Genomic DNA, 115,343 nt, shown 5'->3' with positions numbered 1-115,343 from the left:
GCACATTCCATCCATGTCTCCGCTTTTATTCAATAGACAACTAAAGGAAATCGAATCCTTTCCTTTTCTAAAAACCGAAAAACTAAATGAATCTTTTATCTCTAACTCTTTGGAAAAAATGTTTCAAGATCAAAAAGTCATAGGAACAGGTGCTTTTGAAAATGAAGAGCTTGTTGGCTATCTGTTTGCCCAAATAAAATTTGATGAAACCCGAGGGAAGCATGCATGGGTTCCTTATGAAGGGGTAGCCATTAAACTTGAAGAATCTGGCGAATTGATTCGCTTACTGTATGCAGAGACATCTAAGGAATGGCTAGATTATGGATGTTATGCCCATTATGCTATTGCACCAATGGCTAATTTTACATATGTGGATGCTTTTCAGCGGTTATCCTTTGGCTTTGAACAGGTTCAAGGTGTGCTTGATATTGAAAGTTACCAACCTTTTAATCTTCAAAGTAATATTAAGACCAGAATGGCAAACTTAGAAGATAGAGAAGTAATAGGCAGCATGGCAGACATTATATCCTCCTATCAAAATGAATCTCCTGTTTATGCTGTAGCTTTACCGGAATATATTATGGAAATAAGAGATGGGTATAGACAAATAGTAGATGATGAAGATGCGTTTATAGTTCTAGCAGAACAAAACGGTGAACCTATTGGATTTCAAGCTTATTGGACCATCGATTCCCATTTAGCAGTACCAGAGCACGCCATCGAACTTAGTGTCGCAGGGACATTCCCACATACATCGGGAAAAGGAATCGGAAAAACACTAATGGATGAAGCCATTCGGGTATTAAAGGAAAAGAACATTAAATATATCATGACAGACTGGAGGATGACCAATCTTTCTTCTTCCGTTTTTTGGCCAAAATGTGGCTTCCAGCCGTTTTATCATCGAATGCATAGAATCATAGACCCTCGATTAGGATGGGCCAATTTCAGAAATCCTTTACTAAAAAAGTAGCTTATATTAGGAATACTATTTTATATATTTTCCAAAATAAAAAATAAGCCTTGATTCCTTTTGGAGTTCGAAGGCTTATTTTTTATTTTCTTCCACTGTCTTTTCAATATCTTTCTGTTGCCCATCCAACCATTTTTGAAAAGGATAGATGATAATCGCAACAGCTAACATTAGTCCGCAAATACCAAAATGTTGAACTTTTTTTAGTTTTACAATTCCCCATTTTTCTAAGAAAGGCAGAAATACAAATGAAAAAAAACTGTCCAATAATATATTAGCGAGCATATAAATACGGAAACCAAATCGATAGCTAAGACTGAAAACACCGATCGTCCCTACTAAAAATGGACCATAAATAAAAGAGATATCAATCGACTTCAACCAGGGAATCACTGGCTTTTTAAGCTTCCACCATCCTAAATGGTAAGCTGATACATACACTAATGTTACGAGGAGTGATGCAAAAATAGACACTGGTGTATATCTTCTTACATTTTTTTTACCGATGATAAAGGTCGTAAGCCAAGATACACTAAGCAAAGAATAAAACAATAATTTTGGAGACATTCATTTCACTCCATTAACGTAGTTACTCATTATTTTTCCTAAAGAAAACGAAATTATGCTAGTTAATGGGTGTCTATTTAATTAATTGTTAATCTTCATCCTTTACATCGATATCTTCTGGGATTGGTTCATTTAGAACCTCTTCCACTAAAAATTTGTATTTTTCAAGCTGTTTCAAATGGGTGTTAAATTGTTCTTTATAAACAAGGTACTGCTCACCATCAAAAAGAGCACGAACCTTTTTTTGTTGAATGAGTTTTTCCATTGCTTGTTCGCTCATACTTAAGTACTCTGCAGCCTCTTTTATCGTTAAATACATGCATGTATCCTCCTTATTCCTCACAGTTCATTATAATCGTTGAATAAAAAAAGGAGCAGCGTGATTAGTTGCCCCTTTTGTTCTATTTTAAAATTATACTGTTACTGCCTGTTTTTCAAGCATCGTTCCATTCTTAGCAAAGTTGGAATGCCATGAAAAGGCTTTTTCTAATACATGAGGGGTTTGGCCACCTCTTATAAGTGCTTCCTGATAATATTCACGAAGCTGGTTGCGGTACATGGGGTGAGCACAATTTTCGATAATGCGTTCCACTCGTTCTCTCGGTGCAAGCCCACGTAAATCGACATAGCCTTGTTCAGTTACAATGACATCAACATCGTGCTCGGTATGATCGACGTGGGAGACAAATGGAACGATACTGGAGATATTTCCGCCTTTTGCAATGGACTTGGTTACAAAGATAGCTAATCTCGCGTTTCTTGCAAAATCACCAGAACCGCCTATTCCGTTCATCATTTTTGTTCCGGAAACATGAGTTGAATTAACATTTCCATATATATCAAGCTCGAGCGCCGTATTGATCGAGATTAATCCGAGTCGACGGATGATCTCAGGATGATTGGAAATTTCTTGAGGTCGCATAATTAATCTTTCTCGATACTGTTCAAAATTCGAGAATACCTCATGCATTTTTTGATCAGAAAGAGTAATCGAACAGCATGAAGCAAATGTAACTTTACCAGCATCCATTAAATCGAATACAGCATCTTGTAAAACCTCAGAGTAAACCTCTAAATTTTCAAATTCTGAATTTAACATTCCGTGCAGAACAGCATTAGCAATGGAACCAATTCCAGATTGTAAAGGAGCGAGATTGGTTGAAAGTCTGCCAACTTCGACTTCACGACGAAGGAAGTCTATCAAATGATTAGCCATCATCACCGTTTCTTCGTCAGGAGGAACGATGGTAGATGGAGAATCCAATTGATCGGTAAATACGATTCCTCTTACTTTTTCCACATCAACAGGAATTCCAATCGTTCCAATTCTATCATTTGGTTTAGTAAGCGGAATCGGATCTCTTGATCCTTGTTTTCCTGGTTCATAAAGATCATGTAAGCCTTCAAGCTCTGGTGTTTGCGCTACATTTATTTCTATAATGATGGATTTGGCATTTAACGCAAAGGATAATGAGTTCCCAATAGAAGTTGTCGGAATCACAAGTCCATCCTCTGTAATTGCAACCGCTTCCAAAATAGCGACATCGACACCCATTACATCAGAACGGATTAATTCAGCTGTATGCGACAAATGTTGATCAACAAATAAAAAATCACCTTGATTAATTCCTTTGCGCATGGTTGGATCCGCTTGAAACGGAAGTCTTTTTCCTAAGATACCTGCTTCTGCAAACAATTTATCGACATCTGATCCTAATGATGCCCCCGTATATACATTTACCTTAAATGGTTTTTGCTCTTCTTGAACTCTTTTTACTAAAGCAAATGGAACCGCTTTCACGTCACCCGCACGTGTAAAACCACTTAACCCTAGCGTCATACCATCTTGAATCCAAGATGCTGCTTCCTCTGCTGTCACGATGCGATTTTGTAGACGAGGATCCCTAACACGTTCCATTTTTTTCTCCATAAACCTATCCCTCTCTCATAAATGAATATATAAAATCATTTTACCTATTTACCTATCAAGGTTGAGATTTAAGGATTAGATTAGAGAAAATTCAGATAAAACAGCAATATTCGATTCCCAAGCAGCATTTTTCTAAAAACCAAGCAGCTTTCTGAAATAACTAGAGTATGATTGGCTGACAGGAATTTGATCTCCGTTATTCATGGATAGCAAAAACGTGGAATGGGTATCTGGATAAATCATTTTAATATGATGAACATTGACGATATACGATCGGTGGCACCTAATAAAGTTCTCCTTCGGCAACAAATATTCAAATTCTTGTAGGGAGTTTTTATGAGTTCCCGAATATTCCTTTGTGTTCACAAACGTCTTTTTATCCTTTGCCTCTAAGTAAACCACTTGAGAAAATGGAATGGGAATCCAGCCATCGTTCGTTTTAACTGTTACAACAGATTTCCCTTCTGTTAACGCTGGATAAATGGCTGTTACGCATCCCTCTAGCTTTCCGTCATGCAAAAAAGGGACCGCCATCCCATGATAGGGAACTCCAAAAACATCACGATTGATAAATTCTGAAACTTTTTGTTTCGTCTCTAACGCTTTATAGGCAATTGTCCCTTCCTTAACAGGGTCCCCGGGACTTATTTTTAAATCAATTCGTTTGCTGGGTCGATAATAAATATATTCCTTTGTATTAGATACAGCTATTGAGATTTCATCCGAAAATAACTCTCCAATGACATCTAATAGCGATCTTACTGTTATCTTTTCCATGTCAGCCCCCTTTCCTCGGAAAAATTTTTTCAAAACATCATCATTTTATTCAAATAACTTAACAAATTCCCCATATCCTTCATCTATTAACTTTTCCTTTGGAACAAAACGAAGCGCAGCCGAGTTAATACAGTAGCGGGCACGATCAGGTCCAGGACCATCATCAAAAACGTGGCCAAGGTGCGAATCTGACGTTTTGCCGCGAACTTCTATTCTTCTCATTCCAAGGGAAGTATCAAATCTTTCGTGAATTTCATTACGACGCAAAGGTTTGGTAAAGCTTGGCCAGCCACACCCAGCATCATATTTATCCTTTGAACTGAATAATGGTTCACCTGAAATAATATCAACATAAATTCCTTCCTCTGTATGGTCCCAAAACTCATTTTGAAATGGGGGCTCCGTTGCATTATTTCTTGTTACTTCATATTGAATCGGGGTCAGTTCTTTTCTTAATTGTTCATCACTTTTACGGTTTCTCCAGTTCTCGCGGATAAAACGTGCTCGTCCGGAGCCCTCTTTATAAAGATTATAGTGGAAAGGATTCTTTTTATAGTAACCCTGATGTTTTTCCTCCGCTTTGTAAAATGTGCCTGCTGGAATTATCTCCGTTACAATCGGCTTTTGAAAACGACCACTCGCTGCAAGCTCCGCTTTTGATGCTTCTGCCTGATCCTTTTGTTCTTCACTATGGTAAAAAATAGCCGTTCGGTAGGATAGACCGCGATCATTAAACTGACCGCCTGCATCCGTCGGATCGATTTGTTGCCAAAATAATTGTAGTAATTTTTTATAAGGAAAAATAGTTGGATCGTAAGTTATTTGGACAGCCTCATAGTGTCCCGTCGTTTCAGAGCAAACTTCTTCATAGGTAGGGTTTTCAGTAGATCCACCCGTATATCCTGAAATAACTTTAAGAATCCCTGGCTGCTCATCAAATGGAGATACCATACACCAAAAGCATCCGCCTGCAAAAGTCGCCAACTCCCGTTGTTCCGTCATGATATCCACTCCTTTTTATCATGTTGTTTCCTAGCCATAATGATAGAAAATATTGATAGTAAAGTACAGTAAAATGAAAAACCAGTCATTTTTAGACTGGCTCTTTTACTTTTAATCCATATACATAAGACCATAAAAAAGCCAACTTCCGTGCGGTAAAGTTGGCCTTTTCATTACGATTATTGAGCTGGAATAAGAGGAATAGATGTAACAAGTCGCTCAAATTCGCAATCTCCATCTAGAGAACGAACTCGAATAGTAATTTGGCCAGGAACGACAGGTACGAATAAGACAGCCTGGAATTGGTTATTTGCTACGTTCGCAGTTGTTGAACCAACAACATTTTCATTCACGAGGATCTCAACGGAAACTTGATTTGTTCCTTGTGCATTTCCAAAAAATCTATATTGAGTTGCACCAGGTTGTGATGGTAACTCTAGGCGTGCTATTACTGAGACCTGACAAGTTGGGATGTCTAAAATATCCTCAAGTTTAAACTGTAATAGCATTTCCTTTTTAATCACCGTTTTTAGAGTTTGATTTACAGAGTCGTTTATGGCAATTAAATCAGCAACACTTCCAGCACGAACAGATGATTCTGGTAATGTACCTAGGACAGCCTGAATCTTTTCAGCTTCTGCATTGATAATATGCGCCAACCCTAACTCCTCAAAGGCTATGGAAGCTAATAGAAGGTTAATAACATCCTCCCTATTAATATCAATCGAAGGTGTTACATTCGGTATGTTAGGAAAGCTCAAATTCTTTCACCTCCTCATAGGTCGATTATTCATTTTATGGTAGAAAGTGGAGGTTGAAAGGTATAGAAACCTAATCTAAGTGTGACTTATCAAAATTAATAAAATAACCTAACTTGAAAGTAATAGTTCTATTCCCCTATTAATTGTCTCTACCGTCTTCAATGGGAATTTCATTTAAAAAGTCAGTCGATTTTGGGACATCTCACTTGACAAAATAATAAATTCTATATGATAATTTCTATTGAATTAGAATTATTCTATTTTTAGTAATAGTTCTAAATAAATACATTAACCATTGGAGGAAAATCAATATGTCATTAATCGGCACACAAGTATTACCATTCACTGCACAAGCTTTCCATAACGGAGATTTTATTACGGTAACTGAAGAAAACTTCAAAGGTAAATGGAGTGTAGTTTGCTTCTACCCAGCTGACTTTACTTTCGTATGTCCAACTGAACTTGAAGATCTTCAAAACCAATATGCAACTTTAAAAGGACTTGGAGCAGAAGTATATTCTGTATCAACTGATACACATTTCACACACAAAGCATGGCACGATCACTCAGAAACTATCAACAAAATCGAGTATGTTATGATTGGTGACCCTTCTCAAAAAGTTTCTCGTAACTTCGATGTATTAATTGAAGAAGAAGGTCTTGCTGACCGTGGAACTTTCATCATCGACCCAGACGGTGTTATCCAAACTGTTGAAATTAATGCTGGCGGCATCGGTCGTGATGCAAGTCAAGTGGTTGCGAAGCTTAAAGCAGCTCAATACGTTCGTAACAACCCTGGTGAAGTTTGCCCAGCTAAATGGCAAGAAGGTTCTGCAACACTTAAGCCAAGCCTTGACCTTGTAGGAAAAATTTAAGGAGCCAATTCCATGTTATTAGATGCAGAGATTAAAGCTCAGTTAGCCCAATATCTTCAGCTGATGGAGGGCGATGTTCTACTTAAGGTTAGCGCTGGATCCGATGCTGTTTCACGAGATATGCTGACATTAGTAGACGAACTGGCTACGATGTCATCCAATATTAAGGTTGAGCATGCTCAATTAGAAAGAACTCCAAGCTTCAGTGTCAATCGTATGGGTGAAGATACGGGCGTAACATTTGCTGGTATCCCCCTCGGGCACGAATTTACTTCATTAGTTCTAGCCTTACTGCAGGTAAGTGGAAGAGCCCCGAAGGTTGATCAGAAAGTGATTGATCAAGTTAAAAACATGAAGGGTGAATACCATTTTGTCTCTTATATTAGCTTGAGCTGCCACAACTGTCCTGATGTTGTACAAGCATTGAACTTGATGAGTATTTTGAACCCTGGCATTACCCATACCATGATTGACGGTGCAGCTTTTAAAGACGAAGTTGAAAGTAAACAGATCATGGCAGTACCAACCGTGTTCCTAAATGGCGAATCCTTCGGAAGTGGTCGTATGACCCTTGAAGAAATTCTTGCCAAGATGGGCACAGGTCCTGACGCATCTGAGTTCAGCGATAAGGAGCCTTACGATGTGCTTGTTGTAGGTGGTGGACCTGCTGGTGCAAGTGCAGCAATCTATGCAGCACGTAAAGGAATACGTACAGGCATTGTAGCAGAACGGTTTGGCGGACAAGTTATGGACACTTTGGGCATTGAAAACTTTATTAGCGTAAAGCATACGGAAGGTCCAAAGCTCGTAGCAAGCCTTGAAGAACATGTGAAAGAATATGGCATCGATGTGATGAACCTTCAACGTGCCAAGCGCTTAGAAAAGAACAGTCTGATTGAAATCGAACTTGAGAATGGTGCGGTTTTAAAAAGTAAAACGGTCATCCTTTCAACAGGTGCTCGTTGGCGCAATATTGGTGTGCCTGGTGAAGCAGAGTTCAAGAACAAAGGTGTAGCATACTGCCCTCATTGTGACGGTCCATTATTTATTGGAAAAGACGTTGCCGTTATTGGCGGAGGTAATTCCGGAGTGGAGGCAGCGATTGACCTTGCTGGGATCGTTAAGCATGTAACCGTTCTTGAGTTTAACCCTGAGTTGAAAGCGGATGCTGTACTTCAAGATCGTCTATACAGCCTGTCTAACGTAACGGTTCTAAAGAACGTCCAAACAAAAGAAATTACCGGAACTGACAAAGTGAACGGCATTTCTTACATGGATCGTGAAACAGGAGAAGAGCATCACATTGAATTACAAGGTGTTTTTGTTCAAATCGGCCTTGTACCAAACACGGATTGGTTAGGTGACACAATCGAACGTACACGTTTCGGAGAGATTGTGGTGGACAACCATGGTGCTACAAACATTCCTGGAGTATTTGCTGCAGGAGACTGTACGAATAGCCCTTATAAACAGATTATTATTTCGATGGGATCTGGTGCGACAGCTGCATTAGGTGCATTTGATTATTTAATCCGAAATTAAGCTATTAATATATTGAAAGTCGCTTGACTACCTGGGTAGGCAAGCGACTTTTTTTGTTTATATAATAAAACTTTGTTAAATATTTTTGTTAATTTGGCACAAAAGATTTTTGCAAATTAACCCTAAGCCTCATTAAGCCGATAAACAATAAATTTTATAGGACTCACGTTCCGTTATTTTATAAAATTGATTAGTTTTTTAGGGGTTATCGGACTACCATGGTTCCGTTATTGCACCTAAAGTATGCCTTTTTTCTATGAAATATAGTAAATAACGGATCCAGTGTCCCTATAAACTAGGATATAACCTCTATTTTACGCTAATAACGGATTCTGTGTCCGATAAAATGACAACTAAGAATTATCAACCATTTTATCAGCATGAAAAGAACCTTTAATCAAAGATAGATTAAAGGTTCTTTTCAATTCTTTAATTATGGCTGTTTTCGTATAGATCGAGGTTTTCGTAAAAATCCCAAAAGCCGGATTTTTACAACTTCCCTTAATGAGTGACCAGCTCTTTTCTTGATTTCCTAAAGAATTTTAATAAATTCTTATGTGAAATCATTCTTTATTAGTTTTAAAAACAGCGAAGTTTTAGAAAAGAGCCTTAATTATAGACCAGTTCTTTTTCGCTTTCACTAGGCTTTTTCTCAGTTGACACTGTTTCTTTTCCAATAAGACCGAGCGTTTGCGCAGTTAGAGTATTAACCTCTTGGAAAAACTCTGGGTTCTCTGTCAATGACACGCCATAAGAAGGTATCATTTCTATGATCTTTGATTCCCACTCTTTCATATGTTGTGGGAAGCACTTTTCTAGAACTTCAAGCATTACATGAACTGCTGTAGAAGCACCCGGAGAAGCACCTAGCAATGCAGCTACGGAGCCATCAGAGGCACTAACCACTTCCGTACCAAATTGAAGTGTTCCTTTACCAGCCTCTGTATCTTTGATGACTTGCACACGTTGACCAGCTACAACCATATCCCATTCCTCGCTTTTAGCGTTCGGGACAAACTCACGTAACTCTTCCATTCGTTTTTCTTTTGATAACAGAACTTGTTCAATCAAGTATTTTGTTAACGGAATGTTCTTTGCACCAGCTGCGAGCATAGTGACAACATTGTTTGGCTTGACTGAACCTATCAAATCAAGATTTGAACCCGTTTTCAAAAACTTTGGTGTGAAACCGGCAAATGGGCCAAACAGCAATGCTTTTTTGTTGTCGATAAATCTTGTATCAAGATGCGGTACAGACATTGGAGGAGCTCCAACTTTAGCTTTACCGTATACTTTTGCATGGTGCTGCTCTACCACTTCAGGATTGTTACATACCAAAAATAGCCCGCTTACTGGGAAACCGCCAATATGTTTTGACTCAGGAATACCCGTTTTTTGCAATAACGGCAGACTTCCGCCACCACCGCCAATAAAGACGAATTTGGCTGTATGTCTTTCGATATTACCGGTATCCATATTCCAAATTTTCAATTCCCATAAACCGTCTTCAGTCCGTTTAATATCTTCAACACTATGCTTATAGTTGATTTCAACATTTTGACTCTTTAAATGGTCAAACAACATGCGTGTTAAAGCACCGAAATTGACATCCGTTCCAGAGTCTATTTTGGTTGCCGCTATCGGTTCCTTCGATCTACGCCCTTCCATGATTAAAGGAATCCATTCCATTAGTTTTTCAGGGTCATCGGAAAATTCCATCCCTTGAAACAGAGGATTTTTTGATAGCGCTTCAAAACGATTTTTTAAAAAAGAAACATTTTTGTCTCCCTCCACTAAGCTCATATGAGGAAGTGGCATAATAAACTCTTGCGGATTAGTAATCAGATTACTGTTTACAAGATAGGACCAAAACTGTCTTGAAAGCTGAAACTGTTCATTAATTTTTATCGCTTTACTAATATCTATAGAACCATCAGATTTTTCGGGTGTATAATTAAGCTCGCACAGTGCCGCATGACCTGTACCCGCATTATTCCACTCGTTAGAGCTTTCTTCTCCAGCTTTTTCAAGTTTCTCAAACACTTTAATTTCCCATTCAGGTGCTAACTCTTTTAGTAACGATCCTAGAGTCGCACTCATGACTCCAGCACCAATTAAAATAATGTCTGTTTTTTTCTGTATGTTGCTCATGTTATCCTTCCTTATCCCCTATATTTGCAAAAAGGAGTAGGCACTCCTGCTTAGGTGTTATAAAAGCAAGGGGCACCACCCAGAAACACACCTTTTCTATTTTACTAATCTATTATAAATATTTATGGATTAAAATTTCTACCATTATCTGATAATTATAAACCATATTTTCATATTTAAAAAGTGAGAAGTACTTCCACATGGTCTAGATAAAGGGAAATACTTGGTCATAGATTGGGATTTTACAAGGGATAAGGCTTTGGTTTGTACTATCTCTTCTTTTTGGGAAATTTTATTATTGTCTTTAATTAAAACTTTCAGGGGAGAAGAAATGAAGCAGGAATTTTTTGAAGAGATACCAAGATGTCAGGGAAATTGGTAGAAGACATTATTACTTCTAAAAGTAAAAACTACATAAAGAGGTTAAGTAAAATAATCAGAAAAAAGGTATTATCCAAAATATACTTTTACACGCCCCTCCTTCTGTGCTGTTGCCAAACAGCTTTTTATAAAATCATGTATTTGTTTTTGATCCCAAGAATCAAAATTTGAACCTGAATCGTAAAATTGATTGAAGGCATTCAAAGCCTTTTCCATGTGGGGTATTGAAAAAGTTGCACTATCTCCAGAACCGCTAACTCCAGCATGAAAATGGTCTGCATCAAGTAAACGGTAAAGAATAGCAGCATTATAATTCCCCATGCTAAAACGAGCATAAGCAACTTCTTTCCCTGCGCTATTGTAGCCAAAAATATCGTGACCCATAATAATTCTCCTTTAAATTCAAATTTTTACACAGAAATCGTTTCAATACTGATACAGTGAAACAATTATCATGAATAGTTTATTTGGTTTACCACCCCTTTCAGGCAGAGTTTTATAACACTTTTTTGGAAAATATAGAAATTAGGGAGTAGACATAGTGTAACGCGAGGATTTATTTATAAAGCAGTGCAAAAAAGGGTTTCAATCAGTGGGCAATTTAACTAATTATTAGTCGCATGGGATATTCTTCAGTTAATATCTTTTTTAAGATTTCATATGTGGAGTTCTAAAAAAAAGAGGGAAAGCTAGGGGCAATGAGAAGTTTTCTATATTATAGTTCCATGTTTCGCCTTACCTGTCAACAGTGGATAATTCGACAAAATTCGAGTAAATTGATTAGTGCTCTGCTTTTATTGATATACGAGTTTTTAGAATTGCTATCATGACCATGTTACGCAAAAAAAGCAGTCTCCCAATTTGGAAAACTACCTATTTTACGCTTGATTACACAAAACTCCACATGTTTTGAAACAAGGCTGCTTGGGTTCTTCAGCAGCTGCATGGCAGACAATGGGTATTGTTACTCCAATGATATCTTCACAACATCATCTAAATATTTCTTCGTATTATACCCAAATATTTCAAGTCTTTTTGGAATCATTTCCTCTCCATTGTTACTGTTTAAACTTATCTTTTGAGCTGTAATGAAGTAACGAGGTTCTTCGATTTTTTCATTATTAGTGGCTTTTTTCGTGTTATATTCATTTCCATTTTTATCAGCAAGTACTCCGTCAATATCCATCTCCATTGAACCAGTGCTTCCATTCTCATCGAAAATAGCGAATTGAAGGGATTCATATGCTCGGTTCTTGATTACATGATTGCTTATGACAAGCCTGGTAGGCTGTCCAACTTCAAACTTGTCGATGGAGATGGAACTGCCTGCATATTCAAAGGTTTGAGGATATTGTTGTGAAGCATCGAGGTCGATGGTTTTTCTGTCTGTAACCATTAAAAAGGCAGAGTCCAATTGGATGTTAACTTCCTTTGGTTTTTCTACAAAAAGCGGGTCAAAATTCACCTGATAAGTAGCCCAATCCGTACCACCATGTGTAAAATTACTGCCATACATATCAGCTTTCACTTTCTTATTGTCCACTTCTAGGGTATTAAAATTAAGAACTTCAATACGCTTCTCTGCCTCTGCCATCATGCTATATTGCAGAATTGTCGCTGTCGGAGCAAAAATCAGTTTATCAAATCGAACTGGGATTCCCTCTACTTTTGTTTGTTTATCCAAAGCATATTCGGTAGCGGGGTGTTTTTTTACAGGAATTTCGAAGTTCCACTCCCCTGTATCCAATTGCCTATTTTCGTAAGCCATTTGGACAGAGACATTAGGTTTTAATTTTTGAAGCTTTGTAATTTTAAGTTTGATTGTCCCTTTATCCTCTCTCATTGGCAAAAGACTAACTTTTCCTTGAAACACATTCTTTTTTTCCTTATTTGCATCCGATTCCAGGTCAGGAGGATATTGTCTTGGCAAAGATACATGACTTTTAAATTCTGATTGATTCTCCAAAAATATACCTTCATTAACATCTACTATATATTGATTATCCTCCGCCGTATCTTCTATTTCATAAAAAACAAGTGTCTGAACATCATCAGCAATAACACTCTTGATGGTCATTTTCACACCGTTGTTCTCTGCCTTCAGGTTCAGCACTTCCGCCATGTCCCGTTGCAGAAATTCTCGCAATTGTTGGTCCTCTTCTGTATAGGTATAGTATAGATTGGAAAAAGACTTTGTAAAAACCTCTATACCCATCAATACAACGAAAATACTCGCAAATATAACCCCTATCCTAAAACGTTTTTTGTTTTTCAAACTTCTGTTTTTTTCTCTCTCAACCAGCCTGGTTTTGACGTTCTCTATTAAATCGTATGGCACGTAAAAATCGCCAACACCATCAGCAAGATAAACCATCACTTTCTGGAATTCAGCCAAGTCCACCTGGCAGTTCTGGCAATGATAAAGATGTATCTCGAAATCAACCTTGTCCGATCGGTCCAAAGTTCCTTCCAAATATTCGATGTAATTCTTATGATATTCTTTACAGCCATTAGAGCTGTGCTCATATCCTAGTTCTTTTTTAAGTGACTGGATTCCGATAAATAATTGTTCTCTTATCTTTCCCACAGGAATGCGAAGAAGATATGCCACATCTTCCAAGGGAAGTCCTTTTAAGTACTTAAGGGCTATGGCTTCCTTCTCTTCCTTCTTCAATGGATCAAGCACTTTAAACAAATCTGGGCGTTGTTCACTTTCCACTGAAGCTTGTAAACTACTTTTAATAGAGAGATCTCGGCAGGTTTGTATAAAAATGGATGTAACCCATGTGTCAAACGTTGATTCTCCATTGAATCGAGGGTACTCCTTGTTTACTTTTAATATAGTACGGTAAAAAAGTTCTTCCAATTGCTTTTGGTTTTGAAAATAGGTCAAGCCCAGAATATAGAATGATTGTTTATGCTGACCGAACCAATCAACGATAGATTCCAAGTCTTTTTCTGTTATCGGAGTAATGGATACGGGTTCAATTTTTGCCGGGATCATAAAACGTCCCCCCTTTTTGCGTTTTATTCTAATCATATTAGTATAGGGAATTATTTACAATACCTACCTTTTTAAGGACTTCTAAGCTTTTTTTATAATGCCCAATAAAGCATTATCATTTCAAATCGTCTGATTGATTAGATTAGTAGAGTTAATGGCACCTGCCGTTTGAATCATTGCTATCCTTTGCTTTCACAAAAAATATAGAAGCAGGCTATCCATTTACCGGAGCCTGCTTCCTTTTTTTATGATATGGAAGAAAATAAAATAACTTTCATAACCGCCTTCAATTAGGACACTTCTACTGTCCTTCCATTTCATCAAGATTCTTTGACGCAAAGTTATTAAGCAATTCACGCACTTCATCTGTTGTCTTTGTATTCATCAATTGATTTCTTAATTCACCAGCTCCGCGGAATCCTTTGACATAGATCTTAAAAAAGCGGTGAAGAGCCGTATAGGGCCGCAGCTCTAAATGCGAATATTTTTCATGTAGATCCATATGCAGTCTTAAGAGATCAAGTAATTCCTGACTGCTATGATCTTTCGGCTCCTTTTCAAAAGCAAATGGATTATGGAAAATTCCACGCCCAATCATAACCCCATCAACCCCATATTTTTCAACGAGCTCCAGACCAGTTTGACGGTCCGGAATATCTCCATTAATTGTCAAAAGTGTATTAGGTGCGATCTCGTCACGCAGTTTCTTAATCTCCGGGATCAATTCCCAATGCGCAGGCACCTTGCTCATTTCATTTCTTGTTCGCAGATGGATAGAAAGATTCGCAATGTCCTGTTCTAAAATGTGTTTCAGCCAGGTCTTCCATTCGTCTACATCCGAGAAACCTAGCCTTGTCTTAACACTTACGGGCAACCCGCCTGCTTTTGCGGCTTGTATTAATTCTGCTGCTACTTCAGGACGGCAGATCAGGCCGCTCCCCTTCCCGTTCTGCACCACGTTGGGTACCGGACAGCCCATATTAATATCTAAACCCTTAAAGCCCAGTTCCGCCATACCAATACTCATTTGCCGAAAGTTTTCAGGCTTGTCCCCCCATATATGGGCGACAATTGGCTGTTCATCCTCTGTAAAAGTCAAACGCCCTCGCACACTTTTGATCCCATCTGGGTGACAATAACTCTCACTGTTTGTAAATTCTGTAAAAAACACATCAGGTCTGGCTGCCTCACTCACTACATGACGAAAAACAACATCCGTCACTTCTTCCATTGGTGCTAGTATAAAAAAAGGTCGTGGTAAATCACGCCAAAAATTCTCTTTCATATTAAAATTCAAATCCTCTCATCATGGGATACCAGATCAGGTCAGTCCCAAAATTAAAAAGCAAAATGCCCCTGCTTCTTTTACACTTATACCATGCTTAAGCACCTTTTATCAAACCAAATTGAACTGTTTATTTTCTCCAAATAAAGATTTGTATCGGAAATTTTATATATTGACGATCTAGATTTACATATAAAATAGCCCAGTTTTTGGACTGGGCCATTTTCAGTATAATTAATTTAAAATGTTCGCACTGTTTTACATTCGGATTGATGGTTCATTCTTAGCTTTATTTCCCTATTCCCATTTAAACACAAAACTGGCTAACATAAACCCAACAACTAACCAACATCCTAAAATGAGAGTGTCCGTTCCTAATTGAAGAAAAGGGGTTCCAAGATTCATCGTCTCCCTCAAGGCAGAACTCAAATGGGAAATAGGCAGTATCTTAACAATGGGTTGAATAATATCTGGCATATTACTAATCGGAAAGAACACGCCTCCAAGAAACAGCATGGGAAACGTAACAAATCCTGCGATTGGCCCAGCACTTTCGGGATTTTTCGCGATCCCTGCAATAATAAAACCAAGTGACATAAAGGCAAGGGTGCCAAGGATAATGAAGAAGATTAAAGCAAGCCAAGAGCCTACGACGCTAATACCGAAGACTAAATTAGCAATTAAGACAACCAGTAGTGCTTGAGTTCCATTGAGTAATAAACGCGCTGTTATTTGAGCAGCGATGAAGGTGGATGCTTTGAGTCTCGTTCCTTGCATTCTTCGCAAGATTCCTCTTTCACGCCAAGCAGCAATTTGTCCAGCAACACCGTTCATGTTATTGCTCATAATCATCATAGCAACGATCCCAGGGACAAGGAAGTCGACATAACGTATATTTCGGGCTTCTATGCCAATTTTTTCAACGGTCATTAAAGGCTTGTAGCCGACAAGCGCTTTACTATATTGATCAATGATGCCATTTACAACGGTCAGGCCGAGTTCCGAGGTCGTGAGGTTTTTCTCATTATAATAAACAGGAAGGGAAAAGGGGTGTTCCTCATCCATCACGTTTGCTTCATACCCTTTTGGAATTTCAATAAGAAGCTGGACGTCTCCGTTTTTCACGGCGTCTTTCCCGCTTTTGACTTTTTTATACTTCTTCGTTTCTAATCCCTCATTCTTGTATAACAATTCTTTTAAATCCTTAGAAGCTTCTGTTTGATCAGAGTCGATTACCCCTACGGTTAACGAAAGGTTATTGCCATTTCCGGCAAAGGATCCCAGAGCTAGCATTAAGATAATCGGAAAGAGTAAGGTAAAAAATAGAACTTGTTTATTGCGAGCAAAGATTCTTAATTGTGCAAGCGTTAACTGCCAGTATGCTCTCATGACTCTCTGATACTCCTTCCTGTCATGTGAATGAAAACATCCTCTAATGTCGCTAAACGTGTTTGTAAATCTTCAATTTTAAATGAATGTTCTGTAATGGACTGAATTAAGGATGTTAAAGCTGTTTGTAAATCATCTGTATATAACTGGATAAAGGTATCTTTTATAGACACGTCTTTGACACCATCTAAATTTAAAAGCCATTCTTTTTTCGGTGGATTGCTTAAATGAAACTCTACGGTACTTGTAGATTGAAGTTTTTTTACTAAATTGGCTGGCGTATCAAGCGCAATTAATTCTCCTTGATCCATAATCCCGATGCGATCACAGAGCACATGAGCTTCATCCATATAATGTGTGGAGAGGATGACTGTCTTTCCGCGGTCTTTTAAACGTAGTACAATGTCCCACAAGGTTCTTCTTGCTTGTGGATCAAGTCCAGTAGTTGGTTCATCAAGAAACACAATTTGCGGGTCATGTATAAGAGCTAAGGCAATAGCAAGGCGTTGCTTTTGTCCGCCGGAGAGTCCTTTAATACGGGCATTTTTCTTTTCTGTTAAAAGCATCTCATCAATTAATTCATCGATGTTTACGTGACTCGGATAGAAACTTCCGTACAACTGCAGTATTTCACTTACTTTCAATAATTCAAATAAAGAAGTGGACTGGAGTTGAACTCCAATAACCTCTTTGACTTTGTTCACTTCTTTTTTTACATCAAAGCCTGCGAGTGCAGCGGTGCCTTCATCTGGCTTTCTAAGACCGACTAACATTTCAATGGTGGTTGTTTTTCCAGCACCATTTGGTCCAAGGAGGCCAAAAACCTCTCCTTTTTCCACCTGGAAGGATACCCCGTTAACCGCTGTGTGAGAGCCATATCGTTTTAATAGACCTTTTACGTCTACCATTATGTTTTTATTCATAGCAAGCCTCCTTAGGACATTTATGTAATCCTTATATTGGAAAATAGAGAATTAAAAAAGAAACAGCTATTTTAAAGCTGTTTCCTTATCAATTATACGCGATGATGGTCTGCACGCCAATTCTGAACAGCCTTTTTAATGTCATCTGGAGAAAGGTTCTCTTGGACAGCTCGCTCAACTAAATTTACGAATTCTTCGTCGTCCGTAAATCTAAGTGCAATCACTTGCTTTAATGAAAGCTTTGAGTTTAATAGCTTCCCTGTTAAACGATAATAACGAAAATTTTCCTCCGTACGAATGATTCGGTCCTGAAGCTGAAGAGCATATCCTCTTAGCTTAACTGTCACAAAGAAAAACAACAAGGCAAATCCTAACACAATCACACTTAGCAGCAACTGACTTTTTACATGTTGAAAGAAAAACACAATCGATAAAAGGAGCATAATAATTCCAAGCAAAGCGGTCCCAAAATGGTAAAGCGGATCAACTTTTCTATGATTTTTATAGTTTTGGTTCATGGTAGAGAAAACCTCCTTTTTTATTAGATTACCATCACTCATTCTATTCCTAAAGGATTTTCCTTATGTCTATTATGATTATTTTATCAATAGCAACTAATTATAAATTTTAACATGTAGGGAATCGTAGGCAGGTCCTCCTTTTATTACCTTTAAACAAACAAAAAGGACTCAACCAATTCTTTCATTTTTTCTATATTTATTTCCACATGGGAATAACTCTTATCTTACCACCAGGTTTGGTTGTATAATAGATTCTTACGGCAATTGTTATACGTCCAAGTAAATATCATTCAATAATCTTATTATAAAATTTTTACGAAAACAGCCTTTTATTAAGATGGGGCAGACTTCCATTTTCACAAAAAGTAACTTCAAGATAGAAAAAGCAACTAAATTCTATTAAGATATTCACATATGACATTAGATAAGGGGTTAAAAAAATGAGCGTATTAAACGTACAAAATTTAAGTCACGGTTTCGGTGATCGTGCGATTTTTAATGATGTGTCTTTTCGACTTTTAAAAGGAGAACACGTTGGACTAGTTGGGGCAAATGGTGAAGGTAAGTCGACTTTCATGAATATTGTTACTGGGAAGTTGCAACCCGACGAGGGGAAAGTGGAGTGGTCACGAAAGGTTCGTGTTGGTTATTTAGATCAGCATGCTGTCCTTCAAAAAGGGACTACGATGCGTGAAGCTTTGAGTACTGCATTTCAATATCTATTTGATGCTGAAGCAGAGATCAATGAACTTTATGCAAAAATGGGCGATGAAGGTGCTGATATCGATGCACTGCTTGCTGAAGTGGGAGAGCTACAAGAAACGTTAGATAGCAATGATTTCTATCAAATTAATTCAAAAGTTGAGGAAGTTGCTCGCGGTCTAGGATTAGACGATGTTGGACTCGATCGAGATGTAGATGATCTTAGCGGTGGGCAACGTACAAAAGTTTTACTAGCTAAGCTTTTGCTAGAGAAGCCTGAAATCCTATTACTAGACGAGCCTACGAACTATTTAGATGAACAACATATAGAATGGTTGAAGCGCTATTTACAGGAATATGAGAATGCATTTATCTTGATTTCACATGATATTCCATTCTTGAACAATGTGGTTAACTTGATTTATCACATGGAAAACCAAGAATTGAATCGCTATGTTGGTGACTATGATAACTTCTTAAAAATATATGAAATGAAAAAGCAACAGCTAGAGTCTGCTTACAAGCGTCAACAACAAGAAATTGCTGATTTGAAAGATTTCGTTGCTCGTAACAAGGCAAGTGTTGCGACTCGTAATATGGCGATGTCCCGTCAGAAGAAGCTCGACAAAATGGAAGTTATTGAATTAGGAAAAGAGAAGCCGAAACCAGAGTTTAATTTCAAAGAAGCTCGTTCATCTAGTCGCTGGATTTTCGAAACTGAAGATCTTGTTATTGGTTACAATGAACCACTTTCTCGCCCTCTGAATTTGAAAATGGAACGCGGACAAAAAATTGCATTCGTTGGTGCAAACGGTATCGGTAAGTCTACTCTTTTAAAAAGTATTCTTGGATTGATTAATCCGATTTCGGGTAAAGTGGAACGTGGTGAGTATCAATACATCGGTTACTTCGAGCAGGAAGTGAAACAATCCAACTACAACACTTGTATCGAAGAAATTTGGAGCGAGTTCCCAAGTATGAATCAGGCTGAAGTCCGTGCTGCTCTAGCAAAATGCGGATTAACGACGAAGCATATTGAAAGTAAAATCGAAGTCCTTTCTGGTGGCGAAAAAGCCAAAGTTCGTTTGTGTAAAATTTTAAACACTGAAACAAATTTATTAATTTTAGACGAACCTACCAATCACTTGGATGTGGATGCAAAAGAAGAATTGAAGCGTGCTTTAAAGGCATACCGCGGAAGTATCTTGATGGTATCCCACGAACCTGATTTTTATCGTGAAATTGCGACCGATATTTGGAATTGTGAAGATTGGACTACCAAAGTGTTTTAAATAAAGATTAAGGGGTACCCAAAAAGTAATTTTTACTGGGGTACCCCTTTTATTGTATAGGCCTTATCGAGAGTGTACTTATTTTATTTCTTTGCCCGTTACCACCTCCACCACTTAACGATGCCTCCACTTTTCACCTGTCGTCAGGTTGGTAAGATGATAAATGTGTCTGCTATGCGGCATATACTCGATTTTATATTGATGGCTTGGTTTAAGTCCTCAATGATCCCCTTATAAATGAGGACTTTTCCCGAATCTAAAGTGAATAGGGTACTGCTACCTGGTCCTCTTCCTGTACGCCGAATTACATCTATTTCCCTTGGACTCCCCTTATACACCTCAAAATCCTTATTAATGTAGTGAGGATAATCCATGATTTCTCCTCTTCCAAGGTATAACGTTAAGGAGATGATTCCAATGACAAATAACGTATTAAACATATTTTTAGAAAAGATGAATTCCTTAAATGATCTTACTTTACCTGCATACACAACAAGGTTCAAAATAATGCCAGTAATGAAAGCCAGCAAAAAAAACGGTCCGAAAATATAAGTAGCTAAAATCCCGTTAATCGTCACAGCAATAAAAAACGAAATAATAAATAATACTGCGGCTACTGAAATTTTTATAATATGCTTCTCCAAGTATTGTTCAATTGGGTGTTTTTCCGTTTCTTCTCTTTTTATAGTAGTAGAATCTTCCATATATTCGCCTCTCCTTCCTACCTAGTACGCTAATGGATACTATACGATAAACGATATATAATGGTTTCAATTTATTATAGAGAAGGAGATGAGCAAAATGAAAAGGAAGCAACTATTTGCTTCCCTAAATCAAGTGCATAATTTCTACTTAACACACTTATACAAAGTGGGCAGGTACAAATTATTAACAGCTATTCAATTTCTACAACCCTCGCTACTCCATTTCCGCACTTTTGGCACTTTCCCGTTAAGACAATTCCGGCTGAATGATCCTCAATTGTAAAACTCTCAATTGTTGCGACATTTGCACAATGCGCACAAAAAACATTATTTTTAAGTTTTGTTCTAAATTCCTTTGGAATAGAGAGCCATTTTTTATTTGCATCCATATAATAAACCTCTACATTAGTATTTTAAATAATGATATAGAATTGTGTTAATTAAGTTCAAGCAGCGCAACTGCTTCCACATGGGTTGTGTGCGGAAACATATCAACGGGCTGAACTTCTAACGTTTTATATCCGCCATCTTCTAGAATTCGTAAATCACGTGCTAAAGTTCCTGGGTTACATGAGACGTAAACGACTTTTTTAGGCTTCATCGAGATGATGGTTTGTAGTAACGCTTCATCACAGCCTTTTCTTGGGGGATCTACCACAAGCACATCCGCAGAGATGCCATCTTCGTACCACTTCGGAATCACTACTTCAGCTTGGCCAACCGCAAACTCTACATTTGTTATTTCGTTGAGTTGTGCATTTCTTTGCGCATCCTCGATCGCTTCTGGTACGATTTCGACACCGTATACTTTACGAGCTTTTTGGGCTAAAAATAAGGAAATCGTTCCGATTCCACAATACGCATCTATTACCGTTTCTTCCCCGCTTAAATTGGCATATTCGAGTGCTTTGTCATAAAGTACCTTAGTTTGTTCAGGGTTTACTTGATAAAACGACTGAGAGGATATCGCAAATTTTATATCACCAATAAAATCGTATATGACCTCTTCTCCCCATAACACCTTCGTTTCGTCGCCAAGGATTACATTCGTCTTTTTCGAATTGATATTCTGGATGATGGATTTTACTCCCGGGGTGCGTTCTACTATTTCATCTATGATATTCTGTTTATTTGGCAGTTCTGACGTTCTAGTAACTAGCACAACCATGATCTCACCGGAAACTAAACCATAACGAGCCATGATGTGACGCAATTGGCCTTTATGCTTTTCTTCATCGTAGGCCGGTATACCATGACGTTCACAAATATCTTTTACTACTCGAACCACTTCATCATTTTTTTCTTGTTGAATTAAACAGGCCTCCATATTAATGATTTCATGGCTTCGCTTTTGATAAAATCCTGCTATTAAACCGCCTTCACGCTCTCCAACAGGCACTTGAGCTTTATTGCGATACCGCCATGGCTCACTCATACCGAGAACAGGATGTACCTTCACATTTTCAAGCTTTCCGATACGTGTTAATACCTCACGAACTTGTTTTTCCTTTGCTTTTAATTGCCCCTCATAGCTTAAATGCTGAAGCTGACAACCTCCGCATTCCTTATAAATCGGACAAGGAGCCTTTACACGGTCCGGGCTCTCTTCGTATAGTTCGATCAATCTCCCAAAACCATAGCCCTTGTTTGCCTTTATTACTTTGATTTTCGCTTTTTCTCCCGGAAGTCCATTTGGGACAAATAATGGATATCCATCTACCTTGGCAACCCCTGCCCCTTCATGAGTCAAATCTTCAAAAACAACATCTATATAATCATTCTTCTTTACAGGTAATGTTACGCTCATTTTGTACTTCCTTTACAGGTTTTTTGTTCTTTTCATTATTCAAAGATTCTACCATAACTAAGGACAAAATCGAAATCCCTAGAATTTGAATTTACCGCTTTAAAGCAGTAAAAAGCGCGTTCTTTTGTAGAAGAACGCGCTGACGGTTTTACATAAAGTAGCTAAAGGAAACCTATTGTACGGGACGGTCCTCTGGTCGAATTTGGTCTAATGGTACATATACTTCTAGGTGGCGATAAAGATTTTCAAATTCAGCTGGCAGTAAGCCGCCAAATTCCCCATCTAGATTTAACTGTACTTTTTCATTAGAGGTAACTTTAATACGATTCGCTTGTGTATAAATCACATTTTCATCATGAATATGATCTCCACGAACGGCTAAAGATGCGATACGAATAAAATCAGCAAGGTTGGTCTTTTTCAAAATAAGAAGGGAAAACATCCCATCGTTTATCGATGAATTAGGAGCCAATTTTTCAAAGCCCCCAACCGAATTCGTTAAACCCACTAGAAAAAGCATTGCTTCTCCTTCAAATAGCTTACCATCATACTCGATTGTAAAGTCGGTTGATCGAATCGATGGCAACATTTCCATTCCTTTTAAATAATACGCCAGCTGTCCTAACATCGTTTTCAGTTTACTCGGAACTTCATAAGTAAGCTCCGTTAAACGTCCTCCACCAGCGATATTAATAAAGTAACGATCATTAATCCTGCCTATATCAACTGGAATGGTTTCGCCTTTGACAATAATTTCTGCCGCAGCCTCGATATCTCTTGGTATATGGAGGGCACGTGCAAAGTCATTCGTCGTACCAACAGGAATAATGCCAAGCTTTGGTCGATAATCCTGCTCCGCCAAACCGTTGACTACCTCATTGATTGTCCCATCGCCACCAGCAGCTACAACAAGGTCGTACCTTCGTTCAACAGCAATTCGTGCTGCACTTGTAGCATCCCCTGCTCCAGTAGTCGCATGACAGGACGTTTCATAACCTGCCTTTTCAAGTTTCTGAAGAACATCTGCCAAATGCCGCTTAAAGATCTCTCGGCCGGACGTTGGATTATATATGATTCTCGCTCGTTTCATACTATCAACTTCCTATAATTAAATTAAGTAACACCTTATATTTCCATAATATAATTTACCTTAAAACAAGTTTCTCAACAAATTACATGATCTTTAACTTTAAAACCATAATGAATATTTTGTCCAAAATAATCATATATCCTTTACCTCTAAATAGCAAAATTTAACCAAAAATAAGTTTTAATTTGAAAGGGCTATCCCTCTTTAACGCATTAACGTACCGGGGGTCTGACTCCCGGTACGTTAATGCGTTAAAGTTATTGATTTGTTATTGTTTTGTTAGGATGCAGACGGTGCAGTAGTGTGGGACGCTGTGAATGACTTCTTCTCCGAATTGTTCTTTTAGGGTATCCAGTAATTTAAATTTTGCTATCTCTCTTTCATCTTCCTTTAGTCCTGTCATCCACGAAATGGATTCGATTCTATCGACCCATTCTTCATTTGTAAATGAGACGGTATAATCGAATTTATAAAAATCACGTACATCGAATTTATTTTGACGCCATTCTTCAAACCATTCTACTGGGAATCCATTTATTCTTTGTTTGGATTGTGCCTTGGATCCAGCTGGTTTTATTCCTCCAGTAATAAACTTTTCCATAGCGGAAAACGTTTGCATAACAAGGGTCGATTCGGTTAAAAATCCTGAGTCCATAATTAGCAATGTACCTTTAGGCTTTAATATTCGGTTGATTTCTTCGATGGTCTGTTCTCGATCAAACCAGTGCCAAGCTCGCATAACGGTAACGATGTCAAACGCTGTAGAGTCTAAACCTGTTTGTTCTGCCGTTCCCAAAACATATGGTATGGAAAGAAAATCCTCTTCACTCGAGACATTTGCCTTTTCAAGGAGCTGCGGTGACGGGTCCACTCCAATCACCTGGGCATTTCTAATTTTAATTTTTCTTGTTAATACACCTGTTCCACAACCAATATCAGCAACTTTCTTTCCTGCGAAATAGATATTACGGAGCTGTAGACTCTCAAAAAGTTGGTGGGGAATATCATTTCGGGAACGAGAGTAGCTTTCGGCAACTAAACCAAAATGGGCTCCGTTCATCATGACACCTTCCTTAATTTTTAAAAATTGGGAATTTTCTCTATCATACCATCTTACGATACGAAAGTTCTATTCTAACTTACTATTTTAAAGAAATTTTCGTTCGACATAAAGAATCTATGATGATCATATATTCCAAAATTATTATATTAGAAAAGCTAAATGATATATTAATAAATCTTTTATTTTCAAAAATTTTTATATTGATGAATGATTTATGTAGGTGTTAGAATATTTTATAAGTAGAAAATATTCTAAAAAATATTTTCTATTATGACAAAGGGGGATAATGTATGACAAATGAGACTTATCAAATGATCTCTATTGGCATCTACATCATCGGCATGTTGCTGATCGGTTGGTATGCCTATAGAAAAACAAGCAATCTCTCGGATTACATGCTAGGGGGACGTTCATTAGGCCCAGCCGTTACAGCCTTAAGTGCTGGGGCAGCCGATATGAGTGGATGGTTATTGATGGGATTGCCTGGCGGAATTTATGTAAGCGGTTTAGCAGATGCTTGGATCGCTATCGGGTTAACAATCGGTGCCTACCTAAACTGGAAATTAGTTGCACCACGTCTACGTTCTTATACTCAAGTCGCAAATGACTCCATTACCATTCCTGCTTATTTAGAAAATCGTTTTAAAGACTCTACAAAATTACTTCGTATTGTTTCTGGAATCGTCATTTTAATTTTCTTTACTTTTTATGTTTCTTCTGGAATGGTTGCGGGAGCTGTTTTCTTCGAGAACTCATTTGACTATGACTATCATACAGGCTTACTTCTCGTTTCAGCCGTGGTTGTTGCCTATACTTTATTCGGTGGCTTCTTGGCGGTAAGTTATACCGACTTTATTCAAGGATTAATGATGCTACTAGCATTAATATTTGTGCCTATTATCGCCATCTTTAAAACAGGTGGAATTAGTGAAACTTTTGATACCATTAAAATGGTAGACCCTACCTTACTTGATTTCTTTAAAGGGACTACAGTTGTGGGTATAATCTCAGCAATGGCTTGGGGATTGGGCTATTTTGGTCAGCCTCATATCATCGTTCGTTTTATGGCCATTACGACCATTAAGGAAACAAAAAGTGCACGCCGAATCGGCATGGGCTGGATGATTTTCTCTTTACTTGGAACGATTTTCACTGCACTAGTCGGAATTGCGTTCTTCCAACAACATACTGAATTCACATTAAAAAATCCGGAAGCAATATTTATTGAATTAGGGCAAATTCTGTTCCACCCAATTATTGCAGGCTTCTTACTTGCAGCTGTTCTTGCTGCGATTATGAGCACCATTTCTTCTCAGCTAATCGTTACATCGAGTGCGCTTATTGAAGACTTATATAAAGTATTTGCTAAAAATGCTAGCGATAAAAAACTTGTTTTCCTTGGCCGTATGGCGGTTTTAGCCGTTGCTGTTATTGCAGCCATATTAGCTTGGGAGCAAAATAACACGATCTTAGGCCTTGTTGCTTATGCTTGGGCGGGGTTTGGTGCCGCTTTTGGTCCAACCATCCTTTTAAGCCTCTATTGGAAAAAGATGACCAACTGGGGTGCTATCATCGGGATGGTTGTCGGAGCGGTAACCGTTATCGTTTGGAAGAATGTTGGACTTGGTGACACCCTTTACGAAATCGTACCTGGTTTCGTTTTAAACTTCATTGTAGCTGTTATTGTCAGCATCATTACTTACGAAAAGAACGATGCCATCGAAAAGGAATTTGATGAATCGGTCGAATTATTAAAAAATGAATAGTTTTAAAAAAATGGATGGTGCTTGGCACCATCCATTTCTTTATCTCTTTTCGATTTCTGATTGTAATAGCTGGTTCACCATTTGCGGGTTAGCCTGACCTTTTGTCACTTTCATGATTTGACCTACTAGGAAGCCAACCGCTTTACTTTTTCCAGCTTTAAAATCTTCAATAGACTGTGGATTTCCATCCAATACTTCTGTAATGAATTTTAACAGGGCACCTTCATCTGAAATTTGAACTAGACCCTTCTCCTTTACGATTTGTTCTGCGTCTCCGCCATCTTCCACTAATTCTTTAAAAACAACCTTCGCTATTTTAGAAGAAATCGTTCCGTTTTCAATTAGTTTAATTAGTCCTGCAAGGCTAGAAGGTATTAATGCAATTTGATGAAGTTCCTTTTGTTCAGCGTTCAAATAAGCAGAGAGGTCTCCCATCAGCCAGTTTGAAGCTTGTTTCGGTTCTGCACCTGCAGCAACGGTTGCTTCGAAAAAGTCTGCCATTTCCCTAGTAACTGTTAAGACATTGGCATCATATTCAGGCAGCCCCCATTCCGCTATATAACGAGACTTCCGTTGATCCGGCAGTTCTGGAATTTCCGCTCTCATTCGTGCCTTCCATTCCTCATCAATATAAAGGTCTGTTAAGTCTGGTTCTGGAAAATAACGATAATCCTCCGAACCTTCTTTTACTCGCATTAAAATCGTTGTTCCGGTTGCTTCATCATATCTTCTTGTTTCCTGCTGAATAACTCCACCAGCTAAAACCACTTCACGTTGGCGTTTTTCTTCATGCTCAAGTCCTCTGCGAACAAAGTTAAACGAGTTTAGATTTTTCAGCTCCGTTTTGGTTCCGAATTCTTTTTGACCAACAGGACGAATGGAAATATTGGCATCACAGCGAAGTGAACCTTCTTCCATTTTACAATCAGATACTCCGGTATATTGAATAATCGACTTTAATTTTTCCAAATAAGCGTATGCCTCATTTGGTGTGCGAATATCGGGCTCTGAAACAATTTCAACTAAAGGTGTTCCTTGGCGATTTATATCCACTAACGAGTAGCCTTTTTCGTGGTTAAGCTTTCCTGCATCCTCTTCCATATGAATACGAGTAATGCCAATTTTTTTCTTGTAGCCATCTACCTCGATTTCAATCCAGCCATTTTCCCCAATTGGTTTATCAAATTGAGAGATCTGGTAGGCTTTTGGATTGTCTGGATAAAAATAATTTTTTCGATCAAATTTCGTATGGGTAGCTACTTCGCAATTTAGAGCCATTGCTGCTTTCATCGCATAATCGACTACCTTTTTATTTAAAACAGGTAACACGCCTGGGTATCCAAGGTCTATCACAGTTGTATTCGTATTAGGCTCCGCCCCAAAGTGGTTCGGACTAGCCGAGAAAATTTTCGAATCTGTTTTTAATTCAACATGGACTTCCAATCCAATAATCGTTTCAAAATCCATTCTTCTCACCCCTTACAATGATGGTTTTTGTTTATGATAATCAGTTGATTGTTCAAATACGTGTGCTACTCGGTAGATGGTACTTTCATCAAAATGTTTACCAATTATTTGTAATCCTAATGGCAGACCATTTGAGAAGCCACACGGCACAGAAATAGCTGGTACTCCCGCTAAGTTAACGGGAATGGTTAAAATATCATTCGCGTACATCGTCATTGGATCGCTTGTTTTTTCACCAATTTTAAACGCTGGCGTTGGGGTTGTAGGACCAACAATTACATCATACTTTTCAAAAACGTCTTCAAAATCCTTCTTTATTAAGGTACGTACCTGTTGAGCTTTTTTATAATAGGCATCGTAATAACCTGAGCTAAGAGCGAAGGTACCTAACATGATTCTTCTTTTTACTTCTTCTCCAAAGCCTTCTGAACGCGTCTTTTTATATAAATCAATTAAGTTTTCGGCATTAGGAGTTCTATATCCATAACGAACACCGTCAAAACGAGCTAAGTTAGCTGACGCTTCAGACGATGATAGTAAATAATAAGTAGCGAGAGCATATTTAGAATGAGGTAACGAAACTTCCTCCCATGTCGCTCCCTGGCTTTCAAGAACCTTCAAAGCAGCAAGAACCGACTGCTTAACCTCTTCGTTAACACCTTCACCTAAGTATTCTTTTGGCACGGCAATTTTCAACCCTTTAATATCGCCGGTTAAGGCTTGAACGAAGCTCGGAACAGGTACATTAGCAGATGTAGAATCCATTGAATCCACTCCGGAAATGGCCTCTAAAACATAGGCATTGTCTTCTACTGTTCGAGTAATCGGACCAATTTGATCGAGGGAGGACGCAAAAGCAATTAAACCAAAGCGAGAAATACGTCCGTATGTAGGCTTTAAACCAACCACTCCACAAAAAGAAGCCGGCTGACGAATCGAACCCCCTGTATCTGAGCCTAGCGAAAATAGAACTTCACCGGCCGCTACGGAAGCAGCAGACCCACCTGAAGAACCACCAGGAACGGTTTCTACATTCCAAGGATTTTTTGTTTTTTGGAAGGCTGAGTTTTCAGTGGATGAACCCATTGCGAATTCGTCCATATTCAATTTACCAATTGCAATCGATTCTGCCGCTGCTAACTTGTCCATTACCGTTGCATTGTAAATAGGATCAAAGTTTTCAAGCATTTTACTGCCACTGGTTGTTCGAATACCTTTTGTGACAATATTGTCCTTAATTCCAATAGGCATCCCAAACAGGAGGCCTTTTGCTGCATCTGTCATTAACTTATTATCTAAGCTTTTTGCCTGATTTCTTGCTTCTTCTTCATTTAAAGTTAAGAAAGCCTGGACTTGGTCCTCCACTTCACTAATTTTTTTAAACGATTCTGAAACAAGGTCTGAAACGCTCAGTTCTTTCTTATGTAATAATTGATGAAGCTCTGTCATTTTATGATCAAATAAACTCATGCTATCCCCTCCTTACTCTAAGATGGATGGTACTTTAAATTGACCGTCTTGGTGGTCTGGAGCATTTTTAAGTACCTCTTCACGCGAAAGCCCTTTTGCTGCTTTATCTTCACGTAAAATATTTTTCATATTTAATACATGTGTAGTAGGTTCAATACCTTCTGTATCCAACTCGTTTAATTGTTCTGCAAAGGTAATAATTGAATCTAATTGTTTAGTAAATTTTTCGGTTTCATCTTCTGTGATGGCTAACCTAGCTAAGTGAGCCACGTGTTTTACTTCATCCAAAGAAATCCTTGACATTTTTCTTCACCTCACGAACAAGATAATATTATCGATGATATCAAACTTTTTCTGTTTAAAGCAATGATTCTCCATAGAAATTAATTTATTTGTCCGAAATTTTGAGCATTATCATACTCTTCATAAAAAAGGCTATTCAATTAGTTTCGCACTATATATAATGGGATTAATTTACAAAAGGGGGAGTTATGATGGAATTTTACCGTTTTGATGCGGAAGTACGAAGAGAAATCCAGCAGTTTGGCAGCAAAAATGTAGGGATTACCCCTATCCAAAGGATGGAAGGTCCCTTATCGATTGGATGTATGCACTTTTCTTCTGATAGTGTACTAGGAATCCATCCTGCCACATGTCCGCAATTATTTTTAGTGGTTGACGGAGAAGGCTGGGTTCGAGTAGCAAATGAGGAGAAGATTGCCGTTCAAAAAGGGGTAGCCGTTTATTGGACTCCTGGTGAAGAGCACGAATCTGGTTCTAAAACAGGAATGGTAGCCATGATTGTGGAAGGAGATCACCTTGATCCAGCAAAATATTTAAAAGAATTAGAGAGAGCTCCACTTTAACACATTAACGCACCGGGGGTCAGACCCCGGTGCGTTAATGTGTTAAAGTGACGATACTTCTACTTCTTTGTTCGTTTCTAAGAGTGGTTCGTACATCATGATGGCGTGATTTTCTGCGATATCCTCATCTTCTATTAGATTGCCTTGACGGTTAAATTTTTTACGGGAGATTACATTTTGTCTTATATATCCTCCCCAATAAGCCGGAGCGATTTTATGTTCCTTTTCATAAATTTGATACGTGTGTAATAAAGGCTCTGATGCACGCCATTCCCCTACTAAATGGGTTTCTGTTAAATAAAGATGCAATTGAAAATCAACTTGTGTATCATTTCTTATTTGTAAATCCAAGTAGTTGTAAGCGCAGGTGGCGCCACTTCCAAATGGTTGTGTTCGATTTGAATCTGGAAATACATCATAACTATGTCGGTGTCTTTCCGTCACGGTTAGAGGGGTATGCAGTGTAATCCAATAAATTAAATTCGATAACTGACATAACCCTCCTCCAATTCCCTTATGAAAACTTCCGTAATGCAAAACCATTCCATCGACGTACCCTTTTCTTTTGGTAGGCTGTCCTATTAATCTCCAATAAGAGAAGGTTTCTCCTGGACGGACGACAATTCCATTTAACCTTTCAATCGCCAGTTTTAAGTTCGTCACTTTATTCGTTTGATACCACATATCAACGTTTTTCAGTTTCCTCATTAATATTGTTTGGTGTTTCATCCCTTCATAAGGAAGTAACTTTGTTATATCTCTTTTCGAGGCATACTTTTTTCCATCAGTAAACCATTGTACATATCTTTTCCATCGATAAAATACTTTGCCTAGCGTAATCCGGATTTGCGACCGCTTTTTTGGCCTTAAAAGGACTGGATTCATATGATATGTAGCCTCCTTATCCTAATTTCATTTATTTAAATAACCCATTTCTTGAATAATTTTACAAATTATAACTTTACTTATTATAATACTAGTATTCTATTAAAAGGAGATTCCAATAGATGAATTTACAATTACGTCATGTTACAGAAGATAATTTCTTTGATATCATTAATCTAAAATCAGAACTGAAACAGGAAAAAGAATATAAGCTATTTGAATCGATGGTTGGTTCCAATGCCTTTTTTATTGCCTTTGCATCGGTTAAGGGTTGGATAAATCGCGCTATCTATGATGGAGATACTTTAATAGGATTTGCAACACATGGATTTGATAAAGAACATAACCGTTATGAAATGGTTTCTATGATGCTTGGTCATAAGTTTCAAGGTAAAGGTTATGGAAAACCTGCCCTTAGAGCCATCCTTGACGATATGATCCATGAATATGATTGCAAAGAAATCTATTTAAGCGTAATCCCGGAAAATGAAAGTGCAATAAGAGTGTATACGGCTTTAGGCTTTGAACCCACAGGTGAGATAGTTAAAGCTTTTGTTGATGAACATATCTATTGTTTGAAAGTATCCTAAAACCCTATTCTTAGATTAGTTTATCGCTTTAAAGCACTGGGGGTCTGACCCCCGGTGCTTTAAAGTGTTAAAGGGGTTTTTGTTTTTACGTTTGTTTTGCGATGTTGTATTGGATTTGGAGGAATGGAATTCCGTATATCCACATTTGGTGGTGTGCTTGAAGTGTTCCAATACTAGTTTCTTGTAGGGTAAAGGTTTCTGCGAGTGGTAAACGAATGGTTATGAATCTTGTTCGAAAGTAAATTCCTTCGTCCCCGTTACCATCTTGATAGGAACGACTGGTTAAAATAAGATTAGCCCCGGCATTTAAAGGCTTTAATATACCTGTCATATTGCCCTTAGGCAAGGGAAGAGCAATATTCATGTACGTTTGTCCCTGATGTGAATGTAAGGAATATAAGGCAACAAAGATCGTCTCTCCACTTTCATTTTGACGAACCCACGCTCGTACCTTGTTTCGACCATCCTTTAAGGAATCAATCCCAACAATATCCCCAGACATCCTTTGCCAATCTTTTTGGATCCCTAAATGAACTTGCTGTACATGTCTACTTATAAACTGATAAATATAGGCAAACGGTATAAACCACTTGCTCCAGGTAATTCTTGCTTTTAACTCGTAATCCACTGTTTGTTCGTAAAAATCAATAATGCTTGATGATAATTTATTTACATCAAAATCAGAAGAAGTAAGTTCTGCCATTTTATCAACTAAACCAACGTATTTTTCTTTTCCCGTCAACTCACTCTTTGCTAAAAAATCCCCACCTATTAACCAAGTACCTTTTACTTTGCTCATAGGTTTACCAAAATGATTGCCTCTTAGCTTTGGAGATTCCAAGTGCCATCCTAATAGCCCGATTAAAATAACGGCTACTGCATTGACAGCTCCATGAATCCATATCATCTCATCGATGGACAAGATGACTCTTCCGCGAAAGGTTCCAGTGGCATACAACACCGAGAAGGTTATCGTTATGATTAAAACCGTCCCAGAAAAAACAAGAAGTCGTTTTGCCCATTTTTTTTCAAAACTAGTCGTCCATACTCGGTAACCATAACGTACCAACGCTAAAAAATAGAGGATAACTGCCACTAACTCAAAGGCTGTTGAATATGTAATTCCCACAGCTACCGTTATGGGGGAAAGCATAATAATGATGGTCATAGGCCAATCTATGATCTTTCGATTCAAGAGTCCAGCAAAGATTGGTAAAAAATAAGCAGAATAGTGAAAATGAATGGCCGTTAATAGCACGATAAGTCCGGAAAATCCCATGATGTTCCACTCGGCAATATAAGCAAAAAACCAGAAACCTCCTAAAAATAAATAGAGAAGTCCAAAATCGATAGATGTTTCACCAATTGGCTTCAAGCCTCGCTCCATAAGCCTTCTAAACCCGAGTAAAGCGACTAATCCTGTATAAAGGAACCATATACCTGCAAGCAGCAAAGAATCAAAAAGAAACGCCAGCATCGCACTAATCGCAGCAAATGGATACGCCCATTCCACCCATTTCGCCAACCAAAATTTTTGCCCACTTCTCTGGAACATTCCAATAAATGCAAACGATAACGGAATAAGGAATAAAATAGAAAACAACACGAATGCTTCAACCGGATGAATATGTGGCCATTCACTCACTAGAAAAAATATAAATATGATAAGGCCAATCCAGTTATTTCGCTTCATCATATATCCCTCTCCACTTCCGAAAAGCTACCTTTATAGAAAAAAAGTGAGCCAAACAAGGGATTTTTTACCTCTACCTGAATTCGATATACACCTAAATGGTCATCATAAGACTCTATAATAGTAGCTTCACCATGAAATATACGGGGGAGTGGAAGCTTTTCACCGTTAACGATTAACCATTGCTTCATGGAACGAATTATTAATGATCCGTTTTTTTCGTCAACAGTAAACGATAAGGTGGAACCCAAAATGGATGGTTTGCCAAACAAATCGTTGATCACACTGCCGTCATCATTTAAAAACATGGCCGCATCAAAATAGCGTTCAAACTTTTTAAAGGTGAACGTTCGATTCCATTCCACTATATCTTCCCCACTGGGACCTGAAATCACCTTATTTTCTATTAAAAAAGGAATCTTCCTACCTCTTTCAGGAAAAAAGACTCGGTAAGGGATTCCCAAATGGAACATTTTCCGGAGAAAAAAGTTACCTCCAGAGATTTCATCCATCACCCCTTTACCGATAAATCCTTTTTCCCTAGTCAAGGTATAGCGATACTGGAGCATAGGGTGAAGCTTAGAAAACTGTGAACCCAGGACTTTTTGATAAATGGAGGTCATTTTTTTCACCCCTTCCGTTTTCTTTGACAATGATTTGCACTTGGAAGATGATTGGAGTTTATATAGCCTATAACAGATAAAATTAGAATGGATACATTTAGTGTGATTGGATTAAAGGGATGATAATAACTGGTCATATCTGAGAGGACGGCGGCAACGGTCAGACAAACCATGAGTACGCTCTGAATGAGGAAAAGTTTTCGTTTTAAAAACGGAAGTATCCATAAAACACCAAAAATCATTTCGAGAGCCCCAACTCCTTTCACCACTAAAGGACTGTTTTCAACTCCAAATAAAGCAGACGTCATTTTTACTTCTTGTGGGTGAAGAAATAATAATTTAGGGACAAGTCCTTGATAAATCCATATAAAAGCCAGTGCCCAACAAATGAGCCAATAAGTAGCCGTTTTTATCATCGATTGACGCGGATGGTACCCCTTTTCCAACCAAAGTTTTAATGCATCAAAGCTCCATGCGGTTGCCCACCCTAGCAATGGACGAAAAAGTAAGTGATCAATCCATTCCCCAACCTTTCCAAATCGGGTATCGTAATCATATTGTGTTAGAAAATCAATCGTTTTCCCATTCTGTTTATATTTCCAATAGCCTCTTCCGGTTTGAATGAGTGAAAGAGGATGATCGGTCGAAAATTTCAGGGAAGAAACTCGTTCCCCGTTTTCATCCATCTTCTGTCCACCTGATTCACCCTTTCCAGCTATTTCGATTCCAAATCCAATCTTCGTTTTATATAGGAACTGTTGTGGTTTATTTTCGCATTTTTCCAGATAAGTAATTTCTGTAAAACGAACATCCCATTCAGTATGTATAGCTGGATTTTGAGTATATTCCCAAAGCCTGTCCATTGTTGTCTCTATATCCGTTTTGACAAAAATCGGCTTTTTCTTTGTCTGGACCACTCTAACACCACCTTAAAACAGGAATACTTTATTACTATGACTATATCATAATCCTATTACTAGTGCAGATCGTATCCCTGTTTAAGGTCCTTAGAATAGTTTTTTTAGTTTTGAAAAGATCCCTTTTTCATTACCCTTCTGTAAGCTTACCTTTTTCTTCAGTTCATTTTTCAAAAAAATCTCTTCTTTGTCTATGGCATAATCATACGCGACCACTAATCCAATATCCGTTTCCACCTCTTTATTATTAACCATCGTAAAAGGAAGCCCTATTTTTTTAGCCATTTGTATGAACTTTGAAAGGGAAGTGTACTCTATTTGACCATTTAAAAAGACATGCGCTTTCGGATTTTCCTTCATAATCTTTTCAAGCTGACTGTTTACCTTTCCTTCACGAACCTGCGCAATGGTTAAAGCTACGACAATTCGTTCCCTTAATGTTCCTAAAAAACGTCTTCTCTCTTCTGGTTTAATTTCCTTTGGGCCATACATCCCCTGTTGTAAATACTCATCCACTTTATCTCGTTCCATCATGACCACCTCCAATTTGCCTGATTCATACATATGATGATTGAAGTATTTTCGTGAAAAAAGCATTGGCTTTTCACCAATGCCTCATCTAACTATTATCCCTTTGCCAAGCGGTTCCGGTCTGGTAATGTTGGGGGTTGTTCAAACCATCCTTTGGTAATCAGTAACTCAATGCCATCTTTCGCATAGGCACCAACATCCTTTGTGATTCCCGCATATTTCCCTTGAATATCAGAACGTAAACTTGCAGCTGATGAAATCGAATATAACCCAAGGCCATACGTACTAAGCATATTAATAAAGGCAAGCATCAGTTTATCTGAAAAAGGGGCAACCGTTGATGCTGTAATTTCAGCATCCCATGTTGCTGGTGCTTGTACTTCTGATTCAGTTAATATATTTGAGCATGTACTAAATATGTCTTTCGAAAGTTCTTTTCCACGCAACAAATATTTGATGACATCTGTTTCCTTTGCTACTTGACTAAAAGCTGTGCAAATCATCATACCAATTAGATTCACTTCCATATTCATAAATAGGTGAGAAATTTCAATTGAATTTAGAGGCCGCTTTTCACCAAAAATATGTAACCCACCTAAATAATTATTGCTATTCACAAATTCCACACTATTTGGGGATGGAATATAGGGTGATCTAATATAAAGTCCACGCTCTAATAAAACTTCTTCTACTTTTAAATAAATTTCATACGCATGATCAAGGTGCTTTTTAAATAACGTTTTTAAATCTTTGCGGGTAACTAAAGCAAGAACGGTCACATCTTTACTCATCCCTGCTTTTGACATGGACTGTAAGAAATAAAGAATAAAGCCGTCTGAACATAGTCTAGGGACATTTTCATTCACATCTTCATCCGTAAAGCCTATTGGCAAAGGCAACTTCTCATTTTCAAAAATAGTGGAAAGCGATTGATAAAAACCTTCAATAAAAGCAAGGTCCTTTTTTAAGATGGATATGATTTCAACATCCTCTATTGAATTTATCATGTACTTGTATAAGCAAATAAACATTTTGCTCTCGTAGATGGATATCCATAAGGTTCCGATTTCTGCTGAGGTTAATCTTGTTTCATGGTCCATGATCCTGGGTTCTCCTTTTGCTTTTTTTATAGTATTTATTTTAAAAAGGAAAAACATACTAATATCGAAATTTAAGGACAAAACAAAAAGGTGTAATGCGATTTACATTACACCTTTAATACACGGTTTATAATTTCAAATAATAATCCTGAGAATGATAGGCTTCAAACCCGCAGGATTGGTATAACCTTAAGGCATTGGCATTCTTCGCCTCTACTTCTAGAAAAACAGGGTATCCCTGTTTATGTTCTTTTAATACCACATTAGTAAGAGCTTTTCTGCCGATCCCTTTTCCTTGATGCTCGGGTAATACCGCGAATCCATAAATCCATGCCTCTCCGTTAGTGTGCGAAACACGCATTTTACCAACAGGCTTTCCATCTGCCTCAATCATGAAGTATTCATCTACAAGTTTCATCTGGTTATGGTTATATTCACTCGCATCTGTTTCCTCAAAACCAAAGCAACGGACATCTAATTCAATCTCTAATTCAACATCTTTTGGTGTAGATGGTCTTAAAACAACATCCTCTTGCTTCACTAATTCTTTTTCCTGCCATTTCATTTGGTGCTCAGAAAAAGAATATGTGCAAGGTAACGTTTTTAAAAATCCCTTTGCTGATTCAGAATTGGAAGGAGCATTTAATAAAATACGTTTATAATTCCGTTCTACCATTAATTCTTCAGCCTTTTTATAAAGCTGTGTAAAAATACCTCTTCTTCTGTAATCAGGGTGTACCATTCCGCAAAGCTCTACTTTATTTCCAAATCCATACAAGCCGATAAAACCTACAAGCTTCTCCCCTTCATAATGAAAAAGGTCATGTGTTTCATTCTCAGGACGAGTCTCTAACATATCCCAATTTAGCTTTAATTCGAAGGGCTCTCCTGCCTCACATATTTTTTGCAATTCTTTAATGTCTACAAGTTGTTTACTTCTTAACAAATTTCTTCCTCCCGCGATACAATATCTCTTATTATTTCGTTTCCCTTTTTCACAAATCCTTCTTCATTTTATGAAAAAAAACTGGCCCGTATGCTTGAGCCAGCTTCCGAAACTATTAATGGTTGGTAAATTGAGCTTCTTCTGTGGATCCTTTTAATGCTGTTGTCGAAGAGGTACCACCGGATATCACCATCGAAACTTGGTCAAAGTAGCCCGTACCAACTTCTCTTTGATGTCTAGTGGCTGTGTAGCCATGCTCCTCACTAGCAAATTCGGCTTGCTGTAGCTCAGAGTATGCTGCCATACCGCGTTCTTTATAACCACGTGCTAATTCAAACATACTATGGTTTAAGGCGTGGAATCCAGCAAGTGTAACGAATTGAAACTTGTAGCCCATTTTTCCAAGCTCCTGTTGGAACTTTTCAATCGTTACATCATCGAGTTTCTTCTTCCAGTTAAAGGATGGTGAACAGTTATAGGCTAAAAGTTTATCAGGGAATTTCTCGTGAATGGCTTCTGCAAAACGTCTTGCTTCTTCCAAATCAGGTTCCGAAGTTTCACACCAAACTAAATCAGCATAAGGAGCATATGCAAGACCACGAGCAATCGCTTGGTCCAAGCCAGCTTTTACACGGAAAAATCCTTCTGTCGTACGTTCACCTGTAATAAACGGGGCATCATATGGATCAACATCACTCGTAATTAAATCAGCCGCATTGGCATCTGTACGTGCCACAACCAATGTTGGAACCCCCATTACATCTGCAGCTAAACGGGCCGCAACTAAATTACGGACGGCTGTTTGGGTTGGCAATAACACTTTTCCACCTAAATGGCCGCATTTTTTTTCAGAGGATAGCTGGTCTTCAAAATGAACCGCTGCTGCCCCTGCTTCAATCATCGATTTCATTAGTTCAAAAACATTTAACTGCCCGCCAAAGCCAGCTTCTGCATCTGCGACAATAGGAGCAAACCAATCAATTGAATCATCTCCCTCCGAATGATGGATTTGATCCGCACGCTGCAATGCTTGATTGATCTTTTTTACCACGTTTGGCACACTGTTTGCTGGATACAAGCTTTGGTCAGGATACATTTGACCTGCTAAATTGGCATCAGCAGCCACTTGCCACCCACTCAAATAAATCGCTTTTAAACCAGCCTTTACCTGTTGAACCGCTTGATTACCAGTTAAAGCACCTAATGCATTTACATAGTCTTCTTCATTTACTAGCTTCCATAGTTTTTCAGCCCCGCGGCGTGCAAGTGTATACTCTATATCTACTGATCCTCGCAGTTTAATAACTTCTTCAGCAGTATACGGTCTTGTTACACCTTTCCATCGCTCACTCAATTCCCAGCTTTCTTGCAGTTTTTTCACACGATCCGTCATAGTGAAATCCTCCTTTTAAATTACCAATCTACTTTTTATAAAACTTTCAGTGTATTTTTTTATAAAATTTCATAGCCCAGCAATGTTAAAAATTCAGCGAACTCATCTTCTAAAATCAAGCGATCGAATAAGGCCGCAGCTTCTGGAAAACGCTCCTTTTGGAAGGTTTCTTCGCCCAATTCTTGAGATATTTTTTCAAGTTCTTCTCTTTTCATTTGTTGGTACATTTCAGTTGTCACCTTTCGCCCATCTTCTAAAATCCCCTTCGGATGGCGAATCCACTGCCATAGCTGTGCACGAGAAATCTCTGCCGTAGCAGCATCCTCCATTAAATGATTAATGGGAGCTGCTCCACGCCCACTTAGCCAAGAAGCCACGTATTGGATTCCGACACTTATATTCATTCTCACGCCAGCTTCTGTTATCGTGCCTTCCGGAACCTCTAATAGCTGTGCTTCAGTAACCTGTAAATCTTCTAACTTTTTCGTTTGAATTTGGTTGGAGTCCTTCATTTCACGTTCAAAGACTTCCAATGCGACTGGAACGAGACCAGGGTGAGCTACCCACGTGCCATCATGTCCGTCACGCGCCTCACGCTCTTTATCCGCACGAACCTTTGCAAAGGCTTCCTCGTTAGCTTTTGGGTTATTACGTACGGGTATTTGAGCAGCCATTCCACCAATCGCTGGTGCATTGCGGCGATGGCAGGTTTGAATGGTTAAAAGAGAATAAGATCTCATAAAGGGAACTGTCATCGTTACTTGGGAGCGATCAGGTAAAATCACATCGGATTGTTCACGAAGTTTTTTTATATAGCTAAAAATATAATCCCAACGCCCGCAGTTTAAGCCGGCAGAATGCTCTTTCAACTCGTATAAAATTTCATTCATTTCAAATGCAGCCATAATTGTTTCTAACAACACCGTTGCCTTAATAGTTCCTTTTGTCACCCCTAAAGCATCTTGGGCATAGATAAATACATCGTTCCAGAGTCTTGCTTCTAAATGACTCTCAAGCTTAGGCAAGTAGAAATACGGGCCAGTCTCTTTATCTAGCAAACTTTTTACATTGTGAAAAAAGTACATGCCAAAATCAAAGAAGCTACCTGAAATCGGTCTTCCTTCCAATAGAAGATGTTTTTCTTCTAAATGTAATCCACGAGGTCTTACCATTAAGACCGCAGTTTCTTTTCTCAATTCATATTTTTTTCCATCGGGGTTTTCAAATGAAATCGAACGATTAACCGCATCCCTCAAATTTAATTGACCTTCAACAACATTTTCCCAAGTTGGTGAAGTGGCATCTTCGCAGTCTGCCATAAAAATCTTTGCTCCTGAATTGAGAGCATTTATAATCATTTTTCTTTCAGTTGGCCCTGTAATTTCAACTCGACGATCCAATAAGTCCTTTGGCAGCGGTGCGATCACCCAGTCTGATTTTCGAATCTCCTCGGTTTCAGCCAAAAAATGAGGTAGCATCCCATTGTTGATTTCGGATTGACGCTGTTTTCTGTTCTGTAACAGTTCCCGTCTTCTTTCTCCAAATTTTCTCTCTAACTGTTCAACAAAATGCAGTGATTCTTCTGTGAGAATCTCTGAGTAATGAGGCTTCATTTCACCAATTACTTCAATGCCAGTTGTTCGAGTGGACATTCCATTCGTCACTCCCTTTACATTTCTATGTTATAACACAGATTAAATTACTTGTTTGTATTATATAACAGTAAAACCGAAAAGGATACTCATATATTGTAAATTTTCAAACTTTTCCTTCGACTGAATTCGACACCACTTCACCGCATTAACGCAAAAGGGGTCTGACCCCCAGTGCTTTACAGCACTGAAGGGTCAGACCCCTCATTGTTTATTAGAACAATTCAGATGTTGTTTTGGCTTGCATGTGTTGAATTAGGTAGTCTGGGCCACCTGCTTTTGAGTCTGTTCCAGACATGTTGAATCCACCAAATGGTTGGTATCCAACGATTGCTCCTGTACAGCCACGGTTGAAGTAAAGGTTTCCAACATGGAAATCTTCGCGAGCTTGTTGGATCTTTTCACGATTGCTTGTTATAACCGCACCAGTTAATCCGTACTCTGTGTTGTTAGCAATTTCAATCGCATGATCAAAGTCACGAGCTTTACAAATACCAACAACTGGTCCAAAGATTTCTTCTTGCATAATGCGAGCTTTCGGATCAAGATCAGCAATGACAGTTGGTTGGATGAAGAAACCTTTTGAGCTATCTCCCTCTCCACCAGCTACTAAACGACCTTCCCCTTTACCAATTTCAATGTATTCCATAATCTTATTGAAGGAGCTTTGGTCAATAACTGGACCTGTGAATGTTTCTTGCATTTCAGGGTTACCAACTGTCTTTTCCTTCGTAATTTCAATCACACGGTTTAATACTTGGTCGTAAACATCTTCTACGATTACTGCACGAGAACATGCAGAGCATTTTTGTCCAGAGAAACCAAATGCAGAGGCCACGATGGATTGAGCAGCTAATTCAAGGTCTGCTTCGCTATCCACGACAATCGTGTCTTTCCCACCCATTTCAGCAATAACTCGCTTTAGCCAAATTTGGCCATCGTTTAATTTAGACGCACGTTCGAAAATGCGTAGCCCAACGTCACGAGAACCAGTGAAGCTGATGAAACGAGTATCTTTATGGTCTACTAAGTAGTCCCCAACTTCCGCGCCACTTCCTGGTACGAAATTTAGTACACCTTTCGGAAGACCTGCTTCTTCCATTACCTCTACGAACTTAGCCGCAACGATTGGCGTTGTAGAAGCTGGCTTTAATAATACAGTGTTTCCTGTTACAATAGCCGCTACTGTAGTACCAGCCATGATTGCTAATGGGAAATTCCAAGGAGAGATGATAATCCCTACACCTAATGGAATATAATCATAACGGTTAAATTCATTAGGACGACTTTGTACTGGTACACCGTCTTTAATTCTAAGCATTTGACGAGCATAGAACTCTAAGAAATCGATTGCTTCTGCAGTATCCGCATCTGCTTCATTCCAAGGCTTTCCTGCTTCTTTTGTTAATAGAGCAGAGAATTCGTGCTTACGACGACGAATAATCGCAGCTGCTTTAAATAACACATCAGCACGTGTTTCCGGCTTTACCTTTTTCCATGTTTTAAACGCTTCAACCGCTGCTTGCATCGCTTGTTCAGCTAGCTCGCGATTTGCTTTTGAAACACGTCCAATTAATTCTTCTTTATTACTTGGATTATATGAAGCAATTTTTTCTTCAGTTGTAATATACTCTCCACCGATCACCAATGGATAATCTTGACCTAAATAGCTTTTTACTGTTTCTAAGCCTTTTAAATAATCATTGCGATTTGTTTCGTCCGCAAAGTTAGTAAATGGCTCATGTTTGTAAGGTTGTACCATTCTTTTAACGCCTCCTATGTATAAAACGTTTTCAACCTTTTTCATTTTATCATGATATATGACAGTGCTTCAATGAATTGCAAATCCTTTTGAATTTTCAAAAAACAAAAAGAACCTAACGAATAAACTTCGTCAGGCTCCATCTTATTGTTACCTTACTCATAAATATGAACAAATGGTTCGTCTTGGTCGGCTTTACGGACGATAAGTGCTTCGGCCCCGCTTACGGAGGTTATGTTAACTTCAACTGAAATATAGTTTGGAAAGTGCTCCATCACGAGTCCTGTTACATATTGTGTAAACCCGATGGCTTCTGCTTTTCCATAGAATTGGATTGGAATGTTTATTTTTAAATCTTGCAGTTGGTCACCATTATAAAATGCTTTTCCTATAACCCCTGTAAAATTCGGAAAATATTTTTCCACATCCTGTTTGAAATTTAAGAATGATGTTACATCATCACGATGAGCATCGGTTGCTTCGTTTGACGGGAATAAATAATACTTTTCATTTACCTTTTCCCATTTATTAATATTGGAAGAGCCCTTATCTACAACCGTGTAGGTATAGAAGTTGCCTGGTACAACAGATGACTTACTTTGTTGTTCAAAAAGAGCCACCATAATTGGGACATCCTTTAATCCAGACTTGCTTCGTAATCTTCTTACAACCTCTGCTGCGATTTTCTTACCTTCTTTATCCATAACATCCTTAGCAATCTTCTTTTCATAGGTTGGACCGTATTGTACCGTTTGATAGTAATGAATAGAGTTTAAGGCCAAGCCTATGACGACCCCACCAAGCTGAACGGTATCATTCTCATTTTTAATTAAATAGTTATGCTCCAGGATGTGCGCTAAATATATCGGACTTTTAATATTCTGTTCTTTGAGATCGCCTTTTTCTTCTAAAACTGGATTTAAACCAATGTTCTCCGCCTCTGTTAAATTCTCTTCTTTTAACTGGGCTGGAGTAAACTTTCGGTTTAACCAAAGGCTCACTTCCTTACTATCTAACGCTTGCCCTTCCTGAAATAAGTATTGATCCGGATTAAAGGCTTGCTGAGCTAACCTCATTAAACCCGTTTCAAACTCTGTTATATCATTTCGGGTATTTAAATTATAAACGACCAACCCTCGAGCTTTACTTGGTTCAAAAGGAAGAATCGTCCGATAATACTGATCAGAGATTTTATACTTCGGTATGATCGCTTTCTCTTTTTTTGAGTCATTCTTTTCTTGAACCACTTCCTGTTGCTTATTAAAATTAGGTGCACAACCGCCTAGCAACAGAAAGAGGGACAGTAGAACCATGTAGAAAAGTCTCACAGATTCCCACCTCTTATTTTTCTAATTCTAAGAGCATTTTCTCCTCGCTCCATACTTCTATGCCTAACTCTTGGGCTTTTGTCAGCTTAGAGCCGGCTTCCTCTCCAGCAATAACTAAATCTGTCTTTTTACTTACACTGCCAGCTACCTTTGCTCCTAATGCTTCTAATCGATCTTTTGCTTCATTACGAGATAGCTGCTCTAGCTTGCCCGTTAAAACAACGGTTTTTCCAGCAAAGAAGGAATCCGAATCCGCTACTGACACTGGTTTTGGACCTTTGTATTCCATATTCACTCCGGCTTCCACTAGTTCTTCTAGTAATTCATGAACCTCTTCATTTTCAAAATAGGTAAAGATGGAGTCAGCCATTTTTTCTCCAATTTCGTTAATGGCTGTCAATTCATCCCTAGTTGCTTGAGAAAGACGGTTCATCGTTTCAAATTGTTGAGCCAATGTTTTTGCAGCCTTTGCACCAACATGACGAATCCCTAAGCCAAATAGCAGCTTTTCTAGTGAATTTTGTTTGGAAGCTTCAATGGCAGTTAATAGGTTCGTAACGGACTTTTCACCCATACGCTCTAATCCAAGGAGCTGCTCTTTTGTTAATTTAAATATGTCTGCTACATCTTCTATTAATTTTTCTTGAAAAAGCTGACTAATCACCTTTTCACCTAAACCATCAATGTTCATGGCATCTCGAGAGACAAAATGAATTAAGCCTTCACGAATCTGGGCAGGACATTTAGGATTGATACAGCGTAAGGCAACCTCTTCTTCAAGCCGGACTAGTTCACTTTCACATTCCGGACAGTGCGTCGGCATATGGAAGTCTTTTTCTTCTCCCGTTCTTCGTTCAGGCAGAACATTTACTACTTCCGGGATAATATCCCCTGCTTTTTTAATCACGACATAGTCACCAATTTTGATGTCCTTTTCGCGTATTAAGTCTTCATTATGCAAGGAAGCTCTTTGAACAGTTGTTCCCGCTACCCGAACAGGCTCTAAAATAGCTGTTGGCGTGATTACTCCTGTTCGCCCTACACTTAATTCAATATCCTTAAGGATCGTTACCACTTCTTCTGCAGGGAACTTATACGCTATGGCCCATCTTGGACTTTTGGCTGTAGTCCCAAGTTCTTCCTGTTGGTCAAGGGAATCGACCTTGATCACCATTCCATCGATTTCATAAGGAAGATGTGGTCTTTTTTCCGTCCAGCCTTGTACAAATTCAATGACTTCCTCAATCGTTGTAAATCTGCGGCGTTCTTGGTTCGTTTTAAAACCAAGTTTTTCTAAATAGTCAAGGCCTTGGCTGTGAGAAGTAACTCCAGTTGCTCCTACATCTGCTATCGAATATAAAAATAAGTCCAAATTTCTTGAAGCGGCTATTTTAGGGTCAAGCTGGCGCAAAGAGCCGGCTGCTGCATTTCTTGGGTTAGCAAATGGCTCTTCCCCATTTTCTTCCTTCATGGCGTTTAACGCTTCAAATGATTTTTTCGGCATAAAAGCCTCACCGCGCACCTCTATGGTAACTGCTTCGGATAGCCTTAATGGGATAGATTTGATCGTTTTTAAATTGGCTGTTATATCTTCGCCAATCGTGCCATCTCCACGTGTAGCGCCTTGGATAAATAGACCATTTTCATAGCGAAGGGAAACAGCCAGTCCATCGATTTTCAATTCACAAACGTAAGCAATATCACCACCAACACTTTGACGGACACGACGGTCAAAATCCTTTAAATCTGTTTCATTAAAAGCATTGCCTAAACTCAGCATTGGTGTGCGGTGTTCGACTTTTTTAAAGGCATCTAACACTGCCCCTCCCACCCTTTGGGTAGGAGAATCTGTTGTTTTGAATGCTGGGAATTGTTCCTCTAAAGCGACTAGTTCTTTTAATAACTGATCATATTCCGCATCCGGTACACTTGGCTTGTCTAATACATGGTACTCATAGTTATATTGATTCAACAAATTTTGTAATTCTTTTATACGAGATTCTGCTAGTTTTACATCCATTCAGGCAGTCCCCTTACCAAAGAGATTTTAAGCTTTCTTAATTGGTGCGAATTTCGCTAATAAACGTTTAATCCCAACAGGACTTGGAAAAGCAATATCAAGCTCTTTTCCTTCACCCTCACCTTTTACACTTACAACGGTTCCGATACCCCATTTGCCGTGTTCCGCCTTATCACCAACACGCCAATCAAAGTCTTCTCCACCTGTAGACTGTGCAGCGGGTCTTGTCACAGCAGGCTTTCGCACTCCTGGCATCATAGTTGTCTGACGACTGGCTTGAGCAAACCCACCACTGACACTTCCAATGCTTGCCATTCGGTTTTGCGGTTGGTATGGCTCGATTAAATCCACTGGAATTTCCTTAATGAATCGTGAAGCAGGATTCATGCTTGTTCGTCCAAAAAGGGTACGCATTTGCGCATTTGTTATATATAGGTCATTTTCCGCACGTGTAATGCCAACATAAGCTAAACGGCGTTCTTCTTCCATTTCTGCCTCTTCCATAAGGGAGCGTGAATGAGGGAAGACCCCTTCCTCCAGTCCTATTAAAAACACAACAGGGAACTCAAGTCCTTTGGCAGAATGCAGAGTCATTAAAACAACTGAATCAGCAGGCTGACCTTCTTCATCCAAACGGTCAATATCAGCAACAAGTGCTAAATCCGTTAAAAAGGCAACTAAGCTTTTATCTTCGTTTACTTCTTCAAAGTTCTTGGTAACAGATAATAATTCCTCTAAGTTTTCAAGACGACTTTGTGCTTCAATCGTTTTCTCAGCCTTTAGCATTTCACGATAGCCTGATTTATCCAATACTTCTTCCACAAGCTCTGTAACCGATAAAAACTCTTGTTGCTGAGTATATTGATGTATTAAATTACGAAATTCTCTGCATGCCTTTGTTATTTTAGGGCTAAGACCGATTAATTCAATCGAATCTAATGCTTGGAACATGGAAATATCGTGCATCAAAGCGAAGTTAGCAATTTTATCAACTGAGCTTGAACCAACACCACGTTTTGGAACATTAATGATACGCTGTAAGCTAATATCGTCATCTGGATTCGCTATTAAGCGTAAATAAGCTAAAATATCCTTAATTTCTTTACGGTCATAGAACTTGATCCCTCCGACAATCGAATACTCAATATTCGACTTCAGCAATGATTCTTCCATTACACGGGACTGGGCATTTGTACGATAAAGAATGGCGATTTCAGATGCCTTTCTTTTACCTGAATCGACTAGCTCTTTAATTTTACCAATAACAAACTGCGCTTCCCCTTGCTCACTATCGGCACGGTAATAAGAGATTTTGTTTCCTTCGGGATTTTCGGTCCATAAATTCTTTGCCTTGCGATTTAGATTGTTTTCTATTACTTTATTTGCCGCTAAAAGGATTCTTTTGGTGGAACGGTAGTTTTGCTCGAGGAGAATCACATTGGCATTTGGATAGTCTTTTTCAAAGGATAAGATATTCGCGATGTCAGCACCACGCCAGCGATAGATAGATTGGTCTGAGTCCCCGACAACACATAAATTTTTAAAACGGCTAGCCATCATTTTCACCAGCATATATTGTGCACGGTTGGTATCCTGATACTCATCGACATGAATATACTGAAACTTTCGCTGATAATATTCCAAAACCTCTGGGACTCTATTAAATAGCTGGATCGTCATCATAATAAGATCATCAAAATCTAAGGCTTGATTTTTACGCAGACGTTTTTGATATTCTGTGTAAACATCACTTACAACCTGGTCAAAATAACCGCCGGCCTGTTTGGCATATTCTTCTGTATCCAATAATTCATTTTTTGCACTGCTGATCGAACCGAGCAGGGCTCTTGGATCAAATTTTTTCGGATCGATATTTTTATCTTTTAAAATTCCTTTTATGACGGACTGCTGATCGGTCGTATCTAATATCGTAAAGTTACGATTGAAACCGATTCGATCGATGTCGCGTCGTAAAATTCTTACACACATGGAGTGGAACGTCGAAATCCAAATATCGTCTGCCGCTCCGCCCATCACGTTCTGAATTCTTTCCCTCATTTCACGGGCTGCTTTATTGGTAAACGTAATAGCTAAAATATTGTAAGGATTGACTCCCTTTTCAACCATTAAATAACCAATTCGATGAGTCAACACTCTTGTTTTACCACTACCGGCCCCAGCCATCAGTAATAAGGGACCTTCTGTTGTTTTTACTGCATTTTGTTGCTCCGGGTTTAAACCATTTAATAAACGTTCCGTCAAAAATTGCATTTCTCCATCACCGCCATATACAAACGTATGTTCTTATTTATATTTTACCTATTTCTTACGGGACAATCAAACCATTTCTTTTACGGCTTGTACCGTTTTTAACGCTTCTTCCAAATGATCATAAATCACATTCCCTACTACCACGACATCTGCATGTGCTGACATTTCCTTTGCCTTTTCGGCTGAATCAATGCCTCCACCATAAAAAAGGGTCGTTTTTTCGAGAACATTTTTAACTTGGGATACCAATTCAGGTTTACCATATGAACCGCTATATTCTAAATAAAAGATGGGCAGCTGGAACATTTTTTCTGCCATACGTGCATAAGCAAGCACATCTTCCTCATTGAGTTCTGTATTGGCATCTGTGTATTGAGCAGCTTTGCAATCCGCATTTAAAATACAATAGCCCTCCATCAATGTTTCTTCCCAATCCATTAACTCCCCATATTCCTTTAATGCTTCATGATGAAGCCCCACAATCCATTTTGGATCCCGACTGTTTAAAACAGTGGGAATAAAATAAAGATCAAAACCAGGAGAAATCGTATCGTTCGAAGAAATTTCATACACACAAGGGACGGTATATCTGCGAATTCTAGCCATTAAATCTAATACAGCCTCTAATGTGACACCGTCTGTTCCCCCAACCATAACCGCATCTGTTCCAGATTCACAAATTTTCTCTAGGGTTTCATCTGTTATCTCTTTATTCGGGTCTAGTTTAAATACATGACGCCATTCACGTACATCGTACATACGTTACGCCTCCTATCAAATCCCACTCATCTTTTATAAAAGTAATGGATAGCTACTTTTATCAAAAGCATGGGAAAAACATTTCACATTATTCCATTCAACCATTATAGCATTTGTACAGAGGACAAACAAAAACAAACAGAAGTAAAAATGTACCATTTATTGAAGAATCACTTTCATAAATAGTTTCTATTAATAATGACAAGATTAAAGAAATTCCAATCTCTTGATGGGCAAAACTACATGCCTTCTTCACTCAAAATTGGCCATCATTAATTCGATGATGGACAAAACCATTCGACTTCTTTTTAAAATTGTCCATCATGTACTCGACGATGGACAAAACTACTCGCTTTCTTTTTAAAAATGTCCATCATTAACTCGATGATGGACAAAACCATTCGCTTTCTTTTTAAAAATGTCCATCATTAACTCGATGATGGACAAAACCACTCGCTTTCTTTTTAAAAATGTCCATCATTAATTCGATGATGGACAAAACCATTCGCTTTCTTTTTAAAAATGTCCATCATTAATTCGATGATGGACAAAACCATTCGCTTTCTTTTTAAAAATGTCCATCATTAACTCGATGATGGACAAAACTACTCGACTTCTTCTCAAAAATTGTCCATCATGAGGACAGGTGATATTTAATCGAAACAAATTCAAAAAAAAGCTAGCTACCTCATTAAGTAGCCAGCCTTTATTGACTTATTATTCCTCAGTTGCTGTTGTTTGTTCTTCTTTAATACGGTCTAATGCCATTTCATAGGCATCATTACCATAGTTTAAACAACGCTTTACACGTGAAATCGTTGCTGTACTTGCTCCTGTTTCTGTTTCAATTTTATGATAGGTCTTTCCTTCACGAAGCATACGTGCCACTTCTAAACGCTGTGCTAATGATTGAATTTCATTAATGGTTGCTAAATCATCGAAAAATCGATAGCATTCATCTAGATCTTTAAGCGATAAAATTGCCTTAAATAATTGATCTAGTTCTTTTCCTCTTAATTTATCAATTTGCATATACTTTACCCCTTTAATATGAATTAATTATTTTCGATTGATATTGATTTTTGAAGTCCTTGGTCAGTTGGAATGACATTAATCCATGTCTTTCCAGGTACCATTAATGCTTCTACATCATTTTCAAACGGAACGATTAGCCCGTCCACATTTTTCCATGTAACTTCTTTTAATTTTCCTTTTTGAAGTAGATAGCCTTTTCCACCTGAAGTGAGATTAATTTCCCTACGACCATATGAATCAATAAATTTATGCTGCATTTCTACAATAAAGATATTATCTAAAAGGACCGGATCCTTGCTGTCGAAATCAATAGTTTGTTCACCGTTCGAAAAGCGTTTATATTTTTCTAATGAGTCATCATATTGGTAGATGACATTAAATAAATCACTTGAAAAATAAGACACCATAATCGACTTAGCCTCTTTTCCTTGTAAATTAGCTAAATCTTCTTTTTTGTAAAAATGGTAGGCTGGTGGTTGGCCCTTCATCGAAATGTTATTCTTTTCGGCACCCTTCAAGATATTCTCATAACTGATATAGGAATTATGTGGTGCCTTTCTGTCCTTTGAGCGTTTGAACAGAGTTCCGTCATATTGCATGCCATTTAGGTTATCAATATAACCTGATTGAAGCATTTGTTTGGCTTCAGGGCTGTACCCATGCGCAACATAAAGACCTTTCAAACCCTTTGCAAGCTCGATATAATAATCTCTTGCACTTCTAACAGGACCAATTCTTTCAGGTTTTTCACTTTGAAAAACGGCAAGAAATCTTGTCACATCGCCTTCAGCAAGAAGTTCATAAACCAAATCTGCCTTTTGGATTCCAGATTGCGGCCTTGCTTTTGGATGGTTATTAATCATCACAGCCACAGCTCGGTCATCCACTTCTACATCTGAACCTATTCCAGTCAAAGGATACGTATAAGGATATTCCTTTTCTTGTTCCGGTTCCGTTTGCTTTGGTTCCTCTTGCTTTGGTTGTTCTTTGACTGGCTTTGAAGTTTGTTCCTCTTTTGTACAACCAGCCATAAGCGCAACTAATGCTAGTCCTATTGCTATCCATCTAATATGCTTCAAAAGTAAACTCCCCCTATTTTAACCGGTGTCGGTTTACTCACATGTTGTCTCAGTCTTTGGTTAGTTGATTTAGTTTGGAAAACACTTCCGTTTTTTAATTTACTTTTATATTTTAACGCATTATCGATGGAAAGAGTATCATTTTATTCATGACATCATAGATCCCCTGTTGTGTGATTCGAATATATGGTAAATGCGTTGATGAAAAGAATAATAAGGAATAAATAGGATCACTGAAATGATAGCCTCTCTCTTGTAAATGGACAAGGAGTAGTTTTTCACGTTCAATAATGTCTTCTACCGGTAAGTCGGACATTACGCCTGCAAGTGGTAAAGGTATTTCTGCTAGAATTTCGTTATTTTCAACAAGTACGATTCCGCCACCCATTTCCTTCAATCGCTGAAACGCCTTTATCATATCTTGCTTACTTTTTCCAATTAATATTAAGTCTCCTGTGTTCGAAAAAGAACTTGCTAATCCGGAAACTCGGTTTGCAAAGCCTTTTAACATTGTATTAATTCGCCATTTCCCATGTCGATCCACCAGCATAAAATAACTTTCATCATGTGTATCCGCTAATACATCTGGGGATAAATCAATGTTAATGGAATATGGCTTTGTGATAACGGCATTTTCCATCTGAATTCCAAAAGGCATGGAGAACTGCATATCATCAAGCGTTAAATCCCAATCCAATTGAAGTGGTTTAAACCCATGTTTGTCCCATTGAATAGCATCCATTGGATCCGTAATGGCCATTCCATCCTTCTTCACCCAACGTCCTTTAGCCAGTACTGATTTTGGAGTTGGATTCATCTCATCTTCTAAGAAATTGATATTGGCTACACGTCCAGTTGCAATATTTCCGTGAAGGTATTCGATATTGTAATAGCGGGCAATATTAATGGTTCCCATATTGTAGGCATCAATCAATGGGACTCCTTTTTCAATCGCCATTCGAATCATATGATCAATAACTCCCTGTTCATGGAAAGAGGCAGAAGAACCATCTGTTGTAAAAATCATTTTGTCATAAGCCGTTATGTTCATTCGTTTCATTTCGTCTAATAAAAATGGCAAATCTGGACGAATCGATGAATAACGAAGAGAAACGGTATACCCTTGCATTAATCGATTAAATATATCTTGGCCTGTCATCGATTCATGGTCACAATCAGCACCAAATAACATCATTTTGGCTAATGTTTTTTCTGATGCACCTGGAAAATGACCCTCGATTTGCTTTCTCATCCGCTTCGTTTCTTGTATCCAATGAAGCATCATATCGTCGCCAGCTAATAGCTTCGGCCAGCCTGTGAGTTCTCCCCCTTGTAAAACCGCATCATGCTCTAACCATGATTTCACATTACTATGGGAAAAAAGGCTTTCCTCATCTATGACTTCTGTTTGTCCATCAAAACGGCACCACCAATACATGGTGACGGGATTATTTCGTAATTCACCCAAGAGTGAAAACGCTTCCTTTTTATCTAATTGTAATACCAAAGCCATATTATCATTGATTAAGGTTGTTGTCCCGTACTGTGATGCATATTTGGCAAAGGATTGGGGATTATATAGTTGAAAAGGATGTGCATGGGGTTCAATATATCCCGGAACTAAACATTCATTTGTACAATCTACTACTTCGCAGCCTTGTACATTTTCGGGGAGCTTTTCTCCCACGTACACAATTCGATCATCATAAATCCAAATATTCGCTCGCATCCATTGGCGAAAAACTTGATTTAAGTATTTGGCATTTTTTAATAGCATGGTTGGAGCAAGTGTACCGTCCAGCACAGCAATGTGCTCGCGAATTTGTTTATTTTTCCATCGATACCGCTGCTCTAGCATAACATTCTCTCCTCTCGTTGTAGGATATCTATTTAGTATATGGTCTGTTAAATGTAAGCACTTTCATTCATGTTAATTATCGTAACATATTTTACCGTTTAACGCACTAAAGAGTTGGAATGAAATTGTAAAAAATTTTGAAAGGAGAGTTAAAAATGAATGTTAAACCAAATATCGGTATTATCAACGCTTTAATACGTATTACTTGCGGATTAACCGTTTTGGCTTGGAGTACCTCTAAACTAGTGAAACACCCATGGAGAGATTCTTATTTATTTATGGCCCTTATGGGGGCAATGAAAGTCGGGGAGGGTATTTTACGCTATTGCCCGCTTACCGATGTTTGCGAACGCATGCAAGATAAAAACGACGGTGACGGCAATCAAAATAAAACCAACAACATCCTGCCTTACAACCCAAGCTAATCAAGCTAATATTTATTCACCACCGCTTTAACAATTTAAAGCACCGGGGGTCTGACCCCCAGTGCTTTAAAGGATTAAATTATTTAGGAGTGATGATTTTATGTTCTGGGAGTATATTTCTGATATGTCTTTTGTTCTTATTTCGCTGATTGGCGGTATTGTCGCTATTTCTTATGTGTATATTAGGAAGTCACGGAGACGTGCGCGATAGCTTTTTGGCCAATATCGTTTCTGTAAAATAAGCCATTCCATTCGGTTTGGGCTAAATACTGATAAACGGCTTGCTGGGCCTCAGGCAAAGTGCTTCCTTTTGCTGCAGCCAAAATGACACGGCCTCCATTGATGATCCAGCTGCCCTCTGAAGATTGGTTTGTTCCTGCATGATACATTTGTATATCATTTTCTAAGCTAGGAATAGTAAATGTTTCACCTTTGGAAACTAATTCTCCCGGATAGCCTTTAGCCGCTAACACTACTCCTACCACAGGCGAAGGGTCCCAATCAATAGTCACAGCTTTACCATCCAACACGTGTAAAAGAACCTCTAAAAGATCTGAATTCATTCTTGGCAGGATAACCTGGGTCTCCGGGTCTCCAAAACGAGCATTAAATTCAATGACTTTAGGACCATCCGAAGTTAAAATTAAACCGGCGTAAAGCACTCCGCAAAAACTTCTATCTTCTTGAACTAATGCTGCAGCTGTTGGCTTCAGTATTTTTTCTATGGCCATATTTACTGCTTCACTCGGTATTTGCGGAACAGGTGAATACGCACCCATACCACCCGTATTTGGGCCTAAATCGTTATCAAAGGCACGTTTATGATCCTGAGCAATCTCTAATGGAGTAACTTGATGACCATTCACAAACGCCATCAGAGAAAATTCTTCCCCTTGTAAAAATTCTTCGATGACAACGGAAGCTGAAGAAGACCCAAACTTTTGTTCCATCAACATCTCTCTTAAAGCTTCAAGTGCCTCTTCCTTTGTCATTGCCACTACAACACCCTTACCTGCAGCAAGTCCATCGGCTTTAATGACAATCGGGGCACCCTTTTCTTCCACATATTGAGCAGCTGAAGAATAGTCCGAAAACACCTCATAGCAGGCTGTTGGAATGCTGTATTTTTTCATTAAATCTTTGGCAAATGATTTGCTGCCTTCAATTAATGCTGCTTTTTGAGAAGGGCCAAACACTTTTAGCCCCTCGGCCAAAAATAAGTCTGCCAGGCCAGCAAGCAGCGGCATTTCAGGACCAACAAAGGTTAATCCAATCCCATTTTCTTTAGCAAATTGAACAAGTTCAGCATGATTCGTTTCATCAATACCTACTAGTTCTGCTACATCACTCATGCCTAGATTGCCTGGTGCAACAAATACTTTTTCCACCATGGCACTTTTAGAAAATTTATGACAAATGGCATGCTCACGGCCGCCTCTTCCTATGACTAGAACTTTCAAGCCGAACACCCCACTATTTTAATGTTTGAAATGTCTTACTCCCGTAAACACCATAGCGATGCCATATTCATCTGCTTTTTTAATCGAATCTTCATCACGAATGCTTCCGCCCGGTTGAATGATGGCTGTTACCCCCGCTTTTGCTGCTGCTTCTACAGTATCATCCATTGGGAAGAAGGCATCTGATGCCATAATGGCACCTGTTGCTTTTTCTCCAGCTTGCTCAATCGCAATATTAGCAGCACCGACACGATTCATTTGTCCGGCACCAATTCCAACCGTCATATCTTCATTAGCAAGAACGATGGCATTCGATTTCACATGCTTCACAACCTTCCAACCTAGCTTTAAAGCTTTCCACTCTTCTGCAGTTGGCTCTCTTTTCGTTACCACACGTTGCTCTGCATTTTCTAATGTAAAGTAATCTTCCTCTTGGACGAGTAAGCCACCTTGAACGGAAACAATTTTCTTTTCACGGTTTGCTTCCACGTCAAATGGAATCGTTAATAAACGTAAGTTCTTTTTCGCTTGTAAAATTTCAAGCGCCTCAGTAGAAAAAGAAGGGGCAATAATGATCTCAAGAAAGATTTCATGAAGCTTTGTTGCGGTTTGAGCCTCCACTTCACGATTTAAAGCAATAATTCCTCCAAAAATCGATACTGGATCTGCTTCAAATGCCTTATCAAAAGCGGCTAAAATGGTTTCACCTGTACCGACACCGCAAGGATTCATATGCTTGACCGCAACTGCCGCTGGTTCTTTAAATTCCTTAATAATTTGAAGAGCTGCATCCGTGTCATTAATATTGTTATAAGAAAGCTCTTTCCCATGCAGCTGCTCTGCATAAGCAATGGAAAACTCCTTCCCTAATGGCTTACGGTAAAAGTTAGCCTTTTGATGCGGGTTTTCACCATAACGAAGACTTTGCTTTAATTCATAAGTAACCGTTAATTTTTCTGGAGTTTCCTCTTGTACAAGCTCTGTCATATATTCAGCAATAAGTGCATCATAAGCTGCTGTATGTCTGAATACCTTAGCAGCTAGACGGCGACGTGTTTCTTTCGTTGTAACTCCCGTTTGCTTTAACTCCGCTAGAACGACATCGTAATCTTGAGGATCCACAACAACCGTAACGTATTCATGATTTTTAGCAGAAGCACGAAGCATCGTAGGACCGCCGATATCAATATTTTCAATCGCATCCTCTACCGTTACGTCAGGTTTTGAAATCGTTTCTTTAAATGGATAAAGATTGACACAAACGATATCAATGAGGTCAATCTCATGATCTTGCAATTGCTTTTGGTGACCTTCATCATTACGCTTAGCCAGTAAGCCACCATGAATCGATGGATGCAAAGTTTTAACACGGCCTTCTAAAATCTCAGGAAAATGAGTAACCTCACTAATTCCCATAACAGGCACGCCATTTTCTAGTAATGACTTCTTCGTTCCACCTGTGGAAATGATTTCAAAGCCAAGCTCTACTAAACCTCTAGCAAATTCTACAATTCCAAATTTATCGGATACACTAATAAGTGCTCGCTTTTTGCTCATCCTTTTTTTCCTCCAGTTTGTTAAAAAGATGTTGTAAGACAGTAGGATAAAGTTGATGTTCTACTTCATGAATTTTCTTTTGGAGTGATTCTGTTGTTTCATTTTCTGATAAAAAAACCGTTGCTTGCTCGATGATTGGTCCGGTATCCATTCCGGCATCCACATAGTGAACCGTTACACCACTGATTTTCACGTTTGCAGCGATTGCTTGACCGATGGCATCTTTTCCAGGAAAAGCAGGTAGTAGGGATGGATGGATATTCACGATTTTTCCTTCATATACCTTCAAAAGGGTAGAACCAATTAATCTCATATAGCCGGCAAGAACGATAAATTCTACCTCTTTCTCTTGCAGCTCTTTTAAAATAGACTCTTCATATTCTACCTTACTAGGGTAATTTTTAGGAGCAATCGATAATGCAGGAATACTGTGCTGCTTTGCTCTTTCTGTAACAAACGCACCTGGTCGATCACATACCAATAACGCAACCTCTGCCTCTAAAGAACCAGATTGGATATTGTCAATGATGGCCTGAAAATTACTTCCACTGCCTGAGGCAAAAATAGCTATTTTTATCATACATGAACCTCTTTGGGAGCGACGAATTCTACTCCTGTTTCTTCTGATACTACCCCTATTTCAAATGCTTGTTCACCAAGTTCATGTAAAGCAGTCATGATGGGCTCGGCAAGTTCTGCATCAACTGCAAGCACAAAGCCAATTCCCATATTAAAAATATTGTACATTTCCATACGGTCTAGTTGACCCTTTTCTTGTAGGTATTGGAAAATCGGCAAAATTGGCCAGCTACCTTCCTTCATTTCCACCCCTAAACCTTCAGGAAGCATACGCGGGATATTTTCAATAAATCCTCCGCCAGTAATATGAGCCATACCGTTCATTTTGAATGTTTTTAGTAAATGAAGGATCGATTTTACATAAATTTTTGTCGGTGTTAAAAGTACATCTCCAAGAGGCGCACTTAGTTCTTCTGAAAAATCGGTTAAGGAAAGCTGATTGGTCTCGATTATTTTTCGAACAAGTGAATAACCATTACTATGAACACCGCTTGAAGCTAAGCCAATAAGTACATTTCCTGCCTTAATTTCATTACCGGTAATAAGTTTCGATTTCTCGCAAGCTCCGGTTACATAACCAGCTAAATCATATTCACCATCCTGATACATGCCAGGCATTTCAGCTGTTTCACCGCCAATTAACGAACATCCTGCTTGAACACAGCCTTCCGAAATCCCTTTTACAATGGACTCAATTTTGGCTGGCTCCGCTTTACCACATGCAATATAATCTAAAAAATACAGCGGTTCTGCACCCTGTACGACAATATCATTTACACACATCGCAACCAAATCAATGCCAACCGTATCATGGCGATCCATTTCGAAGGCAAGCTTCAGCTTTGTTCCCACTCCGTCTGTACCAGAAACAAGAACGGGTTCCTTTAAGCCGCATGCTGATAGGTCAAACATGCCTCCAAATCCGCCAAGTCCACCCATTACTTCAGGGCGTACGGTTCTTTTCACATGCTTTTTCATTCGGTTTACCGCTTCATAGCCTGCTTCTATATCAACACCAGCTTGTTTATAGGCATTGGACATCTTTAATGACCTCCTTTTTAGGGGTGAAAGTATGGTTTATCAACCGGCTTTTGTGGTTTATCAACCGATTTTCGGGTTTTATCAACCGCTTTTAAGGATTTATCAACCGAGAATCGAGTTTTATCAACCGGCTAAGAACGTCTGACTCATTTTTTAAAAGAGATATCTGATGCTTTTCATGTTTTATCTGACTAATTTGATGTTTTATCTGACTCTTTTAGCGTTTTATCTGACTAATTTAGCAATATTACTAACTTTGTCACAATTGAGCCCGACGACTTCAATTATTTTTAAAAAAGGGGCTGGCGGTGCCAACCCATTTAGCATTTTTGAAAAGCTTGTAAACTTTCCGGATAAATCTCTGTTGGGTACTTCCCTGTAAAGCAGGCTAGACAGGACCCGCGTGTTTCGCCTTCTTCCTGGCGGCCAATGGCTTCCACCATTCCTTCTACCGATAAAAAGGTAAGGGAATCGGCTTCAATTAATTGGCGAATTTCTTCAACCGAGTGATTCGAGGCAATTAACTCCTCGCGTGTAGAAGTGTCGATTCCATAGAAACAAGGATTTTGAATCGGAGGTGAACTGATGACCACATGAACTTCCGTTGCGCCTGCTTCCTTCAACATCCTCACAATTCTCTTACTCGTTGTACCGCGTACAATCGAATCATCCACCATAATCACTCTTTTACCTTCCACAACTCCGCGAACAGGCGACAGCTTCATTTTGACACCTTGTTCCCGCAATGATTGAGAAGGCTGGATAAAGGTTCTGCCCACATAACGATTTTTGATTAAGCCCATTTCATATGGAATACCTGACGCTTCTGCATAGCCGATCGCTGCGGAGATACTGGAATCGGGCACACCGGTCACCACATCTGCTTCGATTGGCGCTTCCATTGCCAGACGCTTACCTAAATTTTTACGGGCTGTATGAACGTTGACGCCGTGAATATTACTATCTGGTCTTGAAAAATAAACATATTCCATCGTGCACATTGCTTTTGTTGTGTTATAAGAGTACATTTCGGAACGGATCCCTTCATCGTCAATGATGACGAGTTCGCCCGGAAGTACGTCTCGTTCAAATTCCGCTCCGACAATATCAAGAGCACAAGTTTCAGATGCCAACACATAGGCATCTCCTAATCTACCGATCGACAAAGGACGTAATCCATGCGGATCTAAGGCCACCATGAGCTCCGTTTCCGTCATGATTAAAAAAGCATACGCTCCTTTTAACATCGTTAATGCATTTTTGACACGGTCCTTCATTAAAGAAAAGCCGCTGCGCTTAATTAAGTGTGCTAATACTTCGGTGTCAGAGCTCGTTTGAAAAATACTGCCTTGCGTCTCTAGTTGGTGCTTTAAAGCAGTAGCATTGACTAGGTTTCCGTTATGAGCAAGTGCTAAACTTCCGCTTTGGGAGTGAAAAAGAAGAGGCTGAACATTTTCGTAGCCGCCTCCACCAGCCGTGGCATAACGAACATGGCCAATGGCAGCCTTCCCCTTGATATCTTTCATTGCATCGGAAGTAAAAACTTCCGTTACAAGCCCTTCCCCTTTTAGCCCCCTAAGGATCTCACCATCTGTGACAACCATGCCAGCACCTTCTTGACCGCGATGCTGAAGGCTATGCAAACCATAATAGGTGATTTCAGCTGCATTAGGATGACCCCAAATGCCGAAAACGCCACACTCTTCGTTTAATCCTTTTATTTCAGCAAGCATGGGATTGCTCCTCTCCAAGCCTTTTCCAGCTCAGCAACTTGAGACAAAATCAGTGTTTCATTGCCACTAGCAATTTTTAAAAGAGAAGAATCGGTTACTTCACCAATCAGCTTCGCTTCCACGATACTTTCAAACTGTTCTTTGTCTTCTTTTTTAATAGAAAGTAAGAAACGCGATTGAGTTTCACTAAATAATGCAGAAACAAGATTGCCGCTAACTTGAACTTCAGCACCTAGGTCTCCTGTTCCAAATAAGCTTTCAGCTACCGCTACTGCCAAACCACCTTCCGCTAAATCGTGAGCCGATTGAACTAACCCATGGCGAATAGCTTTTAATACCTGTTGACCGCGTGCTTGCTCTAGTTCCACATTCAACTCAGGAGCCTTTCCAAAAATGCGGCCATAGGTAAGCTTCTGCAGCTCACTGCCACCGAATTCATCCTTTGTTTCCCCAACTAAATAAAGAAGGTCACCCGCTTGTTTAAATTTCTGAGTGGTCACATGGTCAAGATCTTCTACTAATCCAACCATTCCAACTACAGGAGTTGGGTAAACCGCTGTACCATTTGTTTCGTTATATAAAGAAACGTTTCCGCCAATTACAGGTGTTTGTAACACTCGGCAAGCCTCACTCATGCCATCAACCGCTTTTTCAAACTGCCAGAAGATTTCCGGTTTTTCCGGATTGCCAAAATTTAAGCAGTCTGTGATGGCTAACGGTTCTGCACCTGAACAAATAATATTTCTTGCTGCTTCAGCGACAGCAATTTTTCCGCCTGTTTCAGGATCTAAATATAGGTAGCGTGAATTACAATCTGTTGTCATCGCCAACGCTTTGCGCGTTCCCCGAATTCTTACTACCGCTGCATCTGAACCAGGAGATACAACTGTATTTGTGCGGACCATATGATCGTATTGTTCGTAAACCCATTCTTTACTTGCAATCGTTGGCTGTTGTAAAAGTGCCAAAAGGGTTTCTTTATAATCATCAATGGATGGAATATCATTCTCCATTGCTTGGAATTCTTCAAAATAAGCTGGTACGGAGGAAGGCTTATGATAAACTGGAGCCTCTTCCGCTAACGCATCCGCCGGAACATTGGCAACGACTTCACCTTTATGAAGCAAACGAAGCATTTTATCGTCCGTTACTTTTCCAACCGCTACCGCTTCTAATCCATACTTTGAAAATAGGTCAACGATTTCTTGTTCACGGCCCTTTTTCACGACGATTAGCATACGCTCTTGTGATTCAGAAAGCATCATTTCATAGGCTGTCATCCCTGTTTCACGTTGAGGTACTAAATCTAGGTTCATTTCGATTCCGGAGCCTGCTTTACTTGCCATTTCTGCGGAAGAACTCGTTAAGCCTGCAGCCCCCATATCTTGAATTCCTACTAAGGCATCTGATTTCACTAACTCTAAACATGCTTCGAGTAAAAGCTTTTCCATAAAAGGATCGCCTACTTGAACCGCTGGACGGTTTTCATCCGAAGCATCGGTTAACTCTTCAGAAGCAAAAGTAGCTCCATGAATACCGTCTCGGCCCGTTTTGGCTCCAACATACATGACGGTATTGCCTACACCGTGTGCTTGACCTTTTTTAATATCTTCATGGTTAATTAAGCCGACACACATGGCATTTACAAGTGGATTTCCTTCATAGGAAGAATCAAATTGAACTTCGCCGCCAACGGTTGGGATTCCGATACAATTTCCGTAGCCTGCGATCCCTGCAACCACTTCTTCAAATAAATACTTCACTCGAGGAGAGGTTAACTCACCGAAACGAAGCGAGTTTAATAGAGCGATCGGTCTTGCTCCCATTGAAAATACATCGCGTATGATTCCACCAACACCTGTTGCTGCCCCTTGGTAAGGCTCAATCGCAGATGGGTGATTATGGCTTTCGATTTTAAAAACAACGGCCTGACCATCACCAATATCCACAATACCAGCACCCTCACCAGGACCTTGTAAAACTCGTTCACCTGATGTAGGGAATCTTCTTAATACCGGTTTTGAATTTTTGTAGCTGCAATGCTCCGACCACATAACCGAGAACAATCCAGTTTCCGTAAAGTTCGGAAGTCTTCCGAGAACCTTTTCAATCATCGCAAATTCTTCATCTGAAATACCCATTTCGCGGTATAGTTTATCGTTTTTAATCTGTTCCACAGTTGGCTCAAGCTTTAACGACATTTGATTCCCTCCAGCTTCTTACGATTGATTGAAAAAGTTTCAGACCGTCTGCGCCGCCTAAAAGAGAATCCACTGCTCTTTCAGGATGTGGCATCATGCCAAGGACATTTCCTTTTTCGTTCGTGATTCCTGCAATATTGGCCATACTTCCGTTCGGATTTTCTCCTTCATAAGTAAAAACAATTTGATGATTATTTTTTAAAGATTGTAGAGTTTGTTCATCACAATAGTAGTTTCCTTCTCCATGAGCGATAGGAACAGTGATCACTTCATCTTGCCCATAATCGCTAGAAAACATCGTTTGGTTGTTTTCTACTTTTAAGCTCACAGGCTTGCAGATGAACTTCAAGCTTTCATTACGTCGCATGGCTCCAGGCAATAATCCAGCCTCTAGTAAAATTTGAAAGCCATTGCACACGCCTAGGATTGGTTTCCCTGCTTCAGCTGCTTTTACGATTTCTTTCATGACATTGCTAAAACGAGCGATGGCTCCACAGCGAAGGTAGTCACCATACGAAAAGCCCCCTGGTAATAGAATCGCATCAAATCCTTCTAAGCTGTCTTGATCATGCCACACATATTCCACTTCTTCTCCAAGCTCATCCTTGATGGCATGAAACATATCGACATCACAGTTGGAGCCAGGAAAAACAATCACCGCGAATTTCACTGTGCAACACACTCCTCGATTTCATATCGGTAATCTTCAATAACCGTGTTGGCCAGTAATTTTTCACAAGCTTCCTTTACAACGACTTCCACTGGTCTATCTGATTTTTCAACTGTAAGCTCCATATACTTCCCGATGCGAACCTCTTCAATTTCAGAGAAATTTAAAGAATGAAGAGAGTTTTTCACTGCTACTCCCTGTGGATCTAGTACACTTTCACGTAAGGTTACATAAACTTTTACTTTATACATGTAAGGCTCCCCCTAATTTGGCTAAGATTTTTTCATAAGCTTCTGTCAATGACCCTAAATTACGTCGAAATACATCTTTATCTAGTTTCTCGTTCGTATTTGCATCCCATAGACGGCAAGTATCTGGGGAAATTTCATCTGCAAGTAATATCTGACCATTCTCATCGATTCCAAACTCTAGCTTAAAATCGACTAAAAGGATGTCTAGTTCTTCGAAAAGTTCCGTTAACACGTTATTTACTAGCAGCGCTTTTTGCTTTAAGGTCTCCAGTTGTTCCTTGGTCGCTAGCTGCAGTTCGAAAATATGATCCTCTGTGAAAAGTGGGTCGCCTAAATCGTCATTTTTGTAATAGAATTCCACTATGGTTTGGCGAAGTTTTTGTCCTTCCGGTAAACCAGTTCTTTTAGATAAGCTGCCAGCTGCTACATTACGGACAACGGTTTCTAATGGGATAATTTGAACCTTCTTCACTAATTGCTCCGTCGCAGAAAGCTTTTTAATAAAGTGAGATTCGATCCCTTGCTCTTGAAGCTTTGAAAATATCAAACTAGTAATCTCGTTATTTAAACGACCTTTACCAGTAATTTCAGCTTTTTTTTCACCGTTGAATGCTGTGGCAGAATCTTTGTATTCAACCCAAACGATTGACTCATCATCTGTAGCATAAATTCTTTTAGCCTTACCTTCATAAAGTAACTGTCCTTTTTCCACGTCTTACGCCTCCTAAAAATGTTAGGTTTCTTGCACCAGGGAAAGGTTTAATATATGAATATTAGGAATCTTCAGTCTTAGAGTGTTTAGAAGGGGGCCTTCCCCCCTCCTTTTTCGATACGGTTGAGCGTCAGTTCTTTAGCGAACCGCCGTTTCTATAGACCAAGTCGTTCGAAAATGGTGTCAACGTGTTGTAAGTGGTATTTGTAATCGAAGCAATCCGCAATTTCTTCAGAAGTTAGTTGAGAAGTAATCGTTGCATCTGCTTCAATTAGACTGCGGAAAGGCACTTGTTTTTCCCATGCTTCCATAGCTCTTGGTTGTACGGTGTCATACGCTTCTTCTCTTGAAAAACCTTTATCAATTAAAGCTAAAAGGACTCTTTGAGAATAAATAAGGCCTAAGGTGCGGTCCATATTTCTTTTCATATTTTCAGGGAATACGGTTAAATTCTTAACGATATTTCCAAAACGATTTAACATATAGTTCAACGCAATAGTGGCATCTGGTAGGATAATTCGCTCTGCTGATGAATGTGAAATATCTCTTTCATGCCATAGAGGAACATTTTCATAAGCAGTCATCATATAACCGCGGATGACTCGCGCCATACCAGTCATATTTTCAGAACCGATTGGATTACGCTTGTGCGGCATTGCTGAAGAGCCTTTTTGACCTTTCGCAAAAAATTCCTCTACCTCGCGGGTTTCACTCTTTTGAAGACCGCGAACTTCAACCGCAATTTTTTCAATAGAAGTCGCAATTAATGCTAACGTTGACATGTATTGGGCATGACGGTCCCTTTGTAAGGTTTGAGTTGAAATAGGTGCTGCTTCAAGACCAAGTTTTTCACATACATACTGTTCCACAAACGGATCGATATTGGCATAAGTTCCAACCGCACCAGAGATTTTCCCTACTTCAATCATCGTTGCTGCTTGATTAAAGCGAACCAAATTACGTTTCATTTCCTCATACCATAAAGCAAGCTTCAGTCCGAAAGTAGTAGGTTCCGCATGCACGCCGTGTGTTCTACCCATCATCACGGTGTATTTATGTTCTTTCGCCTTCTCTTTTAAAATCTCAATAAAGTTTTCAATGTCTTTTCGTAGGATCACATTTGCCTGCTTAATCACATAAGAAAGAGCTGTATCAACCACATCGGTTGAAGTTAATCCATAGTGAACCCACTTCTTTTCTTCTCCAAGTGTTTCGGATACGGCACGTGTAAACGCGACAACATCATGTCTTGTTTCTTCTTCAATTTCTTTAATCCGGTTAATATCAAAACTTGCATTCTCACGAAGCCTTGCCACATCTTCCTTTGGAATTTCTCCAAGCTCTGCCCAAGCTTCACAAGCTAAAATCTCCACTTCAAGCCATGCCTGAAAGCGATTTTCCTCCGTCCAAATCAAACCCATCTCCGGGCGTGTATAACGATCAATCATCCTCATATCCTCCGATCATACTTAACTTACCTATCCCACTTTATCACATTAACGTACCGGGGGTCAGACCCCCGGGGCTTTAAAGCGTTAGTGTGTAAGGGTTGGGGTTGTTGTTTTCCAGATGCTGCTTTTTTGTATTTCTGTGAGGGTGCACTCCATATCATCTGTTAAGATGTTGATGTGGCCCATTTTTCGTTTGAATTTCGCTTCTTTCTTGCCATATAGATGAATCTTCCAATCGTGATTCATTCCAGGTATTTCGGCTAAAACATTTTCGATATGCTCCCCTAATAGATTGACCATAATCGCTGGTTTTAATAGCTTAGTGCTTCCTAATGGCCACTGACAGATTGCTCTTATATGCTGTTCAAACTGAGAAGTTTCGCATGATTCAATCGTATAATGCCCCGAATTATGCGGGCGAGGAGCAAGTTCATTGATATAAATCACACCATCACTTGTCACGAACATTTCAACGGCAAGTGTTCCTACTAGCCCAAGATGGTCCGCAATTTGTTTTGCCTTTCTAACGGCATCCTCTTGGATGGCTAACGAAATTCTCGCCGGCGCAATCGTGGTATGGAGTATATTTTCTTGATGAATATTTTCAGCAACCGGAAAAATCGTTGTTTCCCCATCCAATTTACGATTCACAATGACCGATATTTCTTTTTCAAACGGAACCCATTTTTCTAAAACGCATTCTCCGCGCTGGAATAGCGAATCAGCTTTTACTAGATCATTCTTCTCTTTCATCACTAGCTGACCTTTACCGTCATAACCGCCTCTTGCCGTTTTCAACACAGCAGGATAGCCAATCAACTCTATTTTGGAAGAAAGCTCTTCTACACTAGTAACTACTTCATATGGAGCAACCTCCACACCAGCACCAAGGATAGCAGCCTTCTCCTTTATTCTGTCCTGGGTGATAGTTAAAAGCTTTGGCCCTTGTGGAACATAAGCCAATTCACATAACCAAGCTAATGTTTCAGCATCGATATTTTCAAATTCATAAGTAATTACATCACTTATTTCTGCTAATTCACTTATGGCTGTTCGATCATCGTATGCTCCTATGATTTCAACATCTGCTACTTGACCACAAGGAGAATCTTCTGTCGGTTCTAGTACAGCAATTCGAAATCCCATTGCTTTCGCCGCAATAGCCATCATTCTTCCGAGCTGTCCTCCACCAATAATTCCTATCGTTGCTCCCGGTAAAATGGTTTTGTTAAACAAGTTCATCACTACTTTCAAGGACTTCGGCTCTGATGGCCTCTCTTTTTGCTTCTAATTTATTTGCTAAACCGTTATCTACAGTGGCTAAAATTTGTGCAGCAAGTAAGCCTGCATTCGTCGCTCCCGATGCCCCAATCGCCACCGTTGCAACCGGAACCCCGCCTGGCATTTGAGCAATCGATAATAAGGAATCCAAACCATTTAATGCTTTTGACTGAACAGGAACGCCAATGACCGGTAAGGTCGTTTTAGCCGCTACCATTCCAGGAAGATGGGCTGCTCCACCTGCTCCAGCAATAATGACTTTTAAACCGCTACCTCTTGCTTCTTCCGCATATGTAAACATTAAATCAGGTGTACGATGTGCAGATACCACTTGTTTTTCATAAGGAATATTAAACTCCTCCAACACTTCACAAGCGTATCTCATGGTTTCCCAATCCGATTTACTTCCCATAATGACTCCGACTAGATTTGGCATTTATCTGTCCTCCTATTGGTCAAACAAATAAGAAAAGCGTAAGCGCCTTGGTTAGCCCCGACAAGCAAATGTTCTCTCGCGTAAGAAGTCTGTACTTTGACTTCTTACGCGAGAGGTTATTTGACCTCGAGGGGCTAGGCGCTGGAGCTAGACAATTTTCGAATTCCCAAAAAATTATACTTTCTTATCAAATTAAAAACCCGAACAAATAGCCTCTCCAAAAGAGAAAGCCATTTGTTCGGGCATCAAATCACGCTTTTAGTCGCCAAAAAAACTAGGGGTTCCCCTACATTTTTAGCAAACCGAACATATAGACTTTCCCTCATAGTCCAATTATTTACGGTAATTGGGTAGAAACTTATGGGCCATATTCCCATGGATATACGAGGGTAAGATTACGATACAATTAGAAAAAGAAAACCTTTTTCCTTCAACATCTATATCATACCAACCATTACCTTTTACTGTCAACCAAAAAATCGAACGATAATTTTTAAAAATGAACTAATGTTCGTGTTTTACTCGATTAATTTCGCTTCAAAGATAATTTGTCTTCCAACTGGTACATAATCGGTTTCACTGCCTTTTTTCACTTCTTGAAAAATAGGCTTTTCCGTTCTACGTACTGGCATATAACCGGCCTTCTTGATCCGATCTAAACATTCCTCAATCGTTTCATTTTCTTGTACTTCAAATTGCATCTTCTTTTTACTCATCTTAAAAAATCTCCCTCTTTTTTCCCTGCTTTAGATTTATTACTAAGATAATAGCACAACTTAACACATATGGAGGTGAACAAGATGCCAAGAGGAAAAGAGCTTGAACAATTACCAATGGCCAACAATATGGCTCCTGGTGTAGGAGAGGATCCAAGCCCAATGGATCGTGAGGCTTTAACAGGAATCCTTGGGGGCGATTATCCACACCCTAATAATGTAAAAAAAGAAACGAAACGTTAAGCCGGAGAAGTCATCTCCGGTTTTTTAACTTCTTTCGCTTAATAGCTCTGCTTCCACTTGTTTCACTAGCATCGTATCTTCAGCCAGCTTAATTCCATAATCATACAAGGTTTGAGCAATGATTCTTCTCGCCTCTTTCCCCGCATCCCAATAATCATCATCATTGACAAGCCCGGTAATCGTGTATTCAATGCCTCGAAAGGATGCGTTGATAGAAGTCATTCCATACACCTGAAATGGTTCAATGGGACCATTTTCTCCATCTAATTTTAAACAGTCCCATTTGGTTTCATTTATTTTTTCACAAGCTTCCTCTAATATTTTAAAAATGATTTCCGGATTCTCGCGATAACTGATAACCATCCTTTCAATTACCCTCATTCGATTGATATTATAATTATGGATTTGTTTTATTTCCCCATTGCTAATCGTTAATAGCCTCCCGCTCCATTCCCGTACCTTTAAATAACGAAGGCCGATATCTTCAACCGTTCCATTAAACGTATTATTAATCATAATAAAATCGCCTTTATGAAGCTGCTTTTCATAAATTAAAAAGATTCCAGCCAGTATATCCTTGATCAAGCTCTGGGCTCCAAACCCAACTACGACCCCAACAACCCCTGCCCCTGCTAAAACTCTTCCAAAATGCTCGACATATTGGGAAATGGCAAAAAAGATAATACTTAACGTCGCGGTATATTTTGTTAAGGAATGGACCATGCTCGCGATGGTTTGCTCTTTCCTTTCCTCAATAAAATGGGTCCGTTTGAAAAAATTTTGAACCAGTTTATTGATGATAATAACCGCCAACCAAGCAATCATGATCGCAATAAAAATACTAGTAAGTTTATACTTGTGAAGGTAATCTATCCAATCCATTTCAACACCTACTTTGAATCCATTCATAGGTTATTGTTTGCAAACTTCATAAAAATAACAATTGTTGGCAAAATTATTATTATCGGATATAATACAGAGAAAAGTGGATGAAGCTTGCTTATGCGAACTCCCACCCAAACTAAACAAACCAAAATCGATGAAAAAGAGAGTAATTATCTGTTCGTCCTAGCGAGTCAGGAATGGTGAGAGCCTGATACTAAAACAGTTAATGAACCGCACTTTTGAGATGCTTTTCTGAATGGAGTAGGAAAGGCCGGGGCAAAGCCTCGTTAACGTGAAGCTGGTTTCCCTTTATGGGAACAATTAGAGTGGTACCGCGGGATATTTGAACTCTCGTCTCTTTTATTAGAGACGAGAGTTTTTTATTTGTCTGTCAAAAAAATGAAGGAGGTTTATTTTATGAACTATGTAGGATCTTTCGCAGATGCGCTATACGAAATTCTACAGCCAGAGATAGATAAAGCAACCATCGAACAATTAATCGAAAAGCCAAAGATTGCTGATTTCGGCGATTATGCTTTTCCTTGCTTTCAGCTTGCAAAAATTAGAAAGCAAGCCCCTCCACTTATCGCGAAACAAATCAGTGATTCCATTACCTCCCCACTGATACAAAAAGCAGAGGCTGTCGGCGGTTATGTAAATGTTTTTTTGAATAAACAAATGGTTACACAACATGTCCTAGAGGCTGTCTTATCACAAAAACAAAATTATGGTTCTTTATCCATTGGAGAAAACAAGGTTGTCACCATTGATATGTCCTCACCCAATATTGCAAAGCCATTTTCGATGGGGCATCTCCGTTCCACTGTAATCGGGAATGCACTGGCGTTAATTTTTCAAAAATGCGGCTATCAGACAGTCAAAATTAATCATCTAGGTGATTGGGGAACTCAGTTCGGAAAATTAATTACAGCCTATAAAAAGTGGGGTAATGAGGAAAGTGTAAAGAAGGAACCGATTAAGGAACTCCTTTCACTATATGTAAAATTTCATGACGAAGCAGAAAAGGACCACACTCTTGAGGAAGACGGTCGTGCTTGGTTTAAAAAATTAGAGGACGGCCACGATGAGGCACTATCCCTGTGGCGTTGGTTCCGTGACGAATCCTTAAAGGAATTCTCAAAGATCTATGAATTGCTTAAAGTAGACTTCGATTCTTATAATGGTGAAGCTTTTTATAATGACAAAATGGGAATGGTCGTTGAAATGCTGGAGGAAAATGGGCTTTTAGTCGAATCGGACCAGGCTCAGGTCGTTCCATTGGAGGAACAAAACCTACCTCCTTGCTTAATTAAAAAATCAGATGGTGCTACTCTTTACGCAACCCGTGATTTAGCAGCAGCATTTTATCGCAAAAATAACTATCAGTTTGATCAAGCGCTATACGTTGTAGGAAATGAGCAAAGCCTGCATTTTAATCAATTAAAAGCTGTTTTAGCAAAAATGGACTTTGAGTGGTCTGATACTCTTCACCATATTCCTTTTGGAATGATGCTGAAAGACGGTAAAAAAATGTCTACGAGAAAAGGTAAGGTTATTTTACTAGAAGAAGTACTAACGGAGTCTATTTCTTTAGCAATGAAAAATATAGAAGCCAAAAATCCATCCTTAACCAATAAGGAAGAAGTTTCGAAGCAGGTTGGTGTAGGCGCTGTTATTTTTCATGACTTGAAGAACTTCCGAATGAATGACATCGAATTTTCGCTTGAGGATATGCTGCGTTTTGAGGGTGAGACTGGACCATATATTCAATACACAAACGCTCGTGCCAACTCCCTTTTAAGAAAAGGAAATTGGAACGAAACTGGTACCATATCCATTCATTTTGAGGGCAAAGCTCATTGGGAAATCATTTCCCTCCTAAGAGATTTTTCGGAAGTGATCTCAAACTCTATGAAAAAATTTGACCCTTCCCAAATCGCTAAGTACGCAATTGACCTTTCACGTGCCTTTAATCAGTATTATGGAGAAGTGAGAATTTTAGAAGAAAATGAGGAACTTCAAGCACGATTAGCTCTCGTTTCTGCTGTTACGATTGTGCTACAGGAGTCATTGCGACTACTGGGGCTGGATGCACCAAATGAGATGTAAAAATAAGAAATGCGGAAGCGCCTTGATTAGCCCCGACAAGCAAATGTTCTCTAGCCTAAGAAGTATGAACTTGACTTCTTAGGCTAGAGGTTATTTGACCTCGAGGGGCTAGGCGCTGGAGCTAGACAATTTTCGAAGTCCCAAAAGGTTATACTTTCTCACCTTATAAAGAAGGCTATGTGAAGTTTTCCTTTTCACATAGCCTTCTTTTTTAGAAAAATACTACATAGATCACTAATGCTAATACAATACGGTAAATCGCAAAAGGTACAAGCTTAACTTTATTAATCAGCTTTAAGAAGAAACGAATCGAAATTAAGGCAAATACAAAGGCACTTATAAATCCTGCAATGAAAAATGGCAGGGCATCCGACGTAAAGTATTGCCAGTTTTTAAGTAACGAAATTAAGCTTGCTCCTGCCATAATTGGAACGGCCATAATAAAGGTAAAATCTGCAGCTGCACGGTGACTTAAGCCAATAAGAACCCCACCAGATATCGTTGAACCTGAACGGGAGAACCCTGGCCACAATGATAAACACTGAATTAATCCGACTGTAAATGCTTGTTTATACGTGATTTGGTCAACCGTATCTATTACTGGCTGCGTTCTTTTACCGGCAAAATAATCAGCAAAAATCATAAAAACTGCACCAATGACTAATCCAATTAAGACTGTATAAGTTGAAAATAAGTATTCATCAATATAATCTTCAAAAAGAACTCCTAATACACCTGCTGGAATTAATCCAACAATGACTTGCGTTAACTTTAGACGTCCTTGGGGTTGGCCAGCTTCTTGTTTTACTTTCTTTAAACCAAACATTTCTAAGAAACGGTTAAAAAATACAATCACAACCGCCAATATAGAACCAAGCTGAATAACCACTTTAAAGGTATTTGCCACATATTTGGAACCTAACATGTCTACTGTTTTTAACCACATATCATCCACAATAATCATATGACCAGTAGAAGAAACTGGGGCGAATTCTGTGAGTCCCTCTACAAATCCAAGAATAATTGCTTTTAAAAGCATTAAAAAATCCATTATACAAACTCCTTATTTACTTTATTAAGTACAAATTTCTTTTTTAAAAACACCGATTCTTTAATAATAAATGCTTTTCCATAATAAATAAAGTTAAATTAGCTCACTGTAATAAACATGTAAATAGAGTATCTAATACAGGGAAATATAAAAGTAAAATAATCACTGTAAGGGGCATTTTATGAAAAAATACCTTTTGATTCTACTATTTGTCTTTCTCATTCCTTCTTTTGCTTCTGCGGAAAGAAATCAGTCTATAAAAGCAACTTTTATTAGAGGAGATGACTTATGGTTAAAAATAAATCAAACGGAAGTAAAATTGACTAATAAAGAGTATATAAGATATCCAAAATGGTCCTCAAATGGAAACTTGGTAGCCTATATCAAAGGAACAAAAAGTGACTTTCCACTCTTTAATGGTGAGCTTTGGATATACATTCTTAATACGAACAAACATATAAAGCTAAATTCAAATGTAAACAATGAGTATCAATGGTCTCCTCACGGGAATTCAATCGGGTTCATGGTTGAAAAAACATTATATCTATATCAAACTGATTCGAATAAATCTTTTAAAGTAGCAACTAATATTGAAAACTTTTCGTGGCTGCCAGATGGAAGTGGCTTTTTAACATCTTCAAAAGAAAGCACTCAACTTCATTCAGATCTTAAATTATCGATTGTTAAATGGAGTGTTGACCAAAATAAGCCCAAAATAAAACCCTTTTATACGATACCTGTTGACCAACATGAATACTTTGTATCTACGAGTCCATTTAAATGGTCCCCTGATAGGAAATGGATAAGTTTTTTATTGATCCCTACCGCCTCTTTATCTGCAGACGGCAACACACTATGTATTCTTTCAAGTGACGGAAAAACCTTTCAAAGAGTATCTGAGATGTTAAATGATATGAAATGGATGGAGTGGTCACCTTCACGTCAGGTATTAGGTTACATAAATGGAGTTGGAAGAGAAGCAACATCCAATAAACACCTAAAGCTACTGGGCGTTCCTTCATTCACGAAAACAAATCTTACACCAAAAGGTTTTGTAGATCGTGATCTAGTCTGGATGGGTAATCAAGTTCTATACGTTTCTCGTTCTAAAGAAAGCAGTTGGGTTCCTTTGGATAAAAGACCGTTACCTAGTTTATACATCGTGAATCTGAAAGCAAATAAACAGAAAAGAATTACATTTTCTTCTAAACATGAAGGTGATTTTAGACCACAAATCTGGAGCGACAAACTATTTTGGGTACGAACAGATAGAAAAATGTCTAATGTATTAATGTCATCCATTTCTCCTATCAGAGAAAATATATGGATTCAAAATATTGATACTCCAAAGCCATACTATGAAAAATGGAACTGGGATGAAGTTTTTAGTGTGTTTGGTACAGTTCAATAATCTCACTTATTCCAATCCATATTTATGGATTGGTTTTTATTATCCAAATTGTTCCATGATTGATATAATGAAAATATTATTTCTTCTGGGAGCTTATAAAATGAATCTATCAACATCATCTCCCCATCAGCTTGTACAGTTCAATGAATATGATATTCCTGGATTGATAGAGCTTTCGGCTTCTGTTGGTTGGGATTATGATCGATATGAAATTCAAACTGTCATGTCTTGTGGGAAAATTTTTGGCCATAAAAATGAAAAAGGTAAAGTTATTTCGAGTGCAGCCATTATGGAATACGGAAAAAGTTTTGCATCCATCGGAATGGTCATTGTCCATGATCTGTACAGAGGTTTAGGATTAGGGAGAATGGCCACGCAAAAATGTTTAGACTCTGTCTCTAGTCAAACTATTACGATGTTGATTGCTACTGAGGCTGGAAAACCAATGTATGAAAAAATGGGTTTTCAAACGACTGACAGCATACATAAATTTCTTTGTGACCACTATATTCCTAATCATACTAATAATGAAGTTCAACACATTCACCCGATGACAGTGGAGGATTATTCGAAGGTTTTTGAGTTAGACCAAAAGGCATTTGGGGAAAATAGACAACAATTTTTAGTTAATAGAATGGCACAAGCACAAGAAGCACTTATTCTAAAAAATGAAGATAACCAGATTATTGGGTATGGACTATCTATAAAAGGACCTGTTCATCTAGTCCTTGGGCCTATCGTAGCCCCTAACCCTCACATGGCATTTTCTTTAATAGATTGTCTAGCAAAAAATCATCTTGGACCCTTAAGAATCGATATTCCATCTGGAAATGAAAGTTTAATAGAGATTATTGAGAGAAGTGGCTTTATCAAAGCAAGCAACCCTCCCATTATGATTATTAATGGAAAGGAATTACCACCACGTAATAAAACACTTTTTGCGATCGCAGCCCAAATATTTGGCTAAGCTCTATTTAGGGAGGTTTAATATGGCAAAGGAATTTAGAGAATTCTTTGAGCGCTACAAAGAGATTTGGAAAAGCTCATCAATCAACGAGTTGAAAGAAATGATTTCGAAAGACTATCAAGCAAGAGAAATAACGGGTAATGATATTGTGGATTTTGGATATGAAGAATCTATTTCCGGTTGGGAGCAAGCCTTTACCTATTTTAAAAATCAAAGTAGTGAATGGGTTTTGAGTGAGATTTCAACTATTCCACTAAAAGAAGATGAAGTCATGGTTATACTTGCTGCATCTCTCATTATAGAAGGAAAACAATTAGAAACTTCCAACTTGTTTTTTCAAACCTTTAAAAAGGAAGACAATTCTAATTGGCATTTAGTTAGAAGTTATATCGAAGCTGGGGTTCGAACAGAAAAACTTAATAAACTATCATTTAGCTGGGCCAACTGAGAAAATTCGGTTGGTTTTTCCTTTGTTATTAAATGTTTTAGAGGAAATCTTTTAATTGTTTTTGCTAACAGATACATATATCTGACTAAATTTAGAATTTATCTGACTCTTTTACGCATATATCTGACTCTTTTGGAATTATATCTAACCAAAATTGGATTATTACTAACTTTGTCACAATATTACCAAAACATAGGAGCTATCAAAGCCTATAAAACACAAAAAAACAACCTTTTTAGGTTGTTCTTAATCGCCTGGCGACGTCCTACTCTCACAGGAGGAATCCTCCAACTACCATCGGCGCTGAGAAGCTTAACTTCCGTGTTCGGTATGGGAACGGGTGTGACCTTCTCGCCATCGCCACCAGACTATATTTTGTTGAGGTAAACTCTTTTCACTTACGTGAAAAAGTCTTGTTCCCTCAAAACTAGATAATGTATTAGAAGAAGTAAAAACAAGTTTGCCTTATTTGGATATCCAAATGTTTTGGTTAAGTCCTCGAACGATTAGTATCAGTCAGCTCCACACGTCACCGCGCTTCCACCTCTGACCTATCAACCTGATCATCTTTCAGGGTTCTTACTAGCTTACGCTATGGGAAATCTCATCTTGAGGGGGGCTTCATGCTTAGATGCTTTCAGCACTTATCCCGTCCGCACATAGCTACCCAGCGATGCCTTTGGCAAGACAACTGGTACACCAGTGGTGCGTCCATCCCGGTCCTCTCGTACTAAGGACAGCTCCTCTCAAATTTCCTACGCCCACGACGGATAGGGACCGAACTGTCTCACGACGTTCTGAACCCAGCTCGCGTACCGCTTTAATGGGCGAACAGCCCAACCCTTGGGACCGACTACAGCCCCAGGATGCGATGAGCCGACATCGAGGTGCCAAACCTCCCCGTCGATGTGGACTCTTGGGGGAGATAAGCCTGTTATCCCCGGGGTAGCTTTTATCCGTTGAGCGATGGCCCTTCCATGCGGAACCACCGGATCACTAAGCCCGACTTTCGTCCCTGCTCGACTTGTAGGTCTCGCAGTCAAGCTCCCTTGTGCCTTTACACTCTACGAATGATTTCCAACCATTCTGAGGGAACCTTTGGGCGCCTCCGTTACTCTTTAGGAGGCGACCGCCCCAGTCAAACTGCCCACCTGACACTGTCTCCCACCCCGATAGAGGGGTGCGGGTTAGAATTTCAATACAGCCAGGGTAGTATCCCACCGACGCCTCCACCGAAGCTGGCGCTCCGGCTTCTCAGGCTCCTACCTATCCTGTACAAGCTGTACCAAAATTCAATATCAGGCTACAGTAAAGCTCCACGGGGTCTTTCCGTCCTGTCGCGGGTAACCTGCATCTTCACAGGTACTATAATTTCACCGAGTCTCTCGTTGAGACAGTGCCCAGATCGTTACGCCTTTCGTGCGGGTCGGAACTTACCCGACAAGGAATTTCGCTACCTTAGGACCGTTATAGTTACGGCCGCCGTTTACTGGGGCTTCGATTCAGAGCTTCGCTTGCGCTAACCCCTCCTCTTAACCTTCCAGCACCGGGCAGGCGTCAGCCCCTATACTTCGCCTTACGGCTTCGCAGAGACCTGTGTTTTTGCTAAACAGTCGCCTGGGCCTATTCACTGCGGCTTTTCGAGGCTATTCACCCCAAAAAGCACCCCTTCTCCCGAAGTTACGGGGTCATTTTGCCGAGTTCCTTAACGAGAGTTCTCTCGCACACCTTAGGATTCTCTCCTCGCCTACCTGTGTCGGTTTGCGGTACGGGCACCTTTTATCTCGCTAGAGGCTTTTCTTGGCAGCGTGGAATCAGGAACTTCGGTACTATATTTCCCTCGCTATCACAGCTCAGCCTTCACGGTAACGGGATTTGCCTCGTTACCAGCCTAACTGCTTAGACGCACATATCCAACAGTGCGCTTACCCTATCCTTCTGCGTCCCCCCATTGCTCAAACGATAAAGAGGTGGTACAGGAATATCAACCTGTTATCCATCGCCTACGCCTTTCGGCCTCGGCTTAGGTCCCGACTAACCCTGAGCGGACGAGCCTTCCTCAGGAAACCTTAGGCATACGGTGGATGGGATTCTCACCCATCTTTCGCTACTCATACCGGCATTCTCACTTCTAAGCGCTCCACCAGTCCTTACGGTCTAGCTTCAACGCCCTTAGAACGCTCTCCTACCACTGACACCATACGGTGTCAATCCACAGCTTCGGTGTTACGTTTAGCCCCGGTACATTTTCGGCGCAGAGTCACTCGACCAGTGAGCTATTACGCACTCTTTAAATGGTGGCTGCTTCTAAGCCAACATCCTGGTTGTCTAAGCAACTCCACATCCTTTTCCACTTAACGTAAACTTTGGGACCTTAGCTGGTGGTCTGGGCTGTTTCCCTTTTGACTACGGATCTTATCACTCGCAGTCTGACTCCCACGGATAAGTCTTTGGCATTCGGAGTTTGTCTGAATTCGGTAACCCGATGAGGGCCCCTAGTCCAAACAGTGCTCTACCTCCAAGACTCTTACTACGTGAGGCTAGCCCTAAAGCTATTTCGGAGAGAACCAGCTATCTCCAAGTTCGATTGGAATTTCTCCGCTACCCACACCTCATCCCCGCACTTTTCAACGTGCGTGGGTTCGGGCCTCCATCCAGTGTTACCTGGACTTCACCCTGGACATGGGTAGATCACCTGGTTTCGGGTCTACGACCACATACTCATTCGCCCTATTCAGACTCGCTTTCGCTGCGGCTCCGTCTTATCAACTTAACCTTGCATGTAATCGTAACTCGCCGGTTCATTCTACAAAAGGCACGCTATCACCCATTAACGGGCTCTAACTACTTGTAGGCACACGGTTTCAGGATCTTTTTCACTCCCCTTCCGGGGTGCTTTTCACCTTTCCCTCACGGTACTGGTTCACTATCGGTCACTAGGGAGTATTTAGCCTTGGGAGATGGTCCTCCCTGCTTCCGACCGGATTTCTCGTGTCCGGCCGTACTCAGGATCCACTCAGGAGGGAACGAAGTTTCGACTACAGGGTTTTTACCTTCTCTGACCGATCTTTCCAGATCTGTTCATCTACCCCGTTCCTTTGTAACTCCATGTTGAGTGTCCTACAACCCCAAGAGGCAAGCCTCTTGGTTTGGGCTATGTCCCGTTTCGCTCGCCGCTACTCAGGGAATCGCGTTTGCTTTCTCTTCCTCCGGGTACTTAGATGTTTCAGTTCCCCGGGTATGCCATCAGTACCCTATGTATTCAGGTAAAGATACTACTCCATTACGAGCAGTGGGTTTCCCCATTCGGAAATCTCCGGATCAAAGCTTACTTACAGCTCCCCGGAGCATATCGGCGTTAGTCCCGTCCTTCATCGGCTCCTAGTGCCAAGGCATCCACCGTGCGCCCTTATTAACTTAACCTAAAGGTTAATTCTCTTACTATAAAATAAGAGAGAAACTAAAATGGCAATTACTCGGTTTTTACTTGGTTTCTTCTATACGATTATCTAGTTTTCAAGGAACAAGTAGTAGTAGCTACCTAAATAGCTACCGAGAGATTGCTCTCTCAAAACTAAACACCAAACAATTAACACCAAAGATTTAAATGTTTTTTTGTGACCAATGGTCACTTATATTCCTTAGAAAGGAGGTGATCCAGCCGCACCTTCCGATACGGCTACCTTGTTACGACTTCACCCCAATCATCTGTCCCACCTTAGGCGGCTGGCTCCTTATGGTTACCCCACCGACTTCGGGTGTTACAAACTCTCGTGGTGTGACGGGCGGTGTGTACAAGGCCCGGGAACGTATTCACCGCGGCATGCTGATCCGCGATTACTAGCGATTCCAGCTTCATGCAGGCGAGTTGCAGCCTGCAATCCGAACTGAGAATGGTTTTATGGGATTCGCTTAACCTCGCGGTCTTGCAGCCCTTTGTACCATCCATTGTAGCACGTGTGTAGCCCAGGTCATAAGGGGCATGATGATTTGACGTCATCCCCACCTTCCTCCGGTTTGTCACCGGCAGTCACCTTAGAGTGCCCAACTAAATGCTGGCAACTAAGATCAAGGGTTGCGCTCGTTGCGGGACTTAACCCAACATCTCACGACACGAGCTGACGACAACCATGCACCACCTGTCACTCTGTCCCCCGAAGGGGAAAGCCCTATCTCTAGGGTTGTCAGAGGATGTCAAGACCTGGTAAGGTTCTTCGCGTTGCTTCGAATTAAACCACATGCTCCACCGCTTGTGCGGGCCCCCGTCAATTCCTTTGAGTTTCAGTCTTGCGACCGTACTCCCCAGGCGGAGTGCTTAATGCGTTAGCTGCAGCACTAAAGGGCGGAAACCCTCTAACACTTAGCACTCATCGTTTACGGCGTGGACTACCAGGGTATCTAATCCTGTTTGCTCCCCACGCTTTCGCGCCTCAGCGTCAGTTACAGACCAGAAAGTCGCCTTCGCCACTGGTGTTCCTCCACATCTCTACGCATTTCACCGCTACACGTGGAATTCCACTTTCCTCTTCTGTACTCAAGTCCCCCAGTTTCCAATGACCCTCCACGGTTGAGCCGTGGGCTTTCACATCAGACTTAAAGGACCGCCTGCGCGCGCTTTACGCCCAATAATTCCGGACAACGCTTGCCACCTACGTATTACCGCGGCTGCTGGCACGTAGTTAGCCGTGGCTTTCTGGTTAGGTACCGTCAAGGTACCGGCAGTTACTCCGGTACTTGTTCTTCCCTAACAACAGAACTTTACGACCCGAAGGCCTTCATCGTTCACGCGGCGTTGCTCCGTCAGACTTTCGTCCATTGCGGAAGATTCCCTACTGCTGCCTCCCGTAGGAGTCTGGGCCGTGTCTCAGTCCCAGTGTGGCCGATCACCCTCTCAGGTCGGCTACGCATCGTCGCCTTGGTGAGCCGTTACCTCACCAACTAGCTAATGCGCCGCGGGCCCATCTGTAAGTGACAGCCGAAACCGTCTTTCAGCTTTCCCTCATGAGAGAGAAAGGATTATCCGGTATTAGCTCCGGTTTCCCGAAGTTATCCCAGTCTTACAGGCAGGTTGCCCACGTGTTACTCACCCGTCCGCCGCTAACCTTCAGGAGCAAGCTCCTAAAGATTCGCTCGACTTGCATGTATTAGGCACGCCGCCAGCGTTCGTCCTGAGCCAGGATCAAACTCTCCAATAAAGTGTTTGATATAGCTCATAAAGTTTACTCTGGCTTTTTTTAAAAGCTTCTATAATAGAAGTCTTACCTTTGTTAATGTTTGGTTGTTTAGTTTTCAAAGAACAATTTAATGAGACAACTTTTATATCATATCATTTTATTACGTTCACGTCAACAACTTTTTAATAGTTTAATAGTTGAAAAGTGAACTTTCAAATCACAACACTATCGGTGTTAAAATACAATATAAAACTTATCTTATCGGGATAAAAAAACACAGAAATGGATTCTATGTATTTTCGCCTGGCGACGTCCTACTCTCACAGGAGGAATCCTCCAACTACCATCGGCGCTGAGAAGCTTAACTTCCGTGTTCGGTATGGGAACGGGTGTGACCTTCTCGCCATCGCCACCAGACTATTTTGTTGAGGTAAACTCTTTTCACTTACGTGAAAAAGTCTTGTTCCCTCAAAACTAGATAATGTATTAGAAGAAGTAAAAACAAGTTTGCCTTATTTGGATATCCAAATGTTTTGGTTAAGTCCTCGAACGATTAGTATCAGTCAGCTCCACACGTCACCGCGCTTCCACCTCTGACCTATCAACCTGATCATCTTTCAGGGTTCTTACTAGCTTACGCTATGGGAAATCTCATCTTGAGGGGGGCTTCATGCTTAGATGCTTTCAGCACTTATCCCGTCCGCACATAGCTACCCAGCGATGCCTTTGGCAAGACAACTGGTACACCAGCGGTGCGTCCATCCCGGTCCTCTCGTACTAAGGACAGCTCCTCTCAAATTTCCTACGCCCACGACGGATAGGGACCGAACTGTCTCACGACGTTCTGAACCCAGCTCGCGTACCGCTTTAATGGGCGAACAGCCCAACCCTTGGGACCGACTACAGCCCCAGGATGCGATGAGCCGACATCGAGGTGCCAAACCTCCCCGTCGATGTGGACTCTTGGGGGAGATAAGCCTGTTATCCCCGGGGTAGCTTTTATCCGTTGAGCGATGGCCCTTCCATGCGGAACCACCGGATCACTAAGCCCGACTTTCGTCCCTGCTCGACTTGTAGGTCTCGCAGTCAAGCTCCCTTGTGCCTTTACACTCTACGAATGATTTCCAACCATTCTGAGGGAACCTTTGGGCGCCTCCGTTACTCTTTAGGAGGCGACCGCCCCAGTCAAACTGCCCACCTGACACTGTCTCCCACCCCGATAGAGGGGTGCGGGTTAGAATTTCAATACAGCCAGGGTAGTATCCCACCGACGCCTCCACCGAAGCTGGCGCTCCGGCTTCTCAGGCTCCTACCTATCCTGTACAAGCTGTACCAAAATTCAATATCAGGCTACAGTAAAGCTCCACGGGGTCTTTCCGTCCTGTCGCGGGTAACCTGCATCTTCACAGGTACTATAATTTCACCGAGTCTCTCGTTGAGACAGTGCCCAGATCGTTACGCCTTTCGTGCGGGTCGGAACTTACCCGACAAGGAATTTCGCTACCTTAGGACCGTTATAGTTACGGCCGCCGTTTACTGGGGCTTCGATTCAGAGCTTCGCTTGCGCTAACCCCTCCTCTTAACCTTCCAGCACCGGGCAGGCGTCAGCCCCTATACTTCGCCTTACGGCTTCGCAGAGACCTGTGTTTTTGCTAAACAGTCGCCTGGGCCTATTCACTGCGGCTTTTCGAGGCTATTCACCCCAAAAAGCACCCCTTCTCCCGAAGTTACGGGGTCATTTTGCCGAGTTCCTTAACGAGAGTTCTCTCGCACACCTTAGGATTCTCTCCTCGCCTACCTGTGTCGGTTTGCGGTACGGGCACCTTTTATCTCGCTAGAGGCTTTTCTTGGCAGCGTGGAATCAGGAACTTCGGTACTATATTTCCCTCGCTATCACAGCTCAACCTTCACGGTAACGGGATTTGCCTCGTTACCAGCCTAACTGCTTAGACGCACATATCCAACAGTGCGCTTACCCTATCCTTCTGCGTCCCCCCATTGCTCAAACGATAAAGAGGTGGTACAGGAATATCAACCTGTTATCCATCGCCTACGCCTTTCGGCCTCGGCTTAGGTCCCGACTAACCCTGAGCGGACGAGCCTTCCTCAGGAAACCTTAGGCATACGGTGGATGGGATTCTCACCCATCTTTCGCTACTCATACCGGCATTCTCACTTCTAAGCGCTCCACCAGTCCTTACGGTCTAGCTTCAACGCCCTTAGAACGCTCTCCTACCACTGACACCATACGGTGTCAATCCACAGCTTCGGTGTTACGTTTAGCCCCGGTACATTTTCGGCGCAGAGTCACTCGACCAGTGAGCTATTACGCACTCTTTAAATGGTGGCTGCTTCTAAGCCAACATCCTGGTTGTCTAAGCAACTCCACATCCTTTTCCACTTAACGTAAACTTTGGGACCTTAGCTGGTGGTCTGGGCTGTTTCCCTTTTGACTACGGATCTTATCACTCGCAGTCTGACTCCCACGGATAAGTCTTTGGCATTCGGAGTTTGTCTGAATTCGGTAACCCGATGAGGGCCCCTAGTCCAAACAGTGCTCTACCTCCAAGACTCTTACTACGTGAGGCTAGCCCTAAAGCTATTTCGGAGAGAACCAGCTATCTCCAAGTTCGATTGGAATTTCTCCGCTACCCACACCTCATCCCCGCACTTTTCAACGTGCGTGGGTTCGGGCCTCCATCCAGTGTTACCTGGACTTCACCCTGGACATGGGTAGATCACCTGGTTTCGGGTCTACGACCACATACTCATTCGCCCTATTCAGACTCGCTTTCGCTGCGGCTCCGTCTTATCAACTTAACCTTGCATGTAATCGTAACTCGCCGGTTCATTCTACAAAAGGCACGCTATCACCCATTAACGGGCTCTAACTACTTGTAGGCACACGGTTTCAGGATCTTTTTCACTCCCCTTCCGGGGTGCTTTTCACCTTTCCCTCACGGTACTGGTTCACTATCGGTCACTAGGGAGTATTTAGCCTTGGGAGATGGTCCTCCCTGCTTCCGACCGGATTTCTCGTGTCCGGCCGTACTCAGGATCCACTCAGGAGGGAACGAAGTTTCGACTACAGGGTTTTTACCTTCTCTGACCGATCTTTCCAGATCTGTTCATCTACCCCGTTCCTTTGTAACTCCATGTTGAGTGTCCTACAACCCCAAGAGGCAAGCCTCTTGGTTTGGGCTATGTCCCGTTTCGCTCGCCGCTACTCAGGGAATCGCGTTTGCTTTCTCTTCCTCCGGGTACTTAGATGTTTCAGTTCCCCGGGTATGCCATCAGTACCCTATGTATTCAGGTAAAGATACTACTCCATTACGAGCAGTGGGTTTCCCCATTCGGAAATCTCCGGATCAAAGCTTACTTACAGCTCCCCGGAGCATATCGGCGTTAGTCCCGTCCTTCATCGGCTCCTAGTGCCAAGGCATCCACCGTGCGCCCTTATTAACTTAACCTAAAGGTTAATTCTCTTACTATAAAATAAGAGAGAAACTAAAATGGCAATTACTCGGTTTTTACTTGGTTTCTTCTATACGATTATCTAGTTTTCAAGGAACAAGTAGTAGTAGCTACCTAAATAGCTACCGAGAGATTGCTCTCTCAAAACTAAACACCAAACAATTAACACCAAAGATTTAAATGTTTTTTTGTGACCAATGGTCACTTATATTCCTTAGAAAGGAGGTGATCCAGCCGCACCTTCCGATACGGCTACCTTGTTACGACTTCACCCCAATCATCTGTCCCACCTTAGGCGGCTGGCTCCTTACGGTTACCCCACCGACTTCGGGTGTTACAAACTCTCGTGGTGTGACGGGCGGTGTGTACAAGGCCCGGGAACGTATTCACCGCGGCATGCTGATCCGCGATTACTAGCGATTCCAGCTTCATGCAGGCGAGTTGCAGCCTGCAATCCGAACTGAGAATGGTTTTATGGGATTCGCTTAACCTCGCGGTCTTGCAGCCCTTTGTACCATCCATTGTAGCACGTGTGTAGCCCAGGTCATAAGGGGCATGATGATTTGACGTCATCCCCACCTTCCTCCGGTTTGTCACCGGCAGTCACCTTAGAGTGCCCAACTAAATGCTGGCAACTAAGATCAAGGGTTGCGCTCGTTGCGGGACTTAACCCAACATCTCACGACACGAGCTGACGACAACCATGCACCACCTGTCACTCTGTCCCCCGAAGGGGAAAGCCCTATCTCTAGGGTTGTCAGAGGATGTCAAGACCTGGTAAGGTTCTTCGCGTTGCTTCGAATTAAACCACATGCTCCACCGCTTGTGCGGGCCCCCGTCAATTCCTTTGAGTTTCAGTCTTGCGACCGTACTCCCCAGGCGGAGTGCTTAATGCGTTAGCTGCAGCACTAAAGGGCGGAAACCCTCTAACACTTAGCACTCATCGTTTACGGCGTGGACTACCAGGGTATCTAATCCTGTTTGCTCCCCACGCTTTCGCGCCTCAGCGTCAGTTACAGACCAGAAAGTCGCCTTCGCCACTGGTGTTCCTCCACATCTCTACGCATTTCACCGCTACACGTGGAATTCCACTTTCCTCTTCTGTACTCAAGTCCCCCAGTTTCCAATGACCCTCCACGGTTGAGCCGTGGGCTTTCACATCAGACTTAAAGGACCGCCTGCGCGCGCTTTACGCCCAATAATTCCGGACAACGCTTGCCACCTACGTATTACCGCGGCTGCTGGCACGTAGTTAGCCGTGGCTTTCTGGTTAGGTACCGTCAAGGTACCGGCAGTTACTCCGGTACTTGTTCTTCCCTAACAACAGAGCTTTACGACCCGAAGGCCTTCATCGCTCACGCGGCGTTGCTCCGTCAGACTTTCGTCCATTGCGGAAGATTCCCTACTGCTGCCTCCCGTAGGAGTCTGGGCCGTGTCTCAGTCCCAGTGTGGCCGATCACCCTCTCAGGTCGGCTACGCATCGTCGCCTTGGTGAGCCGTTACCTCACCAACTAGCTAATGCGCCGCGGGCCCATCTGTAAGTGACAGCCGAAACCGTCTTTCAGCTTTCCCTCATGAGAGAGAAAGGATTATCCGGTATTAGCTCCGGTTTCCCGAAGTTATCCCAGTCTTACAGGCAGGTTGCCCACGTGTTACTCACCCGTCCGCCGCTAACCTTCAGGAGCAAGCTCCTAAAGATTCGCTCGACTTGCATGTATTAGGCACGCCGCCAGCGTTCGTCCTGAGCCAGGATCAAACTCTCCAATAAAGTGTTTGATATAGCTCATAAAGTTTACTCTGGCTTTTTTTAAAAACTTCTATAATAGAAGCCTTACCTTTGTTAATGTTTGGTTGTTTAGTTTTCAAAGGGCAAATTAACTCATCGCCCAAAAGCGACTGTATTAATATATCATTTCAGCGATTTAATGTCAATAACTTTTTTCACTATCGAAATGTTATTAACTCTGTCGCTGTCGACCTAAACTATATTATCACCGTCATAATTTAAAGTCAACCAAATATAAGCTTGTAAATATTTACAGTTAAAAATTCTATTACTTACTTCTATATAATGAAAAAACCGGCCATATTCGGCCGGTTCCTTCTATGCTTTTACAATTTCAATCACATTTTCTTCTTTTAGAGCAACCTGCCCTGGTTTTTTAATTTGGATACTTTCACCCTGCCCAAGATTTGTGAACACGATTGGCGTGATAATCGAAGGTGCATTTGCTTTTATATACTCTAGATCCACTTTCAATAAAGGCTGTCCTGCTTCCACTCGATCATTTTCAGATACAAGTGTTTCAAACCCTTCACCTTTTAGTTTTACAGTATCAATTCCAACATGGATTAAGATCTCTCTTCCGTCATCAGACAATAAGCCTAATGCATGTTTTGTAGGGAAAAGGTTAATTACTTTCCCATTTACTGGTGATACAATCATACCTTCACTTGGAACTATCGCAAATCCATCTCCCATCATCTTTCCGGAGAAAACCTGATCAGGTACATCAGTTATCGGTTTAATTTCTCCTGCAATTGGTGAAATAAATGCTTCTTCTTTATCATTTTTAGTTTGAAGCGCTTCTGGATTAACTTCTTCTATTTGTTGTTCCACACCTTTTTCTGGTGCTTTCTCAATTGCAACTGGCTTTTTCCCACTCATAATATCTTTCATTTGACCTTTAATTGTCTCAGAACGAGGTCCAAAAATAGCTTGAATGTTGTTACCTACTTCCAATACTCCAGCAGCACCAAGTTTTTTCAATTGTTCTTTATTAACATCATTAACATCGTTTACAGATACACGAAGACGAGTAATACAAGCATCTAGATGAGCAATATTTTCTTTACCGCCCATTGCTTCTAGAATTTGATACGGAAGATTTCCGCCTTTTCCCGGAGCAACCTGATCGTCATCTTGCTCTTCCACTTCGCGTCCCGGAGTTTTTAGATTAAACTTACGGATAGCAAAACGGAATCCGAAATAGTAGATGACAGCAAAAACTAATCCAACTGGAATCACTAACCACGCATGTGTTTGCGGATTAATTAATCCAAACAAAATGTAGTCAATTAAACCGCCTGAGAATGTCATACCAATTTTTACATCTAATAAATGCATAACCATAAAGGATAATCCAGCAAAAACGGCATGAATAGCAAATAGTATAGGTGCTACGAATAAGAATGAAAATTCAATTGGTTCTGTAATACCTGTTAAGAAAGAAGTTAAAGCCGCTGATGCCATTAAACCACCAACTACAACCTTTCTTTCTGGACGCGCTTCATGATAAATCGCTAGAGCCGCTGCAGGTAAACCGAACATCATGAACGGGAATTTACCTGTCATAAATGTACCAGCAGTCAGATTTTGAACATTATCACTAATTTGAGCCATGAAAATACGTTGGTCACCACGAACCACTTCTCCAGCCTTTGTTGTATATTCCCCAAACTCATACCAGAATGGTGAGTAGAAAATATGGTGTAATCCAAAAGGAATTAATGAACGCTCGATTAAACCAAAAATAAAAGCTGACACGGTAAGGTTTGCATGCACCATGTTTTGTGAGAATGCATTTAAGCCGGTTTGGATTGGCGGCCAAATAACTAACATAATTAAACCAAGAACAATCGCAGTTCCAGCTGTGATAATAGGAACAAAACGTTTTCCTGCAAAGAACCCTAAATAAGAAGGTAATTCAATTTCATAGAAGCGATTATACAGGGCTGCAGCGATTATCCCAACGATAATCCCACCAAATACACCTGTTTGTAATGTTGGAACTCCTAATATACTTGCATAGTTTAAACCATTCACATCTTCTGGAGTAAGGCCAAGAGCGGTACCCATCGTTACATTCATGATGAGATATCCAATAATCGCCGCAAGACCGGCTACTCCTTCTCCTCCAGCTAAACCAACGGCAACCCCAACAGCGAATAGTAAAGCTAGGTTACCAAAAACAATATTCCCTGCACTCTCCATAATAGAAGCAACCATTCTTACTCCACTATTGTCTAAGAACGGTGCTATATCTAATAGTACCGGGTTTTTCAAAGCGGCACCTAATGCCAATAAAATACCAGCAGCCGGTAAAAGAGCGACAGGTAGCATTAACGCCTTGCCGACTTTTTGTAAAACACCAAATGCTTTTTTAAACATTGGCTATTCCTCCTTTAAATTTTTATCTCATAAAAGCGGTAACAAAATTTACCACAAAAAACAAAAAAGGCATGAGAAAAGAAATAATGAATGGTCTTAAGGATAGATTACCCCTAAGTTTCCATTTCAATTATCTTCTTTTACTCATGCCTGATCGAATCAGTAACACGTAAAATAAGTATAAATTATTCATGTTTATTTTGAAGCCTTTGCAAATGCATGGTTAAATAGACAGCTTCCGCATCATATATTGGCTTTTGCAGTGCTTGTTGCATCACTTTTATGAGTTTCCATGAGAGATTGTAGCACACAGGGTATTCATTCTTCAATAGTAATGCAATTTTTTCTGGTTCTTTCACAATTTCTTCATTTTTTACACGCTCGATGGTAAATCGTAAATGACGAACCAATCTCATATAATCGATGCTTTCTTTATCAATGGTAAATTGAAATTTTTCCTCCACCATATCAATTAACCTTGAGATGAGCTGATTATATTGATTCACTTCTGATATGTTTTTATTTGTTACTGCACTATGGATATGAAGGGCAATAAACCCTGCTTCACCTTCTGGCAGCGATAGATTTAATTGGTGATTAATGAGGTTAACCACCTCTAAAGCAATCGTGTATTCTTCAGGATATAAAGTCTTTGTTTCCATTAAGAAAGGGTTACCTAATTCTAATCCATTTTTTATTCGATTAATGGCAAAAAGTAAATGGTCTGTAAAAGCAACATGGATATGTTCGTATAAAGGAGATTGCATTTTTTGTTTAATCAGTTCTACTGCTGAAATTATGACTTTTTGAGTTTTATCTTCAATAAAAGGGAGTAACTTCAAATAATTAGTTTGCTCTCGTTCATTTGTTAAAACAAAGAGCTTCTCAATCGCTTCTGCAGACAACTCGTCACCTTTTTTTCGATTAAACCCTATTCCATTCCCGATTACAATCACTTCACCATAATTCAAATGGTCTGCAATTAAGACATTATTATTTAGCACCTTTTTTACCGTTAATTCCACCATGCATATACCCCTTTTTCGACACAATTCGACCAATACCCATTCTGTTGTTTGTACGATAAAAAGTCAACTTAAAGGATAAAAAAAGACCTTACCAATAACTAGTAAGGTCTTCTTTCATATTATATTAAAAATATGAAATAACATACAAAGATAGCAAATAAGAAATACATAATTGGGTGAACTTCCTTCACTTTACCTTTTACAATCATGGTTACTGGATAGAAGATAAACCCAACTGCAATACCTGTTGCAATACTATAAGATAATGGCATTGCAATCATCGTTAAGAAGGCAGGAACCGCGATTTCAAAACGACTCCAGTCAATTTTTCCTAATGATGAAACCATTAACACACCGACAATAATTAACGCTGGTGCTGTAACTGGTGCTGTTACCACTTCTAATAACGGGAAGAAGAATAAAGATAAAATGAACAAACCTGCTGTTACAAGTGAGGCAAAGCCTGTTTTAGCTCCTGCCGCTACCCCTGCAGATGATTCAATGTAAGATGTTGTGGTAGAAGTTCCTAATATGGACCCACAAATAGATGCGATTGAATCAGCGAATAACGCTTTACCAGCACGAGGTAACTTATTATCTTTCATTAAACCGGCTTGGTTAGCAACTGCTACTAATGTACCTGCATTATCAAAGAAATCTACAAATAGGAACGTTAAGATGATCCCTAACATAGTTGATGTATAAAAAGAGCTATCTCCAAAAGATGAAAATACTGCGCCAAACGTTGGTTTTAAACTTGGTACAGCGTCTACCACTTTATGCGGTGTATCAATTAAACCGAAGATCATACCTACAATGACCGTGATGACCATTCCGTAGAATACGCCACCTTTAATGCCTCTTGTCATTAAAATAACGGATACTAAAATTCCGAAAATCGCTAATAACGTATTTGGATTTGATAGGTCACCAAGTCCTACTAGAGTAGCATCATTGTTGACAATAATACCTGCGTTTTGGAAACCAATAAATGTTATAAATAAACCAATACCTGCACCAACTGCATGCTTTAAATCAATTGGAATTGCATTAATAATTTTTTCACGTAAACCAGAAAGGGTTAATAGTAGGAAAAATACACCTGAGATTAACACGGCTCCTAAAGCATGTTGCCAAGGAATTCCACTTCCTAAAACCACCGTATAAGCAAAGAAAGCATTTAACCCCATACCTGGAGCTAAAGCAAGAGGATATTTACCAAGTAGCCCCATAATAATGGATCCGATTGCTGCTGCTAATGCAGTAGCAACAAAAACCGCCCCATAATCCATTCTAAGCGCATCTGGTAAATCCTTAATATTTGCTAAGGTAAGTGTGATTGGATTGACAATTAAGATGTAAGCCATCGCCAGGAAGGTTGTAAGACCACCCATAAATTCACGACGATAATTGGTTCCAAGTTCTTCAAACTGAAAATACTTTTTCACTGTTTTTCCTCCTTTTGTCGTATAGGATTCCCCAAAAAACAAAAAACACTTCGGTTATAGCTCACCGAAGCGTTGACAAAGGTATGTGGAAAATAATTAGGGCATAGATAATAAAATAATAGCGATATAACCCCTAATATATATTCAAACACTCACCTCGTAGTCAAGCCATTTACGGTAGCTCGGTAGAAACTCTTGGGCCATATTCCCAACATTATACGACGTAAAACGACATATTTAATTTCATCTTTATTATACCTAGATATTTCGTACTAGTCAATAAAAAAACGAACATTTTTTCAAATGTCCGTTTTAATGTTCGTGTATTTACTTTTTTATTCCCACTCAATCGTTGCTGGCGGTTTACTTGTAATGTCATACACGACTCGATTGACATGTGCAACTTCATTTACAATTCTAGTTGAGATGGTTTCTAACACATCCCAAGGAATTCTTGCCCAATCGGAAGTCATACCATCTATAGACGTAACAGCTCTGATTCCGATTGTATAGTCATAGGTTCTTGCATCTCCCATGACACCAACACTGCGAATATCGGGTAATACCGTAAAGTACTGCCAGATGTCGCGATCTAGTCCAGCTTTCTTAATTTCATCACGTAAAATGGCATCTGATTCACGGACGATTTCAAGCTTGTCCTCTGAAATTTCTCCTAAGACACGAATACCTAATCCTGGTCCTGGGAATGGTTGTCTCCAGACAATTTCATCAGGAATTCCAAGTTCTGTTCCTAGTGCTCGAACTTCATCTTTAAATAAAGTATTTAATGGCTCAATTAAAGTAAATTGCATGTCTTCTGGTAGACCACCTACGTTATGGTGGGATTTAATGGTTTGTGCCGTAGCCGTACCACTTTCAATAATATCGGTATATAAAGTACCTTGTGCTAAAAATTCAATCCCTTGTAGCTTAGCGGCTTCATCATCGAATACATAGATGAATTCGTTACCGATAATTTTTCGTTTTTGTTCTGGGTCTGACACACCTTTAAGTTTGCTTAAGAAGCGTTCCTTTGCGTCTACCTTAATAACATTCATGTTAAAACCTTCTGAGAAGGTCTTCATAACGCCTTCCGCTTCATCTTTACGCAATAACCCATGATCCACAAAGATACATGTTAATTGGTCACCAATCGCTTTATGAATCAGAACCGCGACAACCGAGGAATCTACTCCACCGCTTAACGCACAAAGAACCTGTTTATCACCAACCGTTTGGCGAATTTTGGCCATTTCTACCTCAATAAAATTTTCCATTGACCAATTTCCACTTGCTTCACAAACTCCGAACACAAAGTTCTTCAGCAAATCATTTCCGTATACAGAGTGTAATACCTCTGGATGGAATTGAACAGCATATAACTTACGAGACAAATCACTCATTGCCGCAATTGGACAAGAAGGATTCGTTGCATCGATAGTAAATCCACTTGGTGTTTCAACGACTAAATCACCATGACTCATCCAAACTACCTGTTGTTCCGGAAGGTCTCTGAAAAGAAGGGAAGGATTTTGTACATCAATCGTTGCTTTTCCGTATTCACGATGCTTAGCTTTTTCTACTTTTCCGCCAAAATGCAAGGTCATTAATTGCATTCCATAACAGATTCCCAATATAGGAATACCCAATTCAAAAATCGCTTCATCACAACGGAAGGAATTTTCTTCGTATACACTGTTTGGGCCACCGGAGAAAATAATTCCTGTTGGGTTCATCTTTTTAATATCTTCTGCAGTAATTGTATGTGGATGCAATTCACTGTAGACGCCGAATTCCCTAATACGTCTAGTAATTAACTGGTTGTATTGACTACCAAAATCAAGTACGACAATCATTTCTTGGTTTTGAACATCTTTCACGATTGGTCACCACTTTCTAAAGATTACACACCTATTATACCCTTTTCATTTCTAATCGATTTATATACCCCATAAATAAAAAAACTAGAGTTCTGCTTTTTCCATCATTAAATAGAAAGGCAGAATTCTAGTTTTTAAAAGCAAAAAAAGATCTCTGCCTTCATAGTCAAATCATTTACGGTGATTTGGTAGAAACTTTCGAACCATATTATCGAGGATATACGAAGGGTTATTTATTTAGTATTTTATTATTTTTAACATAGCAATCTTTTAAGGTCAAGCAATTGTCTTTTTAATTAAATTTTCCCATAATTCTTTCGATTCATCCCATGAGCCAGTTTTCATAGAACCTTTGTACAAAAGCTGCTCATAACGTTCTGTTAAGCGACTCATTGCTCTCGTACCAAAGAAGTAGTCGATATATTTGGCATAGTCTCTCAAGGTTTGGTCCGACTTACGTTTTAGCCCATATCTTTCAAGTTGTTTTAATAAAGCCAAATAAGCTGGTCTAAAACTCTCATCTTTCTTTCGATATTTAAAAACCCAAACCAGATAATACGGCATCCAATTTGATCGCTTTCTATAAATCCATAATGCGACTATTGCTATTGCCATGATTCCAAAGAAAAACCAATGCCAATTGTTTTTAAAGAAGAAGCTTATTTCTGACCAAAATCTTTTAAAGGAGAACGTGGATGTTGATTGTAGTTTATCCTCACCTTTTAAGCGATCTGGTGTTTTTTGTTCTGGCTTTTTCGCTGGAGTTGGTGTTTGCTCGCTTTTCTTAGTATCATCTTGGTACGTATCATAATTTAACGATATGTTGTTAGAGAAACCCGGAGTCGGTTCAAACGCGAGCCATCCTGAGCCAGGAAAATAAACTTCTACCCAAGAGTGGGCATTATTATTGGTCACTTCATATACTTTGCGACCATTTCCGGTAAGCTGCTTATATTCGCCATCCGAATACCCTTTTACCCAACGGGCAGGAATTCCTAATGTTCGAAGCATGACCGTCATGGATGTTGAAAAATTATCGCAATATCCCCGTTTTGTATCAAAGAGGAATTGAGCTACATAGTCCTCTGACCCTTTAGGCACTGCTACATTTTTTTGATCGTATGAAAATTCCGTTCGGTCGAAATAGCTCTCAATAGCCTTTGCCTTATCAAACCATGTCTCTTTTCCAGCGGTAATCTCCAACGCCAGTTTTTGAATATCAACTGGGAGATTTTCGGGCACTTGTGTGTAACGACTATGAAATATCGGGTCTAAACGTGCTGTTTCAATTGATTTTACTTGCTTTAATTTTCGAACACTATATTTAGGTATTCGATATTGGAAGGCATATTCACTGACTTCTATATTTTTAAAATAAATCTTCTCGGTGGTAGGATTTAATTCAAACGCTGATTTAAAAGGTGTCTCAATTTTTTCAAGACCAAAAGGATAAATGGCATGTGGATAGTTCATATACGTATAGATCCTTGCCGTTTCTTCTTTTACCTCCACATCTGCTTCAAATGCATAGATTGGAAATGTACTATCTGGTAAGATGGTACGTTTTTGTACCTCTTCTTCAGAGGTCACCCAACCCTTACCCGTATAAACGTCTTTGGATTCGATTCTCCAATAGTGCCTTGCTTCTGATTCAGCACGAAATACCACTCGGTCATCACCAATAAATGGTCCACCTAACTGCGAATCATCTACCCCGTAACCGATCCTTTGTGTTCCTCCACTCTTATCATTTAACGATTTAATAAATGGTACCGGGTCTGGCCAAATCGGCTCCGCTTTTGGAGCAATAAAGCCTACACCTATACTCACGATAATTAAAACGGTCAGAGAGGAAAGCCATTTTTTTGAAAAAGAAAAATCCTTTGCTATTCTCTCTTTTGCTAGAATTCGCTGTAAAGTTAAGATACCCATTGCACCAAAGCCGGTTACAATCGTTCTGACAATAGCACTCGTAGCCGAATAAGGCGTAAATGTATCTAAAACCGTTATATAAATCAGAGTAATAAGGAAGAACAGAAAGATTCTTTTACGATTCAATAACCAATAATGGATAAGATACGTCATTAACCAAAGTAAGATGAAAAAAAGAACCGTACGGAAAATATTCGTGAGCATCGCCCATTCCCCGTTTAACATGTATGCGAAATTTTGAATGATGTCATCGATAAAAGGTGCATACCATTTTAACGAAAAGAATGCTTCATCAAAATAAAAAAGATGAACACAATTCAATATATAGAAAACTTTAACAAGAAAGCTAATCCAAACTTTTACATTAAAAAAAGCCAAAGCAAACGATAATAGAATGTAAAAGATGAAAACACCTAAATGCCCTGTATCCGTTAATTTTTCCAATGGACGGATCCATTCCCATAACAACATAAATCCAAAGATATATAATAAGAGGGTACTTATGTCCCGCTTGGATGTATTTTGACTCATCCCCTACTCACCTCCGAAAAGGCATTTGCAAATTGACCATCATGAACCATAACGACGCGAATTCCCCTTGCATTGGCAACTGACCTTAATGACAACTCGTTGGAAGACAACGACTCCTTTGCTTCCTTTACTAGAAAAATCATAATGGAACCCTTACCCCTCGAAAGAAAGCTTGCTTTTTCAAGAAGTTGCTTTGTTAATTGCGCCGTGACTAATAGAATGGAAACGTTTTGCTGCGTTAAAAATCCTTCTAACTCTAAAACTCGGTCTAAAGGAGTCGAACCTTTACCTTCTACTTTAGCGAGATGGTAAAACAAATGATGTTGCTGAGTTTCTCCTCCTCTAATGGGATAGGAATATCTCTCAGCTTCATAACTTAATAGTCCAACCTGTGCACCTTTTCGTAATATTGCTCTAAGAATCGATGCTGTGAAGGAAACGATGATCTCAAAATGAGAATTTTGCATACTATCCATCACAACTAATACATCATGGGATTGTCTTTGCTCGAATTCCTTGGTCATAATGTCATTTCTTTTTGCCGTTGCCTTCCAATTAATCCAAGAAAATCGATCACCTGGTTGGTATTCTCTTACTCCAATAGCCATTGACGTATCTCTTTGTACTCTTTCCCTTGATGCCGTCATACCTTGATCATAATGATTTTCAAATGGACGATAAATCATCTCTGTATAGGCCGGATAAACAATAATTCGACTAGAAAACGTGACTGTCTGCTCTTTTTCGATCAGTCCTATCAGGTCACCGGTTCTTAATCTTACGTCGTTAAAATGATGCTCTCCTCGAGGGAGATTTTCAATGACATAATCAAAAGAAAGCTCTTTGCGAAAACCCGGTATTAATAAAATCTTAGAGGAATGGGTTGTATTTGAAAATTGGAGTTTCTCTGTTAAAACATCCTCTACCACAAGATAAAATAGAGGAAATCGCATATTACGTTTGATCTTTATCTGTATCTTAAGAGGCTCACCAGCATGATATTCTGTTTTCGATAACACCCTCTCCACCTTTAAATCCTTTAGTGAATAGAAAGAAACGGCCAGGCTGAGTAAGGCAAATGGCACAAAGCTAAAAAACAGAAACCAGCTAACAAATCCACCCTGAAACATCGCATAGGAAAAGGTAAGGACTAATAATAAAATCAGAATCAGCAGCTTCCATGGAAACTGAATGAGTGAAATGACCTTTTTCATTTACTTCACAAGCCTTTGCACTGGCACTGGTACGCGCTGCATCACACTCTTAATCACTTCTTCTGCTGTTATTCCTTCAAATTTTGCTTCTGATTTTAAGATCAGTCGGTGTGAAAAAACATAAGGCGCTAAAAATTGAACATCATCCGGAATGACATAGTCACGATTATACATAAAAGCATATGCTTGAGCCGCTTTCATTAACGCAATAGACCCACGCGGACTGGCCCCTAAATAAACACTGCTATGTGTACGTGTTCTTTGAGCTAAATCAACAATGTAACGTTTAATCGTATCATCCACATACACATTTTTAATTTCAAGTTGGAGAGACTTTAACTCTTCTAAACTAACCACTGACTCTAACTCCTCAATTGGAGGTGTTTTTTGAGCACGGTTTAATACTTCCATTTCCTCATCAATCTCTGGATAACCCATTTGCATTTTTAAAAGAAAACGGTCTAACTGCGCTTCAGGCAGTGGATATGTTCCTTCATATTCAATCGGGTTTTGAGTAGCCATAACAAAGAATGGTTTCTCTAATACATGGGTCACACCATCAACGGTTACACTGCTTTCTTCCATTCCTTCTAGTAAAGCAGATTGAGTTTTAGGAGAAGTACGATTGATCTCATCCGCTAAAATAATATGGCCCATAATAGGTCCTGGACGGAATTGAAATTCCATTTCCTTCGGGTTGTAGATCGATACACCCGTTACATCTGAAGGCAGTAAATCAGGCGTAAACTGAATACGTTTAAACTTTGCACTTACAGACTTTGCTAACGCACGAACCATCATCGTTTTACCTACACCCGGAACATCTTCTAGAAGGACATGTCCATTTGCTAATAAAGCGACTAAACTTAATTCGGCTACCGTTCTTTTTCCAATCATAACTTTTTCTATATTATTGATAATTCTCTCTATTTGTGGATTCATTGTATCACGCAACTTTCTTCCCCCTCTTATCCTTTTTATGACAAATATCACTATTGATATATATTCGGTATTTTTTGTAAAAATCCTGTAACAAAGTTTAGAGCTTTGCTTTCGTTCGACATTTTGCCGTATGTTGTTAGACGAATTTTTAAGTGAAAAAGTTTCATATTTGATTTATGTATATTTTGGTAATCAAAGGGACATAGACAAACTAATATAAAGAAATTTTTCATAATTTAAAACAAGCTTAATAAATTATTAGTAAGGAAAAGGAAAGGATGGGGTTTTGATGAGTGAATTTATTAAATGCAATATTTGTGGGGATTTAACCAGCTTTGAGGAAACAACTTTTATTAACAATAACCCTATTTGTCCTACATGTCAGGATCATGCCGAATACACACTAACATCCTTAAATAGAGAGAAAGAATAAATGAAAAATGCTTCCGACTATCCGGAAGCATTTTTCTTTTTAAGTATGTTATGAACAGAAAACTTCTAATTCTATAAAGTTATCCGACTTTTTTTGCTGTGTTTCCGACTTTGTCACCAAGTTATCCGTCTTTTACAAAGAGTTATCCGTGAATTTTGATGATGTTTCCGACTTTGTCACAATTTCACACAAGTTTCCTTTTTTCTAAGCACAAAAAACCTGCCCTTGCGTTGGGCAGGTTTTGCTATATTACATTGTCATTATTCTCCTACTATTTTTGCATCCTTCAACATCTCATCCGTTAAGGTAATTCCCTCTTCTTCCGCTGCTTTTTTGTTGATAACAAGTTCTAGGTTTTCCGGGAATCCTACTGGAATTTCACTAGGTTTTTTACCCTTCAGAATATCTACTGCCATTCTTCCAGTTGTGTATCCTAAGTCATGGTAGTCAAATCCGTAAGAGGCAAATGTTCCACGCTTTACCGAATCACCTTCTCCGACAAAGGTTGGGATGTCTTTTTCATTCGCAATATTGATAACCGATTCTAAAGCAGAAACAACGGTATTATCCTTAGGAATATAGAATACATCCGCACGTCCCACCAATGACTCCGCCGCCTGTTTGACATCGGAACTAGTTGATACAGTCGTTTCTACTGCTTCTAGCCCAACCTCTTCCAATGCCTTTTTAGCATTTTTAACATTGACAACGGAGTTAGGTTCACCATTGTTATAAATGATACCTACCTTTTTAGCATCCGGGATAAACTTTTTAATGGCAGCAATCGTGTTCTTTATCGCATCAGGATGCGTATCAGAAGTACCCGTTGCATTTTTACCCGGCTTTTCGAGGCTTTCCACTAGCTCCGCACCAACTGGATCTGTGATCGCCGTAAATAATATCGGAATATCCTTTGTCGACTGGACGACTGCTTGGGCACTTGGAGTGGCAATCGCTAAAATCAAGTCGTTTTTGTCTGATACTAGCTTTTGGGCAATGGACATGTTATTGTTCATGTCACCCTGGGCGTTTTGATAATCAATCTTTAAATTCTTTCCTTCTTCATAGCCAGCATCTTTAAGTGCGGCGATAAATCCTTCTCTCGCAGCATCAAGCGATGGATGCTCCACGATTTGGGTAATCCCTATTTTTACAACCTTCTCCTTTTCCTCTCCACCGGTTACCTTACTACCGCTTCCACAAGCAGAAAGTAACAGTAATGCACTTGTCATTATGACAGCCAAACTTTTCTTCATGTTATGCTCCCCCTTCATTTTTATGTAAGTATGTATTTTCATGGTGACGATAAAAGATGCTTGTCCTTCTTTACTTGGTTGAATATTATAATATTTGTAATATTCTGATTTTAACACGTTATTTAAGGACGGGACAATAGATATTATGAAGGATTTGATTTAAATATGAGAGTTTTGTAAGTTTGGTATTGGATTTATATTTATAATCATAAAACCCTGTTACAGCTTCCTACATAACAAAAAGACGATGCTCAGTTAAAGCATCGTCTTTTTGTTATGGTTATCACTACTTTTAAGATATCGTTGTTCTTATTTCATGCCATGAAAACTAACAGCTAGTTTAGCTCCAACCACTGCATTGTTTTTGACTAAAGCAATGTTTGCATCTAAGCTCTTACCTTCAGTTAGTTCTTTAATTTTTCCTAGAAGGAATGGAGTAACATTTTTACCAGAAATATGATTTTCTTCTGCCTCTTTTAATGCGGACTGAATAACCTCATTAATAGCCTTTTCGTCCATAGCATATTCTTCCGGAATCGGGTTCGCAATCACAGCTCCACCTTTAAGGTTTAAATCCCATTTTACTTTTAACGTAGAAGCGATGGTTTCCACATCATCAGCACGTAAGTTTAAAGTATATTCACTAGTTCTTGTATAAAATGCTGGAAGTACATCCGTTTGATACCCAATAACAGGTACTCCTTTTGTTTCAAGGTATTCCATTGTTAAACCTAAATCTAATATTGATTTTGCTCCTGCACAAATAACGGCTACGTTCGTTTGTCCAAGTTCTTCTAAGTCGGCTGAAATATCCATTGTCGTTTCAGCTCCGCGGTGGACTCCACCAATACCGCCTGTAACAAAGATAGGGATTCCAGCTGCTTCGGCACAGATCATCGTAGCTGCTACGGTCGTTGCACCTAGTTTCTTAGTAGCGATAAGATATGCTAAATCACGTCGTGAAGCTTTGGCAACATCTGAGCTTTTACCAAACATCTCTAGCTCTTCATCGGATAATCCAATTTTAATTTTACCATCAATAATCGCAATCGTTGCAGGGACGGCACCGTTTTCACGAACAATTTGTTCTACTTCACGAGCCGTTTTCACATTTTGTGGATAAGGCATACCGTGCGAAATGATCGTGGATTCCAAAGCCACAATCGGTTTTCCTTGTTCTTTAGCAGCTTGTACTTCTTCTGAAAAAATTAAATATTGGTTTAAAGTCATGATAATTCCTCCAAGTCTTTTTGTAGTTGTTCTGCTGATAAATCCTGTCTTACGGTGTATGAAGACTGCAATGTTTTAGCTGCATTCATGGTTCCCGCTTTGGCAATTTCGATTAATGACTTGCCTTCCAGCCAAGAGTAAATGACAGCGGAGGAAAAAGCATCTCCTGCTCCCGTTACATCCTCAATTTCATGAATGTCAATGGCTGGTATATGATAAATTCCTTCTTGTTTATTACCAATCATCGAGCCTTGTTTCCCATTCGTTATCACAACATTAGAAACACCTTTCGATAGCCACTTGTTTAAAGCGTTCTTCCAATCTTCTTCATTTTGAATTTCCAAATTAAAGTACGTTTCAGATTCATCCCGGTTTGTAATTAACCATGTAACTCCCGTTAAATCATCTGGAAGATGGGTCATCTTCGGTGATGAAACTGGAATAAGCGCGAGCGGTATGTCATGGTTTTTTGCAAAATGACTTAAAAATTGAATCGTTTCTTTCGGGCAGTTTAAATCTGCGATGATGCATTTTGAACGACTTAATAATAGATCATTTTTTTGAAGCAATTCAGGTGTGATAGATTCGTACACTTCCATATCAGCTAAGGCAATAATGAGTTCGCCATTAGAATCTAAAACAGCTGTGTAGGAACCAGTGGACTTTTCCGGGAACTTGGTCACGTTCTCTAAGTCCATATAAAGAGAGGAAGACTCTTCAATGAAGGACCATTCCTTATCGTTACCACTAGCAGAAATAAGGTAAACCTCCACCCCAAGTCTTCCTAGATTTTCCGCCATATTCCGAGCAACACCACCGGCATTTTGGGAAGTATATATCGGATTGGACGTCCCTAACTGAGCTTTTTCCCTCATATGAAATTTACGATCAATATTAGCCCCGCCAATACATATAACCGGTTGCGATTCGGTTAAAATATAGGCTCTTCCTAGGATTTTCCCTTTTTTAATAAGACCCGTAATCATATTAGCAATGGAAGGTCGGGACAATCCCAATTCTTGAGCTAATTCTTGTTGTGAAATATAAGGGTTTTTACGTATTAACTCCAATATATATTGCTCTTTTTCATTTATTTTTTCAGCCACAAACTCACCTCACCCTCATTACTGCATGCTCTATTTTGGATTAAAGGCATTTAATTCTAGTATTTTCTAATTTAATGTTCCCCTAGAAGTATGAAGACTAAACAGTCATTCACTGAACTAATGTTTATAACTTAAACTTATGTTTAAATTATATCTTTATTCAACATTTGAGTCAACTTAGTTAAACTCACTCCTTTTCCCATTAAGCAAAAAAGCCAATCAAATTAAGTTGATTGGCTTTTTGTATGTGATTCCTACCCACTATGTCATCTAATTAGATAGAATGCTTACATTTTATCGTAATGTTTTTAATGCTCCACTCCATGCAACAACTTCATCTAGCATTGTATTTACATTATCCAAATGTAACTCTTGTGGTTTAAACTCTGACCCATTAACAAAGTCAGTAAATAGACTCAATGTTGGATGAGTTCGAACATCCGCCACTTTGAGTTCCCCAAGAATACCGCGTAAATGTTCCGCTGCACGAGCTCCACCAGTTGACCCATAACTTACAATACCAGCTGCTTTGTTATTCCAAGCCTCACGGGCAAAATCGATAGCATTCTTTAATGCACCCGTAATACTATGATTATACTCTTGAACGATGAATACGAATCCATCAAGACTTGCAAGTTTTTCATTCCAAGCTGCAATTCCTGGTTCCGTACCATCTGTTGTTCCTAAAAACGGAAGATGATAATCAGCGATATCTACTATTTCATAGTTAGCATCTTCTCGTTTGTCAGCAATTTCTTTTACCCATTCTCCAACTTGCGGACTAACACGCCCTTGACGTGTGCTACCTAAAATAATCCCAATATTTAACTTTTCTATTATCATAACTTCTTCCTCCTTCGTTTGCTTTCCAAAAAGTTTGTTTAAAAATCCCATTGTATACACCACCTATATGTTTTCACTTTTTCTGTTTCACTTTAGATTCCATTCTTAAGCAACTTTTCTTAATTCATTTGAATCCTTTTTAACAAATAGTTGATCTACTGATAATAACTTGCTACCGCTGATTAGAAGATAAACTGCCATTGCCAAAAATCCTAAATCCAATTCATATCCTGCCATTTGGCCATTTCCTAATAATCCTACTGAAAGTTTTACCTTAAGTATTGCACCTATCATTAGTAGAGATAGTATCGTAGAAACAATTCTTGTTCCCAATCCAACAATTAATGCGATCCCACCAATAATTTCTATTAATGCAACAGCATAAGCCATAAATCCTGGCAAACCAATACTGCTGAACCAGCCTACGATATTTTCAATTCCACCCTGGAATTTAACAACTCCATGAACTAAGAATAGTGCGCCTAATGTTACTCGTAAAATAAGTGCTCCGATTTCGTTTTTTAACAACATTGTATAAATCCTCCCTGTCTTGTCTTTTAGTATATTTTATAATTGAGAATTATGAATTCGAGATATATGATTAAAAAAATGATATTCAACTATTCCCGTAATTTGCTTTAATCTCTATCCTTTAAACCTTTAAAATTATTCGATTGCCTGAAGGGTCAGAAGTAACGAAAGAACCATTTTCTTCCATAACAGCTGCGCCAATACTTTTAAACTGAGTAATGATTTGATTTCTTTTTTCCTCGTTTGACAGCATTAACGTAAATGATTCTAGACCAACGCTATTAGGTGAAGGCATCGGTGCTCCTACGCCATTCCAAGTATTTAAGCCAATATGGTGGTGATACTTGCCATCCGAAATGAAAAGTGCCTGAGCACCAAATCGGTTAACTACTTCAAATCCTAGCCCCTTAGTATAAAATTCTTCTGTCTTTTTTAATTCAGCGACATGTAAATGGATATGGCCCATAACAGTTCCAGACGGTAGACCCTTCCATGATTGTTGTTTCCCGAATGAGAGTAAGTCAGGAAAATTTAACGGATCAACGGTCATTTCCACTTCTCCATTTTCCCAATGCCATTCGGAAGGATCTCGGTCTATATATATTTCAATTCCATTTCCATCTGGATCAGATAGGTAAAGAGCCTCACTAACAAGATGATCCGAAGAACCAAAACGCATACCAACTTCCATAAAGTGTTGAACGATTTTAGCTAAATCAGACCGCTTAGGTAAAAGAAGAGCGAAGTGATATAATCCTGTTGTTTTTCCCTGCATAGGAAGAACATTATCTGGTTGTTCAATTGATAGTAAAGTGGTCTTTCCATCTGCAGTTAAGTTTGCGAACCTTTCAGATTGTTCTAACACCTTAAATCCAATGACTTCTTTATAAAAAGATAAAGAACGTTCTAAATTTTGAACCTTTAAGTTTACCTGACCAACAAACGTTACCGGTTCACGATGAAAATTCATTTTGTTTCCCCCTTATTCATTATTTTGTTTGGATTTATTTAATGGTCTTTCGGTATATATATTGTTGCGAACTAACAAACAATTGATACACAACTATTGGTTAGTTAGTTACTTTATGTAAGTAAGTATATTATTATAATTTAATAAAGTCAAGTAAGTATTAAAAATAATTAAGGCTGCATTCGTAAACATTGTTGCTATTAGGGTTTGGTTGCCTTCTACTCCCAATCAACGGTTTGAAAAAATAAAAAAGGAAGCCTCTCAAAAGTTCAGTGAACTTATGAGAAGCTTCTATTAAAATCCTCTATATTAGCAAAAATGTTAGCAAACCACTCTCACCTTACTATTTATTATTAGAACGTACTAAGCCGGAGTTCATAAAAATACTGCACAATTGGATGCTTTAACTTCATCTTCTCAGCCATGTTTAACATTCGCTTTTTTCCAACTCGTCTGTCCACCAAAGCTAAAATATTCAATAGGATATCCTTGCTCTCAATGCTTTCCTCTATAGAAGTGGATAAAAACTTATTAGCTACAACGATAAAATTTGATTTACTTAATGATGACTGAACTGACAAAAGCTCCTTCGCATATTCTGATAATTTTCTACTTCTTGCAATTACTTGTAGACGATCCTCGGGAACAGTCCCCTTGATTTCTTTTCTTACCGCTTCAATTTCCTCATTGTTGATAGGAATTTGAATATCTGAATCATTCTTTATTTCCAGCTCAGTCTGATACCATTTGATTAAGGTAGTTACATCACTCATATTCAGTACATTCTTTTTATCTACTGTAATATAACAACTCCCTGCTTTATCAGGTAAATAACGGTAGCTTGTTGCACGGTATTCAACCCTTCCATTTAATGCAGGACAGAGAAAACTCTCCAGATTTTGCTTTACTTTGCTCCAGGCCATGTAATTCTCCTTAATTTTTATATTATAAATAGTTATTTAGTCCATCGCTCTATTATCCAATAATCATGCCTACCAAAAATAAGAGGTTTAAACTTCATACCAAAGCTTAACATCAAAGCTTCAAATAGTTCTGTATAAACTTCCCTTTTAGCTTTGCCAATTTGTTCGATTTGGTGATCATCATATCTTTTAAATCAGTAGGAAATGTTGTAAGCACATTATAGCCATCTTTGGTTACACGGATGGTATCGGAGTGTCGATACCCGCCTACCCCCTCAATATAGATGCCTGGCTCAATCGTAATCACCATATTTTCCTCCAATATTTCGTTGCTTCCTTCTGCAATATATGGCCCTTCGTGATTTCGCAAGCCGACTCCATGCCCGGTACGATGTAATAAACGATTAAGTAGCCCATGTTGATCAAAATATGCTCGTGCCTCTGCATCGATTTCTGCAGCCCTTACACCCGCTCGTACCATACTCAAAGCCCGATTTCGTGCGTTTTGCATATGTTGGAACATTTCCACATCGTCTTTGGTAGGTTGTCCAAGAAAAAACGTCCGTTCACACTCTGCTGAATATCCGTTAATTCGATGATAGGCCATCGCGACGTTCGGTCCATCCCCAAATCGATCACCTAACTCAGGAATACTATGCGGCATCGCACTTGTCGGTGCATTCCAAACTGCTGTGAGCAATGAAGTTGTGATTGGGTCAAATTGCTTTGTTTTTATTAGGTTGGTTTGTACCTTTTTTGACAACGTAAATGGTTCTAACACACTGGCACCGCGATAAATCGTATTAAAGATATCCTCCATTGCTTCATCGCATATTTTAGCACTCATGCGAATTTTCTCAAGTTCATAGACGCTTTTCACTTTACGTTGTGCTTCGACTAACTGCTCTAAAACTAGTTCCTTTGCTTGCATGAGATGATATAAGTCTGCACGCACGTTACTCTCGATTCCTACTCGTGAATAACCTTGGATCAACTGGTTTAGTTTATCATACCAATTGCTGCCCTCTGAAGATGGAAACTCCCAATAAGAAACAATATCATAATTGATTATATTTTTATGTACGTGGGATTCTTCAAGCTTTGGTACAAGTAATGTAGGTATTTGATTGGGGATAACGATGATGAAAAAGGGGCGTTCCTCTGGTTTGTATGTAATGTTTGTGTAATACCAAATATCTTCTTCGGCAGTAACAATATAAGCATCATATTTGTTCCTAATTAGCCTCTCTTGCAATTGCTTCATCCGGTTGGTTAGTTCTTGCTTGAGCATTCCTATCACCCCCACATATTTTTTACAATTTTATGCAGCAACTTATGAAAAATGATTTTTAGCTAGGTGAATGGAGTTTCTTAAGCACTGACTTCCAATAACTTCAAAAGTAATGAAAAGGAAGCCTCCCAAAAGTTCAGTGAACTTATGAGAAGCTTCTATTGAAATCCTCTATATTAGCAAAATGTTAGCATTACACTCTCATCTTACCAACAAATCCAGTTATATCAAGGGTTTGAGGGGAGTTATTACATCATGCCGCCCCTTAGGTGAGAGTGTGTAATATCTTACACGCTGTGCGCAAAAAGTGCTGTATATCAATATTTTGTAAATTTCTGTCTGTAACATCTTTAACGAGAAATAACCGTTTTTCATTTGATTGCGTTAGCAAAATGTTAGCATTATGTAGTAAATACGCGCTCATTTTATTAAAAAGACAAATAATACCGTTTGGGGCAACCGGTTTTACCGAAGTTTGATTAGTAATTATCAATTATCAAGAAAACTCTTAACCGCATCTAATTCTTCTAATTCTTTAACTTTCCTCTCAGCAATTTCATTCAAGATTTTAGCAACTTCTTCAATTTCTAACTTCTTATCGAATTTATCATTGCTAAATTTACTTAACAAACCTTCCTCCAATTTAATATAACATTTATATTCAGTACCTAGAACACTAAAGCTTTGTCTTAAAGTACTACTTGTTTCATCATTTAAAAAAACCTTTTCACCATCTCTTAATTTTTGTTTTAACTCCTTGATAATTTGGTCTTTTTTATTATCTATCATTATTATCCTCTCTCCTTAACTTTTTCTTATAATTTACTATCATCTACAATAGGGTAATCATAAAAATATTATACCAACTTAACAAACTCGTTTAATGCTGTAGTTCACACACTCCATATGTCTAGAGTGAATAGATAACACCTGGGGTGCTAGTGATATTATTTTAATATTTAGAGTAACTATTTTGCTTCAACTCGTTGTCATTAATATTATTTATTTTCGAAGCAAAATTATAGCCTCTACATAAAGGACCGTAACAAAAAGACATTGTATGAAGATACCATTTCCCCAGTGAAACACACCCTTATTCAATAGGATTCATACTGAATTACAAAGTACGTAAATTACGTATTACAAAAAAATTAATATGGTAGGTAAGGTATTTAACTTTTCGCTGCCTTTAATAGATTAAGTGATTGTTTTAACATCGCCAAGTAAGGGATAGCCAAATCGTTTTACCATTCCAACTCATCATCTTCCTGATAAAGTGAAGAAGCATAATCCAGATATTCCATTAGTATTCTTTTACTAATTTGATCTAGGCTAATTCTGTATTGGGTTCCATACTTCATATTTAGCTCTAATGCCGTAATATCGACGCCAAGAAATCTGTCTTCATTAATATATGTATAGTCAATATCTTCATATTTCGCAATGAATTTTGTAGTGGAGTTCGTTGAGTCTTTCACACAAACAGAATCTACAGTCAAAACGAGCCCTGATTTTCCCTTACTCGAAATACTCGTATCAATAATAGCAATTACATCCTCTTTTTTGCTATTGCCTTGGCAAATATAATCAACAGCATTTCTGACCCAGCTCGTATCCTCTAACCACGGTTTGTATTCAAAAATTTCCTCGAATTTTCCCTCTAATGCTGACTTTATACCGCTCATCTTTTGTCTCTCCATTCTCTTTAATGTATCGCAAGCGTTGTAATTCATTCTATAATACTCATTCAAGGACATATGCTCCTGAAAAATAGATTCATATAATTCATCTACCCTACAAATCTCGGGACGACTATCATAAATACTGCACTTATTTGTCCTAGTGTCCAAGTGAGTACAAATCCCATCGCCTCGGTCTAAATGTCGGTACGTTTCTGTTATTCCTACTGCCCTACAGCACAATCCACAACCATCACAATGAAACATATTTAGCCCTGCATCAATACTTCTAGATACTTATTCCCATTTTCAAGTACTCTCTCTGAAATTTCATCCAACTCTCCCTCTTGCTTAAGTAGGGAAGTATCCAGAATTCCCTTAATCGTTTGGGCTAGCTGTACGCACTTATAAATCTCTTGTTGTTCATCCTTAGAATAATTCTCCCAATTTACTCCTTTAGACTCGATGATCTCCCCTAATAGCTTAACTTGGTAGGCAAGGAAAACATCGAGTTTTTGTAAAAGTTCGGTTAATTGATTGGCGCGTGTAAAAATTGCTTTCAAAGCAATTCCGATATTCCTTGCCTGTTTTTTGAAAACTTTTGCCTTATCATAATTACCATAGGCGTTATTGAGAGCGGTCTTTGCTTGACTTGCAAAAATAGCTCCGCCAATTGCAAGAGCTGGTCCAGCTACTAAACCTCCTAGCACCGCCATTCCTCCTGCCATTCCGAGACCTCCAGCAGATAATGCCCCTCCTCCAAGCCAAGCAAGGGTTGCATTAGTCGCTGCAACACCAGAAAGAGTACCAAGGGCCGTACCTGTTGTAGCTGTTACGATTAGACCACCGAGGCCGCTCATGACGACACTATAAGTCCCATATGCTAGTAAAGCACCTGACCCAATTGCAGCTATACCATTGATGGCAATTTTCTTTGCTTCAAATGAAGCTTCCTTCAATTGTTTAAAGCTTTCACTTGTTGGATTGAAGTTTCTAAGTTCATCAATCCCTTCACTATTTTTTAAATTAATGTTTTTGATTTTCTCAAAGCTTTGGACAAACTCGTTAATTGAGGTTGATAAAATAAGAATTTTCACTTGACCTAGCTCAGTTATTGCCTCGTTTGTTTTTTCTCTTGCCATATTAATAAATTCTTCCGACTCTCTTGCAATATCCTGTGATGTTTGATTAAGTGATTTTGCTTTACCCATATCCCTTTTAGCATCAAAGCCTTTTTTGACTCCTGCTGCAGCTGATACCGCAGCGATCCCGGCTGCTATTGCAGGTAATAATGGTAATGGCATATATATACCCCCCTCAATAAAGTTAAAAATCTAAAACTGAATTTTTATCAATCATAAAGTTATTGAATTCATTAAAATTCTTAAATTTCAATGCTATACCCATTTCGATTGCAATATTGCTTAAGGATTTTGTAAATAAGTCAAGATTGTGGTTATTGCTGGAATCCTCTAACATGGAAAGACTTTCGGAAAAGACCTTATACCTATCAGCATAAAATTTTTCGACTAAGATGAGTAGTTCCTTCCCTTGTTTATCCATGGATTCCATAGCAGCAGTGGCTACGGCATGAATACGATTTCTCCGTTCATACGAAAGCCGCTCCTCTTTAAGGGTCTGCATACAAGCTCGGTAAATGGTCGAACTAGACAAATAACCAACCATCCCTCCTACAACTGTTCCAACGCCTGGAAAAACCATTGTCCCCACTGCCGCTCCAAAACTAGCTGCCATCATACCAGTCCCTTTCTCCCCTAACTCTTCAACAAGTTCAATACTATTGATTTCACCTTTCGCATAGCGGATTAATGATTTTCCAACCTGGACAGTCGCAGTTGCAATCATGGCAGGCATATTGGTTTTTGATAAATTGACAAAAACACTATTTTGACTAGTTGCCATAAATCCTCTGATGGCTGTATCTGTTGCTCCAACTACATACGCTGTTGCGGCACCACCCGCTGTGTCCTTCGCTACATCTTTAGTCGCATCGAATACACCTTTTTCACCTCGAATTAGGCTGGTAACATTTTGTGCTGTAGAAACTGCCGCCGAAATAACTGCTGCACTTTTGGCATTTTCTAGCCCTGAGCGATGCGCTGTTTCCAAAACATACTTGGCCGTTGCTAATTGAGGGTGTTCTCTTAGGAAAATTGCCTCCTTTGATGTAATTCCACTATCCTTCAAATCTTCTGATACTTTTCGGTAATTTGCTGCTTTTTGGTCTAATAGTTCAGCTTTATCAAAATTGCCTTCACTTCTTAATTTATCTGCTTGTTTGGATAAGCTATTGGCCTTATCCTCAGCATATTTCTTTGCAATCTCGTATTGTTCCTTTGGAACTAAAACATCATTCCCGCGGTACTTTTCCCATTTATCTCCGGTCATTTTATTCACTAGATTCTCAGAACTTCGCTGTATTTCTTCAGGGGTACTGAACTTACCACAAAACTTCATTTGCGCACCCCAAGAAGGATTTCCTGATTCGTCTACTGATAAAATATCGTATACTTGATCATTACCTCTACCAATATCATTTGATCGATGAACTCTATTATCATTCCTATTGATAATGTTCTCAGCATTTGTTTTATCAACATAGTGAATTTCAGCAGAAAAGCCAGCTTGTTGCTTAATGTTCTGATACTCAAAATCGGGATTCACCTTAGATTCAGAAACTTGCTTTAGTCCCTTTCTAATAATGTCACCATTTTCATCAATAGTCCCTTTATAACCTTTGATGTACTCGGATGCTGCTCTCCCATAGCGTTCTACATTTTCAGTAGTTGCAGCTCCTATAACCGAGTCCACTAGTCCGCTATGTTCTTTTTCCTTGTCCTTTTCATCCATTATAAAAAGCACCTTTCGTTACAATATTCATCCTAGGTTAATTGAACTACTTTCGGGAAATGTATAAATTATTATAGCTACATTTTATTATAAACCAAATATAAAACTCGTTAAATATAGTTATATTAGCCTAGTTTAAAGTTATATTTGAACACCTTGTACGTTTTTTTAGTATTATTATATCGTATCAATTTCTATTAGGTAAAGTTTCCCAGAATCAATTAGAACTCTCTGAATAAAAAAACTAGAGGCACACCTCTAGTTTTATAACTTTTGAAATATTTACGATTCTAATACCAACTTTATAGCCACTTCTTCTATCGTTACGTTATTGAAAACTAAAAAAGGCTTCTCAAAAGTTTTTCTAAACTTATGAGAACCTTTATTAGTTTACTTATGTTAGCAATCGCTCACAAATCCTTATATATCAAGAGATTGAGAAGCTATCACATCATGCCTCCCCTAAGGTGAGAGTGTGTAATATCTTACACGCTGTGTGTTACTGTAATATCTTTAATGGGATTTAATCGATTTTCACTGGGTTGAGTTAGCAAAGTGTTTGCATTTGCTTTATGACTACATTGACAATAAACGCCCATGCCATCCTTTTTTTCCAGCAGTTGCCGCTCAATTTACCACTTGCTGTTAAATAACTAGTCATAAAAAAACTTTAAAACGAATTCAAAAAAATATTAAAGATTATTAATTACATCAATTTTATCAATACCATTACTTAACTCTCCTATTTCACCACACCAACTACAAGTTACCCTATACTTTTTACTATTCCAGCAATTAAGATGTCCACGGCTGCAGAGGAAAAAGCCTTTTGCATCGCAGAAAGGACAACCAGGATATTCATCTCCCTCAATAAGGTTACCCTTTATGGTTGTTTTATCGAATCCTTCTTGTTTTGCGGCAGACTCTTTTATCGGGAATGCCCATGTGTATTCCCAAAAGTTAGAATTGATTTGTTCAAAACGAATGCCGTAAAGTGATTTTGAAGAGTTGCATTTACATAGAGCAATTACTACACGCATCTATTTCACCTACTTAATAATAAATGAAACAATCATCAATACAATAGTTACACTAAGTCCCGCAAATAAAAATGTAAATCTCTTGTTCATCGAATCTTTCGTTTCTTGAGCAAGTTTATATAACTGATCTATGTTAGTTGATTCTAGCTTGCTTAAAAAAGCAGAGTGTTTCGTTTCCAATTCGGTTTTATAGGCAGTTATGGTCTTTACAACGTTTCCAAGTTCAGATAAGTATCGATCTTGCTCAGCTTTAAACTTAGCCAACTCTTCTACCATAACGATACTATTGGCCGATTTCACCTGGTTCGGAAGGCTGTTAATTAAGCTTTCAAGTTCGAGAACAGAAGAAGTAACATGAGCTCGTAATACTTCATTTTTCTGTTCAGTGGTAGCAGGAACCTCTTTTAATTGCTCGATGACATGGTTACTTTGAATAGAGAGATCAGATGTTTGTGAATAAATTGTACGAATTAACTCATCTATGGCTTGTTTATTATGTTCCTGGATCGTAATCGTAGATGTATTGATTTTATCTAATAAATCCGTAGAAGAATGAGAGAATCCTTCTCTTTGCTTCTTAATTTGCTCTATTAATGTTGTAATAAGCAGATTAAGTTCATTAGAAGCCAAAACATTCTGATGGAATGTTTCTATTTCTTTCTCAAGCTGTTCAATAGATTCTAGCATACTTATGTCCTCCTAAACTGTTGAAACGTTTATTAGCATATATAGCCATTACACCGTAATAAATCGTATCTTTCTCTCCAGCTTCGTAAACTTTATTAAAGAATTCAAGGAAGGTAATGCCTAATGAATTGTCTTTAGAATCTAAATACTTAAGAATTGAAAGTCTTCCTTCTAAATTACATTTGGAGAAAATACTAAATAGAGAATCTTTTAGTTCAAGTAACTCATAACCCGATACATGATTCAGAATCCGTTCAAGTCGGTTACGGTCAAATCTAGAATTCAGTTGGAGCCCGCCTAAGAACAAAAAGAAGTCCAGTCTATACGAATAGCGGTTACTGTTTATTCGTTCAATATTGGCAATAGTATGTTTACCAGTACCTTTAAGAATTTTCGAAGTAAGCTCTTCGAGTGTTAGATTAGAGTAATATTCTTCATCAGTTATAATCTCAATAAATGGTAAGGTGAAATACTCCTTAATCTCGCTTGTGATTTTTTCGTTATCCCCTTCTTGGTTTCCCTCTATGAAATCCAAGAAATCTAAAAACTGCTCTTTGTGAAGATACAAATATTTAGCATAATACCAATCAACATAAACTTTGATTATTTCTTCAATAGTGGAGGCTCTAGCAATTTTGACAATACTCTCCCGATTACTACCCATAAAATCAAAATAATCAGAAGCTTTTTCCTTCATGCGATTAATCATTTTTTCAGCTTTTGAATATAAGTTGTGATTTGTTGAGCTAATATCCACAAAGATACTCACCGTATTTGCTTCATCGTTTGCTGAAAATGAATACCAATCATATACATAGCCAATAACATAAAGCATATATAAATTTTTACGAGCGGATTCAATGGTTTCGATAGCATATGGTGTAACGTAATGAGCTCTTCCTTCGTTCCTAAATCTCTCATACAGCACAATCAACTGGTTATATAAAGCTTCCTTTGAATCCGCATTGTTGTTAAGTTTACGGAAAGCATCTGTATAGTCGTTATCAAGCTGGTTAATCAATTCAGAAATTTGTTCTATCCCTGTGTTTCTTTTCAAGAGAGAAGGGTCCACATTCTTTGATGTACTATTTAAGTAAATAATATAAGAGGTAACTTGCTCATCTGCTCGTCCAGCTCGACCAATCTCCTGTACATATTCATTCTTAGATACAGGTAATCCAAAATGTATAATATTTTTTACATTCGGGAAGTTAATTCCAACTCCTAGATCTTCAGATGCAACTAAGACTTTGCATTTCCCATCAGCAAAATGATGATATGCGGTTGGGTTACTTCTAAGAAAAACATCCGCTTCGAACCCTACAGCGTCTGCAACTTTAAGAGAAATTCCTTCGTTCTTTGTAAATATGATGGTTCTCTCGTTTTTACGTAGTAATTCCTGTATAATTTCAGAAGTTGTCTCGTACATTTCATCAGTACTGTCAACACACCGGAAATCATAAGAGATATTATATTTATCAAAACCAATCGGTGAGAAGAAATTATTCTGTGGTATTGCTAACTGTTTTTGAATATCCTCAACAACCGTATAGTTTGCAGTTGCGGTAAAGCCAAGGAATGTGGTTCTGTCCAAGAATTTGTTTAGAAATTTAGACAACATTAAATATTCCGGTCTGAAATCATGTCCCCAATTAGACAGGCAATGGATCTCATCCAAAACAATAAAAGCAACTTGAAGATCTTTATTAATATGTCTAAATCTACTAAGCAAATTACGATTTTGAAATGTTGTCGGGGTGAGAAATAAAAGACTGTTATACATTTCATATTCTCGAAAATTATTGTCTGTCGTCAGTTTCAAATGAGAAACATTATCGAAATGGTGGAACTTTTGTAAATTACGGATTTGATCACGAATCAAAATGTCTGTCGGTGTCACTACAAACACAGGCAGTGGCTGAAGTAGTGAAGCCATATAATAGATTAGAGATTTCCCGCTTCCAGTAGGCATTATACAAACTGCGTGTTCCTTTGATGATAGCATATTTTTTAATGCCTCAAATTGTCCTTCCTTAAAACTGTCAAAAGGTGATATTTCGTTAAGTATATACTCTAAATCACGAAGATTACTTTTTTTTAAACTATAATAAATTCGCTGGCCAATCCAAAGTTCACGAGCATTTGAGATTAAATCTTGATTTTCTTCAATATATATTCCTTTATTTGATGCTAGTCCCATAGTACTGGCATTTCTATTAAACACTATTTTTATACTATGTGGAGCGATCCCAATAAGTCTGCAGAACAAGGCAGAATAGTGATTAATTATCTTAACTGCCAACTTTATTTCATCTTTGACTCCAACAAAATTCATCTCAAGCGTATCATTCTTTAGAAGGTTATTTTTCACCATCTGTAAAAGGATGATGGAATAGCGGAAAACATTCTTATAATCAAGGTTAAATACGGTTTGCCCTTGCTTAAGTAAATGAGGTTTATCCTCAACTTTGATTTTAGAATTGCGAACCATATAGTTGTACACAAGCGCATACACATTTGCATATGGGTGGTTGCATTTATATACTTTGTTTATTCCGCAAATAAAAAACCCATAGTCTGAGTTGCCCACTCCACAAGGAACGTAGATTCTATCTTGGTATTTAATTAGTTTAGTATTGACATAGTAGGTATCATACTCATCCCTAATATCAATTGGATTTTCAATAATGTCCATGTAACCATTTTCATCTGAATGTATCCCATGATTTGATTCTTCAAGAAGTTTTGCCGCTTCCTTTTTCAGTTCTTCTGCTTTACGAGTAGCGTCCAAAGCCAGAGCTGCCTCTGCCTCAGTTAATTTACGTAGAACTTGAACATCTACTGCTGAAAGCCAAGTATCAATTGCCCAAATAGCAGCGTCTTCCATAACAGAATACTGTTTTATAAGTTTTGTAATCAGATTATTTCGATCAAATTCGTTTACCGGAGAGGAAGATTTGAGTGTTTCAAGGACACCATTATCATAAGCCAGCATAAGCAAATTAACTTTTTTAAAATCGTTTGTATAAACATCGCTATAGAAGCCCTTTAATCTAACTCGAGACATGAGTATACTAGGTTTTTGCTGAAATACGGATTTTATCTCCAACTTATCCATTTTCCTAACCTTCTTTTATTATTGTAAATTAGCATCTGGACCTTGAACTTTTTCCATAGAAGGTTCCGTTGCAGATGTTCTACACTCCGTTTGAATATCATGTGGTTCCTTCTCTACATTATTAGACACATCATTAATCATATTTTGAAATGCGGTAAGTTTTAGTTCTGCTAATCTAAATGCAGCTTCTGCCTCATCATAATCACGCTGTGACTTAGCATAATCTTCCTTAGCCTTATTAAGTTTTGTTATTGTATCACCCATGTTTGCTTTCGATTCTGGAATTACAACAGCATTTGCTTTTTCCATTCTTTCTTTTGTTGAAAGTAAGTAGTGTGCTGCTTTCTTTTTTAGCAATAAAGTTGAATCGTATTCATTCTGCGCTTTTAGCAAGTCAACTGATGCTGTAATCTTTTCAATATTTAAGATTCCGGCAATTGAAACATCATCACCGCTTCCACGTTGTGAGAGCGTGGGAAGATAGTCTTTAACCTCGTTACAGCCTACTTCGAAGCCATGTTCACCGAAGATGGTTAAAACAGAGCGATAGAATGAATGAAGTTCATCATTACTGGAGTACGAATCATCAATGCCGTCTGTACCGATAAAAACCGCAAGAGGAATTTCCTTGCTTACAAAATAACGAAATTCTTCAGATGCATCAGAATCGCATATTGATGTAGTGATATTGGAGTGGCATTGTTCGTCCCAAGGTATAGGTTGTGAAAAGTTCCCTTTCGTATCTACGAAAACACATTTTCCATCTCCTATTTGCAGACCAAACCAATACTCTTTCGTTGCTCCGATAATCATCAAAGTGGTGCCATAAGCTTTTGCTACATTTTCTCCACTTTCATAATATTTTTTATATTTATCTGCTGCAACCGTCAATTCACTCTCAGAAAAAGGATTCTCTGTGCAGTCATCCTCAACAAAAGTATGCCAAGCTGAAAGGATACTTTTAGATAATTGATCAAATATGGTAGGGTGAATTGTCTCGTGGTTAAATTCATCAGGAGCAATCCCCTCCATAAATTCTTTCACACAGTTCATAGCTGCTTGAACAGCATATCTTGAACCTCTATCTGTACGAGGGTAGTTATCACTACCATGACCATCAGCAACAATAGCTATAGTCATGGTATCTGATGTATAACTATCAGATGCATCTTCACACACTTTATTTACACGGAT

The 115,343-nt window shown here is 39.2% G+C and carries 91 protein-coding genes, 6 rRNA genes, 1 pseudogene, 3 riboswitches and 1 other annotated feature (2 of these 102 cut by a window edge); of the genes and pseudogenes, 15 read left to right on the top strand and 83 right to left on the bottom strand.

Annotated elements, in window-relative coordinates:
- Window positions 1-973 carry the 3' portion of a GNAT family N-acetyltransferase gene (locus tag ACSBPO_RS00835; protein WP_442597839.1) on the top strand. The gene continues 35 nt to the left of window position 1, outside the view, so only the last 973 of its 1,008 coding nucleotides appear in the window; the start codon falls outside the window, past its left edge; its stop codon occupies window positions 971-973.
- A gap of 75 nt (window positions 974-1,048) precedes the next feature.
- Here ACSBPO_RS00835 and ACSBPO_RS00830 read toward each other — a convergent pair whose 3' ends face one another.
- The 6 genes from ACSBPO_RS00830 to ACSBPO_RS00805 all read right to left on the bottom strand — a co-directional run bounded on the left by ACSBPO_RS00830 (window position 1,049) and on the right by ACSBPO_RS00805 (window position 6,010).
- Window positions 1,049-1,540, bottom strand: a complete 492-nt coding sequence (locus ACSBPO_RS00830; RefSeq protein WP_442597837.1) for a hypothetical protein — start codon at window positions 1,538-1,540, stop codon at window positions 1,049-1,051.
- Between the two features lie 88 nt (window positions 1,541-1,628).
- The gene (locus ACSBPO_RS00825) at window positions 1,629-1,859 is read right to left on the bottom strand and encodes an excisionase family DNA-binding protein (RefSeq protein WP_442597835.1); all 231 of its coding nucleotides are present in this window, start codon (window positions 1,857-1,859) and stop codon (window positions 1,629-1,631) included.
- A 93-nt stretch (window positions 1,860-1,952) separates the two neighbouring features.
- On the bottom strand, window positions 1,953-3,470 hold the full coding sequence (locus ACSBPO_RS00820; protein WP_442597833.1) for an acetyl-CoA hydrolase/transferase family protein: 1,518 nt from the start codon (window positions 3,468-3,470) through the stop codon (window positions 1,953-1,955).
- A 132-nt stretch (window positions 3,471-3,602) separates the two neighbouring features.
- The gene (locus tag ACSBPO_RS00815; RefSeq protein ID WP_442597831.1) at window positions 3,603-4,247 is read right to left on the bottom strand and encodes a LytTR family DNA-binding domain-containing protein; all 645 of its coding nucleotides are present in this window, start codon (window positions 4,245-4,247) and stop codon (window positions 3,603-3,605) included.
- Window positions 4,248-4,292: 45 nt separating this feature from the next.
- Window positions 4,293-5,249, bottom strand: coding sequence for a peptide-methionine (S)-S-oxide reductase MsrA (msrA, locus tag ACSBPO_RS00810; protein ID WP_442597829.1), 957 nt, complete (start codon window positions 5,247-5,249; stop codon window positions 4,293-4,295).
- Window positions 5,250-5,428: 179 nt separating this feature from the next.
- The gene (locus ACSBPO_RS00805) at window positions 5,429-6,010 is read right to left on the bottom strand and encodes a hypothetical protein (protein WP_442597828.1); all 582 of its coding nucleotides are present in this window, start codon (window positions 6,008-6,010) and stop codon (window positions 5,429-5,431) included.
- Between the two features lie 311 nt (window positions 6,011-6,321).
- Here ACSBPO_RS00805 and ahpC point away from each other — a divergent pair, with 311 nt between their 5' ends.
- On the top strand, window positions 6,322-6,885 hold the full coding sequence (gene ahpC, locus ACSBPO_RS00800; RefSeq protein ID WP_442597826.1) for an alkyl hydroperoxide reductase subunit C: 564 nt from the start codon (window positions 6,322-6,324) through the stop codon (window positions 6,883-6,885).
- Between the two features lie 12 nt (window positions 6,886-6,897).
- Complete coding sequence (gene ahpF / locus ACSBPO_RS00795; protein ID WP_442597824.1) at window positions 6,898-8,427, top strand: alkyl hydroperoxide reductase subunit F; 1,530 nt, start codon at window positions 6,898-6,900, stop codon at window positions 8,425-8,427.
- A 609-nt stretch (window positions 8,428-9,036) separates the two neighbouring features.
- Here the strand turns inward: ahpF and ACSBPO_RS00790 are convergent.
- The 7 genes from ACSBPO_RS00790 to ACSBPO_RS00760 all read right to left on the bottom strand — a co-directional run bounded on the left by ACSBPO_RS00790 (window position 9,037) and on the right by ACSBPO_RS00760 (window position 18,078).
- Window positions 9,037-10,578 (bottom strand): malate:quinone oxidoreductase, encoded by a 1,542-nt coding sequence (locus ACSBPO_RS00790; RefSeq protein WP_442597822.1) that lies wholly within the window; start codon window positions 10,576-10,578, stop codon window positions 9,037-9,039.
- A gap of 450 nt (window positions 10,579-11,028) precedes the next feature.
- Complete coding sequence (locus tag ACSBPO_RS00785) at window positions 11,029-11,343, bottom strand: hypothetical protein (RefSeq protein WP_442597820.1); 315 nt, start codon at window positions 11,341-11,343, stop codon at window positions 11,029-11,031.
- Between the two features lie 580 nt (window positions 11,344-11,923).
- A complete protein-coding gene (locus ACSBPO_RS00780) occupies window positions 11,924-13,963 on the bottom strand; it encodes a sigma-70 family RNA polymerase sigma factor (protein ID WP_442597818.1) in 2,040 nt (679 codons plus the stop codon).
- A gap of 301 nt (window positions 13,964-14,264) precedes the next feature.
- Window positions 14,265-15,248 (bottom strand): tRNA dihydrouridine synthase, encoded by a 984-nt coding sequence (locus ACSBPO_RS00775; protein ID WP_442597809.1) that lies wholly within the window; start codon window positions 15,246-15,248, stop codon window positions 14,265-14,267.
- A 297-nt stretch (window positions 15,249-15,545) separates the two neighbouring features.
- Window positions 15,546-16,637: an ABC transporter permease gene (locus tag ACSBPO_RS00770; RefSeq protein WP_442597807.1), complete on the bottom strand. Its 1,092-nt coding sequence runs from the start codon at window positions 16,635-16,637 to the stop codon at window positions 15,546-15,548.
- Window positions 16,634-17,560, bottom strand: coding sequence for an ABC transporter ATP-binding protein (locus tag ACSBPO_RS00765; protein WP_442597805.1), 927 nt, complete (start codon window positions 17,558-17,560; stop codon window positions 16,634-16,636). The genes ACSBPO_RS00770 and ACSBPO_RS00765 overlap by 4 nt, the downstream gene beginning before the upstream one ends.
- Before the next feature lie 92 nt (window positions 17,561-17,652).
- On the bottom strand, window positions 17,653-18,078 hold the full coding sequence (locus tag ACSBPO_RS00760; protein ID WP_442597803.1) for a DUF6526 family protein: 426 nt from the start codon (window positions 18,076-18,078) through the stop codon (window positions 17,653-17,655).
- 443 nt (window positions 18,079-18,521) lie between these two features.
- Between ACSBPO_RS00760 and ACSBPO_RS00755 the strand changes: the two genes are divergently transcribed.
- Window positions 18,522-20,075, top strand: coding sequence for an ABC-F family ATP-binding cassette domain-containing protein (locus ACSBPO_RS00755; protein ID WP_442597801.1), 1,554 nt, complete (start codon window positions 18,522-18,524; stop codon window positions 20,073-20,075).
- Between the two features lie 143 nt (window positions 20,076-20,218).
- On the opposite strand, the gene ACSBPO_RS00750 is transcribed toward ACSBPO_RS00755, so the two are convergent.
- The 5 genes from ACSBPO_RS00750 to ACSBPO_RS00730 all read right to left on the bottom strand — a co-directional run bounded on the left by ACSBPO_RS00750 (window position 20,219) and on the right by ACSBPO_RS00730 (window position 24,739).
- Window positions 20,219-20,779, bottom strand: coding sequence for a hypothetical protein (locus tag ACSBPO_RS00750; protein ID WP_442597799.1), 561 nt, complete (start codon window positions 20,777-20,779; stop codon window positions 20,219-20,221).
- 191 nt (window positions 20,780-20,970) lie between these two features.
- Entirely contained in the window at window positions 20,971-21,168 is a 198-nt protein-coding gene (locus ACSBPO_RS00745; RefSeq protein ID WP_442597798.1) for a hypothetical protein, read from the bottom strand.
- Between the two features lie 47 nt (window positions 21,169-21,215).
- The gene (gene rlmD / locus ACSBPO_RS00740; RefSeq protein ID WP_442597796.1) at window positions 21,216-22,586 is read right to left on the bottom strand and encodes a 23S rRNA (uracil(1939)-C(5))-methyltransferase RlmD; all 1,371 of its coding nucleotides are present in this window, start codon (window positions 22,584-22,586) and stop codon (window positions 21,216-21,218) included.
- 172 nt (window positions 22,587-22,758) lie between these two features.
- Complete coding sequence (locus ACSBPO_RS00735) at window positions 22,759-23,676, bottom strand: diacylglycerol kinase (protein WP_442597794.1); 918 nt, start codon at window positions 23,674-23,676, stop codon at window positions 22,759-22,761.
- Between the two features lie 268 nt (window positions 23,677-23,944).
- Window positions 23,945-24,739, bottom strand: a complete 795-nt coding sequence (locus ACSBPO_RS00730) for a class I SAM-dependent methyltransferase (protein WP_442597792.1) — start codon at window positions 24,737-24,739, stop codon at window positions 23,945-23,947.
- A 290-nt stretch (window positions 24,740-25,029) separates the two neighbouring features.
- Between ACSBPO_RS00730 and putP the strand changes: the two genes are divergently transcribed.
- On the top strand, window positions 25,030-26,505 hold the full coding sequence (gene putP / locus ACSBPO_RS00725) for a sodium/proline symporter PutP (RefSeq protein ID WP_442597790.1): 1,476 nt from the start codon (window positions 25,030-25,032) through the stop codon (window positions 26,503-26,505).
- A gap of 39 nt (window positions 26,506-26,544) precedes the next feature.
- On the opposite strand, the gene gatB is transcribed toward putP, so the two are convergent.
- The 3 genes from gatB to gatC are packed head-to-tail and all read right to left on the bottom strand — an operon-like array spanning window position 26,545 to window position 29,745.
- Window positions 26,545-27,972, bottom strand: a complete 1,428-nt coding sequence (gatB, locus tag ACSBPO_RS00720; protein ID WP_442597788.1) for an Asp-tRNA(Asn)/Glu-tRNA(Gln) amidotransferase subunit GatB — start codon at window positions 27,970-27,972, stop codon at window positions 26,545-26,547.
- Between the two features lie 12 nt (window positions 27,973-27,984).
- Window positions 27,985-29,442, bottom strand: a complete 1,458-nt coding sequence (gatA, locus tag ACSBPO_RS00715) for an Asp-tRNA(Asn)/Glu-tRNA(Gln) amidotransferase subunit GatA (protein WP_442597786.1) — start codon at window positions 29,440-29,442, stop codon at window positions 27,985-27,987.
- Window positions 29,443-29,454: 12 nt separating this feature from the next.
- Entirely contained in the window at window positions 29,455-29,745 is a 291-nt protein-coding gene (gatC, locus tag ACSBPO_RS00710) for an Asp-tRNA(Asn)/Glu-tRNA(Gln) amidotransferase subunit GatC (protein WP_442597784.1), read from the bottom strand.
- Between the two features lie 188 nt (window positions 29,746-29,933).
- Here gatC and ACSBPO_RS00705 point away from each other — a divergent pair, with 188 nt between their 5' ends.
- Window positions 29,934-30,308 (top strand): cupin, encoded by a 375-nt coding sequence (locus ACSBPO_RS00705; RefSeq protein WP_442597782.1) that lies wholly within the window; start codon window positions 29,934-29,936, stop codon window positions 30,306-30,308.
- Window positions 30,309-30,350: 42 nt separating this feature from the next.
- On the opposite strand, the gene ACSBPO_RS00700 is transcribed toward ACSBPO_RS00705, so the two are convergent.
- On the bottom strand, window positions 30,351-31,193 hold the full coding sequence (locus ACSBPO_RS00700) for a VanW family protein (protein WP_442597780.1): 843 nt from the start codon (window positions 31,191-31,193) through the stop codon (window positions 30,351-30,353).
- A gap of 122 nt (window positions 31,194-31,315) precedes the next feature.
- Here ACSBPO_RS00700 and ACSBPO_RS00695 point away from each other — a divergent pair, with 122 nt between their 5' ends.
- The gene (locus tag ACSBPO_RS00695) at window positions 31,316-31,783 is read left to right on the top strand and encodes a GNAT family N-acetyltransferase (RefSeq protein WP_442597778.1); all 468 of its coding nucleotides are present in this window, start codon (window positions 31,316-31,318) and stop codon (window positions 31,781-31,783) included.
- Window positions 31,784-31,868: 85 nt separating this feature from the next.
- Here ACSBPO_RS00695 and ACSBPO_RS00690 read toward each other — a convergent pair whose 3' ends face one another.
- The 16 genes from ACSBPO_RS00690 to ACSBPO_RS00615 form a co-directional block, all read right to left on the bottom strand.
- Window positions 31,869-33,479: a YndJ family protein gene (locus ACSBPO_RS00690; protein WP_442597776.1), complete on the bottom strand. Its 1,611-nt coding sequence runs from the start codon at window positions 33,477-33,479 to the stop codon at window positions 31,869-31,871.
- The gene (locus ACSBPO_RS00685; protein WP_442597774.1) at window positions 33,476-34,099 is read right to left on the bottom strand and encodes a DUF4166 domain-containing protein; all 624 of its coding nucleotides are present in this window, start codon (window positions 34,097-34,099) and stop codon (window positions 33,476-33,478) included. The genes ACSBPO_RS00690 and ACSBPO_RS00685 overlap by 4 nt, the downstream gene beginning before the upstream one ends.
- A 5-nt stretch (window positions 34,100-34,104) precedes the next feature.
- The gene (locus ACSBPO_RS00680; RefSeq protein ID WP_442600278.1) at window positions 34,105-34,962 is read right to left on the bottom strand and encodes a DoxX-like family protein; all 858 of its coding nucleotides are present in this window, start codon (window positions 34,960-34,962) and stop codon (window positions 34,105-34,107) included.
- Window positions 34,963-35,106: 144 nt separating this feature from the next.
- A complete protein-coding gene (locus ACSBPO_RS00675) occupies window positions 35,107-35,550 on the bottom strand; it encodes a YueI family protein (protein ID WP_442597772.1) in 444 nt (147 codons plus the stop codon).
- A gap of 92 nt (window positions 35,551-35,642) precedes the next feature.
- Entirely contained in the window at window positions 35,643-36,647 is a 1,005-nt protein-coding gene (locus ACSBPO_RS00670; protein ID WP_442597770.1) for a DUF3231 family protein, read from the bottom strand.
- Window positions 36,648-36,774: 127 nt separating this feature from the next.
- Complete coding sequence (locus ACSBPO_RS00665) at window positions 36,775-37,593, bottom strand: GNAT family N-acetyltransferase (RefSeq protein ID WP_442597768.1); 819 nt, start codon at window positions 37,591-37,593, stop codon at window positions 36,775-36,777.
- Between the two features lie 115 nt (window positions 37,594-37,708).
- Window positions 37,709-38,986, bottom strand: a complete 1,278-nt coding sequence (aceA, locus tag ACSBPO_RS00660) for an isocitrate lyase (protein ID WP_442597766.1) — start codon at window positions 38,984-38,986, stop codon at window positions 37,709-37,711.
- A gap of 59 nt (window positions 38,987-39,045) precedes the next feature.
- A complete protein-coding gene (gene aceB, locus ACSBPO_RS00655) occupies window positions 39,046-40,638 on the bottom strand; it encodes a malate synthase A (protein WP_442597764.1) in 1,593 nt (530 codons plus the stop codon).
- Window positions 40,639-40,852: 214 nt separating this feature from the next.
- The gene (gene pruA / locus ACSBPO_RS00650; RefSeq protein WP_442597762.1) at window positions 40,853-42,400 is read right to left on the bottom strand and encodes an L-glutamate gamma-semialdehyde dehydrogenase; all 1,548 of its coding nucleotides are present in this window, start codon (window positions 42,398-42,400) and stop codon (window positions 40,853-40,855) included.
- Window positions 42,401-42,555: 155 nt separating this feature from the next.
- Window positions 42,556-43,728, bottom strand: a complete 1,173-nt coding sequence (locus ACSBPO_RS00645) for a CamS family sex pheromone protein (protein ID WP_442597760.1) — start codon at window positions 43,726-43,728, stop codon at window positions 42,556-42,558.
- A 13-nt stretch (window positions 43,729-43,741) separates the two neighbouring features.
- Complete coding sequence (ligA, locus tag ACSBPO_RS00640) at window positions 43,742-45,748, bottom strand: NAD-dependent DNA ligase LigA (RefSeq protein WP_442597758.1); 2,007 nt, start codon at window positions 45,746-45,748, stop codon at window positions 43,742-43,744.
- A gap of 27 nt (window positions 45,749-45,775) precedes the next feature.
- Window positions 45,776-48,019, bottom strand: coding sequence for a DNA helicase PcrA (gene pcrA / locus ACSBPO_RS00635; RefSeq protein WP_442597756.1), 2,244 nt, complete (start codon window positions 48,017-48,019; stop codon window positions 45,776-45,778).
- Window positions 48,020-48,085: 66 nt separating this feature from the next.
- Complete coding sequence (locus ACSBPO_RS00630; RefSeq protein WP_442597754.1) at window positions 48,086-48,778, bottom strand: heptaprenylglyceryl phosphate synthase; 693 nt, start codon at window positions 48,776-48,778, stop codon at window positions 48,086-48,088.
- A 717-nt stretch (window positions 48,779-49,495) separates the two neighbouring features.
- Window positions 49,496-49,810: a YerC/YecD family TrpR-related protein gene (locus tag ACSBPO_RS00625; RefSeq protein ID WP_442597752.1), complete on the bottom strand. Its 315-nt coding sequence runs from the start codon at window positions 49,808-49,810 to the stop codon at window positions 49,496-49,498.
- A 23-nt stretch (window positions 49,811-49,833) separates the two neighbouring features.
- Window positions 49,834-50,892 carry a DUF3048 domain-containing protein gene (locus ACSBPO_RS00620; RefSeq protein WP_442597750.1) on the bottom strand — a complete coding sequence of 353 codons (1,059 nt, stop codon included), beginning with the start codon at window positions 50,890-50,892 and terminating at the stop codon, window positions 49,834-49,836.
- Window positions 50,893-51,004: 112 nt separating this feature from the next.
- Window positions 51,005-52,750 carry an adenine deaminase C-terminal domain-containing protein gene (locus ACSBPO_RS00615; RefSeq protein WP_442597748.1) on the bottom strand — a complete coding sequence of 582 codons (1,746 nt, stop codon included), beginning with the start codon at window positions 52,748-52,750 and terminating at the stop codon, window positions 51,005-51,007.
- A 155-nt stretch (window positions 52,751-52,905) separates the two neighbouring features.
- Here ACSBPO_RS00615 and ACSBPO_RS00610 point away from each other — a divergent pair, with 155 nt between their 5' ends.
- Together ACSBPO_RS00610 and ACSBPO_RS00605 are read left to right on the top strand one after the other, a co-directional pair.
- Window positions 52,906-53,175, top strand: coding sequence for a YgaP family membrane protein (locus tag ACSBPO_RS00610; RefSeq protein WP_442597746.1), 270 nt, complete (start codon window positions 52,906-52,908; stop codon window positions 53,173-53,175).
- 100 nt (window positions 53,176-53,275) lie between these two features.
- A complete protein-coding gene (locus tag ACSBPO_RS00605; RefSeq protein WP_442597745.1) occupies window positions 53,276-53,386 on the top strand; it encodes an EYxxD motif small membrane protein in 111 nt (36 codons plus the stop codon).
- Here ACSBPO_RS00605 and purD read toward each other — a convergent pair.
- From purD to ACSBPO_RS00540, 13 genes are all read right to left on the bottom strand, one after another.
- Complete coding sequence (gene purD, locus ACSBPO_RS00600; protein ID WP_442597743.1) at window positions 53,358-54,635, bottom strand: phosphoribosylamine--glycine ligase; 1,278 nt, start codon at window positions 54,633-54,635, stop codon at window positions 53,358-53,360. The two genes, ACSBPO_RS00605 and purD, sit on opposite strands and share 29 nt — an antisense overlap.
- A gap of 18 nt (window positions 54,636-54,653) precedes the next feature.
- Window positions 54,654-56,192: a bifunctional phosphoribosylaminoimidazolecarboxamide formyltransferase/IMP cyclohydrolase gene (purH, locus tag ACSBPO_RS00595; RefSeq protein ID WP_442597741.1), complete on the bottom strand. Its 1,539-nt coding sequence runs from the start codon at window positions 56,190-56,192 to the stop codon at window positions 54,654-54,656.
- Window positions 56,167-56,772, bottom strand: a complete 606-nt coding sequence (gene purN / locus ACSBPO_RS00590) for a phosphoribosylglycinamide formyltransferase (protein ID WP_442597739.1) — start codon at window positions 56,770-56,772, stop codon at window positions 56,167-56,169. The genes purH and purN overlap by 26 nt, the downstream gene beginning before the upstream one ends.
- Window positions 56,769-57,812: a phosphoribosylformylglycinamidine cyclo-ligase gene (gene purM / locus ACSBPO_RS00585; RefSeq protein ID WP_442597737.1), complete on the bottom strand. Its 1,044-nt coding sequence runs from the start codon at window positions 57,810-57,812 to the stop codon at window positions 56,769-56,771. Before purM ends, purN begins: the two co-directional genes overlap by 4 nt.
- A 320-nt stretch (window positions 57,813-58,132) precedes the next feature.
- Window positions 58,133-59,545 carry an amidophosphoribosyltransferase gene (purF, locus tag ACSBPO_RS00580; RefSeq protein WP_442597735.1) on the bottom strand — a complete coding sequence of 471 codons (1,413 nt, stop codon included), beginning with the start codon at window positions 59,543-59,545 and terminating at the stop codon, window positions 58,133-58,135.
- Window positions 59,530-61,746, bottom strand: coding sequence for a phosphoribosylformylglycinamidine synthase subunit PurL (gene purL / locus ACSBPO_RS00575; protein WP_442597733.1), 2,217 nt, complete (start codon window positions 61,744-61,746; stop codon window positions 59,530-59,532). The genes purF and purL overlap by 16 nt, the downstream gene beginning before the upstream one ends.
- Window positions 61,730-62,416, bottom strand: coding sequence for a phosphoribosylformylglycinamidine synthase subunit PurQ (gene purQ / locus ACSBPO_RS00570; protein WP_442597731.1), 687 nt, complete (start codon window positions 62,414-62,416; stop codon window positions 61,730-61,732). The genes purL and purQ overlap by 17 nt, the downstream gene beginning before the upstream one ends.
- Window positions 62,413-62,667: a phosphoribosylformylglycinamidine synthase subunit PurS gene (purS, locus tag ACSBPO_RS00565; RefSeq protein WP_442597729.1), complete on the bottom strand. Its 255-nt coding sequence runs from the start codon at window positions 62,665-62,667 to the stop codon at window positions 62,413-62,415. Before purS ends, purQ begins: the two co-directional genes overlap by 4 nt.
- Window positions 62,660-63,379 (bottom strand): phosphoribosylaminoimidazolesuccinocarboxamide synthase, encoded by a 720-nt coding sequence (purC, locus tag ACSBPO_RS00560; RefSeq protein ID WP_442597727.1) that lies wholly within the window; start codon window positions 63,377-63,379, stop codon window positions 62,660-62,662. The genes purS and purC overlap by 8 nt, the downstream gene beginning before the upstream one ends.
- A gap of 155 nt (window positions 63,380-63,534) precedes the next feature.
- A complete protein-coding gene (gene purB / locus ACSBPO_RS00555) occupies window positions 63,535-64,827 on the bottom strand; it encodes an adenylosuccinate lyase (protein ID WP_442597725.1) in 1,293 nt (430 codons plus the stop codon).
- Between the two features lie 87 nt (window positions 64,828-64,914).
- Window positions 64,915-66,072 (bottom strand): 5-(carboxyamino)imidazole ribonucleotide synthase, encoded by a 1,158-nt coding sequence (gene purK, locus ACSBPO_RS00550; protein ID WP_442600277.1) that lies wholly within the window; start codon window positions 66,070-66,072, stop codon window positions 64,915-64,917.
- Window positions 66,059-66,547, bottom strand: coding sequence for a 5-(carboxyamino)imidazole ribonucleotide mutase (gene purE / locus ACSBPO_RS00545; protein WP_442597723.1), 489 nt, complete (start codon window positions 66,545-66,547; stop codon window positions 66,059-66,061). The genes purK and purE overlap by 14 nt, the downstream gene beginning before the upstream one ends.
- 305 nt (window positions 66,548-66,852) lie before the next feature.
- Window positions 66,853-66,954: riboswitch (purine riboswitch) on the bottom strand.
- 111 nt (window positions 66,955-67,065) lie between these two features.
- Window positions 67,066-67,263, bottom strand: a complete 198-nt coding sequence (locus tag ACSBPO_RS00540) for an NETI motif-containing protein (protein WP_442597721.1) — start codon at window positions 67,261-67,263, stop codon at window positions 67,066-67,068.
- 84 nt (window positions 67,264-67,347) lie between these two features.
- Between ACSBPO_RS00540 and ACSBPO_RS00535 the strand changes: the two genes are divergently transcribed.
- Window positions 67,348-67,506: a hypothetical protein gene (locus ACSBPO_RS00535; protein ID WP_442597719.1), complete on the top strand. Its 159-nt coding sequence runs from the start codon at window positions 67,348-67,350 to the stop codon at window positions 67,504-67,506.
- A gap of 24 nt (window positions 67,507-67,530) precedes the next feature.
- Here ACSBPO_RS00535 and ACSBPO_RS00530 read toward each other — a convergent pair whose 3' ends face one another.
- The gene (locus tag ACSBPO_RS00530; protein ID WP_442597717.1) at window positions 67,531-68,388 is read right to left on the bottom strand and encodes a mechanosensitive ion channel family protein; all 858 of its coding nucleotides are present in this window, start codon (window positions 68,386-68,388) and stop codon (window positions 67,531-67,533) included.
- A 148-nt stretch (window positions 68,389-68,536) separates the two neighbouring features.
- Window positions 68,537-68,753 (top strand) — a binding site (T-box leader).
- 55 nt (window positions 68,754-68,808) lie between these two features.
- On the opposite strand from ACSBPO_RS00530, the gene argS reads away from it, so the two are divergent.
- Window positions 68,809-70,500 carry an arginine--tRNA ligase gene (gene argS, locus ACSBPO_RS00525; RefSeq protein ID WP_442597715.1) on the top strand — a complete coding sequence of 564 codons (1,692 nt, stop codon included), beginning with the start codon at window positions 68,809-68,811 and terminating at the stop codon, window positions 70,498-70,500.
- Between the two features lie 211 nt (window positions 70,501-70,711).
- On the opposite strand, the gene ACSBPO_RS00520 is transcribed toward argS, so the two are convergent.
- Complete coding sequence (locus ACSBPO_RS00520; RefSeq protein WP_442597713.1) at window positions 70,712-71,551, bottom strand: undecaprenyl-diphosphate phosphatase; 840 nt, start codon at window positions 71,549-71,551, stop codon at window positions 70,712-70,714.
- Between the two features lie 181 nt (window positions 71,552-71,732).
- Here ACSBPO_RS00520 and ACSBPO_RS00515 point away from each other — a divergent pair, with 181 nt between their 5' ends.
- From ACSBPO_RS00515 to ACSBPO_RS00505, 3 genes are all read left to right on the top strand, one after another.
- Window positions 71,733-72,962 carry a translocation protein TolB gene (locus ACSBPO_RS00515; RefSeq protein ID WP_442597711.1) on the top strand — a complete coding sequence of 410 codons (1,230 nt, stop codon included), beginning with the start codon at window positions 71,733-71,735 and terminating at the stop codon, window positions 72,960-72,962.
- A gap of 100 nt (window positions 72,963-73,062) precedes the next feature.
- Window positions 73,063-73,929 carry a GNAT family N-acetyltransferase gene (locus tag ACSBPO_RS00510; RefSeq protein WP_442597709.1) on the top strand — a complete coding sequence of 289 codons (867 nt, stop codon included), beginning with the start codon at window positions 73,063-73,065 and terminating at the stop codon, window positions 73,927-73,929.
- Between the two features lie 22 nt (window positions 73,930-73,951).
- Window positions 73,952-74,377 (top strand): flavoprotein, encoded by a 426-nt coding sequence (locus ACSBPO_RS00505; RefSeq protein WP_442597707.1) that lies wholly within the window; start codon window positions 73,952-73,954, stop codon window positions 74,375-74,377.
- A 252-nt stretch (window positions 74,378-74,629) separates the two neighbouring features.
- Here ACSBPO_RS00505 and rrf (ACSBPO_RS00500) read toward each other — a convergent pair.
- From rrf (ACSBPO_RS00500) to ACSBPO_RS00440, 13 genes are all read right to left on the bottom strand, one after another.
- Window positions 74,630-74,745 (bottom strand): 5S ribosomal RNA (rrf, locus tag ACSBPO_RS00500).
- 118 nt (window positions 74,746-74,863) lie between these two features.
- A 23S ribosomal RNA gene (locus ACSBPO_RS00495) occupies window positions 74,864-77,800 on the bottom strand.
- Window positions 77,801-78,022: 222 nt separating this feature from the next.
- A 16S ribosomal RNA gene (locus ACSBPO_RS00490) occupies window positions 78,023-79,572 on the bottom strand.
- Window positions 79,573-79,852: 280 nt separating this feature from the next.
- Window positions 79,853-79,968, bottom strand: a 5S ribosomal RNA gene (gene rrf, locus ACSBPO_RS00485).
- A gap of 116 nt (window positions 79,969-80,084) precedes the next feature.
- Window positions 80,085-83,021: ribosomal RNA gene (locus ACSBPO_RS00480) — 23S ribosomal RNA — on the bottom strand.
- A gap of 222 nt (window positions 83,022-83,243) precedes the next feature.
- Window positions 83,244-84,793, bottom strand: a 16S ribosomal RNA gene (locus ACSBPO_RS00475).
- Together the 16S, 23S and 5S rRNA genes form the textbook arrangement of a ribosomal RNA operon.
- 336 nt (window positions 84,794-85,129) lie before the next feature.
- Window positions 85,130-87,196, bottom strand: coding sequence for a glucose-specific PTS transporter subunit IIBC (gene ptsG, locus ACSBPO_RS00470; protein WP_442597705.1), 2,067 nt, complete (start codon window positions 87,194-87,196; stop codon window positions 85,130-85,132).
- A 185-nt stretch (window positions 87,197-87,381) separates the two neighbouring features.
- On the bottom strand, window positions 87,382-88,224 hold the full coding sequence (gene glcT, locus ACSBPO_RS00465; RefSeq protein WP_442597703.1) for a glucose PTS transporter transcription antiterminator GlcT: 843 nt from the start codon (window positions 88,222-88,224) through the stop codon (window positions 87,382-87,384).
- A gap of 119 nt (window positions 88,225-88,343) precedes the next feature.
- Window positions 88,344-89,672, bottom strand: a complete 1,329-nt coding sequence (locus tag ACSBPO_RS00460) for an NCS2 family permease (protein ID WP_442597701.1) — start codon at window positions 89,670-89,672, stop codon at window positions 88,344-88,346.
- Between the two features lie 140 nt (window positions 89,673-89,812).
- A riboswitch (purine riboswitch) is annotated at window positions 89,813-89,914 on the bottom strand.
- A 93-nt stretch (window positions 89,915-90,007) separates the two neighbouring features.
- The gene (guaA, locus tag ACSBPO_RS00455) at window positions 90,008-91,528 is read right to left on the bottom strand and encodes a glutamine-hydrolyzing GMP synthase (protein ID WP_442600276.1); all 1,521 of its coding nucleotides are present in this window, start codon (window positions 91,526-91,528) and stop codon (window positions 90,008-90,010) included.
- 167 nt (window positions 91,529-91,695) lie between these two features.
- A riboswitch (purine riboswitch) is annotated at window positions 91,696-91,797 on the bottom strand.
- A 31-nt stretch (window positions 91,798-91,828) separates the two neighbouring features.
- A complete protein-coding gene (locus tag ACSBPO_RS00450) occupies window positions 91,829-94,015 on the bottom strand; it encodes a transglutaminase TgpA family protein (protein ID WP_442597699.1) in 2,187 nt (728 codons plus the stop codon).
- The gene (locus ACSBPO_RS00445) at window positions 94,012-95,229 is read right to left on the bottom strand and encodes a DUF58 domain-containing protein (protein WP_442597697.1); all 1,218 of its coding nucleotides are present in this window, start codon (window positions 95,227-95,229) and stop codon (window positions 94,012-94,014) included. The genes ACSBPO_RS00450 and ACSBPO_RS00445 overlap by 4 nt, the downstream gene beginning before the upstream one ends.
- Window positions 95,230-96,171, bottom strand: a complete 942-nt coding sequence (locus ACSBPO_RS00440) for an AAA family ATPase (protein ID WP_442600275.1) — start codon at window positions 96,169-96,171, stop codon at window positions 95,230-95,232.
- A 289-nt stretch (window positions 96,172-96,460) separates the two neighbouring features.
- On the opposite strand from ACSBPO_RS00440, the gene ACSBPO_RS00435 reads away from it, so the two are divergent.
- Window positions 96,461-96,604: a hypothetical protein gene (locus ACSBPO_RS00435; RefSeq protein WP_442597695.1), complete on the top strand. Its 144-nt coding sequence runs from the start codon at window positions 96,461-96,463 to the stop codon at window positions 96,602-96,604.
- Window positions 96,605-96,864: 260 nt separating this feature from the next.
- On the opposite strand, the gene ACSBPO_RS00430 is transcribed toward ACSBPO_RS00435, so the two are convergent.
- The 17 genes and pseudogenes from ACSBPO_RS00430 to ACSBPO_RS00350 all read right to left on the bottom strand — a co-directional run.
- Window positions 96,865-97,860, bottom strand: a complete 996-nt coding sequence (locus ACSBPO_RS00430; RefSeq protein ID WP_442597693.1) for an ABC transporter substrate-binding protein — start codon at window positions 97,858-97,860, stop codon at window positions 96,865-96,867.
- A gap of 309 nt (window positions 97,861-98,169) precedes the next feature.
- Window positions 98,170-99,090 carry a pseudouridine-5'-phosphate glycosidase gene (locus ACSBPO_RS00425; RefSeq protein WP_442597691.1) on the bottom strand — a complete coding sequence of 307 codons (921 nt, stop codon included), beginning with the start codon at window positions 99,088-99,090 and terminating at the stop codon, window positions 98,170-98,172.
- Window positions 99,087-100,196 (bottom strand): carbohydrate kinase, encoded by a 1,110-nt coding sequence (locus ACSBPO_RS00420; protein ID WP_442597689.1) that lies wholly within the window; start codon window positions 100,194-100,196, stop codon window positions 99,087-99,089. Before ACSBPO_RS00420 ends, ACSBPO_RS00425 begins: the two co-directional genes overlap by 4 nt.
- A gap of 294 nt (window positions 100,197-100,490) precedes the next feature.
- A complete protein-coding gene (locus ACSBPO_RS00415; RefSeq protein ID WP_442597687.1) occupies window positions 100,491-101,090 on the bottom strand; it encodes an NADPH-dependent FMN reductase in 600 nt (199 codons plus the stop codon).
- Window positions 101,091-101,144: 54 nt separating this feature from the next.
- Window positions 101,145-101,570: a DoxX family protein gene (locus ACSBPO_RS00410; RefSeq protein WP_442597685.1), complete on the bottom strand. Its 426-nt coding sequence runs from the start codon at window positions 101,568-101,570 to the stop codon at window positions 101,145-101,147.
- A gap of 121 nt (window positions 101,571-101,691) precedes the next feature.
- Window positions 101,692-102,540 carry a VOC family protein gene (locus ACSBPO_RS00405; protein ID WP_442597683.1) on the bottom strand — a complete coding sequence of 283 codons (849 nt, stop codon included), beginning with the start codon at window positions 102,538-102,540 and terminating at the stop codon, window positions 101,692-101,694.
- Between the two features lie 353 nt (window positions 102,541-102,893).
- Window positions 102,894-103,463 carry an SF0329 family protein gene (locus ACSBPO_RS00400; protein ID WP_442597681.1) on the bottom strand — a complete coding sequence of 190 codons (570 nt, stop codon included), beginning with the start codon at window positions 103,461-103,463 and terminating at the stop codon, window positions 102,894-102,896.
- A gap of 112 nt (window positions 103,464-103,575) precedes the next feature.
- Window positions 103,576-104,754: a M24 family metallopeptidase gene (locus ACSBPO_RS00395; protein ID WP_442597679.1), complete on the bottom strand. Its 1,179-nt coding sequence runs from the start codon at window positions 104,752-104,754 to the stop codon at window positions 103,576-103,578.
- 489 nt (window positions 104,755-105,243) lie between these two features.
- Entirely contained in the window at window positions 105,244-105,543 is a 300-nt protein-coding gene (locus ACSBPO_RS00390) for a hypothetical protein (protein WP_442597677.1), read from the bottom strand.
- Window positions 105,544-105,998: 455 nt separating this feature from the next.
- Window positions 105,999-106,505, bottom strand: a complete 507-nt coding sequence (locus ACSBPO_RS00385) for a hypothetical protein (protein WP_442600442.1) — start codon at window positions 106,503-106,505, stop codon at window positions 105,999-106,001.
- Between the two features lie 87 nt (window positions 106,506-106,592).
- Window positions 106,593-106,700: pseudogene (locus ACSBPO_RS00380) on the bottom strand (YkgJ family cysteine cluster protein); the annotation flags it as partial.
- 2 nt (window positions 106,701-106,702) lie between these two features.
- Window positions 106,703-107,737 (bottom strand): hypothetical protein, encoded by a 1,035-nt coding sequence (locus ACSBPO_RS00375; protein ID WP_442597675.1) that lies wholly within the window; start codon window positions 107,735-107,737, stop codon window positions 106,703-106,705.
- 22 nt (window positions 107,738-107,759) lie between these two features.
- On the bottom strand, window positions 107,760-109,304 hold the full coding sequence (locus ACSBPO_RS00370) for a hypothetical protein (RefSeq protein ID WP_442597673.1): 1,545 nt from the start codon (window positions 109,302-109,304) through the stop codon (window positions 107,760-107,762).
- A 692-nt stretch (window positions 109,305-109,996) separates the two neighbouring features.
- Window positions 109,997-110,344, bottom strand: a complete 348-nt coding sequence (locus ACSBPO_RS00365) for a TerY-C metal binding domain-containing protein (protein ID WP_442597670.1) — start codon at window positions 110,342-110,344, stop codon at window positions 109,997-109,999.
- Between the two features lie 9 nt (window positions 110,345-110,353).
- Window positions 110,354-111,031, bottom strand: coding sequence for a hypothetical protein (locus tag ACSBPO_RS00360; protein WP_442597668.1), 678 nt, complete (start codon window positions 111,029-111,031; stop codon window positions 110,354-110,356).
- A complete protein-coding gene (locus ACSBPO_RS00355) occupies window positions 111,015-114,149 on the bottom strand; it encodes a DEAD/DEAH box helicase (protein ID WP_442597666.1) in 3,135 nt (1,044 codons plus the stop codon). Before ACSBPO_RS00355 ends, ACSBPO_RS00360 begins: the two co-directional genes overlap by 17 nt.
- A gap of 18 nt (window positions 114,150-114,167) precedes the next feature.
- A protein-coding gene (locus tag ACSBPO_RS00350; RefSeq protein WP_442597664.1) for a PP2C family serine/threonine-protein phosphatase crosses the window boundary here: on the bottom strand, window positions 114,168-115,343 show its 3' portion. Its footprint extends 51 nt past the window's final position; the window shows 1,176 of its 1,227 coding nt (coding positions 52-1,227); its start codon lies off the right edge, out of view — the gene reads right to left on this strand; the stop codon is at window positions 114,168-114,170.

Origin of the sequence: Neobacillus sp. D3-1R (assembly GCF_052180215.1) — a bacterium.
Taxonomy (GTDB): domain Bacteria; phylum Bacillota; class Bacilli; order Bacillales; family Cytobacillaceae; genus Pseudoneobacillus.
Note: the sequence above shows the minus strand (reverse complement) of the source record. Positions and strands in the feature narration are given on the sequence as shown.

Excerpts from the sequence above, each read along its gene's own strand:
- ACSBPO_RS00830 (WP_442597837.1), bottom strand. The coding sequence starts at position 1,540 with ATGTCTCCAAAATTATTGTTTTATTCTTTGCTTAGTGTATCTTGGCTT.
- ACSBPO_RS00825 (WP_442597835.1), bottom strand. The coding sequence starts at position 1,859 with ATGTATTTAACGATAAAAGAGGCTGCAGAGTACTTAAGTATGAGCGAA.
- ACSBPO_RS00820 (WP_442597833.1), bottom strand. The coding sequence starts at position 3,470 with ATGGAGAAAAAAATGGAACGTGTTAGGGATCCTCGTCTACAAAATCGC.
- ACSBPO_RS00815 (WP_442597831.1), bottom strand. The coding sequence starts at position 4,247 with ATGGAAAAGATAACAGTAAGATCGCTATTAGATGTCATTGGAGAGTTA.
- msrA (WP_442597829.1), bottom strand. The coding sequence starts at position 5,249 with ATGACGGAACAACGGGAGTTGGCGACTTTTGCAGGCGGATGCTTTTGG.
- ahpC (WP_442597826.1), top strand. The coding sequence starts at position 6,322 with ATGTCATTAATCGGCACACAAGTATTACCATTCACTGCACAAGCTTTC.
- ahpF (WP_442597824.1), top strand. The coding sequence starts at position 6,898 with ATGTTATTAGATGCAGAGATTAAAGCTCAGTTAGCCCAATATCTTCAG.
- ACSBPO_RS00790 (WP_442597822.1), bottom strand. The coding sequence starts at position 10,578 with ATGAGCAACATACAGAAAAAAACAGACATTATTTTAATTGGTGCTGGA.
- ACSBPO_RS00785 (WP_442597820.1), bottom strand. The coding sequence starts at position 11,343 with ATGGGTCACGATATTTTTGGCTACAATAGCGCAGGGAAAGAAGTTGCT.
- ACSBPO_RS00780 (WP_442597818.1), bottom strand. The coding sequence starts at position 13,963 with ATGATCCCGGCAAAAATTGAACCCGTATCCATTACTCCGATAACAGAA.
- ACSBPO_RS00775 (WP_442597809.1), bottom strand. The coding sequence starts at position 15,248 with ATGAAAGAGAATTTTTGGCGTGATTTACCACGACCTTTTTTTATACTA.
- ACSBPO_RS00770 (WP_442597807.1), bottom strand. The coding sequence starts at position 16,637 with ATGAGAGCATACTGGCAGTTAACGCTTGCACAATTAAGAATCTTTGCT.
- ACSBPO_RS00765 (WP_442597805.1), bottom strand. The coding sequence starts at position 17,560 with ATGAATAAAAACATAATGGTAGACGTAAAAGGTCTATTAAAACGATAT.
- ACSBPO_RS00760 (WP_442597803.1), bottom strand. The coding sequence starts at position 18,078 with ATGAACCAAAACTATAAAAATCATAGAAAAGTTGATCCGCTTTACCAT.
- ACSBPO_RS00755 (WP_442597801.1), top strand. The coding sequence starts at position 18,522 with ATGAGCGTATTAAACGTACAAAATTTAAGTCACGGTTTCGGTGATCGT.
- ACSBPO_RS00750 (WP_442597799.1), bottom strand. The coding sequence starts at position 20,779 with ATGGAAGATTCTACTACTATAAAAAGAGAAGAAACGGAAAAACACCCA.
- ACSBPO_RS00745 (WP_442597798.1), bottom strand. The coding sequence starts at position 21,168 with ATGGATGCAAATAAAAAATGGCTCTCTATTCCAAAGGAATTTAGAACA.
- rlmD (WP_442597796.1), bottom strand. The coding sequence starts at position 22,586 with ATGAGCGTAACATTACCTGTAAAGAAGAATGATTATATAGATGTTGTT.
- ACSBPO_RS00735 (WP_442597794.1), bottom strand. The coding sequence starts at position 23,676 with ATGAAACGAGCGAGAATCATATATAATCCAACGTCCGGCCGAGAGATC.
- ACSBPO_RS00730 (WP_442597792.1), bottom strand. The coding sequence starts at position 24,739 with ATGATGAACGGAGCCCATTTTGGTTTAGTTGCCGAAAGCTACTCTCGT.
- putP (WP_442597790.1), top strand. The coding sequence starts at position 25,030 with ATGACAAATGAGACTTATCAAATGATCTCTATTGGCATCTACATCATC.
- gatB (WP_442597788.1), bottom strand. The coding sequence starts at position 27,972 with ATGGATTTTGAAACGATTATTGGATTGGAAGTCCATGTTGAATTAAAA.
- gatA (WP_442597786.1), bottom strand. The coding sequence starts at position 29,442 with ATGAGTTTATTTGATCATAAAATGACAGAGCTTCATCAATTATTACAT.
- gatC (WP_442597784.1), bottom strand. The coding sequence starts at position 29,745 with ATGTCAAGGATTTCTTTGGATGAAGTAAAACACGTGGCTCACTTAGCT.
- ACSBPO_RS00705 (WP_442597782.1), top strand. The coding sequence starts at position 29,934 with ATGATGGAATTTTACCGTTTTGATGCGGAAGTACGAAGAGAAATCCAG.
- ACSBPO_RS00700 (WP_442597780.1), bottom strand. The coding sequence starts at position 31,193 with ATGAATCCAGTCCTTTTAAGGCCAAAAAAGCGGTCGCAAATCCGGATT.
- ACSBPO_RS00695 (WP_442597778.1), top strand. The coding sequence starts at position 31,316 with ATGAATTTACAATTACGTCATGTTACAGAAGATAATTTCTTTGATATC.
- ACSBPO_RS00690 (WP_442597776.1), bottom strand. The coding sequence starts at position 33,479 with ATGATGAAGCGAAATAACTGGATTGGCCTTATCATATTTATATTTTTT.
- ACSBPO_RS00685 (WP_442597774.1), bottom strand. The coding sequence starts at position 34,099 with ATGACCTCCATTTATCAAAAAGTCCTGGGTTCACAGTTTTCTAAGCTT.
- ACSBPO_RS00680 (WP_442600278.1), bottom strand. The coding sequence starts at position 34,962 with ATGGACAGGCTTTGGGAATATACTCAAAATCCAGCTATACATACTGAA.
- ACSBPO_RS00675 (WP_442597772.1), bottom strand. The coding sequence starts at position 35,550 with ATGATGGAACGAGATAAAGTGGATGAGTATTTACAACAGGGGATGTAT.
- ACSBPO_RS00670 (WP_442597770.1), bottom strand. The coding sequence starts at position 36,647 with ATGGACCATGAAACAAGATTAACCTCAGCAGAAATCGGAACCTTATGG.
- aceA (WP_442597766.1), bottom strand. The coding sequence starts at position 38,986 with ATGACGGATCGTGTGAAAAAACTGCAAGAAAGCTGGGAATTGAGTGAG.
- aceB (WP_442597764.1), bottom strand. The coding sequence starts at position 40,638 with ATGTCCACTCGAACAACTGGCATTGAAGTAATTGGTGAAATGAAGCCT.
- pruA (WP_442597762.1), bottom strand. The coding sequence starts at position 42,400 with ATGGTACAACCTTACAAACATGAGCCATTTACTAACTTTGCGGACGAA.
- ligA (WP_442597758.1), bottom strand. The coding sequence starts at position 45,748 with ATGGATGTAAAACTAGCAGAATCTCGTATAAAAGAATTACAAAATTTG.
- pcrA (WP_442597756.1), bottom strand. The coding sequence starts at position 48,019 with ATGCAATTTTTGACGGAACGTTTATTAAATGGTTTAAACCCGGAGCAA.
- ACSBPO_RS00630 (WP_442597754.1), bottom strand. The coding sequence starts at position 48,778 with ATGTACGATGTACGTGAATGGCGTCATGTATTTAAACTAGACCCGAAT.
- ACSBPO_RS00625 (WP_442597752.1), bottom strand. The coding sequence starts at position 49,810 with ATGCAAATTGATAAATTAAGAGGAAAAGAACTAGATCAATTATTTAAG.
- ACSBPO_RS00615 (WP_442597748.1), bottom strand. The coding sequence starts at position 52,750 with ATGCTAGAGCAGCGGTATCGATGGAAAAATAAACAAATTCGCGAGCAC.
- ACSBPO_RS00610 (WP_442597746.1), top strand. The coding sequence starts at position 52,906 with ATGAATGTTAAACCAAATATCGGTATTATCAACGCTTTAATACGTATT.
- ACSBPO_RS00605 (WP_442597745.1), top strand. The coding sequence starts at position 53,276 with ATGTTCTGGGAGTATATTTCTGATATGTCTTTTGTTCTTATTTCGCTG.
- purH (WP_442597741.1), bottom strand. The coding sequence starts at position 56,192 with ATGAGCAAAAAGCGAGCACTTATTAGTGTATCCGATAAATTTGGAATT.
- purN (WP_442597739.1), bottom strand. The coding sequence starts at position 56,772 with ATGATAAAAATAGCTATTTTTGCCTCAGGCAGTGGAAGTAATTTTCAG.
- purM (WP_442597737.1), bottom strand. The coding sequence starts at position 57,812 with ATGTCCAATGCCTATAAACAAGCTGGTGTTGATATAGAAGCAGGCTAT.
- purF (WP_442597735.1), bottom strand. The coding sequence starts at position 59,545 with ATGCTTGCTGAAATAAAAGGATTAAACGAAGAGTGTGGCGTTTTCGGC.
- purL (WP_442597733.1), bottom strand. The coding sequence starts at position 61,746 with ATGTCGTTAAAGCTTGAGCCAACTGTGGAACAGATTAAAAACGATAAA.
- purS (WP_442597729.1), bottom strand. The coding sequence starts at position 62,667 with ATGTATAAAGTAAAAGTTTATGTAACCTTACGTGAAAGTGTACTAGAT.
- purB (WP_442597725.1), bottom strand. The coding sequence starts at position 64,827 with ATGATTGATCGTTATACACGCCCGGAGATGGGTTTGATTTGGACGGAG.
- purK (WP_442600277.1), bottom strand. The coding sequence starts at position 66,072 with ATGAACTTGTTTAACAAAACCATTTTACCGGGAGCAACGATAGGAATT.
- purE (WP_442597723.1), bottom strand. The coding sequence starts at position 66,547 with ATGCCAAATCTAGTCGGAGTCATTATGGGAAGTAAATCGGATTGGGAA.
- ACSBPO_RS00540 (WP_442597721.1), bottom strand. The coding sequence starts at position 67,263 with ATGAGTAAAAAGAAGATGCAATTTGAAGTACAAGAAAATGAAACGATT.
- ACSBPO_RS00535 (WP_442597719.1), top strand. The coding sequence starts at position 67,348 with ATGCCAAGAGGAAAAGAGCTTGAACAATTACCAATGGCCAACAATATG.
- ACSBPO_RS00530 (WP_442597717.1), bottom strand. The coding sequence starts at position 68,388 with ATGGATTGGATAGATTACCTTCACAAGTATAAACTTACTAGTATTTTT.
- argS (WP_442597715.1), top strand. The coding sequence starts at position 68,809 with ATGAACTATGTAGGATCTTTCGCAGATGCGCTATACGAAATTCTACAG.
- ACSBPO_RS00520 (WP_442597713.1), bottom strand. The coding sequence starts at position 71,551 with ATGGATTTTTTAATGCTTTTAAAAGCAATTATTCTTGGATTTGTAGAG.
- ACSBPO_RS00515 (WP_442597711.1), top strand. The coding sequence starts at position 71,733 with ATGAAAAAATACCTTTTGATTCTACTATTTGTCTTTCTCATTCCTTCT.
- ACSBPO_RS00510 (WP_442597709.1), top strand. The coding sequence starts at position 73,063 with ATGAATCTATCAACATCATCTCCCCATCAGCTTGTACAGTTCAATGAA.
- ACSBPO_RS00505 (WP_442597707.1), top strand. The coding sequence starts at position 73,952 with ATGGCAAAGGAATTTAGAGAATTCTTTGAGCGCTACAAAGAGATTTGG.
- ptsG (WP_442597705.1), bottom strand. The coding sequence starts at position 87,196 with ATGTTTAAAAAAGCATTTGGTGTTTTACAAAAAGTCGGCAAGGCGTTA.
- glcT (WP_442597703.1), bottom strand. The coding sequence starts at position 88,224 with ATGGTGGAATTAACGGTAAAAAAGGTGCTAAATAATAATGTCTTAATT.
- guaA (WP_442600276.1), bottom strand. The coding sequence starts at position 91,528 with ATGATTGTCGTACTTGATTTTGGTAGTCAATACAACCAGTTAATTACT.
- ACSBPO_RS00450 (WP_442597699.1), bottom strand. The coding sequence starts at position 94,015 with ATGAGTCAAAATACATCCAAGCGGGACATAAGTACCCTCTTATTATAT.
- ACSBPO_RS00445 (WP_442597697.1), bottom strand. The coding sequence starts at position 95,229 with ATGAAAAAGGTCATTTCACTCATTCAGTTTCCATGGAAGCTGCTGATT.
- ACSBPO_RS00440 (WP_442600275.1), bottom strand. The coding sequence starts at position 96,171 with ATGAATCCACAAATAGAGAGAATTATCAATAATATAGAAAAAGTTATG.
- ACSBPO_RS00435 (WP_442597695.1), top strand. The coding sequence starts at position 96,461 with ATGAGTGAATTTATTAAATGCAATATTTGTGGGGATTTAACCAGCTTT.
- ACSBPO_RS00430 (WP_442597693.1), bottom strand. The coding sequence starts at position 97,860 with ATGAAGAAAAGTTTGGCTGTCATAATGACAAGTGCATTACTGTTACTT.
- ACSBPO_RS00425 (WP_442597691.1), bottom strand. The coding sequence starts at position 99,090 with ATGACTTTAAACCAATATTTAATTTTTTCAGAAGAAGTACAAGCTGCT.
- ACSBPO_RS00415 (WP_442597687.1), bottom strand. The coding sequence starts at position 101,090 with ATGGGATTTTTAAACAAACTTTTTGGAAAGCAAACGAAGGAGGAAGAA.
- ACSBPO_RS00410 (WP_442597685.1), bottom strand. The coding sequence starts at position 101,570 with ATGTTGTTAAAAAACGAAATCGGAGCACTTATTTTACGAGTAACATTA.
- ACSBPO_RS00405 (WP_442597683.1), bottom strand. The coding sequence starts at position 102,540 with ATGAATTTTCATCGTGAACCGGTAACGTTTGTTGGTCAGGTAAACTTA.
- ACSBPO_RS00400 (WP_442597681.1), bottom strand. The coding sequence starts at position 103,463 with ATGGCCTGGAGCAAAGTAAAGCAAAATCTGGAGAGTTTTCTCTGTCCT.
- ACSBPO_RS00395 (WP_442597679.1), bottom strand. The coding sequence starts at position 104,754 with ATGCTCAAGCAAGAACTAACCAACCGGATGAAGCAATTGCAAGAGAGG.
- ACSBPO_RS00390 (WP_442597677.1), bottom strand. The coding sequence starts at position 105,543 with ATGATAGATAATAAAAAAGACCAAATTATCAAGGAGTTAAAACAAAAA.
- ACSBPO_RS00375 (WP_442597675.1), bottom strand. The coding sequence starts at position 107,737 with ATGCCATTACCATTATTACCTGCAATAGCAGCCGGGATCGCTGCGGTA.
- ACSBPO_RS00370 (WP_442597673.1), bottom strand. The coding sequence starts at position 109,304 with ATGGATGAAAAGGACAAGGAAAAAGAACATAGCGGACTAGTGGACTCG.
- ACSBPO_RS00365 (WP_442597670.1), bottom strand. The coding sequence starts at position 110,344 with ATGCGTGTAGTAATTGCTCTATGTAAATGCAACTCTTCAAAATCACTT.
- ACSBPO_RS00360 (WP_442597668.1), bottom strand. The coding sequence starts at position 111,031 with ATGCTAGAATCTATTGAACAGCTTGAGAAAGAAATAGAAACATTCCAT.
- ACSBPO_RS00355 (WP_442597666.1), bottom strand. The coding sequence starts at position 114,149 with ATGGATAAGTTGGAGATAAAATCCGTATTTCAGCAAAAACCTAGTATA.